The organism is Pandoraea bronchicola (assembly GCF_902459805.1).
Lineage (GTDB): Bacteria > Pseudomonadota > Gammaproteobacteria > Burkholderiales > Burkholderiaceae > Pandoraea > Pandoraea bronchicola.
In genome coordinates this window covers 230,685-344,843 of the sequence record NZ_CABPST010000002.1, presented here as the reverse complement: position 1 = coordinate 344,843, position 114,159 = coordinate 230,685, and the positions used below count along the sequence as shown (strand labels likewise).

99 protein-coding genes and 2 tRNA genes (2 of these 101 running past the window's edge) are annotated in these 114,159 nt (G+C 63.2%); 50 read left to right on the top strand and 51 right to left on the bottom strand.

The features are described from left to right. From PBR20603_RS05695 to PBR20603_RS05680, 4 genes are all read left to right on the top strand, one after another. On the top strand, positions 1-255 hold the final stretch of the coding sequence (locus PBR20603_RS05695) for a carboxymuconolactone decarboxylase family protein (protein ID WP_150558576.1). The gene continues 306 nt to the left of window position 1, outside the view; the window shows 255 of its 561 coding nt (coding positions 307-561); its start codon lies off the left edge, out of view; its stop codon occupies positions 253-255. Between the two features lie 65 nt (positions 256-320). Next, complete coding sequence (locus PBR20603_RS05690; RefSeq protein WP_150558575.1) at positions 321-1,097, top strand: enoyl-CoA hydratase/isomerase family protein; 777 nt, start codon at positions 321-323, stop codon at positions 1,095-1,097. Between the two features lie 55 nt (positions 1,098-1,152). Beyond that, positions 1,153-1,824, top strand: a complete 672-nt coding sequence (locus tag PBR20603_RS05685; RefSeq protein WP_150558574.1) for a peroxiredoxin-like family protein — start codon at positions 1,153-1,155, stop codon at positions 1,822-1,824. A gap of 99 nt (positions 1,825-1,923) precedes the next feature. Continuing rightward, positions 1,924-2,640 carry an SDR family oxidoreductase gene (locus PBR20603_RS05680; protein ID WP_150558573.1) on the top strand — a complete coding sequence of 239 codons (717 nt, stop codon included), beginning with the start codon at positions 1,924-1,926 and terminating at the stop codon, positions 2,638-2,640. Here the strand turns inward: PBR20603_RS05680 and PBR20603_RS05675 are convergent. After that, a complete protein-coding gene (locus PBR20603_RS05675) occupies positions 2,617-3,546 on the bottom strand; it encodes a LysR family transcriptional regulator (protein ID WP_150558572.1) in 930 nt (309 codons plus the stop codon). The genes PBR20603_RS05680 and PBR20603_RS05675 overlap by 24 nt on opposite strands. A 449-nt stretch (positions 3,547-3,995) precedes the next feature. Further along, complete coding sequence (locus PBR20603_RS05670) at positions 3,996-4,274, bottom strand: hypothetical protein (RefSeq protein WP_150558571.1); 279 nt, start codon at positions 4,272-4,274, stop codon at positions 3,996-3,998. 293 nt (positions 4,275-4,567) lie between these two features. Here PBR20603_RS05670 and PBR20603_RS05665 point away from each other — a divergent pair, with 293 nt between their 5' ends. After that, positions 4,568-5,152: a fasciclin domain-containing protein gene (locus PBR20603_RS05665; protein WP_217425948.1), complete on the top strand. Its 585-nt coding sequence runs from the start codon at positions 4,568-4,570 to the stop codon at positions 5,150-5,152. A 71-nt stretch (positions 5,153-5,223) separates the two neighbouring features. On the opposite strand, the gene PBR20603_RS05660 is transcribed toward PBR20603_RS05665, so the two are convergent. The 5 genes from PBR20603_RS05660 to PBR20603_RS05640 form a co-directional block, all read right to left on the bottom strand. Continuing rightward, positions 5,224-5,421 carry a hypothetical protein gene (locus PBR20603_RS05660; protein WP_010808136.1) on the bottom strand — a complete coding sequence of 66 codons (198 nt, stop codon included), beginning with the start codon at positions 5,419-5,421 and terminating at the stop codon, positions 5,224-5,226. Between the two features lie 58 nt (positions 5,422-5,479). Then, positions 5,480-5,674, bottom strand: a complete 195-nt coding sequence (locus PBR20603_RS05655) for a hypothetical protein (RefSeq protein WP_150558570.1) — start codon at positions 5,672-5,674, stop codon at positions 5,480-5,482. Between the two features lie 7 nt (positions 5,675-5,681). Next, entirely contained in the window at positions 5,682-5,963 is a 282-nt protein-coding gene (locus tag PBR20603_RS05650) for a hypothetical protein (RefSeq protein WP_150558569.1), read from the bottom strand. An 80-nt stretch (positions 5,964-6,043) separates the two neighbouring features. Then, positions 6,044-6,256, bottom strand: coding sequence for a cold-shock protein (locus PBR20603_RS05645; RefSeq protein ID WP_150558568.1), 213 nt, complete (start codon positions 6,254-6,256; stop codon positions 6,044-6,046). 405 nt (positions 6,257-6,661) lie between these two features. Then, positions 6,662-8,791 (bottom strand): TonB-dependent receptor, encoded by a 2,130-nt coding sequence (locus PBR20603_RS05640; protein WP_246174415.1) that lies wholly within the window; start codon positions 8,789-8,791, stop codon positions 6,662-6,664. On the opposite strand from PBR20603_RS05640, the gene PBR20603_RS05635 reads away from it, so the two are divergent. After that, positions 8,790-8,981: a hypothetical protein gene (locus PBR20603_RS05635; protein ID WP_150558567.1), complete on the top strand. Its 192-nt coding sequence runs from the start codon at positions 8,790-8,792 to the stop codon at positions 8,979-8,981. The two genes, PBR20603_RS05640 and PBR20603_RS05635, sit on opposite strands and share 2 nt — an antisense overlap. Positions 8,982-8,987: 6 nt before the next feature. Here PBR20603_RS05635 and PBR20603_RS05630 read toward each other — a convergent pair whose 3' ends face one another. Continuing rightward, positions 8,988-9,374, bottom strand: coding sequence for a DUF2946 domain-containing protein (locus PBR20603_RS05630; protein WP_174977793.1), 387 nt, complete (start codon positions 9,372-9,374; stop codon positions 8,988-8,990). A gap of 71 nt (positions 9,375-9,445) precedes the next feature. Then, positions 9,446-10,681, bottom strand: a complete 1,236-nt coding sequence (locus tag PBR20603_RS05625; RefSeq protein WP_150558565.1) for a glycosyltransferase family 87 protein — start codon at positions 10,679-10,681, stop codon at positions 9,446-9,448. A gap of 319 nt (positions 10,682-11,000) precedes the next feature. Between PBR20603_RS05625 and PBR20603_RS05620 the strand changes: the two genes are divergently transcribed. Next, a complete protein-coding gene (locus PBR20603_RS05620) occupies positions 11,001-11,255 on the top strand; it encodes a ParD-like family protein (protein ID WP_150558564.1) in 255 nt (84 codons plus the stop codon). Then, a complete protein-coding gene (map, locus tag PBR20603_RS05615; protein ID WP_174977792.1) occupies positions 11,255-12,085 on the top strand; it encodes a type I methionyl aminopeptidase in 831 nt (276 codons plus the stop codon). Before PBR20603_RS05620 ends, map begins: the two co-directional genes overlap by 1 nt. A gap of 30 nt (positions 12,086-12,115) precedes the next feature. On the opposite strand, the gene PBR20603_RS05610 is transcribed toward map, so the two are convergent. From PBR20603_RS05610 to PBR20603_RS05580, 7 genes are all read right to left on the bottom strand, one after another. Next, positions 12,116-12,943 carry a hypothetical protein gene (locus tag PBR20603_RS05610; RefSeq protein WP_150558563.1) on the bottom strand — a complete coding sequence of 276 codons (828 nt, stop codon included), beginning with the start codon at positions 12,941-12,943 and terminating at the stop codon, positions 12,116-12,118. 223 nt (positions 12,944-13,166) lie between these two features. After that, positions 13,167-14,282 carry an HPP family protein gene (locus tag PBR20603_RS05605; protein ID WP_174977791.1) on the bottom strand — a complete coding sequence of 372 codons (1,116 nt, stop codon included), beginning with the start codon at positions 14,280-14,282 and terminating at the stop codon, positions 13,167-13,169. A gap of 345 nt (positions 14,283-14,627) precedes the next feature. After that, entirely contained in the window at positions 14,628-15,062 is a 435-nt protein-coding gene (locus PBR20603_RS05600) for an RcnB family protein (RefSeq protein WP_150558561.1), read from the bottom strand. A 420-nt stretch (positions 15,063-15,482) separates the two neighbouring features. After that, positions 15,483-17,036: an efflux transporter outer membrane subunit gene (locus tag PBR20603_RS05595; RefSeq protein ID WP_150558560.1), complete on the bottom strand. Its 1,554-nt coding sequence runs from the start codon at positions 17,034-17,036 to the stop codon at positions 15,483-15,485. 12 nt (positions 17,037-17,048) lie between these two features. After that, positions 17,049-20,234: an efflux RND transporter permease subunit gene (locus PBR20603_RS05590; RefSeq protein WP_150558559.1), complete on the bottom strand. Its 3,186-nt coding sequence runs from the start codon at positions 20,232-20,234 to the stop codon at positions 17,049-17,051. 86 nt (positions 20,235-20,320) lie between these two features. Further along, positions 20,321-21,667 carry an efflux RND transporter periplasmic adaptor subunit gene (locus PBR20603_RS05585; protein WP_150558558.1) on the bottom strand — a complete coding sequence of 449 codons (1,347 nt, stop codon included), beginning with the start codon at positions 21,665-21,667 and terminating at the stop codon, positions 20,321-20,323. A gap of 28 nt (positions 21,668-21,695) precedes the next feature. Continuing rightward, positions 21,696-22,607 (bottom strand): alpha/beta hydrolase, encoded by a 912-nt coding sequence (locus PBR20603_RS05580; RefSeq protein WP_150558557.1) that lies wholly within the window; start codon positions 22,605-22,607, stop codon positions 21,696-21,698. A gap of 242 nt (positions 22,608-22,849) precedes the next feature. Between PBR20603_RS05580 and PBR20603_RS05575 the strand changes: the two genes are divergently transcribed. Together PBR20603_RS05575 and PBR20603_RS05570 are read left to right on the top strand one after the other, a co-directional pair. Further along, positions 22,850-23,863 carry a LysR family transcriptional regulator gene (locus tag PBR20603_RS05575; protein ID WP_150558556.1) on the top strand — a complete coding sequence of 338 codons (1,014 nt, stop codon included), beginning with the start codon at positions 22,850-22,852 and terminating at the stop codon, positions 23,861-23,863. Next, on the top strand, positions 23,860-24,420 hold the full coding sequence (locus PBR20603_RS05570) for a GNAT family N-acetyltransferase (RefSeq protein ID WP_246174412.1): 561 nt from the start codon (positions 23,860-23,862) through the stop codon (positions 24,418-24,420). Before PBR20603_RS05575 ends, PBR20603_RS05570 begins: the two co-directional genes overlap by 4 nt. 62 nt (positions 24,421-24,482) lie before the next feature. Here the strand turns inward: PBR20603_RS05570 and PBR20603_RS05565 are convergent, their stop codons facing one another. The 5 genes from PBR20603_RS05565 to cphA (PBR20603_RS05545) form a co-directional block, all read right to left on the bottom strand. Next, complete coding sequence (locus PBR20603_RS05565) at positions 24,483-24,860, bottom strand: cytochrome c (RefSeq protein ID WP_150558555.1); 378 nt, start codon at positions 24,858-24,860, stop codon at positions 24,483-24,485. 222 nt (positions 24,861-25,082) lie between these two features. After that, on the bottom strand, positions 25,083-26,795 hold the full coding sequence (locus tag PBR20603_RS05560) for a SulP family inorganic anion transporter (protein WP_150558554.1): 1,713 nt from the start codon (positions 26,793-26,795) through the stop codon (positions 25,083-25,085). 221 nt (positions 26,796-27,016) lie between these two features. Continuing rightward, positions 27,017-27,751: a PA3715 family protein gene (locus tag PBR20603_RS05555; protein WP_150558553.1), complete on the bottom strand. Its 735-nt coding sequence runs from the start codon at positions 27,749-27,751 to the stop codon at positions 27,017-27,019. Between the two features lie 296 nt (positions 27,752-28,047). Further along, the gene (gene cphA / locus PBR20603_RS05550; RefSeq protein ID WP_150558552.1) at positions 28,048-30,627 is read right to left on the bottom strand and encodes a cyanophycin synthetase; all 2,580 of its coding nucleotides are present in this window, start codon (positions 30,625-30,627) and stop codon (positions 28,048-28,050) included. 151 nt (positions 30,628-30,778) lie between these two features. Next, on the bottom strand, positions 30,779-33,412 hold the full coding sequence (gene cphA / locus PBR20603_RS05545) for a cyanophycin synthetase (protein ID WP_150558551.1): 2,634 nt from the start codon (positions 33,410-33,412) through the stop codon (positions 30,779-30,781). A gap of 295 nt (positions 33,413-33,707) precedes the next feature. Here cphA (PBR20603_RS05545) and PBR20603_RS05540 point away from each other — a divergent pair, with 295 nt between their 5' ends. The 3 genes from PBR20603_RS05540 (at position 33,708) to PBR20603_RS05530 (ending at position 37,618) form a co-directional block, all read left to right on the top strand. Further along, positions 33,708-36,146 (top strand): cyanophycin metabolism-associated ABC transporter, encoded by a 2,439-nt coding sequence (locus PBR20603_RS05540; protein WP_246174409.1) that lies wholly within the window; start codon positions 33,708-33,710, stop codon positions 36,144-36,146. An 18-nt stretch (positions 36,147-36,164) separates the two neighbouring features. Further along, a complete protein-coding gene (locus PBR20603_RS05535; protein WP_150558550.1) occupies positions 36,165-36,632 on the top strand; it encodes a cyanophycin metabolism-associated DUF1854 family protein in 468 nt (155 codons plus the stop codon). 77 nt (positions 36,633-36,709) lie between these two features. Further along, positions 36,710-37,618: a recombination-associated protein RdgC gene (locus tag PBR20603_RS05530; protein ID WP_150558549.1), complete on the top strand. Its 909-nt coding sequence runs from the start codon at positions 36,710-36,712 to the stop codon at positions 37,616-37,618. Between the two features lie 121 nt (positions 37,619-37,739). Here the strand turns inward: PBR20603_RS05530 and PBR20603_RS05525 are convergent, their stop codons facing one another. After that, on the bottom strand, positions 37,740-38,456 hold the full coding sequence (locus PBR20603_RS05525; RefSeq protein WP_150558548.1) for an SDR family oxidoreductase: 717 nt from the start codon (positions 38,454-38,456) through the stop codon (positions 37,740-37,742). A gap of 205 nt (positions 38,457-38,661) precedes the next feature. Here PBR20603_RS05525 and PBR20603_RS05520 point away from each other — a divergent pair, with 205 nt between their 5' ends. Continuing rightward, the gene (locus PBR20603_RS05520; RefSeq protein WP_150558547.1) at positions 38,662-39,258 is read left to right on the top strand and encodes a TetR/AcrR family transcriptional regulator; all 597 of its coding nucleotides are present in this window, start codon (positions 38,662-38,664) and stop codon (positions 39,256-39,258) included. A gap of 21 nt (positions 39,259-39,279) precedes the next feature. Here the strand turns inward: PBR20603_RS05520 and PBR20603_RS05515 are convergent, their stop codons facing one another. After that, the gene (locus tag PBR20603_RS05515; RefSeq protein WP_150558546.1) at positions 39,280-40,185 is read right to left on the bottom strand and encodes a LysR family transcriptional regulator; all 906 of its coding nucleotides are present in this window, start codon (positions 40,183-40,185) and stop codon (positions 39,280-39,282) included. 180 nt (positions 40,186-40,365) lie between these two features. On the opposite strand from PBR20603_RS05515, the gene PBR20603_RS05510 reads away from it, so the two are divergent. After that, positions 40,366-41,079 carry an SDR family oxidoreductase gene (locus PBR20603_RS05510; protein ID WP_150558545.1) on the top strand — a complete coding sequence of 238 codons (714 nt, stop codon included), beginning with the start codon at positions 40,366-40,368 and terminating at the stop codon, positions 41,077-41,079. Between the two features lie 25 nt (positions 41,080-41,104). Then, positions 41,105-41,896, top strand: coding sequence for an SDR family NAD(P)-dependent oxidoreductase (locus PBR20603_RS05505; protein ID WP_150558544.1), 792 nt, complete (start codon positions 41,105-41,107; stop codon positions 41,894-41,896). A gap of 472 nt (positions 41,897-42,368) precedes the next feature. On the opposite strand, the gene PBR20603_RS05500 is transcribed toward PBR20603_RS05505, so the two are convergent. Then, positions 42,369-42,557 (bottom strand): hypothetical protein, encoded by a 189-nt coding sequence (locus PBR20603_RS05500; RefSeq protein WP_010808105.1) that lies wholly within the window; start codon positions 42,555-42,557, stop codon positions 42,369-42,371. Between the two features lie 351 nt (positions 42,558-42,908). Here PBR20603_RS05500 and minC point away from each other — a divergent pair, with 351 nt between their 5' ends. The 3 genes from minC to minE are packed head-to-tail and all read left to right on the top strand — an operon-like array spanning position 42,909 to position 44,784. Beyond that, positions 42,909-43,661 (top strand): septum site-determining protein MinC, encoded by a 753-nt coding sequence (gene minC, locus PBR20603_RS05495; RefSeq protein ID WP_150558543.1) that lies wholly within the window; start codon positions 42,909-42,911, stop codon positions 43,659-43,661. 43 nt (positions 43,662-43,704) lie between these two features. Continuing rightward, positions 43,705-44,520, top strand: a complete 816-nt coding sequence (gene minD / locus PBR20603_RS05490) for a septum site-determining protein MinD (protein ID WP_150558542.1) — start codon at positions 43,705-43,707, stop codon at positions 44,518-44,520. Positions 44,521-44,529: 9 nt separating this feature from the next. After that, positions 44,530-44,784, top strand: coding sequence for a cell division topological specificity factor MinE (minE, locus tag PBR20603_RS05485; RefSeq protein ID WP_039397958.1), 255 nt, complete (start codon positions 44,530-44,532; stop codon positions 44,782-44,784). Positions 44,785-44,933: 149 nt separating this feature from the next. Here the strand turns inward: minE and PBR20603_RS05480 are convergent, their stop codons facing one another. From PBR20603_RS05480 to PBR20603_RS05450, 7 genes are all read right to left on the bottom strand, one after another. Further along, entirely contained in the window at positions 44,934-45,962 is a 1,029-nt protein-coding gene (locus PBR20603_RS05480) for a DUF1571 domain-containing protein (RefSeq protein ID WP_150558541.1), read from the bottom strand. A 1-nt stretch (position 45,963) separates the two neighbouring features. Further along, entirely contained in the window at positions 45,964-47,691 is a 1,728-nt protein-coding gene (locus tag PBR20603_RS05475; RefSeq protein ID WP_150558540.1) for an AMP-binding protein, read from the bottom strand. A 129-nt stretch (positions 47,692-47,820) separates the two neighbouring features. After that, positions 47,821-49,140: an acetyl-CoA C-acetyltransferase gene (locus tag PBR20603_RS05470; RefSeq protein ID WP_150558539.1), complete on the bottom strand. Its 1,320-nt coding sequence runs from the start codon at positions 49,138-49,140 to the stop codon at positions 47,821-47,823. Then, on the bottom strand, positions 49,137-50,093 hold the full coding sequence (locus PBR20603_RS05465) for a MaoC/PaaZ C-terminal domain-containing protein (RefSeq protein WP_150558538.1): 957 nt from the start codon (positions 50,091-50,093) through the stop codon (positions 49,137-49,139). The genes PBR20603_RS05470 and PBR20603_RS05465 overlap by 4 nt, the downstream gene beginning before the upstream one ends. Before the next feature lie 2 nt (positions 50,094-50,095). Then, a complete protein-coding gene (locus PBR20603_RS05460) occupies positions 50,096-51,523 on the bottom strand; it encodes a 3-oxoacyl-ACP reductase (protein WP_150558537.1) in 1,428 nt (475 codons plus the stop codon). 46 nt (positions 51,524-51,569) lie between these two features. Beyond that, positions 51,570-54,071: an acyl-CoA dehydrogenase gene (locus PBR20603_RS05455; protein ID WP_150558536.1), complete on the bottom strand. Its 2,502-nt coding sequence runs from the start codon at positions 54,069-54,071 to the stop codon at positions 51,570-51,572. Positions 54,072-54,363: 292 nt separating this feature from the next. Then, the gene (locus PBR20603_RS05450; protein WP_246174407.1) at positions 54,364-55,194 is read right to left on the bottom strand and encodes a TetR/AcrR family transcriptional regulator; all 831 of its coding nucleotides are present in this window, start codon (positions 55,192-55,194) and stop codon (positions 54,364-54,366) included. A 455-nt stretch (positions 55,195-55,649) separates the two neighbouring features. Between PBR20603_RS05450 and tig the strand changes: the two genes are divergently transcribed. The 8 genes from tig (at position 55,650) to PBR20603_RS05410 (ending at position 64,706) form a co-directional block, all read left to right on the top strand. After that, positions 55,650-56,990, top strand: a complete 1,341-nt coding sequence (gene tig, locus PBR20603_RS05445) for a trigger factor (protein WP_150558535.1) — start codon at positions 55,650-55,652, stop codon at positions 56,988-56,990. A gap of 126 nt (positions 56,991-57,116) precedes the next feature. After that, positions 57,117-57,770 carry an ATP-dependent Clp endopeptidase proteolytic subunit ClpP gene (gene clpP / locus PBR20603_RS05440; protein ID WP_150558914.1) on the top strand — a complete coding sequence of 218 codons (654 nt, stop codon included), beginning with the start codon at positions 57,117-57,119 and terminating at the stop codon, positions 57,768-57,770. A 236-nt stretch (positions 57,771-58,006) separates the two neighbouring features. Beyond that, on the top strand, positions 58,007-59,287 hold the full coding sequence (gene clpX / locus PBR20603_RS05435) for an ATP-dependent Clp protease ATP-binding subunit ClpX (RefSeq protein ID WP_039366003.1): 1,281 nt from the start codon (positions 58,007-58,009) through the stop codon (positions 59,285-59,287). 194 nt (positions 59,288-59,481) lie between these two features. Then, positions 59,482-61,902 (top strand): endopeptidase La, encoded by a 2,421-nt coding sequence (gene lon / locus PBR20603_RS05430; protein ID WP_150558534.1) that lies wholly within the window; start codon positions 59,482-59,484, stop codon positions 61,900-61,902. A 269-nt stretch (positions 61,903-62,171) separates the two neighbouring features. After that, positions 62,172-62,474 (top strand): HU family DNA-binding protein, encoded by a 303-nt coding sequence (locus tag PBR20603_RS05425; RefSeq protein ID WP_484549330.1) that lies wholly within the window; start codon positions 62,172-62,174, stop codon positions 62,472-62,474. A gap of 59 nt (positions 62,475-62,533) precedes the next feature. Next, positions 62,534-62,609: transfer RNA gene (locus tag PBR20603_RS05420), tRNA-Val, on the top strand. A gap of 16 nt (positions 62,610-62,625) precedes the next feature. Next, positions 62,626-62,702 (top strand) — tRNA-Asp (locus tag PBR20603_RS05415). An 81-nt stretch (positions 62,703-62,783) separates the two neighbouring features. Beyond that, positions 62,784-64,706, top strand: coding sequence for a SurA N-terminal domain-containing protein (locus tag PBR20603_RS05410; protein ID WP_150558532.1), 1,923 nt, complete (start codon positions 62,784-62,786; stop codon positions 64,704-64,706). A 55-nt stretch (positions 64,707-64,761) separates the two neighbouring features. Here PBR20603_RS05410 and PBR20603_RS05405 read toward each other — a convergent pair whose 3' ends face one another. Continuing rightward, positions 64,762-65,406 carry an arylesterase gene (locus tag PBR20603_RS05405; protein WP_174977790.1) on the bottom strand — a complete coding sequence of 215 codons (645 nt, stop codon included), beginning with the start codon at positions 65,404-65,406 and terminating at the stop codon, positions 64,762-64,764. A 52-nt stretch (positions 65,407-65,458) separates the two neighbouring features. On the opposite strand from PBR20603_RS05405, the gene PBR20603_RS05400 reads away from it, so the two are divergent. Next, positions 65,459-66,151 (top strand): ABC transporter ATP-binding protein, encoded by a 693-nt coding sequence (locus tag PBR20603_RS05400; protein WP_150558530.1) that lies wholly within the window; start codon positions 65,459-65,461, stop codon positions 66,149-66,151. Between the two features lie 72 nt (positions 66,152-66,223). Here PBR20603_RS05400 and pgi read toward each other — a convergent pair whose 3' ends face one another. The 3 genes from pgi to PBR20603_RS05385 form a co-directional block, all read right to left on the bottom strand. After that, positions 66,224-67,891 carry a glucose-6-phosphate isomerase gene (pgi, locus tag PBR20603_RS05395; RefSeq protein ID WP_150558529.1) on the bottom strand — a complete coding sequence of 556 codons (1,668 nt, stop codon included), beginning with the start codon at positions 67,889-67,891 and terminating at the stop codon, positions 66,224-66,226. A 153-nt stretch (positions 67,892-68,044) separates the two neighbouring features. Beyond that, positions 68,045-69,709 (bottom strand): NAD(P)H-hydrate dehydratase, encoded by a 1,665-nt coding sequence (locus PBR20603_RS05390; RefSeq protein ID WP_150558528.1) that lies wholly within the window; start codon positions 69,707-69,709, stop codon positions 68,045-68,047. A gap of 269 nt (positions 69,710-69,978) precedes the next feature. Next, complete coding sequence (locus PBR20603_RS05385) at positions 69,979-71,253, bottom strand: D-amino acid dehydrogenase (protein ID WP_150558527.1); 1,275 nt, start codon at positions 71,251-71,253, stop codon at positions 69,979-69,981. Between the two features lie 253 nt (positions 71,254-71,506). On the opposite strand from PBR20603_RS05385, the gene purL reads away from it, so the two are divergent. Then, complete coding sequence (gene purL / locus PBR20603_RS05380) at positions 71,507-75,538, top strand: phosphoribosylformylglycinamidine synthase (protein WP_150558526.1); 4,032 nt, start codon at positions 71,507-71,509, stop codon at positions 75,536-75,538. A 110-nt stretch (positions 75,539-75,648) separates the two neighbouring features. Here purL and PBR20603_RS05375 read toward each other — a convergent pair whose 3' ends face one another. From PBR20603_RS05375 to PBR20603_RS05350, 6 genes are all read right to left on the bottom strand, one after another. After that, positions 75,649-76,443: a peptidylprolyl isomerase gene (locus PBR20603_RS05375; RefSeq protein ID WP_150558525.1), complete on the bottom strand. Its 795-nt coding sequence runs from the start codon at positions 76,441-76,443 to the stop codon at positions 75,649-75,651. 62 nt (positions 76,444-76,505) lie between these two features. Then, complete coding sequence (locus tag PBR20603_RS05370) at positions 76,506-76,769, bottom strand: BolA family protein (protein WP_039365984.1); 264 nt, start codon at positions 76,767-76,769, stop codon at positions 76,506-76,508. A 22-nt stretch (positions 76,770-76,791) separates the two neighbouring features. Further along, a complete protein-coding gene (locus tag PBR20603_RS05365) occupies positions 76,792-77,325 on the bottom strand; it encodes a septation protein A (RefSeq protein WP_150558524.1) in 534 nt (177 codons plus the stop codon). 161 nt (positions 77,326-77,486) lie between these two features. Continuing rightward, entirely contained in the window at positions 77,487-77,906 is a 420-nt protein-coding gene (locus PBR20603_RS05360) for a YgiW/YdeI family stress tolerance OB fold protein (protein ID WP_150558523.1), read from the bottom strand. Between the two features lie 157 nt (positions 77,907-78,063). Then, a complete protein-coding gene (gene msrB / locus PBR20603_RS05355; RefSeq protein WP_150558522.1) occupies positions 78,064-78,486 on the bottom strand; it encodes a peptide-methionine (R)-S-oxide reductase MsrB in 423 nt (140 codons plus the stop codon). A gap of 136 nt (positions 78,487-78,622) precedes the next feature. After that, on the bottom strand, positions 78,623-80,140 hold the full coding sequence (locus tag PBR20603_RS05350; RefSeq protein WP_150558521.1) for a protein adenylyltransferase SelO: 1,518 nt from the start codon (positions 80,138-80,140) through the stop codon (positions 78,623-78,625). A gap of 267 nt (positions 80,141-80,407) precedes the next feature. Between PBR20603_RS05350 and PBR20603_RS05345 the strand changes: the two genes are divergently transcribed. The 9 genes from PBR20603_RS05345 (at position 80,408) to PBR20603_RS05305 (ending at position 90,665) form a co-directional block, all read left to right on the top strand. Next, a complete protein-coding gene (locus PBR20603_RS05345; protein ID WP_150558520.1) occupies positions 80,408-82,036 on the top strand; it encodes a 3-(methylthio)propionyl-CoA ligase in 1,629 nt (542 codons plus the stop codon). A gap of 291 nt (positions 82,037-82,327) precedes the next feature. Continuing rightward, positions 82,328-83,242, top strand: a complete 915-nt coding sequence (locus PBR20603_RS05340) for a branched-chain amino acid ABC transporter permease (RefSeq protein WP_246174458.1) — start codon at positions 82,328-82,330, stop codon at positions 83,240-83,242. After that, the gene (locus tag PBR20603_RS05335; protein ID WP_150558518.1) at positions 83,242-84,522 is read left to right on the top strand and encodes a branched-chain amino acid ABC transporter permease; all 1,281 of its coding nucleotides are present in this window, start codon (positions 83,242-83,244) and stop codon (positions 84,520-84,522) included. Before PBR20603_RS05340 ends, PBR20603_RS05335 begins: the two co-directional genes overlap by 1 nt. Then, positions 84,519-85,337 carry an ABC transporter ATP-binding protein gene (locus PBR20603_RS05330; protein ID WP_150558517.1) on the top strand — a complete coding sequence of 273 codons (819 nt, stop codon included), beginning with the start codon at positions 84,519-84,521 and terminating at the stop codon, positions 85,335-85,337. The genes PBR20603_RS05335 and PBR20603_RS05330 overlap by 4 nt, the downstream gene beginning before the upstream one ends. Continuing rightward, the gene (locus tag PBR20603_RS05325) at positions 85,330-86,052 is read left to right on the top strand and encodes an ABC transporter ATP-binding protein (protein ID WP_150558516.1); all 723 of its coding nucleotides are present in this window, start codon (positions 85,330-85,332) and stop codon (positions 86,050-86,052) included. The genes PBR20603_RS05330 and PBR20603_RS05325 overlap by 8 nt, the downstream gene beginning before the upstream one ends. 91 nt (positions 86,053-86,143) lie before the next feature. Next, the gene (locus tag PBR20603_RS05320; RefSeq protein ID WP_150558515.1) at positions 86,144-88,240 is read left to right on the top strand and encodes a 3-hydroxyacyl-CoA dehydrogenase NAD-binding domain-containing protein; all 2,097 of its coding nucleotides are present in this window, start codon (positions 86,144-86,146) and stop codon (positions 88,238-88,240) included. A 93-nt stretch (positions 88,241-88,333) separates the two neighbouring features. Beyond that, a complete protein-coding gene (pncA, locus tag PBR20603_RS05315) occupies positions 88,334-88,939 on the top strand; it encodes a bifunctional nicotinamidase/pyrazinamidase (protein WP_150558514.1) in 606 nt (201 codons plus the stop codon). Between the two features lie 115 nt (positions 88,940-89,054). Next, positions 89,055-89,495 carry a PaaI family thioesterase gene (locus tag PBR20603_RS05310; RefSeq protein ID WP_150558513.1) on the top strand — a complete coding sequence of 147 codons (441 nt, stop codon included), beginning with the start codon at positions 89,055-89,057 and terminating at the stop codon, positions 89,493-89,495. 174 nt (positions 89,496-89,669) lie between these two features. Continuing rightward, on the top strand, positions 89,670-90,665 hold the full coding sequence (locus tag PBR20603_RS05305) for an NADP-dependent oxidoreductase (protein ID WP_150558512.1): 996 nt from the start codon (positions 89,670-89,672) through the stop codon (positions 90,663-90,665). A gap of 39 nt (positions 90,666-90,704) precedes the next feature. Here the strand turns inward: PBR20603_RS05305 and PBR20603_RS05300 are convergent, their stop codons facing one another. The 3 genes from PBR20603_RS05300 to ygfZ are packed head-to-tail and all read right to left on the bottom strand — an operon-like array spanning position 90,705 to position 93,020. After that, positions 90,705-91,586: an NRDE family protein gene (locus tag PBR20603_RS05300; protein WP_174977789.1), complete on the bottom strand. Its 882-nt coding sequence runs from the start codon at positions 91,584-91,586 to the stop codon at positions 90,705-90,707. Further along, positions 91,577-91,882 carry a DUF4936 family protein gene (locus tag PBR20603_RS05295; RefSeq protein ID WP_150558510.1) on the bottom strand — a complete coding sequence of 102 codons (306 nt, stop codon included), beginning with the start codon at positions 91,880-91,882 and terminating at the stop codon, positions 91,577-91,579. Before PBR20603_RS05295 ends, PBR20603_RS05300 begins: the two co-directional genes overlap by 10 nt. Before the next feature lie 22 nt (positions 91,883-91,904). Next, positions 91,905-93,020, bottom strand: coding sequence for a CAF17-like 4Fe-4S cluster assembly/insertion protein YgfZ (gene ygfZ / locus PBR20603_RS05290; protein WP_150558509.1), 1,116 nt, complete (start codon positions 93,018-93,020; stop codon positions 91,905-91,907). A gap of 187 nt (positions 93,021-93,207) precedes the next feature. Between ygfZ and mltG the strand changes: the two genes are divergently transcribed. The 5 genes from mltG (at position 93,208) to PBR20603_RS05265 (ending at position 97,617) form a co-directional block, all read left to right on the top strand. After that, entirely contained in the window at positions 93,208-94,203 is a 996-nt protein-coding gene (mltG, locus tag PBR20603_RS05285) for an endolytic transglycosylase MltG (protein ID WP_150558508.1), read from the top strand. Between the two features lie 23 nt (positions 94,204-94,226). Continuing rightward, complete coding sequence (gene tmk / locus PBR20603_RS05280) at positions 94,227-94,862, top strand: dTMP kinase (protein ID WP_150558913.1); 636 nt, start codon at positions 94,227-94,229, stop codon at positions 94,860-94,862. Positions 94,863-95,015: 153 nt separating this feature from the next. Beyond that, entirely contained in the window at positions 95,016-96,056 is a 1,041-nt protein-coding gene (holB, locus tag PBR20603_RS05275; RefSeq protein ID WP_150558507.1) for a DNA polymerase III subunit delta', read from the top strand. A 29-nt stretch (positions 96,057-96,085) separates the two neighbouring features. After that, entirely contained in the window at positions 96,086-96,868 is a 783-nt protein-coding gene (locus tag PBR20603_RS05270; RefSeq protein WP_150558506.1) for a TatD family hydrolase, read from the top strand. A 74-nt stretch (positions 96,869-96,942) separates the two neighbouring features. Then, complete coding sequence (locus tag PBR20603_RS05265) at positions 96,943-97,617, top strand: ankyrin repeat domain-containing protein (RefSeq protein WP_150558505.1); 675 nt, start codon at positions 96,943-96,945, stop codon at positions 97,615-97,617. Between the two features lie 36 nt (positions 97,618-97,653). Here the strand turns inward: PBR20603_RS05265 and PBR20603_RS05260 are convergent, their stop codons facing one another. The 3 genes from PBR20603_RS05260 to otsB are packed head-to-tail and all read right to left on the bottom strand — an operon-like array spanning position 97,654 to position 100,734. Then, on the bottom strand, positions 97,654-98,460 hold the full coding sequence (locus PBR20603_RS05260; RefSeq protein ID WP_150558504.1) for a crotonase/enoyl-CoA hydratase family protein: 807 nt from the start codon (positions 98,458-98,460) through the stop codon (positions 97,654-97,656). A 34-nt stretch (positions 98,461-98,494) separates the two neighbouring features. Further along, on the bottom strand, positions 98,495-99,916 hold the full coding sequence (otsA, locus tag PBR20603_RS05255; protein WP_150558503.1) for an alpha,alpha-trehalose-phosphate synthase (UDP-forming): 1,422 nt from the start codon (positions 99,914-99,916) through the stop codon (positions 98,495-98,497). Continuing rightward, complete coding sequence (otsB, locus tag PBR20603_RS05250; protein WP_150558502.1) at positions 99,913-100,734, bottom strand: trehalose-phosphatase; 822 nt, start codon at positions 100,732-100,734, stop codon at positions 99,913-99,915. Before otsB ends, otsA begins: the two co-directional genes overlap by 4 nt. A 355-nt stretch (positions 100,735-101,089) precedes the next feature. Here otsB and PBR20603_RS05245 point away from each other — a divergent pair, with 355 nt between their 5' ends. Beyond that, positions 101,090-103,681, top strand: a complete 2,592-nt coding sequence (locus PBR20603_RS05245) for a PepSY domain-containing protein (protein WP_174977788.1) — start codon at positions 101,090-101,092, stop codon at positions 103,679-103,681. 97 nt (positions 103,682-103,778) lie between these two features. Beyond that, the gene (locus PBR20603_RS05240) at positions 103,779-104,063 is read left to right on the top strand and encodes an acylphosphatase (protein WP_150558500.1); all 285 of its coding nucleotides are present in this window, start codon (positions 103,779-103,781) and stop codon (positions 104,061-104,063) included. Positions 104,064-104,206: 143 nt separating this feature from the next. On the opposite strand, the gene PBR20603_RS05235 is transcribed toward PBR20603_RS05240, so the two are convergent. Then, a complete protein-coding gene (locus PBR20603_RS05235) occupies positions 104,207-105,850 on the bottom strand; it encodes a methyl-accepting chemotaxis protein (RefSeq protein WP_150558499.1) in 1,644 nt (547 codons plus the stop codon). 272 nt (positions 105,851-106,122) lie between these two features. Here PBR20603_RS05235 and PBR20603_RS05230 point away from each other — a divergent pair, with 272 nt between their 5' ends. Next, on the top strand, positions 106,123-107,772 hold the full coding sequence (locus tag PBR20603_RS05230) for a sensor histidine kinase (protein WP_150558498.1): 1,650 nt from the start codon (positions 106,123-106,125) through the stop codon (positions 107,770-107,772). On the opposite strand, the gene trhA is transcribed toward PBR20603_RS05230, so the two are convergent. The 3 genes from trhA to PBR20603_RS05215 all read right to left on the bottom strand — a co-directional run bounded on the left by trhA (position 107,763) and on the right by PBR20603_RS05215 (position 109,666). After that, the gene (gene trhA / locus PBR20603_RS05225) at positions 107,763-108,407 is read right to left on the bottom strand and encodes a PAQR family membrane homeostasis protein TrhA (RefSeq protein ID WP_150558497.1); all 645 of its coding nucleotides are present in this window, start codon (positions 108,405-108,407) and stop codon (positions 107,763-107,765) included. The two genes, PBR20603_RS05230 and trhA, sit on opposite strands and share 10 nt — an antisense overlap. 28 nt (positions 108,408-108,435) lie before the next feature. Then, a complete protein-coding gene (locus tag PBR20603_RS05220) occupies positions 108,436-108,993 on the bottom strand; it encodes a peroxiredoxin (RefSeq protein ID WP_174977787.1) in 558 nt (185 codons plus the stop codon). 160 nt (positions 108,994-109,153) lie between these two features. Beyond that, positions 109,154-109,666, bottom strand: coding sequence for an Lrp/AsnC family transcriptional regulator (locus PBR20603_RS05215; RefSeq protein ID WP_150558496.1), 513 nt, complete (start codon positions 109,664-109,666; stop codon positions 109,154-109,156). Positions 109,667-109,838: 172 nt separating this feature from the next. Between PBR20603_RS05215 and ilvB the strand changes: the two genes are divergently transcribed. The 4 genes from ilvB to PBR20603_RS05195 form a co-directional block, all read left to right on the top strand. Next, positions 109,839-111,659 carry a biosynthetic-type acetolactate synthase large subunit gene (gene ilvB / locus PBR20603_RS05210; protein ID WP_150558495.1) on the top strand — a complete coding sequence of 607 codons (1,821 nt, stop codon included), beginning with the start codon at positions 109,839-109,841 and terminating at the stop codon, positions 111,657-111,659. 194 nt (positions 111,660-111,853) lie between these two features. Then, entirely contained in the window at positions 111,854-112,633 is a 780-nt protein-coding gene (locus tag PBR20603_RS05205) for a basic amino acid ABC transporter substrate-binding protein (protein ID WP_217425942.1), read from the top strand. Between the two features lie 150 nt (positions 112,634-112,783). Continuing rightward, positions 112,784-113,536, top strand: coding sequence for an amino acid ABC transporter permease (locus tag PBR20603_RS05200; RefSeq protein WP_150558494.1), 753 nt, complete (start codon positions 112,784-112,786; stop codon positions 113,534-113,536). Next, positions 113,520-114,159, top strand: the 5' portion of a protein-coding gene (locus tag PBR20603_RS05195) for an amino acid ABC transporter ATP-binding protein (RefSeq protein ID WP_150558493.1). The gene runs 83 nt beyond the window's last position; only the first 640 of its 723 coding nucleotides appear in the window; it begins with the start codon at positions 113,520-113,522; its stop codon lies beyond the right edge, outside the window. The genes PBR20603_RS05200 and PBR20603_RS05195 overlap by 17 nt, the downstream gene beginning before the upstream one ends.

Genomic DNA, 114,159 nt, shown 5'->3' with positions numbered 1-114,159 from the left:
GCCGGCACACCGCTGCCTGATGCAAAGCTCGAAGCGCTGCATCGCTTCACATCGCTTGTCGTTCGCGAGCGGGGATTCGCCCCGGACGCCGAAGTCGACGCGTTTCTCGCTGCTGGCTACACGCGTCAGAACGTCCTCGAAGTGATTCTGGGCGTAGCGACCAAGGTGATGAGCAACTACACCAACCACATCGTTCACACCGAACTCGACGGCTTCATGGCCGGCAACGAGTGGACCAAACCGGTCGCTGCCTAAGCCGTCTCGCGGAGCCCCTCGCGGCTCCCGTCCAGCCCCATACCCAAGTTCGCCGAGGAATTGCCATGTCCGCGTTCGACCGTTATCAAAACGCTTACCCCAATGCCAAGCTGACCCGTACGCCGGAGGGCGTGCTCGAAGTCCGTTTTCATACCGACGGCGCGAAGCTCGTCTTCAATGGCCACACGCATGAGCAGTTCACCGACATGTTCCACCAGATCGGCGAAGACCCGGATAACCGGGTGGTCATCCTGACGGGTAGCGGCGACGCATTCATGGATGCGATCTCGCCGGAAGGTTTCGACTTCTTTACGCCGCGCGGCTACGACAAGATCTTCCGTGAAGGCCGCAAGATCCTGATGAACATCCTGGACATCGAAATCCCGATGATTGCCGCGCTGAACGGCCCGGTTCTGCTGCATTCGGAATACGTCCTGCTGTGCGACATCGTGGTGGCGACGCCCGAGACGGTGTTCCAGGACATGCCGCACGCCGCATTCGGCATCGCTCCCAACGATGGCATCCATCTGCTGTGGCCGGAAATGATCGGCAGCATTCGCGGCCGGTACTTCGTTCTCACGCAGCAAAAGCTCGATGCCAGGGAGGCGAAGTCGCTGGGCGTGGTCAACGAGATCGTGCCTGCGGGTCAACTGCTGGAACGTGCGCACGCCATCGCTGCGAAGCTCGCAGAGCAGCCGCCGCTCACCACAAAATACACCCGCATCGGACTTACCCAACGCCTGCGTCGTGTGATCGACGAAGGCATCGGATACGGTCTGGCGCTCGAGGGCATCACTGCGGCCGAAGTGGCGCGCATGGCAGCAGCGCAGAACGCAGCCTGAATCCACTAGCTCGTGGGTTCCACAATTCACCTATTCCTCTCGACGGAGAACTCTTATGTCACTGCAAGACAAACTCGACGCATTCCGGGCCGACTTCAAGGCGGGCAAACCGCCGTTCAACGCACCGTCGGAGATTCATCCGGTGATGGAACGTGCCACGGCGGCACTGATTGCGAGCGGGCAGGCTGGCCGTGCGATCAAGGCCGGCGACCGCGCGCCGCATTTCAACCTCAAAGATCAGGACGGCAACGACGTGTCTTCCGCTGCGTTGCTGGCGAAAGGCCCGTTGGTGCTGACCTTCTATCGCGGCGTGTGGTGCCCGTACTGCAACATCGAATTGCAGGCCATCAACGAAGTGCTTGCGGAGATTCAGGCCTTTGGCGCGAACGTGGTGGCGATTTCACCGCAGACGCCAGTCAATAGCCGCAAATCGGTGCGCACCAACAAACTGGGCTTCCCTGTGCTGAGCGACGCGAACGGTCAAACGGGCGCCGACTTCGGACTGCGTTTCGTGTTGCCCGACTATCTGATCGATCTGTACAAGAACCTGAAGAACGATCTGCCGGCGTTCAATAACGACCCGAGCTGGACTCTGCCGATGCCCGCGCGCTACGTTATCGGACAGGATGGGATCGTGCTGTATTCGGAAGTCAACCCGGATTACACGCGTCGTCCGGACCCTTCGGACATATTCCCGGTTCTGGAAAAGGCGACGGCCAACGCCTGAGCCTTACCGCTTAACAGTCGACGCTCAACAGGCAAGATGCCACGTCGGGGATAACCCAGACCGGCTGTTCGACTCCTTACCGTTTGTAGAGGATATTTCATGACTCAGCGCACATTTCTCGTAACCGGCGCGACCAAGGGCATTGGCCTCGCGTTGACAGAACGGCTGATTGCCGATGGTCACCACGTGGTGGGCCTCGCCCGCGAAGCAAGCGACTTTCCGGGCGAGCTGGTGCGCGTCGATCTCGCCGACCGTGGTGCGACCGACGCGGTTCTCCAGGATCTCGTGCGTCGATACTCCATTGATGGAGTGGTGAACAATGTCGGGTTGGTCAGACCCCAGCGTCTGGATGACGTTGCGCTTGACGATCTTGACGACGTTCTCGCGCTCAATCTCCATCCCGCCGTGCAGACCGTGCAGGCGCTGCTTCCCAGTATGCGTGCACGCGGCTGGGGCCGAATCGTCAACATTTCCAGCCTGACCATTCTCGGAATCACACAGCGCACGGCTTATGCAGCGGCGAAAGCTGCGTTGGTGAGTTTTGCCCGATCGTGGGCGCTGGAACTGGCTGGGACGGGAATTACGGTGAACGCCGTCGCGCCGGGGCCGACGGAGACGGAACTGTTTCGCGCCAACAATCCCCCGGGCAGTGAGGGGGAGAAACGGTATCTCTCCGCAGTGCCCATGGGCCGCTTCGGCCGGCCAGAAGAGATTGCCGCGACAATTCAATTCCTGCTTTCTGACGGATCCGCTTTTATGACCGGTCAGACCCTATATGTCGACGGCGGATCGTCAATCGGCAAGCTCGCCTTCTGATGGCGTAACGCTGTTGCTGCCAGCGGCAGCGAGTATCTCTTCGACAAAGGCGACGAACGCTCGGGCCTTCTCACTCACCAGGCGCCCGGCGGGGAAGACTGCCCACAGGTCGATTGGGGGCAGCTCCCAGTCGGGCAACACCGCCTGAACGGTGCCGTCAGCGAGCTCCGGGGAGAACATCCATTCCGATGCGATCGCGAGACCCATGCCGCCCAGCACCGTCGTCCGGACGCCCTCGGCTGCGCTAACACTCATGCGACCCGAAACGACCACAGCCACTTCCTTTCCGTTCTGGCTAAACGACCAGGATTCGCCTCCCCCCCGCAACGAATAAACCACGGCCTGGTGCTGGCTCAAATCTGCGGGAGATCTGGGCACACCGGCTTTCGCGAAGTAGCCGGGTGTTCCCACGACGAGCCTCCGGCTCCGCGCAATGCGCCGCGCGGTCATGGCCGAATCGTCAAGCGAACCCATGCGCAACGCAACGTCCACACCTCTTTCAAGCAAATCGATGGTACGGTCGTCAAGCACGACATCCATTTGCAGATTCGGGTGACGGTCCATAAAGACCTTGAGCGCGGGCAGGACATGCAGGCGTGCAAAGGTCACTGCTGCGCTGACGCGTAAAACGCCCGATAGCCCGGTAGACATGTCGCGCACCATCTGTTCAGCCAGATCCGCTTCCTCGATTGCACGCCTCGCGTGCTCGTAGAAACGCTGACCGGCATCGGTGGGGGTTAGGCCGCGCGTCGAGCGCAAAAGAAGTCGCACTCCGAGCCGCGCTTCGAGCTGTGCGACTGACTTTGAGACGGCCGGCTGTCCGAGCTTGAGCCGTTTTGCGGCCGCCGAGAACGAACCCGCCTCGACGACACTGACGTACGTTTCCATTGCCGCCATCCGGTCCATGCTGCAGCCTCTCCTTGGCGAACCGCGAAGTCCGTACGTAGGTGCTTAGAGAATTTCAGCCGAAAGTATATCGCGCCACAAACCCGTTAGACGAATGGCGAGCGAGTCGCGATATGGGGCAACGCGGGCCGTGGGAATCGCATAGCCCCGCCGCAGTCGACGTGGTGGCGGGGTTGGTCACAAAGCTCGCGTCCAGTTCAGATCACCGGCGCCGCGCTATGAAAGGAGTCATCGGTGTAGCCGTGTGCATCCACGCCATAGAAGGTTGAACGGTCGTAGGGGCAGTCGCGCTCTGACCTTCCCCCGAAAAACCGTAGCACCCGAAACTGGGGATTTCTGGCAAGTTTGAAGCCCTGTCGGGCAGTGGTGGCGGCTGCAGAGCCGCCTTGTTGAGTCGCTCAGTCTTGAACCGCGAGCGGCAGATATTGGTCCGGCTGAGTGGGGCGACGTTATGGTCGCGTTGTCGGGCCTTTCAGTGGACGCTTGCCGTCGATGATGGCTTTTGCTTCGTCAATGGCGGCGTCCAACGCCCAGTCTTCGCGACGATAGCCTTCTTCTTCAAGGCATTGAATCGGGATCTGCGTAGCAGGCTGGGCATCGGTGTCATTTGGGATAAACACGAACCCGCGGAACCCGAATATCTGCAAATGCTCGCTCCCGACACCGTGTTTCATGAGTGTTTGAACCGAGTATCCATATCCGTTGTGCGTATTCTCAGCGCGAGCCATGTTCGTCTCCAACCAGATGGTCTCTGGATCCTAGCATGAACGAATCGCGTGCAGGGCCAGTCGCCCGACGCGCCACGCCCAAGCTAGCAGTGTCGCTCGAGTGTGTCATCTGATTATCTGATGAGGTTGATGCTGCTGGCTCAGGATGTCGCTAACTGCGGGTCGACGCAAACACGAGAGCGAGGATTCGAAGGGTGCTTGCTATCGAGCATCTGGTCGTGCATCCGAACGCCGTCTTCACACGTATTTGTCAGTGCTTCCATCTTGAGAAGCCTCACAAATTGGGTGTGAACATGAAAATGCATCAATCGGTTAAGTTTCTCGCGACGGCCGTGTGCATCGGGATTTCCTCTGGGCTGGCGGTCACTTCCGCATTGGCGGCGATGGACGGCGGCGAGAAGACGGTGATGGTGGGCGGCGCGGCGATGTATCCGTCCAAAACCATTGTTCAGAACGCAGTGAACTCAAAGGATCACACGACGCTCGTCGCAGCCGTCAAAGCTGGCGGGCTCGTTGATACGCTGAACAGCCCGGGGCCATTCACCGTCTTCGCGCCGACCAACGAAGCGTTCGCCGCGCTGCCATCGGGCACGGTTGACACGTTACTCAAGCCGGAGAGCAAGGGAACGCTGGTGAAGGTGCTCACCTATCACGTGGTCCCGGGCCGGTTGACCGCGCAGGATCTCATGAAGGCCGTCAATGACGGCGGTGGGAAGGCAGTTCTGAAGACGGTGGAAGGCGATTCGCTCACCGTTATGCAGCAAGGCAATCACCTGACCGTCACGGACGACAAGGGAAGCGTCGCCCGCGTGACGATCGGAGACGTCATGCAGTCAAACGGCGTTATCCACGTCGTGGACAAGGTGTTGCTGCCGTAACGGCGGCCGGGGCGTCGGTGATCCGATGCCCTGCCTTCAAGCGCGAGATCAGCGTTTGCCGTTGATGCCCTTTACCACGATGGCCGCACCGCGTAGGCGTTGCGGCAATACGACCGGCCGAACTGTGTCGGCTCGAAGTGCTTTCCGACGCGGTGGATCAGTTCGCGGGCGAGAAGGGCATTGATGACCGCATCCGAGGGCTGCTTGGCGCTCTTTTCTGCGATGCGCTGGAGTGCGACGGTGATGGCCTGTGTCGAGAGGGTGAGCATGACATGCTCCTGTAAGAGTTCTGTGGGCCCTTAGGGCCTTCTTTGGCAAGCGTGCTTCTCAATTGGGCGACTTGTATTCGCCGTTACCGGGCAGGCAAAACCATCTGGCGATCCGGCGGTGCTGGGCCAGTTTGGTCGCAAGGCTTCTGCGGCTCAACCCAATGGCATAAGCAACAGCAGCGACAGTAAAGAGTCTGGTGCCGTCCGGCGGCAGGTACCCGGCATAAAGAAACCAGTTCGGGGCGATGACCATAGCGATCTCAGGACTCGACGAGACCGTCGCGGACGATGTCGTCAATCAGCGACTGTGCATAGCTATTCCCCGCACGTCGCGCCTCTCCAATGGAGTCGAACGGCAGGCTCTCGAGGCGAAATACTTTGGGGTCGGTTGACGACGCGGGATCTTCCAGCGTGGTTCGGGAGATGCGAACGGATACCCCGAAAGTCCGGTCGTGCGTGCGCGCGGCCGACTCGGCGTCTTGATGACGGAAAACGAACGTCTCTAGGCGGAAGCCCCTGTAAAACGGGATTACGTAGGCCATACTGCCTCCGGCTGTGCAAGTCCCTTCATGCCACAACGCACGAAGTGGCTGTGACATGAGGGAACCGCAAAGGGGACTGATTAGGTCGGCTTGATGTTCGAAGCCTGCAAGCCCTTCGGGCCGCGCGTGACGTCAAATGAAACGTGCTGATTTTCTTGAAGGCTTCGGAATTCAGTGCGCCCTTGCGGCTGAATTTCCGAGAAGTGCGCGAACAGATCGTCGCCACCATCATCCGGCTTGATGAAACCAAAGCCTTTGCCATCGTTGAACCACTTAACAATTCCGGTACTCATGCGAACTCCTGGTTTTCCCGGCGTGCGACCATCGCGGAATGCGGCGGGCGGCGCCAGTGGCGGACAAACAAGAAATTCAGAGATCGGAAGTGTCTCGCAAAGATCGGTGAGATCGACGCTGGATCGATAAAAGTCAGACTTGATGTTCGATCAACCACTTATACGCGGCTTTGACGGACAAAACAACAGTTTTCGGCGCGTGTGGCGAATGCCCCATGTGCGCAATAACCTGCCATCACGGCGTAACAACAGCGCCGATCCACGGCGAGTCGTGACCGTGGGGCCGCATAAGCGGCTTGCCCTTGCCAGTCGAGTGAGCTTACCAATCTTCCTATGCCCAGCCGTCGCTGCCGCACTAACCCGGCCCGGCAGCGACGACGTGCCCTGGCTTCGCGGGCACAGCAATCAGAAGCGATAACTCATCACCAGCTCAGCCCGCCGGTCGTTGCCAAGTAGCCATTGCGTGTTGTTGTAATAGGCAGTCTGCACGTAGTGGCGATTGAACACGTTGTAGACGCGCCCGGTCAGCGTGAGATCGCGGCGCGGCTTCCACGCGAGCGCCAGATCGACCGTCGTGTAAGACGGCAGCGTCAACGTATTGGCCGTGTCGGCGTACCGTTTGCCAACGTACTTCAGTCCGCCGCTGGCGGTCCACGATTGAGCCAGGCGCCAACTCATCCAGAGGTTTGCCATCTGCTGCGGCACGTTCACCGGAACGTTCCCGGCGCGAGACACCGGGACCCCGCCCACACTCTCGTCGAACTCGTCATACTTCGCACGCAGCCACGTACCATTCGCGTCGACCCGGACGTCACGGGTCAGTTGCGCCCCCAGCGTCAGCTCGACACCGCGCGACGATTGCTGCCCCACCTGCAAGCTTTGCGACGGATTGAGCGGATCGACCGACAGCAGATTGTTCTTGACGATGCGGTACAGGGATAGCGTGCCGTCGACGCGTCCGTCGAGCCAATCCTGTTTGATACCCAGCTCGATCTGCTTGCCAGTGGCCAGATCGAACTTCGCTTTACTGGCCGTGAGCATCAGTAATGAACTGATCGGATCAGCAGCGACGGAATACTGTCCGTATACGCTCGTATGGGCCGTGACGTCATAAACGGTGCCCACACGCCAGCCCGTATAGCCGAGATCTTTCGAGAACGCCGCACCGGTGACGAGATCGTCGCGGTTGATGCTGGCGTGGTCGTAACGCACGCCACCGACCACGGACCAGCGAGACGTCACCTTCAATCGATCTTCCGCAAAGAATGCGTATTGATTCGCTTGCGACCGGTACTTGGGATAGGTGCCCGTCACGTTGATGAAGCCACCCGGGGCCGGGTTGTAGAGATCCACGAGCGACGTGCCCGAGTAGGGCGAGTTGTTCGTGTGCTGGAACGTGGTGTGGTTGAATTCGAAGCCCGTCGAGACGGTGTTTTCCATGCCGAACACTTGCCCCTTGAGGGTCGCGCTCGTCACGTTTCCGATCTGCTCCTGATCGTGCAGGATTTCGGTATAACTGCTGCGCTGAACGAGTCCGGAAGAAGGTATGTACGTGTAGTACTCGGCGTCCTTCCAATGCCGCTTGCTCTTCATGCGATACAGCGTGCTGGAAATGGTGAGGTTATCCGCCGGCCGCCAGGAGGCAGCCAGCGTTGCCCAACTGTCCCGGTAAGTGATCAGCGCATCGTCGACGTTGTAGTTCTTTTTGTAGGTTGCCGGGTCGAGATTGCCGCCGACCGTCGGCACGCCGAAGTACTGCATCGGATGCTGATTGCCTTCGGCGAGCGACGCCGTGACCGACAAGCGCGGCGTGAAATCATATTTGATGGCCGCCGAGAACGACGCGTTGCGCGAATCGCCCCGGTCCACCCAATTGTCGGAGCGATTGGCGCTGGCGTCGAAACGGTAGGAGAGCTTGTCGTTGATCGCGCCGCCGCTGCCAAACGCGGCACGTCCGGTCTTCTCGGTGCCGATGCCGAGTTGAATCTCGTTTTCGATGGGCGTCTGCTCGGCCTTCTTGGGCACGATGTTGACCACGCCGCCAATGGCGCCTTCGCCGTAGATGACCGAGGCCGGACCGCGTAACACTTCGATCCGCTCGACCGACCAGGTGTCGAACGGGAACGTGACGCCGATGGCGCCGTACGGCCGCACACCGTCGTAGAGTTGCGTGACCGACGCGTTGCCGACAAAGCCCCGCGCCCCCAGTTCTGACCCGCCATTGCCCGGATGGGGTGACGCATTGATGCCTGTCGCACGGCTCACCGCATCGATGATGCTCGCGTCGCCGCGCTCCACAAGTTGCTGGCGGTCGATGATCTCGACGCTGGCGGGCGTTTCCTTGATCGATAGGCCTAGCCGGCTGCCGGCCTGCACCGGTTCGTCCAGTGGTGTGACGTTGGTTGCCTGCACCTGCGTGGCAGGCAGCTCGATAGGCCGCGAAGCGATAATGTCGGTCTCAGCGGCTTGCGCGAGGGCGCATAGCGTGCCGATAGCGCCCGCCACGGCGGTGCGCATAGGAAATGACGTTTTCATGACGCTGTCTTGTAGTGTTGTTGTCGGCACGCGCGCTTACGTCACGCCCGTTGGCGTGACAGCAGGCAAACGCATGCAAGCCGTCGTCCTTCACGGGCAACGGCGTGTCTTCAGGTCGGTCGGGATGGCCGAGGTGCAGCGCCATCGACGTCGGCAGGCGACGCACGACGAACGTGCAACGCACGGCTAGCGGCGCTCAGGCAAGTGGCGGCGCGCGGGAGGGCGGGGTGAGGCGGCGCGGTGCGCCTGTGACGGTAAGCGCCGATGACGGCGCGGGGCGCACATTGCCGAGATGAATGCCTGCCAGCGTCAGCGGGAAGGGTGGCAGCGGTGGCGTGTGGGCGAGCAGCGAGCAATACCCGCAGGCGGCGCTTGCGCCGGTGCCATGGGATACCGGCGTGTGCCTTCCTTGCGCTGCTGTTTCGTCCAGACCGGTGCAGAACGCACTTGACAGCGCGTCGTCGATCGATGACGGATGAGCGCGCAGATATTGGCTGATCAGCGGCGCGCAAAGCAGCATCCACATGGCGGCGAGGCCGACCCATGCGATGCGTTTGCTGCGTGACCATACCGGCATGTTCATGGTGCGCGGCATCGTGCCGCGTGCGTGACGACGAGCTCGGATGCTATCACGCGGTTCGGCATATCACTTCGTCATGCCAAGAAAATTCCAGATGGATGCGACGCCTTGCGGCAATTTGTCGCGATCGTCACGATAAACATGGCGGGCAGTACGAGGACTCCCGGCTGCAACACGGCGGGGAAGTATGACGGCAGCAGCGAGAGCAGCGGTAGACACCAGGCGAGGCAGACGATGAATCGGTCGAGGTTCGTCCACGCGCGTCGGGTCGCGCGGTCGTGGCACAGGCAGACGATCGGCAACAACAGCCACGCCAAGTCGTAATGAAGGATGTACGGCTGAATTATCAGTGTCGCGATGACGGCGGCGGCTGCTTTAATTTCGAAGCGAGCCGTGCGAGTCCAGAGCCAGAGTGTCGCGAGTACAACCGGAATCGCAACGGCCGCATGTACGGCGTACGCCACCGGCACGCTCCCTCCGAGGCGCCGGACGGTGGCGAAGACCGATGGCATCGCCCGCATAACACCGCCTGAAACATTGTCGGTGACGGTCGAGTTGAACCACAACGCCGCCTCGAAGAATTTGATCCACAGCGGAATGCCGAAGACCCAACCACTGATGGCGACGAAGAGCGTTGCGGTCATCGTCATCGCAGCCAGCGCTCGAAAATATCGTCCGCAGAGGAACAGCAGTGGAAAGAGCACGGCGAACTGAGGCTTGAACAAGAGCATGCCGGCGCAAACACCGGCCAGCCAGGGGCGGCGCTCCAGCAGACCTAACGCACCCGCGGCCAGCGCGGCGGTGAGCAGCGAATTCTGGCCATGCGCCGTTGCGATCCAGATGCCCGGGAATGCCACAACAGTGATCCACGGCAACGATCCGCGCCGGGACGTCGGCCGGAATGCCCACAGAACGCAAGCGATGCCCGCGGCGCAAAAGCTCACATATGACAGGGCGTAGGGAAGGAGGGCGAGCGGGTAGACCAGCAACTGGAATGTCGGGGGATAGACCCACGGCGCATAACGACCGGGGAACATGCTGTCCTCGACGTCGGCAATCTTGAGCAAGTCGAACGCGGCCTGCGGGCTGTCGTGCAACGACAGATACGACGCGCTCCAGAACACCCGGAAATCCACCCCCATAGGGGGGACGCCGGGCTCGTGCAGCATCCAGCGCACTGCCCAAATGCCGAGTGCGAGCCATTGGCACAAGAGCACCGCGGCGCTATAAACCACCACGCGCTCGCGGGTGAGCCAGCTCGGCTTGTGCTGCGCAATACCTTTGGCAATCTCACTGTCTGCGATTTGCATAGGCACATCGGCGGATGTTGGACGAGGTTTGACGCGGCTGTCGACTCTCGCTGCTGCGCATCATGATAGTCGAACGGTATCGGACGAAAGCTGGACCGTCGCCAAACGCGCAGCGATAACGAACATCATGATCGCGACGAAGCCGAGCACGAGCACGGTGTCCCCCTCTGCCAATGGTGATGGTGGCGACGAGACGTCGGGAGGGACATAACGAAAGTGAGCGAAAGTGAATGAAAGAGCGGGGAGTCAGAGGAGACAATTTCGCGCAAGCCTGATAATATACGTTTCGTAGTCATTTCGTATATATAAGGTCCGCAACATGGGTATCGTCAAAATCTCGGAGCAAATGCATGAGGCGCTGCGCAATACCAGCGGCGCGCTCAGCCGCTCGATCAATGCGCAAGCCGAGCATTGGCTGCGTGTCGGCATGCTCGCCGAACTGAATCCCTCGCTGAGCTACGGCGACATTTGCCGCAAGCTCATCGAATTCGATAGTGCGCCAGCCGGTGAGGCCGGTGCCATCGATCCCTCTGCAACCGGTGCGCCTGTCACCGCATTCAACAAGGTGGCCTAATGGTGCGCGAACGCGTTGTTATTCGCTCGAAAGAAGAAATTGCTCTGTCGCGTCGCGCAGGTGAAATGGCCGCACAGGTCCTGGCGATGATCGGCGAGTACGTCAAGCCGGGCGTCACGACCGATGAACTCGACCGCATTTGTCACGACTTCATCGTGAACGAACTGAAGGCGATCCCCGCGAACATCGGTTATCACGGCTATCCGAAGACGGTGTGCGCCTCGGTGAACCACGTCGTGTGCCACGGCATTCCCGGCGAGAAGAAGCTGCATGACGGCGATATCGTGAACATCGACGTCGCCCTCATCAAAGACGGCTGGTTCGGCGACACGAGCCGCATGTACTACGCAGGCAAACCGAGCATTCTCGCCAAACGTCTGGTCGACACGACTTACGAAGCAATGCTCGCAGGCATTCGCGCCGTGCGTCCCGGTGCAACGCTGGGGGATGTCGGTCATGCGATCCAGACCGTGGCGCACCGTGAGGGCTTCAGCATCGTGCGCGACTATTGCGGTCATGGCATCGGCACCACGTATCACGACGATCCGCAAGTGCTGCACTACGGACGTCAGGGCACGGGGCTTACGCTGCGGCCGGGCATGATCTTCACCATCGAGCCGATGGTCAATGTCGGCAAGCCGGACACGAAGCAACTGGCGGACGGCTGGACTGTCGTGACGCGCGACCGCTCGCTGTCGGCGCAGTGGGAGCACATGGTGGCCGTGACCGAAACGGGCTTCGAGGTTCTCACGCAATGGCCGGACGGCCTGGGCGAATACGCCCGTTTTGGCACGCTCGAGGGCAGCGCAGCCACAGCCAACGCTGCCTGATCCGAGGGTCTGAGGCGCGGCGAGTGCGCCTCAGACGTCATCCGGCGCATCGTCGAGCGTCAGCAAACGGTCGGCGAAGCGGTGGTAGAGCCAGCCGGAGACGCCGGTGGCGACGGCGATCCACGCAATGGACAGCACCGTTTGCAGAATCAGCGTGCCAAGCACGACGGTCGTGGCGGTCGGGATGTAATGCAGAACCACGCCGAACAGAATCGTCATGATCACGCCAGCGGCGATCAACGGCAGGATTGTGACAAACGTGGTACCGAACATCGCCCAGAAGTGACCGCGGGAGTCTTGCCACGCTGCGCGCCAGCGCTTGCTGCGTCCCGCGCCAATCTGCGGAAAGATCAGCGATACGCGAATCACCACGAAGAGCAACGCGCACATCAACAGAACGAAAAACGTACCCAGTGCTGCGTAGGAATTGCCGTGTCCCGCCGCGCGCAAGGCAAGTGCGACACAGAAAGCCGCGATGAACCACACGACGGCGATGCTCACGCAGACCTGGATCGATGTCCAGAGATAACGCCAGAGATCGCGTCGGTACCAATGACCTTGCCGGGCAGCAGCGGGGCCGAGAATCGTGTACCGCATGACATGAATGGCAAGTACCGAGAACGCCACGATGTTCACTGACACCACACCGAAAGACATGAGCGCGAGGCGCAGCCGGAAAACGGCCGGTTCGCCGCTTTGCGACGCGGTGAGGGCGAGCTGCTTGAGTGAGACGCTAAGCGCCGACGTGACAAGTAAGACGACGGCAATCGTCAGGCATAGCAAGGGACGATTGCGTAATGCGTTGAAGCCGTCGCGCCATGCTCCTTTGAAACACTGCTTGAACGTAATCGGTTCCATGTTTCCCCTTGAGCGAATATCGCTTCGTTGATCGAAGCTGTCAGGCGCCGATGCGTCACGACGCCGCCATTCTTGCAGATCGGCTCAGGAGTGACAATTGCGTAGCTTGCGTTGGCGCGGGTGCGCCGATGTCGGCAGAGAGACATGAAGCGAGGGGGGACGCGGCCGAAGGGCGAGGGTTGACGCCCGCGACGCTCGATGCGCGTCGCGGGCAGGTGGCGCTTCAGGCGGCCATGACCTTGCGCAGGACTTCGGCATGCGTCACGACGCCCACCAGCCGGGCGGCTTCGTCCAGCACGGGCAGTGTGCCGTGCCGTTGCGTCATGAGAAGCGGCACCAATTCCGAGAGCGGCATGCCGGCCGTGGCGGCCTTCACGTTCCCCTGCATGAGATCGCGCACTGCCGGGCGTTGACCCGCACCAATTGAGACGCCGAAACGTGGCCAATGCTGACGTCGTGCGCGACGCGTATGAAGGTCGTGACGCGTCACCAGTCCGATCACCCGGGCGTCGCCGTCAACGACCGGAAGCGCTTCGAGCCCGTGGCGTTGCAACAGACGCCAGGCAGCCGGTGCTTCGTCGTCCGCCTGCACCTTCGCCAGCGGCGCAGACATGACGTCGGCACAGGTCAGCTCGCGGGCGCGTCGCGCGTAGGCCTCGCGTTGGGTATCGCGCAGCAGGCTGGCCAGGTCGTCAGCGGAGATGTCGAGCAGTTCGCTGCGACGGGCGAGCGCCTTTTCGGCGTCGGCAGTCGTGACCGGAATGGCCGCCGCATTGACGGGACGGGCAGGGGCCTGAGCGCGAACGGCATGCGGATAGCGATGACCCGTGAGCGCGTGATACCCGATCGCGGCGCCAAGCAGCAGTGCCGATTGCAACGCGATCGGTTCCAGCACAAAGCCGTAGCCGAGCGAGTGAACGGCCGGGCCGCCGAGCACGGCCGTCAGCGCAACGGCGCCCGATGGCGGATGCACGCAGCGCAACGTGAACATCAACGCAATCGAGACACCGACCGCAGTGGCGGCGGCCACAACCGGCGACGGGATGAACGTCGCGCACGTTACGCCCACGACGGCCGACACCAGGTTCCCGCCGAGGATCGACCAGGGCTGGGCGAGGGGACTGGCCGGCACGCCGAAGAGCAGCACGGCCGACGCACCCATCGGGGCGACCAGCCAAGGGACGTAGGTGGCGGAGCCAAGCATCCAGAGCGTCAGGCCACCGGTCAGCCCGATCCCGCACAGCGCGCCGATGCCCGCACGAAGTCGTTCTCGCCAGTGCACCGCCACCACGGCAGGCAGAAAACCTGCCAGCCAATCCCTCAAGTCACGTCGAGTCATTGCCATATCGTCCCTCTCCATCGGCCGCACCGATTTAGGGCGACGTTTTGATATTTTGTGCATGATATATCGTATATCGATGGATTGGGGGAAGAGGAGGCCGTGATTTTAATGTTGCGGCGCAGCGAAGTCGTCGATGCCCCTCACCTGGCGGCGAAATGGTGCACCAAATCCAGGAAAACGAGACGTCAAAGGCGCGAGCCTTGCTGAGGCAAACGCTAGGGGGCGGACGCAGGCGGGGGGGCAGGAGAAGCACCGGAAAGGCGTGCGGCAGGGGGGCGGGCCCTGCCGCAAGACTGGCGAGTCAGTCGGATTTCGCCCGTCTTAAGGGACAGACGGTGGGAATCAGCGTCCGCCGCCGATCACAATCTGCGCGATTAACCCGGTGCCGATGGCCACGAGCAGGAAGTCGCCGCCCACGCCAACCCAGTGATAACCGCGTGGGGGCGGGTTCAGGCGGTACTGGTGATAGTCCTCGACGACGTATTGACGGTCGCGATACTGCTGCGGCACGCGATCACCCTTGCGCCAGTCGGGATGTTGCCAGGTGTCTTCTGCGGGACCACGCGGCGGCGGTCCACCGTGTTGCCCCCTCGGTCCACCGTGCTGCGGGCCGTGTCCCGGCGGAGCGCCGTGAGGCCCACCCGGCCGTTGTTCCGGCGGGCCGCCCCGATCATCCGGGCCACCGCGCTGCGGTGGTCCGCCCTGAGCGAGGGCCAGAGAGGAGGAAACCGCCATGGCGGCGGCGAGGCAAAGCGACAGCGTCTTGCGCATCTTCATTATTCGCACTCCTTGTCGTCAGGTCCAGGGACCGAACGCGGGGGAAGCATTCGAGATGACTTGCCAGTGACGGTCGTCAAATTCGCCCGCCTCGCGCAGGGTGCAAGGTCTGGCGAAAGCAAAACCGTGAGGCCATCCTACCATCGCCGAGCAAAAAAAAGCCCGGCCATGCCGATTCAGGCATGCGCCGGGTAAGCAGGGACGCAGGGAAGAAACCTTTCCAAAACTAACTGACGGGCGACCGGGTGCATCGAAACCGGCGGCGTGCTTGGCGCGCGTCGGGGGCGGGTCGGCGTGCCACTCGTCTTGGGGGACACGAGCGCAGCCGCCGGTTCGATGCGTCCGATGGCGGAGACGGTCCGATACACAGGGCCGTCTCGCCTGTCTTGCTGACGTTCTATCGCCTTACGTCGACTTCATTTAGCGAGCGGCCACGGTGGCGTTGCCGCCAGGCGCCGGTGCCGCTGCCGGTGCTGCCGGTGTGGCGGGTGCGTTGGCCGCCGGCACATCACCCCAGCCGCCGCCGAGGGCACGGATCAGGTTGACGGTCGATACGGCCTGCGCGCCGGCGAGCTGGACAGCGCTGCGTTGCGATTGCAGCACGGTGCGCTCGGCGTCGATCACGTCGAGATATGCGATCGAGCCTTCCTGATACTGCGTGCGCGAGAGTTGCGCGGCACGGTTCGACGATTTCACGGCGTCGTCCTGCGCACGGGTTTGTGCCGCAAGCAGGCGCAGGTTCGACAGGTTGTCTTCGACCTCCTGGAACGCCACGAGTACCTGTTGACGATAGTTGGCCACGTCCTCTTCGTACTGCGCACGGGCCCGCGACAGATTGCCGCTGCGCGCACCGCCATCGAAGATCGGCATCGACAGCAGGCCGCCCACCACCGGGCCGAGCAGGAATGTGCGGCTCGACCAGTTGAACAAGTCACCCAGCGTGGCGGCTTCGAACCCGCCCGAACCGGTCAGCGAGAGCGACGGGAAAAACGCCGCTTTCGCGACTCCGATGCGCGCGTTCGCTGCCGCCATCGCACGCTCGGCCGCTGCAATATCCGGGCGCCGTTCGAGCAGGGCAGACGGCAGGCCCGCCGGAATGCGGACCGTGACCGGCACGAGCGGCGAGGGCGTGAACGTGAATTCCGCCGGCGTCTTGCCGAGCAGAATCGCCAGGCTGTGCTCGGACGCCGCACGCAGGCGTGCGACGGCCAGCGCGTCGGATTGCGCCGTGGCCAGTTCGGCCTTGGCGCGCGCGACGTCCAGCTCGCCGATATCGCCCTCGGTAAAGCGTCGCTGCACCAGCTTGAGGGCCTCTTCGCGCAGCGTCACCGTTTGCGTGTACAGGGCCTGTTCGGCGTCGAGTTCGCGCAGATTGAAGTAGTTCTGCGCAACATCCGCTTGCAGCGCGAGCTGCACCGAGTGGTACAGCGCTTCACTTTGCTCGGCGTCTGCACGGGCGGCTGCGACGTTATCCGACACACGGCCGAACAAATCGACTTCATAGCCGACGCTCGCCTGTGCACGCCACAGTGTGTAAGGCGCGATGTTCGTGCCGTCCGGCTGCAGTTGCGAGGCGGGCGAGATCTTCTGACGCGTCGGGCCGAACCCGGCGTCGAGCGTTGGGAACAGTGCCGCACGGGCCTGACGCTGCACGCCGCGCGCTTCTTGCACGCGGGCGGCGGCGGCCTTCAGGTTCTGGTTGGCGGACAGCGCGTCTTCCTCGAGCTTGTCGAGCGTGGCGTCGCCGAACACCTTCCACCATTCGCCGCGCGCCACGGCCTCGGCGGGCTCGGCGGTCTTCCACGTCCCGGCCTCGCCGGCCGGGAGTGCGGCTTCCTTGAATGCCGTCGGCGTGCCCTTGTCGGTGACCTGCGGCACTTCGTAGGTGGGGGCCATCGAGCAGCCCGCCACCACCAGCAGCGTGGCGAGCAGAGTCGAGACACCCAGACTGCGTTTAATCCATTGCGATTGCATGATTGGCATCCTTCAGACTTCGGCCTTGACGTTGGCGGGCATGGTCGACGCGTGCGCACTGTGCAGCGGCTTCTTGCCAGCCAGCGTACGGAGCAGCACGTAGAACACCGGCGTCAGGATCAGACCGAAACCGGTCACACCGATCATGCCGAAGAACACGGCCACGCCCATGGCATGACGCATTTCCGAACCCGCACCGCTCGACGTCACCAGCGGCACCACACCCATGATGAACGCGATGGACGTCATCAGAATCGGGCGCAGACGCAGCCGGCTTGCCTCGATAGCGGCAGCGACCGCGCTACGGCCTTGCATTTCCAGTTCCCGGGCGAATTCCACGATCAGAATGGCGTTCTTCGCCGACAACCCCACCAGCACCATCAAACCGATCTGCGTGAAGATGTTGTTATCCCCCCGCGTGAGCCATACCCCGAACAGCGCGGACATGATGCTCATCGGAACGATCATGATCACGGCCAGCGGCAGCGTCAGGCTTTCATACTGCGCAGCCAGCACCAGGAACACCAGCAGCACGGAGATCGGGAACACCCACAGTGCCGAATCGCCCGCGAGAATCTGCTGATACGTCAGGTCGGTCCATTCGAACTTCACACCACGCGGCAGCGTTTCTGCGGCAATGCGTTCCACCGCGGCCTGCGCCTGACCCGACGAGTAACCCGGCGCCGGGCCGCCGTTGATATCGGCAGCGGTGTAGCCGTTGTAGCGCACCACCATTTCCGGGCCGTACGTCGGCGTGACCTTCACCAGCGACGAGAGCGGCACCATGTCGCCATTGCTGTTGCGGGTCTTGAGCAGGCCGATGTCGTCGGCGTGTGCACGATACGGCGCGTCGGCTTGCACGCGAACCTGATACACGCGACCGAACTTGTTGAAGTCGTTCACATACAGCGAGCCGAGGTAGATCTGCATGGTGTCGAACACGTCGGTGATCGGCACACCCAACTGCTTGGCCTTCACGCGGTCGAGATCCACGTTCAGTTGCGGCACGTTGATCTGGTACGACGAGAACGTCGGGCCCAGTTCTTTCGTCTGCGACGCCTTCTTGATGAATGCCTGCGTGGCGTCGTTCAGCGCTTCGTAGCCGAGGGCGCCGCGGTCTTCGACTTGCAGCTTGAAGCCGCCGAGCGTACCCAGACCCAGCACTGGCGGGGGCGGGAACACGGCAATGAACGAATCCTTGTTCTTCGCGTATTCGGCGTTGAGTTTCGCGGCGATGGCGGCTGCCGACATCGACTTGTCCTTACGCTGATCGAACGGCTTGAGCGTAACGAACACGATGCCTGCCGACGACGAGTTGGTGAAGCCGTTGACCGACATCCCCGGGAACGACACGGCGCTCTTCACGCCAGGGGTTTTCAGGGCAATGGCGGACATGTCGCGGATCACCTTGTCGGTGCGGTCGAGCGACGCGCCGTTGGGCAACTGAGCGAAGGCGATGAGGTACTCCTTGTCCTGCGCCGGCACGAAACCCCCCGGGACCACTTTGCCCAGCAAAATCGTGATGCCGAGCAGCACCGCGAAGATCGCCATCATGATGGCCTTGCGACCGATCACGCGTGTCACGCCTTGACCGTACTTTTCCGAACCGCGATGGAACACGCGATTGAACGCACCGAAGAACCCACCCAGATAACGGTTCATCTGACGCGTGAGCCAGTCCGGCTTGGCGTGATGGTCCTTGAGCAGCAGGGCGGCCATGGCCGGCGAGAGCGTCAGCGAATTGAAGGCCGAGATCACCGTCGAGATGGCGATGGTCATGGCGAACTGCTTGTAGAACTGTCCCGTCAGGCCCGACATGAAGGCCAGCGGCACGAACACGGCCACCAGCGTGAGCGCAATCGCGATAATCGGACCGCTCACTTCCCGCATCGCCTGATAGGTCGCTTCCTTCGGCGAGAGTCCGGCCGCGATATTCCGTTCCACGTTTTCGACGACCACGATGGCGTCGTCGACCACGATACCGATGGCCAGCACCATCCCGAATAGCGACAACGCGTTGATCGAGTAGCCGAAGCCGAGCAGCAGGGCGAACGTGCCCACGATCGACACCGGCACGGCGAGCAGCGGGATGATCGACGCACGCCACGTTTGCAGGAATACGATCACCACCAGCACCACCAGGGCGATGGCTTCGAGCAGCGTATGCACCACGGCGTTGATCGACGAGCGCACGAACTGCGTCGGGTCGTACTCGATGCGGTACTCCACGCCCGGCGGCATATCCTTTTGCAGGTCGGCCATCGCTGCACGGACATCGTCCGAGATTTGCAGCGAGTTCGCGCCCGGCGACTGGTTGATACCGAGGCCCACGGCCGGCTTGTTGTCGAGCAACGAGCGCAAGCTGTAGGACGCGGCATCGAGTTGCACGCGGGCCACGTCGCCCAGATGAGTGACAGCGCCGTCAGGCGAGGTCTTCAGAATGATGTCGCGGAACTCTTCTTCCGTGTTAAGACGGCCGCGCGCATTCACGTTCAGTTGCAGCGGCGTATTCGGGCCGGCCGGCGTCGCGCCGATCACACCGGCGGCGACCTGCACGTTCTGCTCGCGAATGGCTTTCACCACGTCCGACGCGGTCAGGCCACGCTGGGCGACCTTGGCCGGATCGAGCCAGACACGCATCGAGTAGTCACCTGCCCCCCACAACTGCACTTCGCCCACGCCCTTGATACGCGAGAGGCGATCTTTGACGTTGATGAGCGCGTAGTTGCGCAGGTAGGTCATGTCGTAGCGATCGTTCGGCGAGATCAAGTGCACCACCATCGTGAGCGTGGGCGAGGACTTGATGGTCGTCACGCCAAGGCGCTGCACGTCGTCCGGCAGGCGCGGCAGCGCTTGCGAGACACGGTTCTGCACGAGTTGCTGCGCCTTGTCCGGGTCGGTGCCCAGACGGAAGGTCACGGTCGTGGTGAGGTTGCCGTCGCTGTTGGCTTGCGACTGCATGTACAGCATGTTTTCCACGCCGTTGATCTGCTCTTCGAGCGGCGAGGCCACCGTCTCGGCGATCACCTTCGGGTTGGCGCCGGGGTACTGGGCATGCACGACAACCGACGGCGGGACCACTTCCGGGTACTCCGAGATCGGCAGCTGGAACACGGCAATCAAGCCGGCCAGCAGCGTGATGACCGAAAGAACCCCTGCAAAGATGGGTCGGTCGATAAAGAATTTTGAGATGTTCATGACGAAACTCTGGGGTGTCGTTCAGCGTGCAACTGAGACGTGTGCCTGCACGCGGCTTACGAGCGGTATGAACGGTGCGGTCGTGATCAACGCGACGCCGTCTTCGTCACCGCACCCGTTGAGGTCGCGGCCGAATGCGTTGCGGCACCGTCCTTGCTGCTGTTCTGCGATGTCTTCTGTGCGGCGTCGGTATTGTTCGTGACCGGTGCGGTGGTTTTGTCCGCGGTGGTAGCTGCACCGTTGGCCGCGACAGCGGTGGCGGCCACATCGTGAGCGTCGCCGGTATCGCCCGCCATCTTCACGGTCTTCGGCGACACGGCATCCCCCGGACGCACGCGTTGCAGACCGTTCACGATGATGCGTTCGCCGTCCTTCAGACCGCCGGCGATTTCCACGAGACCGCCGTGGCGCTCACCCAACTGGACTTCGCGGTACTGCACCTTGTTTTGCGGGTCGACCACCATCACGAACTTCTTGCTCTGGTCGGTGCCGACAGCGGCTTCGTCCACGAGCAGGGCCGGATGCGGCTCGCCGCCACCGACACGAATGCGGGCGTACAGGCCCGGCACAAGCGTGCCGTCGGCATTGTCGAAGCGCGCCCGCACGCGGATCGTGCCCGACGTGGTGTCGAAGCGGTTATCCACGGAATACACGGTGCCCTTGCGCGAGTAGCCCGACTCGTTGGCCAGCCCCAGATCGACGGGCACGCCGCTGGGCTTGGCCGTATCGCGCGACAGATAACGCAGATAGGTCTGCTCGTCGACGTCGAACGCCGCGTAGATCGGCGAGACCGACACCACAGTGGTCAGCGCAGGCGACTGTGCGCCAGCCGATACGGTGTTGCCGACGGTGATCTCTGCGCGCGAGACGCGACCGGCCACCGGTGCCACGATCTGCGTGTAGCCAAGGTTGATGCGGGCCGTTTCCAGCGCGGCCTGCGCGGCTTTCACGTTGGCAACGGCTTCGCGCGCAGCGTTTTCCTTCTGGTCGAAGTCTTTCTTCGCGATGGCGTTATCCGCGATCAGGCGTTGCGCGCGCGCGAGGTCGGTGCTCGTGAATACGTCGCGGGCCTGCGCCGACGCGAGTTGCGCCGCCGCGCGGTCCACTTCCGCCGCATACGGACGCGGATCGATTGTGAAGAGGGCATCCCCCTTCTTCACGAGTTGACCGTCCTTGAAATGCACGGCGGTAATGGTGCCTGACACGAGAGGCTTGATATCGACGCGATCCACCGCGTCGAGCCGGCCGGAATAGCTCTGCCAGTCAGTCACGGTGCGCGAGATTACGTCGGCCACATCCACTTCCACAGTCGGCATGACTTGAGCGGCGGGCGTGCTGGCGTCGACGCGCACGACGGTGAGCGTGCCGATGGCCAGGAGCGCCACCGTAGCGGCGGCGGCAATGAGTACAGGTTTGCGAGCGAGGGTGGTCATTTTTGAAAATCTCCGGGATCGGATGGACTCACTGGGTAGAGCCGGTGGCGGGGGGCGCCAGCCGGCGTGTCAGGAACGCGGCCACTTCCCGCAACGCGGCGGGCAGAGCGGCCAGGCCGTGATGGGAAGCGCTGCGATGGCGCGTGACCTGTGTCGGCACGCCGGCCGCGATGAGCTCGGCGGCGTATTTCTCGGCTTCGACGTGCAGCAGGTCGTGTTCGGCAGACGCGATCAGCGTGGGCGGCAAGCCCGCGAGACGGCGCGATTCGAGCGGCGCGGCATAAGGATGCAGACGCTGCGTGGCGTGCGGCAGATAGGCGCGATAGCACCGGGCGCACTCGCTCGCTTCGATATCGCTGGGCGTGCGGCCGTCGGCCAAACGCGTCATGCTCGGATCGAGCAGCGGGGCGAGCAGCACCTGCGCGGAGACGGCCACTTCGCCGCGATCGCGCGAAATCATCGTGAGCGCCGCGGCGATATTGCCCCCGGCGTCGTGACCGACCACCGCCAGCCGGCGCGGGCTGGCGCCATGGCGCCGGGCGTGGCGCTGCAGCCAGAGCGCCGCGCACCAGGCGTCTTCCGGCGCGGCGGGAAACGGATGTTCCGGTGCGAGCGAATAGCCGACAGAGACAACCAGTGCCGGGATGTGTGAGGCCAGATAACGCGCGGCCGCGTCGCCGTCGTCGAGCGAGCCCTTGCAGAAACCGCCACCGTGGAAGTACAGCACGCTCGGCAGGTGCGCCTCGAGGGGCACGACCACACCGGGCTCACCGGCCTGGTCGCGGGAGGCACCGGCGGCGGCGGGGGCGACGGGCTTGTAGAGGCGCAGCGTCACCGGACCGACATGGCCGGCGATGCTCACCTCTTCGATGCGCAGTCCGTCCTCGGTGCGGTGCGTTTGCTCCGATCGTCCCGATTGCGGCTTGGCGTTGGCTGACATATGGCTTCGGGTTCGCGCGAGCGATACCCCTCTCATGACATTCGATGGAGCGAAGTCTAGAGGCCACGGACATTAGGATAAACGCCTATAATTTGGCAACACTGTTCGGCCAACTCGACTAATCGGTGTGGGCCTGATGGGCATTGGCTTATGCCTTCGACCAATATGCATATGCAAAGGAGAGCGAGGGCGCAAATGGCCGGATCGGCTAGTGCAACAGTGCTTTTGAATGGGGAAATATCATGGATCGCTTACAAGCGATGCAGGTCTTCACGCGAGTGGTCGAGGCGAACAGTTTTTCGCGCGCGGCCGACAATCTCGGGTTGCCGCGCACCTCGGTGACCACGATTATTCAAAACCTTGAGGCGCATCTGGGCACGCGGCTGTTGCAGCGCACGACCCGGCGGCTCAACCTGACGCCGGACGGCGCGGCATACTACGAGCGCTGCCTGCGGATCCTCGCCGATATCGAGGAGACGGAATCGTCGTTCCGCGAGAGCAGCCAACGCGTGCGCGGGAAACTGCGCATCGACATGCCGGGCTCGCTCGGCAAGCTCGTGGTGCTGCCGTCGTTATGCGAGTTTCACGACCGCTACCCGGAAATCGAGCTCATGGTCGGCATGGGCGATAAGCCGGTCGATCTGATTCAGGAGGGTGTCGATTGCGTGTTGCGCGTTGGCACGCTTCAGGATTCGAGTCTTGTCGCGCGGCGCGTCGGTCTGTTCCAAAGCCTGACGTGCGCCTCGCCAGCCTATCTTGAGCGCATGGGGATGCCGCATACGCTCGACGACCTGCAGCGGCACACGGCAGTGCATTACTTTTCGAGCCGCACAGGGCGTGTTCTCGAAGAGCAGTTCCTCGTGGACGGCAAGGAAGTCGAGATCAACATGCAGGGCTCGGTCGCCGTCAACGACGCGGAGGCCTATCTGCAACTGGGGCTGGCGGGTTTCGGCACGGTGCAACTGGCTCGCTTCATGGCGTTGCCGTATCTGCAATCGGGGCAACTGGTGGAGGTGCTGCATCAGTGGAAACCGCCGCCCATGCCGATTTCGGCTGTGTATCCCCATAATCGTCATTTGTCGCCCAAAGTCCGCGTATTTGTTGACTTCATCGCTGAACTTTTTGAGCGTTGCCCGTTGCTGCAAGGGCTCGACGAAACTGCTGGGCAGTGCAAACCGACCGTGGCGGCGATGGATGCCGATGGGCGCTGGGCCTCGTACGGTACCGAAATGGCACCGCAGGAGGTTGTGGTTTGACGAGACTGCCGGTGGCGCGAGTTCGCCTCGCAACGCCAGACGATGCGCCTGCACTGCCGCCGGTTGACCGGAGTGCGGGCGAATTGTTTCGCACACTGCCGGAACTGGCTTGGCTGGCGGACGGCGAGGGGATGTCCGTGGCCCGGCACCGTGAACTGATCGCGCACGGCGCGTCGTGGGTCGCCGCCGATCAAGATGACGCGCCTGTCGCGTTTCTCGAAGGCGAAGTTTTTGGGAACGAATTGCACGTGTGGGAATTGTCCGTGCATCGCGACTGGCAGTTGCGCGGACTGGGGCGGGCGTTGCTGGCGGCGGCAGCCGGGCATGCGGCGCGCACAGGGCTGGTGGCGCTCACGCTGACGACGTTTCGTGACGTGCCTTGGAATGGGCCGTTCTACGCCCGGCTGGGGTTCGTGCCGATCGCCGTGCCAGATCTGAGCGAACGGCTCAGGCAGGTGTTGGCGCACGAGGCCGCCGCCGGACTGCCGGCGGCGCGGCGTTGGGCAATGCGTCAGACTCCCAATGGCCGGTTTCCGTCTTTCATGAGCGGCCGATGACAACGCATTCCGGCCATCGCGGGCTGGGACCAATGGCCGGTAGCCGCTATCACAGGTCGAGATCACCGACCTTTTGAAATCACGCCACTCATGTATTGATGTATATCCCGCAGATCCTGAATACTCCAGGCGTGCGGGGGCAGCTTCACGCCGTTCTCCCGCAACGTTCTTGGAATCAAGTCTCCATTTGGGCGAAGGATGATCGATGACACGATAACCCCCGGATAATCATTCAGCCGTTTTTTGAATGCGGAAGTTGTCAGGTCAGGGGTAGGAGGATTGCTTTTGTTGGCCAACGGTCCTGTTCCTTTGAGATCGACGCCGTGGCACATGGCACATCTCTGCACAAATAGATTCTTGCCATTGAACGTATCCGCGAAAGACGGTGATGTTTGCATCAGTGCTGGAATGACGAGCGAAGCGATGATGGTTTTTTTCATTTTCTATGGCGTTGCTGAATTCCCCTGGAAAAGCACCGCTTTCGCCAAAGAGGCTCGGCGATAGCGGCACAATCACGTGAGGCTTCTCTTGAACTAGGGCGTCAGGATCGATAAGTCGCACATCCGCACATTTCGTCGGCGATGTCGAACGACCGATCTTGGCCGATAGCGATCCATGACGATCGCGGCGACTTGTGAAATCGGGCGCTATGTCTGTTTTCGTCAGTCCTTCTTACCCATTTCAGACGCAAGCGACTGCACGCATTTATCGACGCTCAACTCCCACAGTGCGCTACGCGGCAGAGTCCCGTCGGACGCTCGCTCAAGCACGGCCAGCGCACGCGGCTTGAGCCGCACCAGGAGCAGCCGCTGTCCACGGGACGTCAATTCGGCAGAGAAGATGCGCAGTGCTTCGATAACCGAACTATCGACATCGGGCGTTTCTTCGAGACTCAGCATCACCGTCTGCACCGGCGTTGACTGCCCCCGAAGCATTAAGCGCACCTTACTGAGCACGCGTTCGGCATTGGCAAAGAAGAGGGGTACCTCTGGCCGCACGATCGTGATGCCGGGGATAGGTGTCGCATCCGCGTGGGCGGAGACGTCGACGAAATCGTGGGTATCTCTCAGGCGGCCGAGCACCGAGACCGCTGGCTCCGACAAGTTACGCAGCGTGAGAAGAAGGCTCACCCCGATGGCGACCAGCAAGCCGTGGAGAACGCCAAACACGAGCACGGCAAGCAGCGCCGCTATCACGACCAGTCTGTCACGTTTCCATGTCCAGTACGGCTTGAACACGTCCGGGTGCAGTGAGTGACTGACTGCATAAATGACAATCGCAGCGAGTACCGGTTCAGGCGTGCGGGACAACTGCGGTAGCAGCATCAGCACGATCAGCGCAATGACCGCCGCGGCACATAACCCGGCGAGTCGGGTCTGCGCACCGGCGGCTTCGTTGGCTGACGTCGCCGAGTAGCCGGCACCCACGGGCATCCCATGCAGTAATCCGGAGACAAGATTTGCGCAGCCAAGCGCCACGAGGTCCCGGTTTGCCGACACGATATCGCCATGCTTTAACGCGAAGCTGCGGATCGACCCGTACGATTCCGCATACAGAATCAGCATCAGCGCAAACCCGAATTCTGCGGTTTGCAGCCACTGCGAGCGGTCGAACATGGGCAGGCCGAAAGTCATATTGTCGAGATTGATCACGCCAACGGTGCCAATGCCATGTCCGTGCCAGTCGATCCTGTACCCCAATGCAATGCCGAGCACAATGACAGCCAGCGTCGCCGGCATGCGGGCGCTTCGGCCCAGCCCGAAAAGGATGGCCAGTGCAGCCACACCGAGTGCCACGCTATAGAAATTCCAACTGGGCGCCTGGTGAGCAAGATCGAAGGCTATTCGTAGCGTATCGGTGTAATGCGATTGCACGCCGAGAATCGTCGGCAGTTGCTTTATGGCAATCGTCAGCGCCAGGCCGAAGGCAAAACCGCGCAAGACCGGCTTCGAGATAAAGTCCGACATGGCTCCCAAACGCGCCGCGCCGGCCAGCAGGAAAAGAATGCCCGTCGCCGCAACGAGGGCGGCGGCGTATGCGACTTGCGCACCGATGCCCCCGGCACTTGCCCCCACAGTGGCGGCAAGCACGGCGGCTGACGAGGAGGTTCCCGACACGATCGCGAATCGGCTGCTGCCGGTGAACGCATAGACGACAAGCCCCGTGAGCAGTGCAATCAGGCCCGCCTGCGGTGGCAGTCCGGCGATATTCGCGTAGGCAATGGCCTCGGGCAGCAAGAGTCCTGCTATCGAAACGCCTGCCAGTGCGTCACGCGCAATACGAACCCTTCGCGGTGGAGGCGGCTCGGCCGAACGCGTATAACTTGATGGCTTCTGAAGCTGTTCCGCGGCGGCATGGCCGGTATCGATAGTCATATCGAGGGGCGTTATCGAATATACGGCGGTTGATAACAGTCAAGGCGTCACAAGCTGACGCGCCATTATCTCCGGATTTGTTCGGGACGAAGTTCCTCGAGCGCGTTACGGCACTCGTGAATCTGGTCTTGCCGGCTGCATATGTCTGCTGTCTGGGCGAACCCGACGCGTCAATGCGGGTATCGGCGAGCTTGCGACCGCCGCTTCGACAGAGCGCCGGCTCAACTTCCGCTGAGCGCCTTCGGCACCGGGTACCGCTCGCCGTTGTATTCAATGGTGACGTTGGGCCGCCGGGAAGTGCTTTCCTTGCTCGCGCAGTCATTGCGTGACGGCTTGTTCGTTGTCGTCACGGTTTTCTCGCTGACAACAAGCTTTGCATAGCCATCTTTGCCGGCTGCGCCGACAGAGATGGCGCGAGATGTGTCGGAAAAGCTGCCCGCACAATTCCCATCCCATTCTCCGCCTCCGGTCTGTGTCGCCAGATTGTCGACGACCTTGCGCAGCTTGGTGCCGTCGATCACGTACAGGCTCAACGCGGTTTGGGAGAAGGGATTCACGCGTGACGACCCTTCGAAGTCGGTTCGGACCCCAAAGGCGAGCACCTGTGGTGTGAGGCGCCACGGGGCTGTGTCGAGCGAAATGCTGCGCAGTCTGACGGCGTCGGACACCAGCGCCGACGTCTCAAAGCGATGGGCGATGACTTTCCCGGTCTGGCTGTCAGTCACCAGCACCTCCATGTCATACACCTTGTCGTCGTCGGTGCTGCCTTTCTGCGGCAAGGGCAACGCGACCAGCGTGAGCGCCGGATTGGCAGGCCACACTTTGCAACTGGCGAGATCGGCGTCAAGCGTGCGCCCGGGGTGCAGGGTTTTCGTCCAGCCTTCAAGGCGATCGCGGCAATCCGCTTGGGCCACCAACGGCAGGCAGAGCACGGCGCACGCGGCGAGGATTTTCATTGGGTCGTTCTCCACATTCGAATCGGCAATCGCGCGATTCTACGATGGCTGGCACAAACGTTGTGGCGTTGGATCGAGACACGTTTTATTTCGACCAGCGGCGCTCGATAGCCCGCTGCGCTTTGTCGTACTTGCCGTGTCGAGAGGAAGCGCACAACCCTCGCGCGCGGTGCGATTGACGTATGAGGGCGATGTGCGGGGGAGAGGCAAGACGGGCACCGAGCGCGCACCCAAGTGCGGTCAGTGCCGGATCGGAGGGCAGGGGCGCAGGAACGCTGCTGCGCCCCTGCTGCCATTCAGCGGGCGCTAGCCTCTGCCACGCGCTGCGAGATATGCGCGAGGGCTTCGTCCACCTGATCGATGAGAATCAGGCACAAGTCGCCCGGTTGCAGTCGTGCGAGTGCGGTGTCGATGGCCACGAACTCGCCGTGAATCTCGTCGACATGGCTCGCGCGACGCGCATCGATCAGACCTTCGCGCAGCAGCCGCAGCACTTCGCCGTCTTCGCGGCCACGTTGGCACTGATCCTGATAAAGCAGCACGTCGTCGAATGCATCGCCGAGGATCTGCGTCTGACGGCGGATGTCTTCGTCACGACGGTCGCCCGCCCCCGAAATCACCACCGAGCGGCGACGTGCGGGCATCGTTTCCACGGCCTGCGTGAGCGCGGCAATGGCGTCCGGATTGTGACCGTAGTCGGCAATCACGGTGGCGCCTTTGTAATCGAACACGTTGAAGCGGCCTGGCGCGGTGCCCGCGTCGTTCACGAACGTGGCCAGCCCGGCTCGGATCGTCACCGGATCGATGTTCAGTGCCCAGGCCGCACCGACGGCGGCCATCGCGTTCTCGACCTGGAAGCCGATAGCCCCGGCGCGCGTGAGCGGAATCGCTGCGAGCGCGTAGCGGGTCTCTTCGCTGCCGCGCGACGTCACGATGCTGCCGCCGTCGACATAGACCACGCGCTTGCCCTTGGCGCGATGCGTGGCGAGCACCGGGTGCGTGGCGTCCAGTGCGAAGTACGTCACGTCGCCGGGGCAGGCGTCGGCCATGCGCGCGACCATCGGGTCGGCGGCATTGAGCACGGCCATGCCGCGCGGCGCCACGTTGCGCACGATCACACTCTTGAGCACCGCGAGATCTTCTACGGTGTTGATGTACGACAGGCCGAGATGGTCGCCCATGCCGATGTTCGTCACCACGGCGACATCGCAGCGGTCATAGGCCAGACCTTCGCGCAGCAAGCCGCCACGCGCGGTTTCGAACACGGCGGCATCCACGTCCGGGTGCATCAGCACGTTGCGCGCGCTGCGCGGGCCGCTGCAATCGCCCGTGTCGATACGCTCGCCACTGATGTAGATGCCGTCGGTGCCGGTCATGCCCACGCGCAGCCCTTGCTGGGCGATGAGGTGAGCAATCAGGCGAACCGTAGTCGTCTTGCCGTTCGTACCCGAGACGGCCACGACCGGGATGCGCCCGTCGTCACCGTCTTCGAACATCGTCGAGACGATGGCTTCGCCGACCGCGCGGCCCTTGCCGTACGACGGTTGAAGGTGCATGCGCAGGCCCGGTGCGGCGTTGACTTCCACAATGCCGCCCGCCTGATCTTCGAACGGCTTGACGACGGTCTCGCACACGGCGTCGACACCGGCAATGTCCAGACCCACCTGCTGGGCGGCTGCGACGGCGCGCGCAGCGATTTCCGGATGGACGTCGTCGGTCACATCGGTGGCCGTGCCGCCGGTCGACAGGTTGGCATTGTTGCGCAACACGACACGCGCACCGGCTTCCGGCACGGAGTCGGCGTTCAACCCTTGCTTGGCGAGCGTAGCGAGTGCGATGTCGTCGAAACGAATCTTGGTGAGCGACGTAGCGTGTCCTTCGCCACGGCGCGGGTCGGCATTCACCGTCTCGACCAGTTGACGAACGGTGTGCACGCCGTCGCCGGTCACTTGCGGCGGGTCGCGACGTGCCGCCGCTACCAGCTTGTTGCCGACCACGAGCAGACGGAAGTCGTGGCCCGGAATGTAGCGCTCGATGATGACGTCGCGGCAGATGTCCTGCGCGGCCTCGAACGCTTTCTCGATTTCTTCGCGCGTGCGCAGACGCACGGCCACGCCCTTGCCCTGATTGCCGTCGCGCGGCTTGACCACCACGGGGGCGTCGATTTCCTGCACCAGCTTCCACGCGTCTTCGACATCGCGCACCGTGCCGCCGAGCGGCACCGGTACGCCGGCAGCATGCAGCAGTGTCTTGGTCAGATCCTTGTCCTGTGCAATCGACTCCGCCACGGCCGACGTGCGGTCGGTCTCGGCAGCCTGTATGCGGCGCTGTTTGCTGCCCCAGCCGAATTGCACCATCGAACCTTCGGTCAGACGGCGGTACGGAATGCCGCGCGCGACGGCGGCGTACACGATCGAACCGGTCGACGGGCCCAGACGCACATCTTCGTCCAGATCGCGAAGGCGGTAGAGGGCATCGGCCAGATCGAACGGGCGATCTTCGAGCGCGGCGTTGATCAGTTGCTGCGCCAGTTCGAAGGCGAGACGGCCAACCGGCTCTTCGCTGTATTGCACCACGACCTGGAACGTGCCCGGCTCGATGGTCTGCGTCGTTTGACTGAACGTCACCGGGCAGCCGGCCGCTGCCTGCAGTTGCAGCGCAGTGGTGGCAAGCGCATCGGCCAGCGACACCGGACGCTCTTCGGCGTCGGGCGTGAGCGCGTGCAGCTCAGGAAAGCGAGCGCGCAGACGAGCCTCGAAACCGGCCAGATTGCCGATCGAGTATTCCAGATCGGTGCACGTCACGATGGCCTCGATGGCGGTGTGACGGCTCCAGAGATTCGGCCCGCGCAATGCGCGGATGCGGGAGACTTCCATAAATTGCAATCCCTGTCTGTCCACTTCGCGTCCCTATATAGCGGATGGTTGGCGACAAAAACGACTGTGGCTTGGGTATTCGGTATCTATCTATAGGGAGCGCGGGCGGCGGCAGAGGCTTCTGCACGCCGCCACTCGCGGCTCACTCGACTCAGGCGGCCAGCGCGCGCATCGGCTGGCCCATCCACAGGTGCACGAGGTCGAGCATGGCGGTGGCGCCGCCTTCGTCGGCCTGCAACACGAGCAGATCGCCGCTCACGAGCTGCGCCAGCGCGGCTTCGGCGGCGGCACGACGCTCGGCGCCATCCGTGACCTGCACCTTGCGGCCAGCCGCATCGATACCCGTGCGCAACTGCGCACGCGATTCGGCCAGCGGACGTTTGCGCTCGACACTCAGGTCATCGCACAACACGACACGGTCGAACATTTGCGCCAGCAGCTTGCCTTCGGCCTGCAAGTCTTCGTCCATGCGGTCGAGCCCCGGGCCGTACACCGCAATGCGGCGCTCGGCAGGCAGCTTGGCCAGGGCTGCCGCGAGGGCAGACAGGGCCGGCGCGTTATGGGCGTCGTCGACGATGACCGTCGCACCTTGCTTTTCGAACAGCGTGAAGCGGCCCGGGGCATCGATCTGACCGACGTCGAACGTCGTCACGCCCGTGCGCAGCACGTCGAGCGCCACGCCCATCGACCAGGCGGCAGCCACGGCGGCGAGTATGTTCTCGATCTGGAAGTCAACCCGGCCAGCGTAGGTCAGCGGCATGTTGGCCGTGGCGCCGACGCCGGTTTCTTCCGAGCCGGTGGCCAGCACGACCTGAGCGTTGCGCATGAATACCACACGCTTGCCTGCAGCGCGGTGCGCCACGATGGCTGGCAGGTGTTCGTCGAGCCCGAAGAAGATCACGTCGCCGTCGCACAGCTCCGCCATTTCCACGACGAGCGGATCGCGGGCATTGAGCACGGCCACGCCGTCGGGCAGGACCACGTCGACTTGCGTACGCAGCACGCTGAACATGCGGTCGACGTCTTCGACGAAATACTGGCCCAGATGGTCCGGCCGATCGATGTTCGTCACGATACCGACCTGGCAGCGGTCGTAGGCGAGGCCTTCGGAGAGGATGGCGGTGTTGTCGTTCTCGAAGACGGCGGCCGTCACGCTGGCGTTCATGAGCACACGGTGCGCGGCATCCCAATTGGCGCAGTCGCCGCTTTGCACCAGGCGCTTGTCGAGGAACAGGCCGTCGCTGCACGCGAGGCCGGTGTGTTCGCCTGCCAGTTGCAACAGATGGGTGAGCAGGCGCGCGGTGACGGTCTTGCCGTTGGTGCCGGTAATGCCGACGATCGGAATGCGGCCGGCGTCGCCCTCGGGAAACAGATGGTCGACGATGGCGCGGCCGACGGGGCGCGGTGCGCCATCGGCCGGCTTCAGGTGCATGAGCAGGCCCGGGCCGGCATTGACTTCAACGATGGCGCCGCGTTGCTCCGCCAGCGGACGGGAAATGTCCTCCGCAACCAGATCGACACCGGCGATGTCCAGACCCACGATGCGGGCGGCCAGCGACGCGTGGGCAGCTACGCTCGGGTGCACGCGGTCGGTCACGTCGAAGGCGACGTTGCCGTTACGCTGGATCAGAACGTTCTTGCCTTCGGGCGGCACAGAATCGGCATCGAAGCCTTGACGCTTGAGCTCCAGCCGCGCCGACGAATCGATGCGCACGCGGTTCAGCGGCTGATCTTCAGCGCTGCCGCGACGCGGATCGCTGTTGATCTGCAGCTCGATCAGTTCCGAGACGGTGTGTTTGCCGTCGCCAACCACCGAGGCCATTTCGCCCATGGCGGCAGCCACGACACGCCCGCCCACGACCAGCAGGCGGTGTTCCAGCCCCGACACGAAGCGCTCGACGATCACGCCGTTGCCTTCCTCGAGCGCCACCTCGAATGCCGTGATGACTTCGTCTCGCGTGGTGAGATTGATGAACACGCCACGTCCGTGGTTGCCGTCGTACGGTTTGACGACGACCGGCAGACCGATGTCTTCGGCGGCTTCCCATGCGTCGTCGGCGTTCTCGACCAGACGGCCTTCCGGCACGGGCACGCCGCACGACTCGAGCAGTTGCTTCGTCAGGTCCTTGTCGCGCGAGATGCTCTCGGCGATGGCCGGGGTGCGGTCGGTCTCGGCAGTCCAGATGCGGCGGGCAGCAGCGCCGTAACCCAGTTGCACCAGATTGCCGTCGGACAGGCGGATATGAGGAATGTCGCGGTCGTCGGCAGCGTCGACGATGCACGCCGTGCTCGGGCCGAGACAATGTTTGTCGACCAGGCTGCGCAGGTGTTCCACGGCGGCTTCGACGTTGTAGGGGCGGTCTTCGATGGCCGCCATGACCAGATCGCGGGCGGCGAACAGCGCCGCGCGGGTCACGTCGTCGTGCCAGGCACGCACGATCACCTTATAGACGCCGGAGATCGGGGTTTCACGTGCCTTGCCGAAACCGCCGGGCATGCCGGCGAGGTTTTGCAGCTCGAGCGTGACGTGCTCGAGAATGTGGCCGGGCCACGTGCCTTCACGCAGGCGCTGGAGGAAGCCGCCGCGCTCGCCGATGCTGCAGCGGTGCTCGATGAGGGAGGGCAGCCACTCGGACAGCCGCTCGGGGAACCCCGGGATCTTGTTGGACGGGAACTCCTCGAGTTCGCCGATATCGACCCATGCCTCAAGCACCGGCCGATATGTCCACATATTCGGGCCGCGCAGCGACAGGACATCGAAAATCTCAATGTCTTTCTTTTTCATCTAAGGCTATTTCACGCGTCAGGGCTGGGTTCGGAGAGGCCGGCAAGGCCGATTTCAGGCGGCACAGCCGGTCGCGCTCTTACAGTTAACTGGTTACTTAACGTAAAAATCCGTAAACGGTTGACCGTCGCAACAATATTTCCATGCTGCACCGTGTCATCGGGGAACTCCGCGCCGCAAAAGGCATCGCTGTGGTTATACTTGCGGCAATTTCGCGGACTAACAGGGAAAGTCCGCCCCGATTTTTCTTCGTTTGTCTCGATGTCCGCCCCTTGAGGACACGTCTGCCGCAGCAATGACCGACACCTCCGCTCCCGCGGCATCTTCCGCCGCCACCCCGACAACATCGTCCGAGAGCAGCCCTTCGGGCGCCTCCGGCGGCGCTGCTTCTGCGTTATCTGTTTCTGCCCGAAATGCCGCTGCCGAGTCCTGGTATCCGGACGTCGCCGCACAACTGGCCGACGACGAGGCCGTACTGACCTGGCTGACGGTCGATCTGGATGCTCAACTGCACTTCGCGCACGGCGTGGTCGTCGCCACCGACCGCCGGCTGATGGCGTCTGAGGTGCGTCGCGACGCACAAGGCCGCGGTGCGCAGTGGCGATCGTGGCCGTATCGCGCCGACCTGTCGCTCACGCACAGCGATCACGCGGGGGTTGGCTCGCTGGAGTTGTGCGATGCCCGTGAGAAGCTCGCCAATTGGCGCTACACGCTTGGCCACAACCCGGCAGCACTGACGCTGATGGACACGGTCGCGCGCCAGCGCGACGCACGGGTGGCGGGGCATGCCGCCGGTCATGAGGCGGATGAGGCGGGCACGTGCCCGATCTGTCAGGCCGAACTGCCGCCCGGCGCCGAAGCGTGCCCGCAATGCAACCCGGAGGTGGAAGCCCCATCGTCGACATGGGCATTGCTGCGCTTGTGGCGCTTCGCCCGTCCGTATCGTTTCCAGTTGCTGGCGGGTTTCCTGCTGACGCTGTGCGCCACGGGCGCCACGTTGATCCCGCCGTATCTGACGATGCCGCTCATGGACAACGTGCTGATTCCGTTCCAGAACGGTCAGCCTATCGATTACCACCTGGTGGGAATGTACTTGTCGGGTCTGCTGGGCGCGGGGCTCGTGGCCTGGGTGCTGGGCTGGGCGCGGACGTATCTGCTCGCGAAAGTGTCGGAGCGTATCGGTGCAGACCTGCGCACCGCAACGTACTCGCATCTGCTGAGGCTCTCGCTCGAGTACTTTGGCGGCAAGCGTACGGGCGACCTGATGGCGCGCATCGGCTCGGAGAGCGACCGCATTTGCGTGTTCCTCTCGCTGCACTTGCTCGACTTTGCTACCGACGTGCTGATGATCATCATGACGGCGGTCATTCTCGTCTCGATCAACCCGTGGCTGGCCGTGGTCACGCTCGTGCCCCTGCCGTTCATTGCCTGGTTGATTCATCTGGTGCGTGACCGCTTGCGTCACGGCTTCGAGAAGGTCGACCGGATCTGGGCGGAAATCACCAACGTGCTCGCCGATACGATCCCGGGCATTCGCGTGGTGAAGGCGTTCGCGCAGGAGAACCGCGAAGTCGCGCGCTTCAAGGAAGCCAACCGTCACAACCTCGTGGTCAACGACCGCGTGAACAAGGTGTGGTCGCTGTTCTCGCCGACCGTGACGTTCCTGACCGAAGTCGGCCTGCTGGTGGTCTGGATGTTCGGCATCTGGCAGATCTCCAAGCACGAAATCACGGTCGGTGTGCTTGCGGCATTCCTGACCTACATCAGCCGCTTCTATACGCGTCTGGATTCGATGAGCCGCATCGTGTCGGTCACGCAGAAGGCCGCCGCCGGTGCGAAGCGCATCTTCGACGTGCTCGATCACGTCTCGAATGTGCCCGAACCGGTCAACCCGGTGCATCTGAAGGAAGTGAAGGGCGCCATCGACCTGCGCGAGGTTGGTTTCCGTTACGGCAGCCGCTCGGTGATTCGGGGCATGGACCTGCGCATTGCGCCGGGCGAGATGATCGGCCTGGTCGGGCACAGCGGGTCGGGCAAGAGCACGCTGGTCAACCTGATCTGCCGTTTCTACGATGTGTCCGAAGGCCCAATCCAGATCGACGGCGTGGACATTCGTGCGTTGCCGGTTTCCGACTTCCGCCGCAACGTTGGTCTGGTGTTGCAGGAGCCGTTCCTGTTCTTCGGCACGATTGCCGACAACATCGCGTACGGCAAGCCGGAGGCGACGCGCGCCGAGATCGTGGCGGCAGCCCGCGCGGCGCACGCCCACGAATTTATTCTGCGACTGCCGCACGGCTACGATTCGCTCGTCGGCGAGCGCGGACAGGCGCTCTCGGGCGGTGAGCGTCAACGCATTTCCATTGCCCGTGCGCTGCTGATCGACCCGCGTATCCTGATTCTCGACGAGGCGACGTCTTCAGTCGACACGGCCACCGAGAAGGAAATTCAGAAGGCGCTCGACAACCTCGTCAAGGGCCGCACGACCATCGCCATCGCGCACCGCTTGTCGACGCTGCGCAAGGCCGACCGGCTCGTGGTGCTCGATCGCGGAAAGATCGTCGAGGTCGGTAATCACGACGAACTGATCGCCCGGGAAGGCGCGTACTACAAGCTCTATCAGGCGCAGCAGCGCAATGTCGATACGGATATCGACGCCGTGGTCGAGTCGGCCGAAGTGGGCGCCACTGTCGCCGCGCTGATCGCTGCCCCGGCCCAGCCGCTATCCGTCAACTGAACGCTCGCGAAGACACTCATGCAGATCGATTTCACTTTGTCGCGCAACGCCTTCGGACGTCTGGTGTTGACGGATGCGGCCGGCATCGCCCACGAAGGGGTGGTGCCCGTGCGCGCGTTTCCGATTGCCGCGCCGGACGAGGGCCTCGCGCTCGTGAGCACGGACGGGCGCGAGCTGGTTTGGCTCGATTCGCTCGACGTGCTGCCCGCCGCCATGCACACCCTGTTGCGTGAAGAACTCGCCGCACGTGAATTCATGCCCGAGGTGCAGCGCATCTTGGGCGTGTCGACGTACGCCACGCCGAGCACCTGGACCGTCGAGACGAACCGGGGCGAGGCGTCGTTCGTCCTGCGCGGTGAGGAAGACATCCGGCGTCTTGGCGGCCAGACGCTGCTCATCACCGACAGTCATGGCATTCACTTCCTGATTCGCGACACGGGCAAGCTCGACAAGCCCAGCCGGAAGATTCTCGATCGCTTCCTCTGACATGATTCGTGTCATCTAGCTTCGCCGGACCTCGCGGCACTGGTAAAATCACGGTTTTGCTTTTTGCGGTGATGCCGATGTGGTTCAAGAATCTTCAGTTGCACCGAATTCCTGCCGGTTGGTCCATGAGCGTCGCGCAAATGGAAGAGGCGCTCGAGAAGCACGCCTTCCGCGAGGGCGGCAGCCTCGAAATGCAGGTGCAAGGCTGGGCGCCGCCGCGTGATGGCGGCGAACTCGTGCACAGCATCAATCGGCAGTTCCTGCTGGCCTATCGCGCCGAGAAGAAGCTGTTGCCGTCGACGGTCGTGAATCAGGTCACGCGTGCCAAGGCGGTCGAGCTGGAAGAGCAGCAAGGCTTCAAGCCCGGCCGCAAGCAGATGAAGGAACTCAAGGAGCAAGTGACCGACGAGCTGCTGCCGCGTGCCTTCGGCATCCGCCGCGACACGCGTGTGTGGATCGACCCGGTCAATCGCTGGCTGGTGATCGATGCTGCGTCGCCGGCCAAGGCCGATGAAGTGCGCAGCCTGCTCCTCAAGACGCTCGACATCACGCTCGAGAACGTGGAACTCAACGAGGCCCCGGTTTCGGTGATGACGTCGTGGCTCGCCGGCAACGAGGCGCCGGGCGGCTTCACCGTCGATCAGGACGTGGAACTGCGCTCGAACACCGACGAGAAGGCGGCCGTGCGCTACGTGCGTCACCCGCTCGACGGCGCGGATGTGCGTCAGCATATCGAAGCGGGCAAGCGCTGCACCAAGCTCGCGATGACCTGGAACGATCGCATCTCGTTCGTGCTGACCGACGCTTTCGTCATCAAACGCGTGACACCGCTCGACATCATCAAGGACGCCGCCGACCCGACGGCCGAAGGTGAGGCCGAGAAGTTCGACGCCGACGTCGCACTCATGACCGGCGAACTCGCCCGCATGCTCGACGACCTGATCGAAGCCGTCGGCGGTGAGCGTCAGATGGACAAGGCCGCCTGACGCGACGCGCGTTCGTCAGTCACCATCGCGCCAGTCACGCCAGTCACGCCGGACACGCCGGACAAACGCCGCGAGGCCCCAAGGGGTGTCGCGGCGTTGTCGCATTTGGCATGCCGTTGGCTCACGACGGCGTGCGCGCCGCCGGGTCCAGCAGATAGACGCCGTGCGACAGGGCTTGCTTGACCTGACGCGTGCCTTCGTCCACAGACACTTCCGCTTCGCCGGCTTCGATGGCGTCGTAGGCCTGGCGCACCACATCGGACGGCGCGGTCTTCTCCACGTCGAAGCTCCGCGTGAGGTCGGTATCGATATAACCCGCATGCAGGCCGACCACCTGTGTGTGCTGCTCGCGCAGTTCCTGACGCAGCCCATTCGTCAGCGACCACGCAGCCGACTTGGTAATCGCGTACTCGGAAATCACGCTCGAACTGATCCAGCTCACAATCGACAGCACATTGAGCAAGGCGCCGCCGCCATTGCGTCCCAGGGGGCCGGCGAACGCCTGAGACATGGCGAGCACGCCGAACAGGTTCGTCTCCAGCGTCTCGCGCAACAATTCGGCCGAGCCGGGGCGGGTCAGACCTTCGGTAGGGCGTGCAATGCCGGCGTTGTTGATGAGCAGCGTGACGTCTGCGGCCAGCGCTGCCGCGGCCGCCACGTCTGCCGGGTTGGTGACATCCAGCTTGACCGGAATGACGCCCGGCAACGTCACCTTGGACGGATCGCGCGAGCCCGCGTACACCTTCTTCGCGCCACGTTCGAGCGCCTGTTTCGCAAACTCCAGTCCCAGGCCACGGTTGGCACCGGTGACAAACACGACGGCATCCTTGATCTTCATTTCTGCACTCCAGCAGGATTGGGAACCGCGCCAGTCATAGGGCTGGCATCCGGTTTGGGCTATACTGCATGACAATTGTGATCACCATTGTCATGGGGTGATGCATTGTGGCCAGCCGGGTGCTGATTTGTCAATGGTGATCGACATTGTCTTTTTCGATGACGGCGATAGGCGCGATGGCGCAAGTGGACGGAAGGAGCAGGAGATGGGCATTTCCAGAGAGCAGGCTGCGGAAAACCGCGAGGCGATTGTCGGGGCGGCCGAGCGGTTGTTTCGCGAGCATGGCGTGGATGCGGTGGGACTGACGGCGCTGATGAAGGCGGCTGGCTTTACGCAGGGCGGCTTCTACAATCACTTCAAGTCGAAGGACGCGCTCGTCGCGGCCGTGATGGCGCGCGCGGTGGCGGCTGGCGAAAAGGCGATGGCTGGCGGCGATGCTATACGGGAGGCGGCGCTGTCACCCGAGGCGAGCGTCGAAAAGTATCTGTCATCGGCCCATCGGGACGATGTCGCCTGCGGGTGCCCGGTGGCGGGATTTGCAGGCGATGCGCCTCGGATTGGCGACGAAGCGCAAGCGTGCTACGCGAAAGGGCTGTCGGATGTGATTGGACGAATGACGGCGGCGGGTGTCGAGCAGGGCGTGAGTCCGGCGCAGGCGACGCAGGCCGCGATGGCACGCTTCGCGCAGATGGTCGGCACGCTCGTATTGGCGCGCGCCGTCGCGAGCGCCGACCCGGCGCTGTCTGAAGCGTTGTTGGCCGCCGGGCGTCAGGCACTCAACGGCGATCATCACTGCGATTGAACGTCTGACGGGGCGGCGCCGTTAGCGTTGCGGCCAGCGCCACGTGGCGCGCAACTGATCACGCAGAAAGTCAACGAACGCGCGCGTGCGCGGCGCGAGGTGCCGGCTATGCGGGTACACGGCGTGCAGCGGCGATGCCGGGATTTGCAGCGACGGCAACACGCGCACGAGGCGGCCCGCCTGGATATCGTCCCCAACATCCCAGATGGACTTCTGCGTGATACCTGCGCCGTGGAGCGCCAGTTCGTGCGCGGTGTCGCCGTCGTCGACGACATAGGTGTCGCGCACCTGAATTCGTAACGTTTCGGATTGCCATACAAAACGCCAGTCACCGTGCGGCGCGTGGCCGAACAGAATGCAGTCGTGCTGTTGCAGATCACCCGCATCTTGCGGTGTTCCGCGCCGCGCCAGATAGTCTGCGGACGCGACCAGCACACGGTAGTTTGGCGCCAGTTCCTGCGCGACGAGGGTGGAGTCGCGCAGGGTGCCCACGCGGATGGCGACGTCGATGCCGTGGGCGACCAGATCGACCCATAGATCGCTCAGTTCGAGGTGGACTTTCAGATCCGGATGCCGCTCGCGAAACGCGACGAGCAGCGCAGCGAGGTGGCGGCGTCCGAAGGCGCGCGGAGCGCTGATCCGAAGTACGCCGCCAACGGTGCCTGCCTGACGCGTCATCAACCGTTCTGTTTCCCTGATCTCGGCCAGAATGCGCTGACAGCACGCGTGAAATACCTGTCCTTCTTCCGTCAGCGCCTGTTTGCGCGTGGTGCGATTGAGCAGGCGCACGCCCAGTCGTTGCTCGAGCAGGCCAAGCCGCTTGCTCACGACGGCAAGCGACAGCCCGAGCTCGCGCGCGGCAGCCGACATGCTGCCTGTGGCAACGACCCGGTCGAAGAGGGTGAGATCCAGTGTCTGATCGATCATCGCAGTGCAATTCTCAACGATTTGAAGAGAGTCATTCAGTTTTTTCAGGGATTATCGTGTCTTGCGAAGAGGATCACAATAGCCACATGACATCGCGACGGATGCTAATGCCCTCCATAGGCGGCGGTGCGCAGGTGTCGGATCTCCTTCATCGTCCCGATCACTTTCTGGAGTCTCATCATGTTCAATTTCGAAGGTCAGCGCGTGTTGGTCATTGGCGGCAGTTCCGGCATTGGCCGTGCCGCAGCACAGGCATTCGCCAAGGCCGGTGCGTCGGTGACGATTGCCTCGCGCAACCAGGCCAAGCTCGACGACGCACTCGCCACCATCGGCACGACCGCTCGCGCCGTCGTGCTCGACACCGGTGACGCTGCTGCCGTCGAACGATTCTTTGCCGATCACGCACCTTGGCAGCACGTGGTCGTCTCGGCCGCGCAAACGCCGACCGGGCAAGTCCGCAAGCTCCCGTTGGAAGACGCGCACGCCGCTTTCGACAGCAAGTTCTGGGGCACGTACCACGTAGCGCGCTACGCCCGGATCGAAGACGGTGGCTCGCTCACACTGACGTCGGGCTTTCTGAGCGTGCGGCCGAGCCTCTCGTCGGTCGTGCAGGGCGCCATCAATGCGGCGGTCGAAGCACTGGGCCGAGGGTTGGCCCTTGAACTGTCGCCGGTGCGCGTGAATACCGTGTCGCCGGGCCTGACGGTCACGCCGTTGTGGAATAAGCTGGCCGAGGCCGATCGCGAAGCGATGTATCGCAATGCGGCCGAACGCTTGCCGGCGCGTCGTGTGGTGGCTGCCGAGGACGTCGCCAACACGATGCTTTATCTGGCGGGTACGCCGAGTGCGACTGGCTCGACTGTCCTGATCGACGCGGGCGGCGCGATTGCCTGACGTCCATCGTTCTGGAGACTGACTTATGCATATCGATCTGAACGAAAAGGTGGCGCTGGTCACGGCGTCAACGGCGGGTATCGGTTTCGCCATCGCCCACGGCCTGGCGGCGGCGGGGGCCACGACCCTGATCAACGGCCGTTCGCAACAAGGGGTGGACGCCGCCGTCGCGAAACTGCGGGACGCGCTGCCCGACGCTCAGGTGCGAGGCGTCGCTGCAGATCTGTCCACGGCAGAAGGTTGCGATGCGCTCGTGTCCGTCGTGCCCGATGTCGACATTCTGGTGAACAACGCAGGCATCTTTGGCCCGCAGGACTTTTTCGACGTTCCGGACGAGGTGTGGCAACGCTTTTACGAGGTCAATGTCTTGTCGGGGGTACGGCTCTCTCGTGCTTATTTGCCCGGCATGGCGGAGCGTAGCTGGGGACGTGTGATCTTCATTTCTTCGGAATCCGCACTGAATATTCCGGAGGACATGATTCACTACGGCATGACGAAGACAGCGCAACTGGCCGTATCGCGCGGTCTGGCCAAGCGCATGCGTGGCACCGGTGTCACGGTCAACGCGGTGTTGCCCGGCCCGACGCTCTCCGATGGCATGGTCGAGATGCTGCACCAGTCGGGCGTGCCCGCAGACGCCGATATGACGCAGGCGGCGGCAGAATTCGTGCGCGAGCACCGTCCCAGCTCGATTATTGGGCGTGCGGCCACGACGACCGAGGTGGCGAATATGGTGGTCTATGTTGCGTCGCAGCAGGCGTCGGCCACAACCGGGGCTGCCCTGCGTGTCGACGGCGGTGTTGTCGACTCGCTTTGAGCGAGTGTACAAATGGCCGGCCACCCGACCAGCGTCAGGTGGCCACCATTGCGGTGTCAGGTCGTAAATGGTGCGCAGCACAAGCACTCCGGCAGCGGCAATGCAGATCCCTTGATGCAAGGCAAACACCGTATACCCGAATCACTTTCGGGTACCTATTTCGATAGGGATTGCCTAGAATGAAAACGTGCCATCCCGCCGTGTCGAAGTTAGGAGGGCGCTATGCTTACAGGGAGCTTGATTGCAATGTTGGTGATTGTGCTGGTCGTCGGCGCTGCCGTCGCCTGGCTGGTGGATCGTAATTGGTGCCGGGAGCACCCGACAGCGCGGCACTCATGGCGGCGCCAACGTCGTGATGTTCGGCACAGTTGAATCTCGCTGGACCGATCGGGGAACGCCTCCCCACAAATGAAAAGCCCGCCTTCCGGCGGGCTTTTTGTTGCTTCTGACACCTCAACAGCAGGCTGGACACTCAGGCAACGGCCTGAAGGACATACTTGCCCTGAACAGTCAGGCGCGGGGACTTCTCACCCGACGCCAACTCTTCCCACTCGATCAGTTTGCTCTCAAGCAACGATTCGAGGTCCGGGCGATTATGCTCCACTTGCTCAGGAGCGTCCTTGACCAGCATCAGGGTGGCAAATTCATGATGACTCAGCATCTTCGTCTCCCGGTTTGCGGTTCCACAGGGGGGGTCCCTCGTCAGGGACTTTAAGGATAGGTCACGAATATGGCACTTGCGCGACAAAATTCGCACTTTCGATGCTGCTTTGCAGCACTTCTGGTGTTGGACTTTCCCACCGCCAGCATAAGCTTTCGCGATGACATTGGCATGTCAATCGACGCGCATCCGCCTACGTCGAAAGCGTATGCAAAATGCGAAATATGCTGCAGTGCAGCATGGATGATATTTGTGCAAATTGCCACTTCCTCCCGCTTATTTGCGGTTTGCCCGCACGCAAGGGGCGGTAGAATGCCCAATTTGCCAGCAATTCGCGCACAACAACCTGACATGCCGCAAAAGAAAACGCCGTACTTCGAGTTACGCAGTGGTGCTGTAGATACCCTGCATTTCGTTGTCAAGACGCCGCAACTGGACACTCTGCGCACAGAATTGGCGCAACGTTTCGAAGCGACCCCGGAGTTTTTTGCAGGTGACACCGTCGCCATCGACGTAAGGCGTCTGGCCGGCGACGAGCGGGTCGCCGTGCCTGCGTTGGCCGAAATGCTGGCCGAATTCCGCATGAAGCCGATCGGCGTGGTCGCCAACGCCGAGCAAACCGATTGGGCGGTCGTGGACGGTCTGCCTCGGCTGGACAGCCATGAACGCCGTGTATCGCGCGCGTCGCGAGAGAGTGAGGCGGCGCTCGAGACCGTGGCGCAGTCTGCCGAAGCGGCACCGGTGCAGGCGGCTCCTGAAGCCTGCGCCGTTCCCTCGACCATCATCGACAAGCCGCTGCGTTCGGGCCAGCAGGTCTATGCGAAGGGCGATCTGATCATCCTCGATTTGGTCAGTTACGGGGCCGAGGTGATCGCGGAAGGTAATATTCACATTTACGCGCCGCTGCGGGGGCGGGCACTGGCAGGGGTGAAGGGCAAGCTCGACGCGCGCATCTTCTGTACCTGTCTGGAGCCTGAGCTGATTTCCATCGCCGGTATTTACCGGACTGGCGAGCATGCGCTGCCGCCCGATGTTCAAGGGCGTTCGGTGCAGGTGCGGCTGGTAGACGACAAACTGATTTTCGAGCCCCTCGGGCTCAAATGATTCGTAGCTAATTTCATCCTCAAGTTTGGGAAGGCATCGACAGATGGCAAAAGTGATTGTGGTGACCTCTGGCAAGGGTGGTGTCGGTAAGACGACAACCAGCGCCAGCTTTTCCGCCGGCCTCGCCTTGCAGGGGCACAAGACGGCAGTCATCGATTTTGACGTCGGGCTGCGAAATCTCGATCTCATCATGGGTTGCGAGCGCCGCGTCGTGTATGACCTGATCAACGTGATTCAGGGCGAAGCGAACCTCAATCAGGCGCTCATCAAGGACAAGTCCTGCGAGAACCTGTTCATCCTGCCCGCGTCGCAGACGCGTGACAAAGACGCACTCACGCAGGCTGGCGTCGAGACGGTCATCAAGAGCCTGGCCGACATGGGCTTCGAGTACATTGTGTGCGACTCGCCCGCCGGTATCGAGTCGGGCGCGTTGCTCGCAATGCACTTCGCCGACGAAGCGCTCGTGGTGACGAACCCCGAAGTGTCGTCGGTGCGTGACTCGGATCGCATTCTGGGCATTCTCTCGTCGAAGACGAAACGTGCCATCGAAGGCGGCGAGCCGATCAAGGAGCACTTGCTCATCACCCGTTACAACCCGAAGCGTGTCAACGACGGCCAGATGCTGTCGCTCGAGGACATCCAGGAAATCCTGCGAATCAAGCTCATTGGCGTGATTCCGGAGTCGGAGTCGGTGTTGCATGCCTCTAACCAGGGCACGCCGGCGATTCATCTCGACGGTACCGATGTGGCCGACGCCTATCGCGACGTGGTGAGCCGATTCAAGGGCGAAGACAAGCCTATGCGCTTTACCGACTATCAAAAGCCGGGGCTGTTGCAGCGCATTTTCGGCTCGAAGTAAGGAGCGCCCATGTCCTTCCTGTCATTCCTCCTGGGGGAGAAGAAAAAGACCGCCGCCGTTGCCAAAGAGCGCCTGCAGATCATTCTGGCGCACGAACGCACGGGCTCGTCGCCGCCGGCCGATTATCTGCCGGCACTGCAACGTGAGTTGGTGGCCGTCATCTCCAAGTACGTCAAAATCGCACAAGACGACATCAAGGTCAGCGTCGAGCATCAGGACAACCTGGAAGTGCTCGAAGTCAAGATCGAACTGCCGCAGACCTGAACGGTCCAGGCAGGCTGGCACCAGCAGTCCATTGCAGGTGCCGGCAGGTGATGTTCGGATAAGCGAACGCCCGCCACCCTCGATTCAGGGTGGCGGGCTTTCGTCGTGCCCACGCCGGCTGTCTGCGCGGGTCGCCAGCGCACGTCGGGTCAGAATTTGTAATCGGGGTTCTTGGGGTCGAACGTTGCGTCGGTCCATTGCGCTTTGCGCACTTTCTCAAAGCGCATTTCCTCGACTTTCTGTCCCGACGCGTCCCACGCTTCGATGCCGCGAGGCCATCCCGTCTTCAGGTCGATCAGCACGCGCGACTTGTTTGCGTAATGTTGCGGCGGCCCGGACGGCGCATCCCACTCCAGCGCCAGCATGCGCATGCCATTCGATTCGGATACCGAAATTCTTGCGGGTTTCTCGGGCAGCCCGGCGGCGCGGAAGCTGCGGCCGTCATGGGCAATCTGTTCGGCAATGAACGCGAAGCCGAGATCACGCACTGTGTGATTCGATTGCGAGCGCGCGAGCGTGCCGTCAATACTGCTCCAGATCGAGGTGAAGCCAAGAATGCCGCCGAGATGGCCGTACATCTCCTTCGGGTTTTTCGTCTCGTCGTAAATGATCTCCTGGCCTGTGTGGGCGCCGTCGGGCAGCCACTTCGCGTAGATCTGCAACGGCTTTTCGCGAATCTTCACGAGCATGCGATCGGGCGTGGTCTGCCATTGATTGTTGAGGCGTTCGTGGCGCGTGAGCTCGTATTGGTATTCGGGCAACGCGGCCGATTCGGCTTTCAGATACCGGACGAGAGCTTCGGCTTGAATCGCCTGCATGCGGACCACGATCTGATCGTCGCTCAACTTCGCCAATTCGCCGCTCCTGATCGCGCGAGACAGCCATTGCGTTTGCGCGGCAACGGGCAGGGCGGCCAGCTTGGACGCTTCGGCGTCGGCGCTCGTCGTAGCGCTGCCTGCCGCATTCGCGTCGGGGGCTGTGGGTGCGGGCGTGCCCGAGACTGCGCCGGTCTGGGCGAAGGCGTCAGGCACGCTCAATACGCCCGCCAGGAGCGCTAAGGGCAGCAACGCCAGCGCCAGCGCGACGCGCCTCGCTGTCGAGATAGGCGGGGACCGGCGAAGATCGCGCGAACGACGGCAGACGACGCTGGCAACCTTGGGGGCAGGGTGCAGGAACATGTTATTTGCCTCCCAGCGTCGTTGCCGCCGGCGCGCGCAATTCGCGCCGCAGGATCTTGCCAACAGCCGTCTTGGGCAGTTCGCCCTCGCGGAATTCGACGATGCGCGGCACCTTGTAGGCAGTCAGGTGCTGGCGGCAGTGGGCCAGCATGGCGTCGGCGTTCAACTGGGGATCTTTCGCCACGACCACGAGCTTCACGCGCTCGCCTGCGACAGGATCGGGCACGCCGACCACCGCTGCCTCGCGCACGCCCGGGTGCAGCATCACAACGTCCTCGATTTCATTCGGGTAGACGTTGAAGCCCGACACGAGAATCATGTCCTTCTTGCGGTCGATGAGCCGCACGTAGCCGCGCTCGTCCATCACGCCAATGTCGCCCGTCATCAGCCAGCCGTCGGCGTCGAACGTCTTGGCCGTATCGTCTGGCCGCTGCCAGTACCCGCGCATGACCTGCGGGCCGCGCACGCACAACTCGCCCGGCTCGCCGAGATCGGCCCAAGTGCCATCTTCACGCTTGAAGCGCACGTCGGTCGACGGGGCTGGCAGGCCAATGGAACCGGTGAAATCGACGTCGTCCATATGCGCGATGTCCACCGGGTTCATCGTGACGATGGGCGAGCATTCCGTCAGACCGTAGCCTTCGATGATCGGTTTGCCCGTCACTTGTTTCCATCGATCCGCGATCGCGCGTTGCGTCGCCATACCGCCTGCCAGCGACAGTTTCAGTCTGGAAAAGTCGCGGGCGCAGAAGTCTGCATTGTCGAGCAGGCCGTTGAATAAGGTGTTCACGCCGGTGACGCCGGTAAACGTCTCGTTGCGAATGATGTAGACGACCTTCTTAACGTCGCGCGGATTGGCAATCAGGATGTTGCGTCCGCCCAGGCTCATGAACACCAGACAATTCACCGTGAGCGAGAGGATGTGATACATCGGCAGCAGCGAGAGATTCACCTCGATGTCGCCATCGAGCTGATCGGCCGCCCATGCCTCGGTCTGCAACAGATTGGCCAGCACGTTGCCGTGCGTGAGCATGGCGCCTTTTGCGACGCCCGTGGTCCCGCCCGTGTACTGAAGAAAAGCGAGGTCGTCGCGCGTGAGGGCCGCTGGCGTGGCCTTACGCTTCGCCCCTTCGGCAAGCGCCTGACGCAGCCGTATCGCGTGCGGCAGATCGTACGCTGGCACTTGCTTTGCCACCCGCCGCATGAGGAGATTGACCACGCGGCCCTTGAGGTTCGCGCCCGATCCGAGCAAGTCGCCGATCTGTGTGAGGAGCACGTTGCGCACGCTGGTGCCGGGAATGGCGTCCTGCGCCGTTTTGGCAAAGTTCTCGAACACGACGAGCGTGCATGCGCCGCTGTCCTGCAATTGGTGTTTCAGTTCGCGAACGGTGTACAGCGGATTGACGTTGACGACCACGGCGCCCGCGATGAGCGTGCCGAAAAGGCAGATCGGATATTGGAAGCAGTTGGGCATCATCAGCGCGACGCGCTCTCCCTTCTGCACGCCCTGCGCCTGCAGCCACGCGGCGAACGCGTAGGCCTGACGGGCGACCTCCGCATAGGTGATCTCGCTGCCGAGACTCACGAATGCGATGCGTTCACGGTACTTGTCGATCCATTCGTCGAAGGACTGTACGAGCGACGCGTAGCGTGTCACGTCGATGTCGGCCGGGACGCCGGGAGGGTAGGCGTTGAGCCAAACGCGTTCCTGCTGGACAGCTTGATCCATCGTTGTCTCCATTCTTGTGCACGGGTACCCGCAGCCGATGGGTCGCTCTGTTGGCAACTCGCATCCGCGCGCAGGGCCGTGTTTCCGGCTGCCCCTGAATCACTGGCTTCGCTTTCGCCGCTTGCGGCGTTATCGCTCCAACATCGCGACCACACCTTGTCCGCCGGCCGCGCAAATCGAGATGAGGCCCCGCCCGCCGCCACGTTCGGCCAGCAGCTTGGCGAGCGTGGCGAGAATGCGGGCACCCGTCGCTGCGAACGGGTGCCCGCAGGCGAGCGAACTGCCGTTGACGTTCAACCGCTGCCGGTCGATGCTGCCTAGCGGCGCGGCGAGTCCGAGCTTGTCACGGCAGTACTGCGGGTCTTCCCACGCTTTCAACGTGCAAAGCACCTGCGCGGCGAACGCCTCGTGAATTTCGTAGAAGTCGAAGTCCTGCAATGTGAGTCCGGCCTGCGCCAGCATGCGCGGCACTGCATACGCAGGCGCCATGAGCAGGCCTTCGCGCTGCGTCTCGTCAGGGTTGAAGAAGTCGACGGCAGCCGTTTGCGAATACGTCAGATAGGCGAGTACCGGGACATTGTGTGCTCGCGCCCAGTCCTCGCTTGCGAGCAACACGCTCGAGGCGCCGTCGGTGAGCGGTGTCGAGTTGCCTGCGGTGAGCGTGCCCGTGGCGCTGCGGTCGAACACCGGCTTCAGGCTGGCCAGCTTGTCGAGCGAGACGTCGGGCCGCAGGTTGTTGTCGCGTTGCAAGCCGCGAAATGGCGTCATCAGGTCGAGGAAGAACCCACGCTCATACGCAGCCGCCAGATGTCGATGGCTCGCTAGCGTGAGTTCATCCTGCGCGGCGCGTTCGATTTGCCAGCGCTTGGCCATCCATTCGCAATGCTCGCCCATCGACAAGCCCGTGCGCGGCTCGCCATTGCGCGGCAGAGCAGGGCTGAACAACATGCCGGGACGCACCTTCGCGAGCGCGCCGAGCTTGCCGCCGGTGCTGCGTTGCCGATTCGCTTCGAGCAGAATTTTGCGGAGCCTTTCGTTCACTCCGATGGGGGCGTCCGACGCCGTGTCGACGCCACCCGCGATGGCCACGTCAATCTGGCCGAGCGCGATCTTGTTGCCGGTGAGAATCGCCGTCTCGAGGCCCGTGCCGCACGCTTGTTGAACGTCGTAGGCTGGGGTCTGCGGGGCGAGCGTGGTCGAGAGAACGGACTCGCGCGTCAGATTGAAGTCGCGGGCGTGTTTGAGGACGGCGCCGGCAGCGACCTCGCCCAAAATCTGGCCATGCAGCTCGAAGCGGTCGACGAGACCTTGAATCGCTGCGGTCAACATCTCCTGATTCGACGCCGTGGCATAGGCCGTGTTTGAACGCGCGAACGGGATGCGGTTGCCGCCCAGGATGGCAACGCGGCGAAGCGCGGGGGCAGGCGCAGTAGGTTTGAAGGCGCTCATGAACGGTCCGTAGCGAACGTGTTGATGGAGGGTGACGCGCTCGGCGCGGCTTGCCACCGTCCGCGAAGATGGGGCACGGCGCCTGCGGCGTCGCGTAATTCGAAGGCGCGGCTGTGCGAATCGCACCAGAACGTGGCTTCTCCCGGCAGCAGCAGGGGTGTTTTGAATTCCACCAGAAGGTCGAGGTGCCGCGCGTCGGCGGGCAGCACTGCGGCGAGCGCACGGGCGAAGCTCCACATGCCGTGAATGATCGGTCGCGGAAAACCGAACAGCCTGGCGGTGACCGGCCAGAGGTGAATCGGGTTGTAATCGCCGGAGACGCGCGCGTACTGTCGGCCGAGATCGCCCGGCACTTGCCACGTGGCGGTTTGCACGAGGGAGGAGTTGGTGCGCAGTTCGGCACGATAGGGGGCGCCAAGTGCGTCGTGCACGCCGGTGCGCAGGTACAGGCTCTCGCCCGACCACACAACGTCGCCATCGCGGCGGGCGGTCGTGAGCACGGCGAAAACCTGTCCCTTGTCATGCGCGTACAGCGTGCCGCACCGCACGTCGAAGTCAAGCCGATCTCCGGCAGCGAGTGGTGCGTGCAGACGGATGCGATTCGCCAGATGCACCATGCCGAGCATGGCGAACGGAAACGCACGGTCTGTCATCAACAGCATATGCAACGGGAAGGCGAGCAAATGCGGCCACGTTGGCGGTACGCCGTGGCTGTCGGCAAAGCCGCACAAGCGCGCATAACGAGCGATGTCGTTCGCATCGAGCAGGACATTACGGCGCTCGAAAGCCAGCGATGGCAGCGGTTGTGCTCTCGCAGGTTTGCGCGCCGACAGTAATGCGCGCAGCAACAGACGCAGCGGCGAGGGAAGATGCGTGACGTTGATGGCCGGTTGCGCGCTCGCCGGAGGGGGCGAGACGGTGTCCGGCGGATCGAGAGGACGGTCGTTGGCCATGGTCACGCTCCCAGCAGGCTTTGACCGCATACACGCACGACCTGCCCGGTCAGCGCGCCGGAAGCCGGATGTGCAAGCCACGCGATGGTCTCGGCGACGTCGACTGGCTGACCGCCCTGGCCGAGCGAGTTCATGCGGCGTCCGGCCTCGCGAATGGCGAACGGCACCGCGGCAGTCATCTGCGTCTCAATGAACCCGGGGGCGACGGCGTTGATGCTGATGTGGCGCTCGGCGAGCACCGGCGACCACGCCTCGACCATGCCGATCACGGCCGCCTTGGACGCCGCGTAGTTCGTCTGCCCGCGATTCCCCGCAATGCCGCTGATCGACGCCACACCGACGATCCGGCTGTTGGCGCGCAGCACGCCAGCGTCGAGCAGCGCGGCGTTAAGCCGTTGTGGCGCACCGACATTGATGTCGAGCACGCTTTGCCATTGCGCTTCGCTCATGCGCGCGAGGGTCTTGTCGCGCGTGATGCCGGCGTTGTGTACGAGGATGTCGAGCCCGCGTGGTGCATGCGTCGCCAGATGGGCTAGCAGCGTGACGCCAGCCTCCGGTGCGGTGATGTCGCATGCGAGGGCGCTGCCTTCCAGGCGCGCCGCGACAGCATCGAGCGGGGTCTGTGCGGCCGGGACATCGACGCACACGACGTGTGCCCCGTCGCGTGCCAACACGGTGGCGATGGCTTCGCCAATACCGCGCGCCGCGCCTGTCACAACCGCGACTTGCCCGGCAAGCGGACGCTGATCGCGCATCGGCGGTGTTTCGAACACGGGGTCCTGCAAAGTGACGGCCTGCCCGCTCACGTAAGCGGCGCGCGGCGAGAGGAAGAAGCGCAACGTGGAGTGCAGGGCTTCGCGGGCATGCGGTGCGATGTAAAGCAATTGCGCGGTGGCCCCGCGCTTGAGTTCCTTCGCGAGCGAGCGCACGAAACCCTCCAGCGCACGCTGCGCAATGCTGGCCTGCGGCGTCGACGCCAGCGACGGTGGCAAGCCCAGCACGAGCACCCGGGCGCATCGGTCGAGTGTGGCGAGGGTGTCGTGGAAGAACGTATAGAGCGCGCTCAGTTCGCCCGTATTGGCGATGGCGCTGGCGTCGAACAACAGCGCTTTGGGGCGCACGCCTTCAACCGGGTTGAAGCGCCCGCTCATCGTACCCGCCTTGTTGGCGTACGAAATCCAGTCGAGTCGCGCTACATGGGCAAGGCTGGGAACGCCGAGCCAATGCAATTCGCGGGCGAGGCCCGGCAGCAGCGGCGCGTCCCCTGCGCCGCCCACGACGGCGAGCGGGGGCGCAATGATGTGCGTTTCGGTGTCGCCGTAGGGCGGCATGCGCTCAAGCGGTACGGGGCGGGGCAATCCCAGCGCATTGGCCAGACGGCTGCCCACGGCGGAGTTGGCGAAGGCAAGGTATCGGTCGGACGTCGTCACGGCGCAGAAATCCTCAGAGTGATGGGGCAGCGGCAGATCGGCCGGCTCACGGGGTGAGCGCTTCGTCGGCGGCTTCTTGTTGTTGGGCGTGCTGCACGTCGGCAAGGCGTCCGAAGTCGGCCGGGAAGTCGTCGACGGCCACCGCGCGCGCCGCATAGTCAGCGTACTGGACCAGCACCCGCTGCTCCTCGTCGCTTACGAGCTGCAGCGTCGCCGCGTGGTTCACCCATTCGGTGAATTCGGGCAGGCTTTGCGGCATCGTCGGCAGACGGCCTTCCTTGACCGCCGTGCGCAGACGCTGCTCGATGGCGGTGACCTGTGGCGTCATCTGGAAGACGATCTCGCCATAGGCGAGCCCGTCGATCTCGACGCGCGGCGAGTAGCTCCCGGCGATGAGGCGCTCGCGCGTGGCGCCCGGCGTTTGCATCAATTCGGCCACCCGCGCGGCGAGCGCGTCGGACGGCTTGGCGTACGGCAGGCCGAGCGGCGTGAGCTTCCAGTGCATCCACCAGGCGGCAACGCGCGACGGATAGTTGGCGAGCACGCCTTCGAAGGCTTCGCGCGCCTGCCAGAGGGCGTCTTGTGCGGCCCAATGCACTAGCGGCAGATCGGCTTCGGGGCGGCCCTCGTCTTCGAAGCGCTTGAGCGTTGCCGTGAGCAGGAACAGTTGCGAGAGGATGTCCCCCAGACGGCCCGAGATGCTCTCGCGACGCTTGAGCGAGCCGCCGAGCACCGCCATCGAGACGTCGGCAGCGATGGCGAGAAGCGTCGACATGCGATTCGCGGCGCGGTAGTAGGCATGCAGTTCGGGTGCGGCATTCGACGGTACGGACGAGAATCGCGCATGCGTGATGCCCTGCAACGCGCCCCGCACGATGTTGCTCGTGACGAAGGTCAGATGGCCGAAGAGGGCGTCGTCGAACGCGCGTACGGCTGCCGTGCGATCCGCCGTTTGCGCGGCGGCGAGTTCTTTGAGCACGTAGGGATGGCATCGGATCGCACCCTGGCCGAAGATCATCAGACAGCGCGTCATGATGTTGGCGCCCTCGACCGTGATCGACACCGGGATCTGCTGATAGGCGCGGGCGAGGAAGTTGTTCGGGCCCATGCAGATGCCCTTGCCCGCCACGACATCCATGCCGTCGTTCACCACTTTGCGGGCGCGCTCGGTCACGTGGTACTTCGCGATGGCGGAGATTACCGAAGGCTTTTCGCCCAGATCGACGGCAAGCGCTGCCATGCGTCGTGCCGCGTCCATCGCGTACAAATTGCCGGCCATGCGCGCGAGCGCTTCCTGTACCCCTTCGAATTTACCGATCGGTGTGCGGAATTGACGGCGCACGGCAGCGTATGCGCCGGTGGCACGCACCGCGATCTTCGAATAGCCGACGTTCGACGACGGCAGCGAGATCGCACGGCCAGCGGCAAGACACTCCATCAGCATCCGCCAGCCCTTGCCAACCTGCGCCTGACCGCCAATGACCCAGTCGAGCGGAATGAAGACGTCTTTGCCGGCGTTGGGGCCGTTCTGAAACACGGCGTTCAGCGGCCAGTGGCGACGTCCGATCACCACGCCCGGATGGTTCGTCGGAATCAATGCGCAGGTGATGCCCGGCTCGTCGTCGTTGCCCAGCAGATGGTCGGGGTCGAGGGCGCGGAAGGCGAGACCCAGCACCGTCGCGATCGGACCGAGCGTGATGTAGCGCTTGCTCCATGTGACACGGAAGCCCAGCGTTTCGCGGCCGTCGTGTACGCCGCGGCACACGACGCCAATGTCTGGAATGGCGGCGGCGTCGGAGCCCGCGTAGGGGCTCGTAAGCGCGAAGCAGGGAATCTCTTCCCCTTTTGCCAGACGCGGCAGGTAATAGTTCTTTTGCGCCTCGGTGCCATAGTGCAACAGGAGTTCGGCCGGGCCGAGCGAGTTCGGCACCATGACCGAGACGGCGGCGGCGGAGCACCGCGAAGCCAGCTTCATGACCACTTGCGAGTGCGCATAGGCAGAGAATTCAAGACCCCCGTAGCGCTTGGGGATGATCATTCCGAGAAAGCCGGCGTCCTTCGCGTATTGCCATGCTTTCGGCGGCAGATCTTGCCAGACCTGCGTGCTTTCCCAGTCGTTGGACAGGTCGCACAGGTGCTCGACTTCGTGCTCCATGAAGGCCTGTTCTTCGGCAGACAAGGCGGGCGCGGGCAGCGCCATGAATTTCTGCCAGTCCGGGCGGCCGGAGAACAGATCGGCATCCCACCAGACGGTGCCGGCTTCGATGGCGTCTTTCTCCGTCTCCGACATTTCCGGCATGATCGTGCGGAACTTCGTGAGTATTGGCGCGGTGATCCACGCGCGGCGCAACGGGCCGATACTCAGAAGCAGCGCAGGCAAGATGAAGACGACGGCGAGTACGACCGTCGCGACGGTCCCCGTCAGTCCTGCCGTGGCCCCTGCGCCGACCCATAGCGCCGTGGCGATGAGCCACTGCCAGGCATGCGCACGATAGAAAAGCAGGGCAGACACGCCCACGACAAACGCGAGAATCCATACGGTCACCATTTTCTCCTCCCTTCGGTTCAGCTTCGCCGCAAGTGCCGTGCGCGATTCCCTTGATGGCATATTCGCTATGCCCGGCAAGCATGGGGGCTGTCGTCTTCCTGCCATCTGCCAATGGTTCGCTGACATTGCGCGCAGGGCAAACTGGCGATGGCGTTCTTGTTGGATCGTTCGGCGACCCGCCGGTGCGCCGGGAATTCGAGTGATGCGTTGGCAATCCGATCGCTATTCGCGAACAATTCTGACGCTGCCGCAGCGCCATTGGCGCACGCTGCGGTGATCTTCGGGAATGCCTTCAGGCGCTTGCGAACGCGCGGTCGTTGTCGCTGGACGCTGGGCCGTCCCTGCCGTCTTGTGAGGCGGGACGGGCGTGATCTGCGTCATGCCAGGCTTCCCGAGGAGGTGTGACGTCGGCGTCTTTCGCAAGCGCGAAGACCGCAGCGAAGCTCGCCAGTTGTTCCTCGCCCGGCATTGGCGCCTTGAGCGCTGCCACCATGAGCGCGGTGAGCCGTGCGACGACCTGCAGGTCGCCCATCGGCTGGCCTTGCGCGAAGGTGTCGATCAATCGCGAGGTGTCGCTGCTCGCCAGCACGCCGGATAGGGCTTGCAGGGCGAAGTGCAGCCGCCAGCCCAGTTCCTGGCGCGGCAACTCGGGCAACGCACGGGCGAAGGCTTCGAAGAAGCGCTCGAACACCGGGGCGTAATGTTGCTGCAAATAGTCGCGAATGAACGGGGACGGATCGGCATAGACACGCCCGAGCAGGCGCAGGAACGCCGGTCCGCCGATATCGCGATGATGGGAAATTGCCAGGGCAGGGATGAACATCGCCCCGAGCACATGTTCGCAGGTCAGCTGTGTCGCTGGCCAGGCGGCTTCGGCGCGCGTGAGCAGCGCCAGGCGCTCCTCATTGAGCCGGTCGAGCCGGCGCGAGAGCATGGCCTGAAGCAGCGTTTCCTTGCTGCCGAAGTGATAGTTGACGGCAGCCAGATTGACCTCGGCGCGTGACGTAATCTGGCGCAAGGACATGGCTTCGTAGCCGTAGTCGATGAAAAGATCTTCTGCCGCATCCAGGATGCGCAGTTTGGTATCGCCAGCTTGTCGGCCGGCCGAGAGGCGTGGGCTCACGACGAACCTCCGGTAAGACGCAGCAAGATGCCGCGTTATCTCAATGCGTTATGCTCAACGCGTTATGAACCTATGTTTCATTCAAACGTTCGATTGAATCCTAGAGCGTCAATGTGCGTCTCCCAAGATCTTTTTGTGGATGTCCCCCTCTAAAGTGTCGTTCCGGTCAATGCTGGCGCGCTTGACGCGGCAAGTGACGCGGGGAAGGTGTGTGAAGGCTAAATGGCCTGATTTCCCTGATTTACGGCCGGAAAGTCTGGAGGCGGGGCAATAGTTTGCTAAAATGTCCCGCTTTGTGTGCAAGACCGTTTTGGGGCCACCCCGATTTGTCGGGGGCGGAGGGAAGCTGGCGTCGCATCGCCGGTTCCGGCCCAAGGTTGATTAACTGACTGGGTCCGCTTGCGGCATTCCCTCGCCGCAACACAGAACGACCCTCTGGATGGACGAATATCCTCATGACTATCGCTGTTGAAAACCTCGGCAAGCTCGAGCGTCGCTTTACCATCGCCCTGCCCAAGCAGGAAGTCGAAAAAGAAGTCGCGGCACGCATTCAGAAGTTGTCGAAGACGGTTCGCATGCCGGGCTTCCGTCCGGGCAAGGTGCCCCTGAAGATGGTCACCCAACAATACGGTGGTCAGGTCGAAGCCGAAGTCGTGAGCGACAAGGTTGGCCAACAGTTCTTCGAAATCAGCAAGGAACAGGATCTGCGCGTGGCGGGTCAACCGCGTTTCGCACCGAAGGCCGACGCTGCCGACACCGAATACGCGTTCGACGCCACGTTCGAGATCTACCCGGAAGTCAAGATCGGTGATCTGGCTGCGGCCGAAGTCAGCCGCACCACGACCGATGTCTCGGAAGCCGAGATCGATCGCACCATCGACATTCTGCGCAAGCAGCGCGTGCATTACCACGTGCGCGGCGAAGCCGGTGCCCACGGCGACGGCGGCTCGGTCGAAGCCAAGGACGGCGACCGCGTGACGGTTGACTTCGTCGGCAAGATTGATGGCGAAGTGTTTGCTGGCGGTAGCGCCGAAGACTTCGTCTTCGTGCTGGGCGAAGGCCGCATGCTGCCGGAATTCGAGAAGGCCACGCTGGGCCTGAAGGTTGGCGAGTCGAAGGCGTTCGAACTCAAGTTCCCGGACGAGTACCACGGCAAGGAAGTGGCCGGTAAGACTGCCACGTTCACCGTCACGCTGAAGAAGGTCGAGTGGGCGCACCTGCCGGAAGTCGACGCCGAGTTCGCCAAGTCGCTTGGCATCGCCGACGGCAGCATCGAAAAGATGCGCGCTGACATCAAGGAAAACCTGTCGCGCGAAGTGAAGCGCCGTACGCAGGCCCTGCTGAAGGATCAAGTGATGAACGCACTGATCTCCGTGGCAGAGCTGGACGTGCCCAACGCGCTGATTGCTCAGGATCAGGAGCGTCTGGTGGCGATGGCTCGTCAGGACCTCACGCAGCGCGGCGTGCCTAATGCTGGCAACGTGCCGATCCCGGCTGAAATGTTCAAGGAACAAGCCGAGCGTCGCGTGAAGCTGGGTCTGATTCTGGCTGAGCTGGTCAAGCAGAACGACCTGCAAGCCAAGCCGGAGCAGATCAAGGCCGAAGTCGAAGAGTTCGCGAAGAGCTACGAAGACCCGCAAGAAGTCGTCCGCTGGTACTATGGCGATCAGCAGCGCATGGCGGAAATGGAAGGTTTCGTCGTCGAGAACAACGTTGTCGAGTTCGTCCTGGGTAAGGCCAAGGTGACCGACAAGCAAGTCAGCTTCGAAGAACTGGCTGGCAACACGCAGTCCTGATCGAACGCGACACGACCGATTGAACCGCTGCGGCCGCAAGGCCGTGGCGGTTCTTTTCCAAATGGCCTCCGGGCCTCCTCCCTGCGGCGCGCAAAACCATCTCGATAGAAGGGTCGAACCGATATGATTACCCGTTCCGAATTGCTCGCCCAACTCGCCTCCCCGACACACAACTCCGCCCTCGAGACGCAAGGCCTTGGCCTCGTGCCGATGGTCGTCGAGCAAAGTGGTCGTGGCGAGCGCGCTTACGACATCTATTCGCGACTCCTCAAGGAGCGCATCATTTTCCTGGTGGGCGAGGTCAACGACCAGAGCGCCAACCTCGTCGTCGCCCAGTTGCTGTTCCTCGAGAGCGAAAATCCGGACAAGGAAATCTCGATGTACATCAACTCGCCGGGCGGTTCCGTCTCGGCGGGCCTGGCGATTTACGACACGATGAAATTCGTCAAGCCGCCGGTCTCGACGCTATGCCTGGGGATGGCCGCGAGCATGGGCGCATTCCTGCTGGCCGCCGGTGAAAAGGGCAAGCGTTTCGCGCTGCCCAACGCGCGCATCATGATTCACCAACCGCTGGGCGGTGCCCGCGGTCAGGCGTCGGACATCGAGATCCACGCCCGGGAAATCCTCTTGCTCAAGGACCGGCTGAATCGCCTGCTTGCCGATAACACCGGCCAGTCGCTCGAGGTCATTGCGCGCGACACCGATCGCGATAACTTCAAGTCGGCGGCCGATGCCGTCGAATATGGTTTGATCGATCGCGTGCTGGAAAAGCGTCCCTGATTCGGTTCCAAATTCGGGCCGTCTGACGGCAAAAGGCGTGGCGCGACATCGGGTGTTTTCGTCTCGAAAGACCGGATGATCGCGCCAAGTCTTTGTCGTAAAAGGGAATTTAAAGCTGTCGCGGGTGGGCCACACGCTCGCGCGGCATGGCGTTACAATGGGATTCACGTATGCCGCGTTTGCCGCCCCCGGCGGGGGACGACCGGGGCGCAAATTGCTAGCAGGCTGACACAGATATGGTGGATAAAAAAAGCACTTCCAACGGCGAAAAGCTGCTCTACTGCTCCTTCTGCGGAAAGAGTCAGCACGAGGTCAAGAAGCTCATCGCAGGTCCGTCCGTGTTTATCTGCGACGAGTGCATTGATCTGTGCAATGAGATTATTCGCGACGAGGCCGCAGCGGCCGAAGACGAGAGCGGCAGTGGTGGCAAGTCCGATTTGCCATCGCCGCAGGAAATCCGCGAGAGCCTCGATCAATACGTGATCGGTCAGGACCGCGCCAAGAAGATTCTGGCGGTTGCGGTCTATAACCATTACAAACGATTGAAGCACCTCGGCGACAAACGCGACGAGGTCGAACTTTCCAAGAGCAATATCCTGCTGATCGGGCCGACCGGCTCGGGCAAGACGCTGCTCGCGCAGACGCTTGCGCGTCTGCTCAACGTACCCTTCGTGATCGCCGACGCCACCACGCTGACCGAAGCCGGTTACGTGGGCGAGGACGTCGAAAACATCATCCAGAAGCTGCTGCAGAACTGCAATTACGAGATCGAGCAGGCGCAGAAGGGCATCGTCTACATTGACGAAATCGACAAGATCAGTCGCAAGTCGGACAATCCGTCGATTACGCGTGACGTGTCGGGCGAAGGTGTGCAGCAGGCGCTGCTCAAGCTGGTGGAAGGCACGATGGCGTCGGTGCCGCCGCAAGGTGGCCGCAAGCATCCGAACCAGGACTTCATTCAGGTCGACACGACGAACATCCTGTTCATCTGCGGCGGCGCGTTCGATGGTCTTGAGAAGATCATCATGAACCGCACCGAGAAGACGGGTATTGGCTTCGGTGCGACGGTCAAGACGGGCGAAGAGCGTGACGCCGGCGAACTGCTGCGTGACGTCGAGCCGGAAGATCTGATCAAGTTCGGCCTGATTCCGGAACTGATCGGTCGTCTGCCGGTGGTTGCCACGTTGGGTAAGCTTGATGAAGACGTGCTGGTCACCATTCTCATCGAGCCGAAGAACGCACTTGTCAAGCAGTACCAGCGACTGTTCCTGATGGAAGGTGTGGAGCTGGAAATCCGTCCGGCGGCCCTGCATGCGGTGGCACGCAAAGCCATCAAGCGCAAGACCGGCGCGCGCGGGCTGCGTTCGATCATCGAACAGGCGCTGCTCGAAGTGATGTACGAACTGCCGTCGCTCAAGGGCGTGACCAAAGTGATTCTGGACGAAAACGCGATCAGCGGCGACGGAAAGCCGCTTTTGATCTACCAGGAGTCGCCGAAGGTTGCCGGCTCCAATTGAACGGTCAACTCAGCGCCACCCGAAGCCGTTCATGGAAACATGGACGGCTTTTTTTCCTTCATACTAGTGCCACGGGCAATGAAACCCCGAGTGGTGCAACTTGTCGGCGAAAGAGCGTTTCCTCCCTCTTGTAATTCTCGCCGGCGGCCTCAATTAGCTGGAACACAACGGTATCGTTATATATGGGGAACGAGATGTCAGGCACCCAAATCCTCCCGCCCGAAGCGATTCAACTGCCCCTGTTGCCTTTGCGCGACGTGGTCGTGTTTCCGCACATGGTGATTCCCCTTTTCGTGGGGCGTCCGAAATCGATTAAAGCGCTTGAAACCGCCATGGAAGGCGGCAAGCACATCATGCTGGTCGCGCAGAAAGCTGCGGCCAAGGATGAGCCCACGTCCAAGGATCTCTACGAGATCGGCTGCGTGGCCAACATCCTGCAAATGCTCAAACTGCCCGATGGCACCGTCAAGGTGCTGGTCGAAGGGATTCAGCGCGCCCGTACCCTGAGCGTGGACGAAGAAGAAACGCAGTTCACGTCGGAAGTCATGCCGCTCGAACCGGATGACGGCAACTCGCCCGAATCCGAAGCCCTGCGTCGTGCGATCGTGGCGCAGTTCGATCAGTACGTGAAGCTCAACAAGAAGATTCCGCCCGAGATCCTGACGTCGCTGTCGGGCATCGATGAGGCGGGTCGTCTGGCGGACACCATTGCCGCCCACCTGCCGCTCAAGCTCGAGCAAAAGCAGAAAATTCTGGAGATGTTCCCGGTCATCGAACGCCTGGAGCATTTGCTCGCGCAGCTCGAGAGCGAAATCGACATTCTCCAGGTGGAAAAGCGCATCCGTGGCCGCGTGAAGCGCCAGATGGAGAAGAGCCAGCGCGAGTACTACCTGAACGAACAGGTCAAGGCGATCCAGAAGGAGCTGGGCGAAGGCGAAGAAGGTGCGGATCTTGAGGAACTCGAGAAGCGCATCAAGGCCGCGCATCTGCCGAAGGAGGCCAAGAAGAAGGCCGACGCTGAACTCAAGAAGCTCAAGCTGATGTCGCCGATGTCGGCCGAAGCCACCGTCGTGCGCAACTACATCGACACGCTGGTCGGTCTGCCGTGGCGCAAGAAGAGCAAGGTGAACAACGATCTGTCGAACGCCGAGAAGGTACTCGACGAGGACCACTTCGGTCTCGAGAAGGTCAAGGAACGCATCCTTGAGTATCTTGCCGTGCAACAGCGCGTGGACAAGGTCAAGGCGCCGATCCTGTGCTTGGTCGGGCCCCCCGGTGTGGGTAAGACGTCGCTCGGTCAGTCGATCGCGCGTGCGACGAACCGCAAGTTCGTGCGCATGGCCTTGGGTGGCGTGCGTGACGAGGCCGAGATTCGTGGTCACCGTCGCACCTACATCGGGTCGATGCCGGGCAAGATCCTTCAGAGCCTCTCGAAGGTCGCTGTGCGCAACCCGCTGTTCCTGCTCGACGAAGTGGACAAGATGGGCATGGACTTCCGGGGCGATCCGAGTTCGGCGCTGCTCGAAGTGCTTGATCCGGAGCAGAACCACACGTTCTCGGATCACTACGTCGAAGTCGACTTCGATCTGTCGGACGTGATGTTCGTGGCCACCTCGAACTCGCTGAATATTCCGGCGCCGCTGCTCGACCGTATGGAAGTGATTCGCCTGTCGGGCTATACGGAAGACGAGAAGGTCAACATCGCCCAGCGTTATCTGCTGCCGAAGCAGAAGAAGAACAACGGGTTGAAGGAAGGCGAGATCGATCTGACGGAAGCCGCGATTCGCGACATCATTCGCTACTACACGCGCGAAGCCGGTGTGCGTTCGCTCGAGCGAGAGATCTCGAAGATCTGCCGCAAGGTCGTGAAGATGCTGTTGCTCAAGAAGGTCGAAGGCTCGTCGATCAAGGTCGATGCGAGCAATCTCGACAACTTCCTGGGGGTACGCAAGTTCGACTTCGGTCTGGCCATGAAGGAAAACCAGATCGGTCAGGTCACGGGTCTGGCGTGGACGGAAGTGGGCGGCGATCTGCTGACCATCGAAGCTGCGCTGATGCCGGGTAAGGGCAACATCATTCGCACGGGTTCGCTCGGCGATGTGATGAAGGAGTCGGTCGAGGCGGCGCGTTCGGTTGTGCGTTCGCGTGCCCGTCGCCTGGGGGTGACGGATGAGCAGTTCGAGAAGAAGGACATTCACATCCACGTGCCGGAAGGTGCGACACCGAAGGACGGCCCGTCTGCTGGTATCGCAATGACGACGGCGCTCGTCTCGGTGCTCACCGGTATTCCGGTGCGTGCGGATGTGGCGATGACCGGTGAGATCACGCTGCGCGGCGAAGTGCTGCCGATCGGTGGTCTCAAGGAGAAGTTGCTCGCGGCTCACCGTGGCGGCATCAAGCTCGTGTTGATTCCGGAAGAGAACGTGAAGGATCTCGCAGAGATTCCCGACACGGTCAAGAACGCGCTGGAGATCGTGCCGGTGCGCTGGATCGACAAGGTGCTCGAACTGGCGTTGGAGCATGCGCCGGTGCCGCTGCCGGAAGACGAAGCCAAGGCTGCACCGGTTACGCCGAATACGGACGCAAGCGGCAAGCAGGAAGTCATCAAGCACTGACGGTCGTTTTTTATCTGGCGCGACGACTTTGGCGGTCGTCGTTCGTCAGATCGAAAATGGACAAAAAGCTCGGGGTTTTCCCCGGGCTTTTTTTATTCACGCATAGTGCTCGAAAGTGGCGACCGGAATGCGCAGATTCAGGAGTGCTTCCTATGCAGTCAAAAGGGCGCAAAACGGCTTGACATCAGGGTTTGCGGCTTGTCTAATGGCAAAGCCAGCGGACCTCGCAGATCGATGTCAAGGCGCGCAAAGAGCGCCTCCGCGGCTCAATCGCCTACTATCCTTGCAAGGGGGTTACAGTGAACAAGACGGAACTGATCGATCATATCGCGAGTGAGGCAGATGTCTCGAAGGCTGCTGCCGGTCGAGCACTTGATGCATTGTTGGGGGCAGTAAAGAAATCCCTGAAGAAGGGCGAGTCGGTTACGCTGGTCGGTTTTGGCACGTTCCACGTCGCGAAGCGAGCGCCGCGCACGGGGCGTAATCCGCGCACGGGTGACGCGATCAAGATCAAGGCAGCGAAGGTTCCGAAATTTCGCCCTGGCAAAGGTTTGAAAGATACGTTAAACTAACGAGCTTTCCTGCTTCGGCAGGGAACAGCAGTAGCAAGAACAACACTTGAATCGGGAACGGGTGCTTAGCTCAGCTGGTAGAGCGGCGCCCTTACAAGGCGTAGGTCGGGGGTTCGAGCCCCTCAGCACCCACCAGTTCCAGATATCTTGGGGAGCGGTAGTTCAGTTGGTTAGAATACCGGCCTGTCACGCCGGGGGTCGCGGGTTCGAGCCCCGTCCGCTCCGCCAAATTGTGAAAAGGCGAACTTCGGTTCGCCTTTTTTGCCATATGACGTCCTAAGACGCTCTAGACGACTTTTCCGATTTCGTATGTTCGACTTCATCCGCCGTCATCAACGCTTGGTCCTCATCTTCCTGACGGTGCTGATCGTCCCGTCGTTCGTGGTGTTCGGCGTTCATGGCTTGCAAGAGTACGCCGCGGATGCCAGCACGATTGCCAAGGTCGGCGATCAGACCGTGACACGTCAGGAATACGACAGCGTGCTGCGCGCGCAGACCGAGCGCATGCAGCAAATGTTTGGTGGCGCAGTCGATGCGAGCCAGATCAACACGCCTGAAATGCGCGGTGCTGTGCTCGATAACCTGATCCAGCAAAAGCTGCTTACGCAGGAAACGCTCAAGAAGCAGCTGTCGGTGCCTGACGCTCAAGTGCGCGAAGCGCTGCTCGCCATCCCGGCGATTGCGCAACTGCGTCGTCCGGACGGCTCGATCGATCAGGCGAAGTACGAGCAAATGCTGGCCGCGCAGAACCTCACGCCGCAGCGACTCGAAGCGCAAATTCGTTTCGAGCTGGCGTCGAACCAACTGCCGGCTAGTGTGCAGGCGAGCGCCATGCTGCCCAAGGCGGTGCTTGATCGCTTCGCGCAACTGCGTGCTCAGCAGCGCGAGGTTTCGGTGCTGAATTTCCCGGTTTCGGATTTCGCAGGCAAGGTCGTGCCGACGCCGCAGCAGGTTCAGGCGTATTACGATGCGCACAAGGCCGCGTTCCAGACGCCGGAATCAGCCGAAATCCAATACGTGGTACTCGATCCGAAGGCCATGCCGGCATCGGCGCAAACACCTGCGAGCGACGACGTGCTGCGCAAGCTGTACAACGACAATCTGAAGCAATACACGACGCAGGAAGAGCGTCGCGCGTCGCACATCCTGATCGCGTCGCCGGCTGATGCATCGCCCGCCGATCACGCCAAGGCCAAGGCCAAAGCCGAGGCATTGCTCGCGCAGATCAAGCAGAACCCGAACGACTTCGCCAAGCTCGCCGGCGAGAACTCGGACGATCCGGGCTCGAAGGCGAACGGAGGCGACCTTGGCTTCTTCGCGCGCGACGCGATGGTCAAGCCGTTCGCCGATGCCACGTTCGCCCTCAAGGGCAACGGTGACGTGAGCGATGTCGTGAAGAGCGATTTCGGCTATCACATCATCAAGCTGACCGGTATCAAGCCGGCGCAAACGAAGTCGTTCGATGAAGTGAAGGGCCAACTGGCCGATCAGTATCGCCAGCAGGAGTCGGCGAAGGCATATGCCAAGCTGGCCGATCAATTCACCAATGCCGTGTACGAGCAACCCGACAGCCTGCAGCCGGTGGCCGACAAGCTGAACCTGAAGGTGATGTCGGCAAAGGTCACGCGTACGCCGGACCCGTCGCAGGCGCAGAGCCCGTTGGGTAATGAGAAGTTGCTCAAGGCGGTGTTCGGTGATGAATCGCTCAAGAACAAGCGCAACACCGAGGCCGTGGATGTCGGTCAGGGCGTGCTCGTATCGGCGCATGTGGTGAACTACCATCCGGCCGCAACGCCGCCGCTCGCGCAGATCGAGGCGCAAGTCAAAGAGAAGGCGATTGCCGATCTGGCGGATCAGGAAGCCAAGAAGGCCGGCGAAGCCAAGCTCGATGCCCTGAAGAAGGGGGGCGATGCAACCTTCGGTGCCGCACAGACCATTTCGCGTGACAACCCGGGCAAGCTGCCGGCGACGGCGCTGACCGCAATCTTCGGTGCCGACACGGCCAAGCTGCCGGCGTATGTCGGCGTGGCGCTGGGCGAAGGTCAGGGCTACGCGGTGTATCGCATCAGCAAGGTGACGCAACCGGCCGAGCAGGATGCCCAGCGTCTTGCCGCTGAAGCACAGCAACTCAACCAACTGGCAGCCCAGGCTGAATGGAATGCATGGCTGGGTGACCTGCGTGCACGCTCGAAGGTCAAGGTGGTCAACGATGTCACGAAGGCAGGTGCTTGATCGGTTCGCCGAGGCATGAATGGAAAGAAAAACGCGGCCAATCGGCCGCGTTTTTTTATGCGCCGGACTTTGGGGTCCGCGAATCCGCCGCTTTGGCGGGAGCTTTGCCGGCGGGTTTGAGCAACGGCTTCACCGTCGGCCAGACGTTCTGCAGAATTTGCGGATGTGCCTTCGCCAGGGGATGAATCTGGTCTTGCTGGAACCAGTCGGGGTGTTCGATCACACCAGCGAGCAGGAAAGGCACGTAGCCCGTCTTTTCCTGTTTGGCGACGGCGGAGAACATATTAAAAAACTGCTCGCTGTAGTCGGGGCCGTAGTTGGGCGGAATGCGCATGCCGACGACGATGACCCGGCTGCCTGCCTTGCGCGCTGCGGCGATCATCTCGCGCAGGTTGGTGCGCGTGAGATCCAGCGGAATGCCGCGCAGCGCATCGTTGCCTCCCAGTTCCAGGATCGTGACGGCGGGGTGATAGCGCTCGAGCAGCGGTGCCAGACGGGCGCGTCCGCCGCTCGTTGTGTCACCGCTGATACTCGCGTTGACGACGTTATAATCGAAGCCGCTTTGCGTGATCGTCTGTTGCATCAAATTGACCCAGCCGGCGCCGCGCGCGATGCCATATTCCGCAGACAGGCTGTCGCCTACGACCAAAATCGTCGGCGCCCCCGAACTTGCCGCGCTCGCCGCGGTCCCTGACAGCATGCACCAGCCTACGAGGGCTGAGGCGGCCAATTTCAAGAACTCTCTTCTTGCCATGTCGTTTTCCGAAAACGTTATTGAGGTGCGGGGCCTGGGCAAACGGTTGCGCGACGCCACCGGTGAGCTAGTCATTTTGCAGGATATCGATTTCTCCGTCGCGAAAGGCCAGAGCGTGGCTATCGTCGGCGCATCGGGGTCCGGGAAGTCGACGCTGCTGGGTTTGATGGCCGGACTCGACACCGCGACCGATGGCGGCATTACGCTGCTGGGCAAGTCGCTCGGTGATCTCGACGAAGAGGGCCGGGCTGCGCTGCGACGTGGTGCCGTCGGTTTCGTCTTCCAATCGTTCCAACTGATGCCGCATCTGACGGCACTCGAGAACGTGATGCTGCCGCTCGAATTGTTGGGTGAGACACGTGAGGTGCGCAATCGTGCCGTCAAATTGCTTGAGCAGGTGGGATTGGGGGCGCGACTGACGCATTATCCCAAGCAGCTCTCCGGCGGCGAACAGCAGCGGGTAGCGCTCGCGCGCGCCTTTGTCACTGAGCCGGCCGTGCTGTTTGCCGACGAGCCCACGGGCAGTCTGGATACGGCGACGGGCGAGCGGGTCATCGATCTGATGTTCTCGCTCAACGAGGCGAGTGGGGCGACGCTGGTGCTCGTCACGCACGATCTGGCGATTGCACAACGTTGCGATGCGACGGTGCAGCTCGCCGGAGGGCGGTTGGTCAACGGCGCTTCTGGTTGACTGGCCGGAGTGGGCGCCCCATGTTGCCGCGGCCACCTGTCTGATGGCTGCGCAAACGGGGCTTTACGAGTGCTAGCGCTTGGCTCTCAGGGCTTCGCCTGCCATGCGAATCAGCGAGTTCGTTGAGGCGTCGTGCGCGTCTGGCCTAAGGGAGTCGGGGTCGACGAGCTCCGGCTCGATCGCACGGCAAAGCGTCTTGCCGAGTTCGACACCCCACTGGTCGAACGGATTAATGTTCCAGACGGCGGCCTGCACGAACACCTTGTGTTCGTAGAGCGCAATCAGGGCGCCCAGACGTTCCGGTGACAACTTGTCGATCACGAGCGTATTGCTCGGCCGGTTGCCGTCGAAACGGCGCTGCGCACCCAACGGACCGCCCGCCTGTTCGGCTGTCGCCATCGAGCCGCCTTGCAGCAATGCTTCACTTTGCGCAAAGCAATTGGCGAGCAGCTTACGGTGATGGTCGAGATAGATCGGCGCGTTGTATTGCGGTTCAAGTACTGCGACGAAGTCCACCGGCACAAGGGTAGTGCCCTGGTGCAGCATCTGGAAGTAGGCGTGTTGGCCGTTCGTGCCCGGCTCGCCCCAGATGATCGGCGCGGTTTGCCATGCGACGGGCACCCCGTCGATCTGTGCCGACTTGCCGTTGCTTTCCATGTCCAACTGCTGGAGATATGGAGGCAGCTTCTGGAGTGCGTCGGTGTAGGGCGCGATGGAAAGCGTTTGTGCATCGAAGAAATTCCGATACCAGATGCCGATCAAGCCTAGCAGTGCAGGCATATTGGCTTCGAGCGGGGCACTGCGGAAGTGTTCGTCCATCGCATGCGCACCGGCGAGCAGTGCATCGAAATGCTGCGCGCCCAGATACAGCATGATGATGAGCCCGATCGACGACCAGAGCGAATAGCGACCGCCGACCCATTCGCCGAACTCGAATACGTTCTCACGGCGAATACCGAAGCCCATGGCCTCGTCGACGTTCGTCGATACCGCAACAAAATGCTTGCCGAGCTCGCTCTCCGGAATGCCGTTCGCAAGGAACCATGCGCGAATCGTGTGCGCGTTAGTCATGGTCTCGAGCGTGGTGAACGTTTTTGAGCAGACGACGACGAGCGTGGTTTCCGGGTCGAGCGAAGGCAGCGTGCGCGCCAGTTCGGTCGGATCGACGTTGGCGATGAAATGCGCGCTCAGATCCCGGCGGCCATAGACGGCCAAGGCATCGCACACTAGGCGTGGGCCCAGATCCGAGCCGCCGATGCCGACATTGATCAGATGCCTGATGCGCTTTCCGGTCGCTCCGACCCAGTGTCCCTCGCGCACGCTTTCGCTGAAAGCGCGCATGCGCGCGAGCGTTTCGAACACGCCGCCGCTAACGTCTCCTGTGGTATCGCGAAAGACCGTGCCCTTCGGCGCACGCAACGCAACGTGCAACGCTGCACGGTTTTCCGTGACGTTCACATGTTCGCCGGCCCACATGGCATCGCGCTTGGCAGGCAGGTCGCACTCACGTGCCAGATGCGTGAGCAGCGTGCGTGTTTTTTCGGTAATGCGGTTCTTCGAGTAATCGAGATACAGGCCGGCCGCATGCAATGAGAACTGTTCGACGCGCGCGTTGGCGCCGGCGCCGGAGAACCAGTCACGCATGTGCTGGGCGGCGATTTCGTCACGATGCGTGAGCAGGGCACGCCAGGCGGGGAGTTGGTCCAGACGAGCGGAAGGCGCGGATGGCTTGTACGGCATGTGCGATATGGGCATTTCGATAAAGCGAAGTATAACGGCAGTCGTGGCGCAATCGTGCCGAAATGAGGCTGCAGGTGGGCTTTACGCGCGCAAAGCGCCACCAATCAGGGCATTTCGGTCATTTCGGTCCGCATCGGCCACGCGTCCCATGAGCTACTGAACGAATGGCGTCGCATGCGTCGCTTTGTTCAGCAGGTCAGTCAGTTCGGCGCGCATCGCCGGCAGAAGCTCGGAGGCCGTCAATCCTGCTGGCCCGGCCCCCGCGCACACGCAGCGTTCGGCGGCCCGGCCGTGCAGCCAGACGGCGGTGAGTGCCGCCTGCGTCGCGGGCATGCCTTGCGCAAGCAGCGCGCCGATGGCGCCGGTAAGCACATCGCCGGTGCCCGCCGTGGCCAGCCCGGCATTTCCCGTCGTATTGATCCACGCGCGTGTCCCGTCGTCGATCACGCTCCCGGACCCCTTGAGCACGATCGTTGCGCCGAAATGCTGCGCGAGCGCACGGGCGGAAGCCAGCCGATCCGACTGAATGCGGGCGACGTCGCAGCCTGCCAGGCGTGCGGCTTCGAGCGGATGCGGCGTCAGTACGGTGGGCCCCGCGCGACGGCGCACGCGCTCGGCAAGCGACGGCTCGGCTGCGAGCAGATTGAGTGCGTCGGCATCGATGACCAGCGGCGTGTGCTCGAGTGCGAGCGCACGCGACAGGCACGCCGCAGACGCCGCAGACGTTCCGAGCCCGGGGCCGATGGACACCGCCTGCATCGTCGAGAGGTCGAGATTTTCGGCGTGACGCAGCATCAATTCGGGGTGCACTGGGTCCCACGCGGGCGCATCGTGTGCGACGAACCCCACATAGACGCGCCCAGCCCCCGTCATCAACCCGGTACGCGCGGAGAGCAGCGGCGCCCCGATCATGCCTTCATGACCGCCGAGCAGGGCCAGCGCCCCGTAACTCCCTTTGTGAGACGCGTGATGTCGTTGCGGCAAATGCGCGACGAACGCATCGGGTGCGGTCGTCGCGATGATCCGGTCGGCGGGGAGGGCTGCTCGTGCCGCTATCAGCGCCTCTTCTGCCCCCAAAGTGGCAACGAAGACCTCTCCCGCGACGTCACGGCCCACACCGGTAAATAGCCCGGGGGAGGCGCCAAGCATGGCCATCGTGACGTCTGCGCAAATGGTGGGGCCCGCCGCGACGCCGGTGGCCGCGGCCAGCCCGCTGGGAATGTCGATGGCAAGCACGGGCGTGCCCTGCGCATGCGCGTCGACGATATGGTCGACGAGCGTGGCGGCAGCCCCTTCCAGCGGGCGCGACAAGCCGATGCCGAACAGCCCGTCAACGATCCACGCGTAAGCCGACGGCTGCGGCCAGATGGCGGGGGCAGGCCGTACCGGCACGCCTGCCGCCAGAGCGTCAGCGAGTGCCCAGCGGGCGTCGTCGGCCGTCGGCGGGGCGAGTTGCCAGACATCGACAAGCACACCGCGTCGATGCAGTTCACGGGCGGCAACGTAGGCGTCGCCGCCGTTGTTGCCGGGGCCGGCAAGCAGCAACACCGGTTGACGACCCGCGCTCGCAAGCGCAGGCAGGCGTCCATAAAGCCATTCGGCGACGGCTGCCCCGGCACGGGCCATTAACGTATGCGCAGGCAGCGGGGCGGCAGCCGCCCGTTCGACGTCGCGTAATGTGTCGGGAAGATACAAGTCGAGCGTAACGGCCGGGCAAGCCGCCCCAAGGGGCGCGCAGGACGGGAGAGACTCCACGGGGCGTGCCAGCGGACTTGAGCTGGCAGCGGCAGGAACGTTGGCGCTCAGAGGATCGGACATGACAGGCAAAGCTCCCGGTAGCAAGTGCAGCGTGCGCAGCACAACACACGCATGCCGGGACGTTGGCCTGGCGTAGCGTGCGATGCATGCTTGTCTGGAGATTATGCCGCCATCGCACCGATTTGCCTGCCGGTGTGAATCCCGATGCCGTGTCGGTCTTCTCCCGCAAGATGGCCGGCGCCGCGCGGCCGGCCGGCAAAGCACGGGCGGGCATCGGTGCGAGGGCCGGGGAGGGCGGCCCTCGTGGTTGGGGAGGCCGACTAGTGCGGCTAGTGCGCGTAACGCGCGAGCGTCAGCCCGTTCAGGTCGATTTCCGGCGTTTGTCCAGAGATGACGTCGGCCAGCACGCGACCCGAACCACAGGCCATCGCCCAGCCGGTCGAGCCGTGACCAACGTTCAGGAAGATGCCGGGCAGATGCGTCGCGCCGAGCAGCGGCGGGCCATCCGGAAGCATGGGACGTGCGCCGACCCAGGCGCGCGCCTCGCGGTACTTGCCCGCGCCGGGGAACCAGTCGGTCGCCACCTTATAGAGCGTGGCGATGGCGCGTTCGCGCAACACGAGTTCGGTATCCCCCAGTTCGGCGGTTCCGGCAATGCGCAGACGGTTGCCTTGCGGCGTGATGGCGGTCTTGTACGACTCGTCCATCACGGCAATGCGCGGGCTGAACAGCTCGGTCTTGACCGGTACCGTGATCGAGTACCCCTTGATCGGCCAGAGCGGCAGATCGATGCCGAGCGGACGCAGCAGCGCCGTACTGGTCACCCCCGCCGCGATGACCACGGCATCGGCCTCGAGCGTTGCGTGCTGGGCTGGCTGCACGGTGCTGGCCGTCTCGACGGTGACACCGGCGCGGCCCACATTCGGGCGCACCGACAGCACGGTCGTCTCGGTGGCGAGTGTCACGCCCATCTCGCGGGCGATCTGGGCGAGGCGCTTCGTGAAGAGCGGGCAATTGCCGGTCTCGTCGCGCGGCAGATGCAGGCCGCCCGCCAACTGGGCATCGGTCGAAATGGCAGGTTCGAGCTTGCGGCACTCTTCGGCGGTGAGCAGTCGGTGCGGCACCTCGTTCTCGGTGAGCATCGCGCGTGCCGGCTCGTTCATCTTGATTTCGCGCTCGGTACGGAACAGCTGCAAGTAGCCCTGCGTTTGTTCGTACTCGAAGACGTGGGTCTCGCGCAGCTCATGCAGGCAGCGTTGGCTGTAGAAGGCGATGCGCTGCATTCGCTCGCGATTGGCGCGGTACCGGTCAAGTTTGCATTCGCGCAGCCAGCGAGCTGCCCAGCGCCAAGTCCCGGCCGACAGACCCGGCCGGAAGATGAGCGGACTGGCCGAGCTGAACATGTAGCCCAGCAGCTTGCGCGGCATGCCGGGCGCCGCCCAGGGCGTGACGTACCCCGGCGCGATGACGCCCGCATTGCCGAAGCTGCTCTCCTGCGCAACCGTGCTGTTGCGCTCGACGAGCGTGACCGTGTGCCCCGCGGTGGCCAGATAGTAGGCAGTACATGTGCCGATAACCCCGCCGCCGATAACGATGACCTTCATTCCCAACCGTCTGGTGTGTGGCGAACGCCCGTTCGTTCGCTTGTTAGTGTCGTTTTTCGCCGTGCCGCCACCGGATAGCCGGTTTCGCAGCCCGTGTGGTTACGGGGCGCATAGGTTACCAGAGAGACGCCCTCCCAGGGCGGCAGGCTACCTGCAATGCGTGTCGCGCACTCGGGTATAACCCGGGGTAAGCAGGGTATAATCCCGGTTTGTCGTTCCCCCGCGTTTTGAACGCCTCGCCTTCCGTCCTTCCATGACTCACATTGCCTGCTTCGCCGGCGCCTTGGCGCTTTCCGAATTCCGCCAGCAACGTCTTCTGCAGACCCTGCAAGCCATCGACAGTTCGATCGTACGTGTCGACGCCCGCTACGTTCATCTCGTAGCCAGCGCCGAACCGCTCTCGGGCGAAGACGTGGCTCGCGTCGCCGGTTTGCTCACTTACGGTGAGCCGGTGGGCGAAGAACCGGCGGGCGACCAGCTGCTGGTGATCCCGCGTCTGGGCACGATTTCGCCCTGGGCGAGCAAGGCGACGGACATCGCCCGCAATTGCGGCATTGATCACGTGCGCCGTATCGAGCGCGCCGTCGAATACACGATCGGAGTGAAGTCAGGCCTGCTCGGCGGCAAGAAATCGCTGCCCGCCGATGTGCTCGCTCGCGTCGCCGGTGTGTTGCACGACCGCATGACCGAGACAGTCGTGGCCACGCGCCGTGATGCCGAGGCACTTTTCATCGAACTCCCGGCCAAGCCCTTGCAGACGATCGACGTGATCGGCGCCGGCCGCAGCGCGCTCGAAGCGGCCAACCGGGACCTCGGTCTGGCGCTGGCGGACGACGAAATCGAGTACCTGATCGACGCCTTCACGAGCCTGAAGCGCAACCCGACCGATGTGGAATTGATGATGTTCGCGCAGGCGAACAGCGAACATTGCCGTCACAAGATTTTCAATGCGCAGTGGACCATCGATGGTCAGGCGCAGGACAAGTCGCTGTTCCAGATGATCAAGAACACGCACCAACTGCACCCGCAGGGCACGGTGGTGGCGTATTCGGACAACGCTTCGGTGATGGAAGGCGCCGAAGTGGAGCGCTGGTATCCGCGGGGCGCGGATGGCAAGTACGGCCGCAGCGTCGAACTCACGCACACGCTGATGAAGGTCGAGACGCACAATCACCCGACGGCGATTTCGCCGTTCCCGGGAGCGTCGACGGGCGCAGGTGGCGAAATTCGCGACGAAGGCGCAACGGGCCGTGGTTCCACGCCGAAGTCCGGTCTGACCGGTTTCACCGTGTCGAATCTGGCACTGCCGGACGCGCGCGAGTCGTGGGAGAACGACCGCGATGTGGCCGTGCCGCCGTCGCTGCGCAAGCCCGACGATACCGGCACCGATTACGGTCGTCCGGAGCGCATTGCGTCGCCGTTGCAGATCATGATCGAAGGCCCGCTGGGCGGCGCCGCGTTCAACAACGAATTCGGCCGTCCGAACCTTGGCGGCTACTTCCGTACCTACGAACAGAATGTGGGCGGTCGTGTGCGCGGCTATCACAAGCCGATCATGATCGCCGGCGGCCTGGGCAACATCGCCGCGCAGCACACACACAAGCACGACTTGCCTGCCGGCACGCTGCTCATCCAGATCGGCGGCCCGGGCATGCGCATCGGCATGGGCGGCGGCGCTGCCAGCTCGATGGCGACCGGCACGAACACGGCTGAACTCGACTTTGATTCGGTGCAACGCGGCAACCCGGAAATCGAGCGTCGCGCCCAGGAAGTCATCAACTGGTGCTGGCGCCAGGGCGATGCCAACCCGATCCTGTCGATTCACGACGTCGGCGCAGGGGGTATTTCGAATGCCTTCCCGGAGCTGGTCGATGGCGCAGGCAAGGGCGCACGTTTCGATCTGCGTCAGGTTCAGTTGGAAGAGTCGGGTATGTCGCCGGCCGAAATCTGGAGTAATGAAGCACAGGAGCGCTATGTACTGGCCATCGCGCCGGACAGCTTCCCGGCCTTCCAGGCGGTTTGCCAACGTGAGCGTTGCCCGGTCGCCGTAGTCGGTATCTCGACGGACGAGCGTCAACTGAAGCTGGTCGACCCGATGCATCCGGAGTCGCCGGACCCGGTCGACATGCCGATGGACGTGCTGCTCGGCAAGCCGCCGCGCATGCATCGCGACGTCACGCGTGTGAAGGCGGAGCTGCCGCCGGTGGACGTGACGGGCTTGTCGCTCGACGAGGTGGCACGCGCCGTGCTGCGTCACCCGACGGTGGCCAGCAAGTCGTTCCTGATCACCATTGGCGACCGTACCGTGGGCGGCCTGACGGCACGCGACCAGATGGTTGGCCCGTGGCAGGTGCCGGTGGCCGACTGCGCCATCTCGCTGATGGACTACGCCGGTTATCGTGGCGAAGCCATGACGATGGGCGAGCGCACGCCGCTGGCCGTGATCGACGCGCCGGCTTCGGGCCGGATGGCCGTTGGCGAAGCCATCACCAATATTGCGGCGGCGCCGATTGCGTCGCTCGACCAGATCAAACTGTCGGCCAACTGGATGGCCGCGTGCGGCACCGAGGGGGAAGACGCGGCGTTGTTCGACACGGTCAAGGCCGTCGGCATGGAGTTGTGTCCGGCGCTGGGCCTGTCGATTCCTGTCGGCAAGGATTCGCTGTCGATGCGCACCAAATGGGAAGACGCCGGCCGCAGCAAGGACGTGGTCGCGCCGGTCTCGCTGATCGTGTCGGCTTTTGCCCCGGTGGAAGACGTGCGCGGCCATCTCACGCCGCAACTGCGCTCGGCCGCCGAAGCGGGTGAGACGGTGCTCATCGCTATCGATCTGGGTCATAACAAGAACCGTCTGGGCGGCAGTATCCTCGCGCAGGTCACGCAGCAGATCGGCGACGTCACACCGGATCTCGACGATCCGGCAGACCTCCAGCGTTTCTTCGACGCCATCCAGAAACTCAATCGCGACGGCAAGCTCCTCGCGTATCACGATCGTTCGGACGGCGGTCTGTTCGCCACCGTGGCGGAAATGGCCTTTGCTGGCCACGTCGGTGTGTCGCTCAACGTCGACATGCTCACGCTCGACGAAGGCTTCGAATCCGATTACGGCGACGCCAAGGATTGGGCCAAGCAGACGGTCGGCCGCCGTGAGGACAAGACGCTGCGCGCGCTCTTCTCCGAAGAGCTGGGCGGTGTGATCCAGGTGCGTGCATCCGATCGCGATGCGGTGCTGCAGGCGCTGCGTGAAGCGGGTCTGTCGAGCTGCACGAACGTGATTGGCAAGCCGAACACGAGCGACGTCATCGAGATCTATCGCGATGCCAAGAAGGTGTTTGGCGCGCCGCGCGCGGAATTGCAACGTGTGTGGTCGGAAGTGAGCTGGCGCATTGCGCGCCTGCGCGACAACCCGGCTGCGGCGGATGCCGAATACGAAGCCCTGAACGACACGAGCGATCCGGGCCTTTCGCCGAAGGTGACGTTTGACGCCAGCGAAGACATCGCCGCGCCGTTCATTGCGACGGGCGCACGTCCGAAGATCGCCGTGCTGCGCGAGCAGGGCGTGAACTCGCATCTGGAGATGGCCTACGTGTTGGACAAGGCGGGCTTCGAGGCTTACGACGTTCACATGAGCGACCTGCTCGCAGGCCGTCATACGCTGGAATCGTTCAAGGGCTTCATTGCCTGCGGCGGCTTCTCGTATGGCGATACGCTGGGCGCGGGGGAAGGCTGGGCGAAGACGATCCTGTTCAATCCGGCGCTTGCCGAGCAATTCGCCGGCTTCTTCAACCGTGCCGATACGTTCGCGTTGGGCGTATGCAACGGTTGCCAGATGATGAGCAATCTCTCGAACCTGATCCCGGGCGCCGCCGCGTGGCCGAAGTTCACGTATAACCAGTCAAAGTACGAAGCGCGTCTTACGCAAGTGGAAGTGCTCGACTCGCCGTCGTTGTTCTTCAAGGACATGGCAGGCTCGCAACTGCCGATCGTGATCGCGCACGGTGAGGGTTTCGCCAACTTTGGTCAGCAAGGCAACATCGATCAGGCCATCGCCGCGATGCGTTTTGTGGACCATCGTGGCCAACCGACCGAGCAGTATCCGTTCAACCCGAACGGCTCGCCGCGCGGTCTGACCGCAGTGACGACGGGTGACGGGCGCTTCACGGTGATGATGCCGCACCCGGAGCGTGTGTTCCGCACGGTGCAGATGAGCTGGGCGCCGGCGCAATGGGGCGAAGATAGCCCGTGGATGCGCATGTTCCGTAACGCTCGCCGCTGGGTGGCTTGACGGTGTAACGGTAATATTCCGCACGATATCTCGCGCGGAATATCCCGCCGGAAATAAAAAAATCCCGCCGAAAGGCGGGATTTTTTATTGCAGTGCGGTGCAGATGACGCTTACTGAATCTTGGCTTTCTTTTCGAGGCCGTCGATGAAGCCTTGCAGCTTCTCTTCCTGCATTTGCTGCACGAGCTGCGGCTTGACATCGGACAACGGCGGAATCTGCGCGTCGCGCGTGTCGTCGAGTTCGATCACGTGGTAGCCGAACTGCGTCTTGACCGGCGTCTGCGAATACTGGCCCTTCTGGAGCTTTTGCAGGGCGTCGGCAAACTCGGGCACGTAGGCGTTGGCCGGCGACCAGTCGAGGTCACCGCCGTTCTGTGCCGAGCCCGGGTCCTTCGAGTATTGCTTGGCGAGGTCGGCGAACTTCGCGCCGCCCTTGAGCTTCGCGATGATCTCCTTGGCCGTATCTTCGCTCGGCACCAGGATGTGACGCGCGTGATACTCCTTGTCGCCGAACTGTTTCTTCAGTTGGTCGTAACGTGCCTGAACTTCAGCGTCGGTCACGGGCGAGGTCTTCTGGAAGTCGGCGATGAGGGCGCGGATCAGCACGCCTTGTTCGGCCAGCTTGAGCTGGGCCTTGACGTCCGGCTGAGTGGCAATCCCCTTGCTGACGGCTGCCTGCGCGAGGACTTCGCGCTTGACCAGCTCTTCGCGCACTTGCTGTTGCAGTTGCGGCGAATTCGGCTGACCCTGACGGACCATTTCGCGCACCATGGCGTCGGCACGTGCCACAGGCACCGGTGTGCCATTCACGACGGCGACGTTCTGGGCGAGGGCGGGGAGAGAGACGGCTGTCAGCGACACGGCGGCGCCGAGCGCCAGTGCCGTGCGGGCGAGTTTCAATGCCATGCTGTTTTTCCTAACGAATGACGAAGGCAAGGTTAATCGACGGGGGACGCGTCGCATGCGAGTTACGCTTCCCCGGGGGCGAGCGCAACAATGGCGAGGGCGTGAATGCCGTTTTGCATCAAATCGGCTAGCGCATCATACACCAGGCGGTGACGCGCCACGCGGTTACGGCCGGTAAATGCCGCGGATACGATCCTGAGGTTGTAATGACCGCCCGACGCGGCGCCGGCGTGACCGGCGTGACGGGCGCTGTCGTTCTCGAGCGCAAATTCCAGGGGGGAGAGCGCAGCCGTCAGCCGCGCTTCGATTTGTTGTTCCATGGTCATGGCAGTGCCTTCCTGACGGACGTTATTCGTCCTGCTTGATGTACTTCGCGAGCCACAGGCTCTGCACGACGATGAACACGACCATGAGGCCCATACCGCCGAAGAGCTTGAAGTTGACCCAGGTGTCGGTCGAGAAATGGTAGGCGATGACCAGATTGAGCCCGCCCATGGCAAGGAAGAACAGCGCCCAACTGAAATTCACCGCGCGCCACAGGGTTTCGGGCAGCGCCATCTGCTTTTCCATCATGGCGCGAATCAGGTTCTTGTCGAAGACCAGTTCGGCGACGAACAGCGTAATTGCGAAGAGCCAGTAAAGCGCCGTGGGTTTCCATTTGATGAAAGTCTCGTCGTGCAGCAGCATGGTTGCGCCGCCAAACACTACGATGATCGCCAGGCTCACCCACTGCATGGGCTCGACCTTGCGGTGACGCAGCCACATCCAGATGACTTGCACAATCGTCGTCGCGATCGCGATGCCGGTGGCGACATAGATGCCTGCGAACTTGAAGGCGACAAAAAACAGGATGACCGGTAACAGGTCGAAAAGGAATTTCATGAAGTCTCGACTTGGGGGCTTCGGGGCACGCACCCCCGTGCATCGGGCGCCGGGGGAGCAAACGCTCATTATATTTCAAAGGTCCGTCGAGGGACGCGGCGAATGTCCGAAGGCGCGGCGTGGGCTGCCGCGCCGCTGGCCCGGCACGCGGGCACTTGGCGTTACTGAAGGATCTCGATGCGCTTCACGTCGATATCGTTCGCGCGAAAGCGATGGCGGTCGACTTCGCCAGTGATGCGCACACGCGTCTTGTCGTTGATCTGCCGGCCAGGCGGCAGGTACTTGTCGTCGAGGTCGATTTCGATGGTCTTGCCGGCGTCGTCGCGGAAGGTGTAGTGCTCGTGCTTGAGCCGGTTGACGATAAAGCCCTCGATCACGGCCACCGCATCGTCGGGGGCGGCCAATGCCTGTTCTACGGTGGAGACATTTGCCGTCACCGACGGCACGGCAATGCTTCCAGTCGTTGCCGCAGCGGCCGACGGCCCGGTGTACTGCGCAATAGCAGGCGCAGTGCTTAGTACGCCGAAAAATGCCGCCGCCGCGCAGAGAAGCGGCTTGACGCGGGTAATTTTGCTGGGCATGAGCGACGTTTCCTGTTTGTGGTTAAGGAGATGTCAGCTTAGCAGACGTACGATCGGTGTCCGAACCCTCGCACAGCGGGAAATTTCCAAAAGTGCTCGTGACACACCGTCAACATGGATCGGACCACACCGGCGAAACGCCGGTGTGGTCGAGTGTTTAGCCGTCGACCGGCTTGTCGGACTGGCCTTCCTTGTCCTCGAAGTTGAGCGAGGCCGAATTGATGCAATAACGCAGTCCGGACGGCTGCGGGCCGTCTTCGAACACGTGTCCGAGGTGGGCGTCGCAGTTGTGGCAGCGCACTTCCACGCGCACCATGCCATGGCTGTAATCCATGACCTCGTCGATGCCGGACTTGTCGATCGGCGCCGAGTAGCTCGGCCAGCCGCAGCCCGCGTCGAACTTCTCGGTCGATTCGAACAGTGGTGCGCCGCAGCAGATACAACGGTAGGTGCCGTCTTTCCAGTGATCCCAGTAACGGCCGGTGAAGGCGCGTTCAGTGGCCGCCTGGCGCGTGACCTGATATTCGACGTCGTCGAGTTGGGCACGCCAGTCGGCGTCGTTCTTTTCCACTTTGCTCATGAGAGTCTCCAGAAGGGCGGCGGCCCCGGAGATGCCGCCGCGCGTCGTATATCGTCAGACCTGGCTCAGATGGGGGCGGCGGCCTGTTTTGCAATGCGGGGCAATGCTTCGCCGTCCACCGGCGCCACGCCGTCGATCAAGAGGAGCAACTGACTTCGAGCTGGCCGGCCCAGTCGGGGGGCAGTTCGGCGTAGCGCTCGAATTCGGGCTGTTCATCGTAGGGCCGTGTCAGCACGCGAAGCAGCGTGTCGACTTCCGAAAAATCCTTTTCACTGGCACGCCGGATGGCAATTTCGGCCAGATGATTGCGCAGGATGTACTTCGGGTTGACGAGTCGCATTGCGACCGCGCGCTTCGCATCGGTGCTTGCCTCGTGGCGCAGCCGCGCACGGTAATCCACGGCCCAGGCGTCGAACCCCGGGCGGTCGATGAACATGTCGCGCAGCGGGCCGTCGGCGGCGGGGTTCTCGAGCTCGAGCTTGGCGAGCGTGCGAAACAGGTGCGTGAAGTCGACGCGTCCCTCGTGCATCAGCTTGAACAGGCGGTTGATGAGCGTTTCGTCGTCGGCGTGCGACTCGCGCAAGCCGAGTTTGGCGCGCATGCGAAGATCGATTTCCTCTGCGAACCGGGTCTTGAACACGGCGAGCACCGACTGCGCCTGTTCGATGGCGGCTTCGCCCTCGCCGAACAACGGCAGCAACGCCTGCGCGAGGCAGAACAGGTTCCAGTACGCGACGTTCGGTTGCGCCTGATAGGCGTACCGTCCCTGCGTGTCGGAGTGGTTGCAGATGTGATGCGCGTTGAACCCGTCGAGAAAGCCGAACGGCCCGTAATCGATCGTCAGCCCGAGAATCGACATGTTGTCCGTGTTCATCACGCCATGGCAGAAGCCGACAGCCTGCCAATGCGCGACCATTTCGGCGGTCGCATCGCAGACGGCGCTCAGCAGCGCGAGGTAGGGATTGGCTTCGCCACGGCAGTGCGGGTAGTGATGGTCGATGGTGAAGTCTGCGAGTTGACGCAGCGCTTCGTACTGATCGGCCGCCCAGAAGTGCTCGAAATGTCCAAAACGGATGAAGCTCGGCGACAGGCGGGTGACGACGGCCGCCGTCTCGATGGTTTCCCGGCGCACGGGCGCGTCTGAGCCGATGACGCACAGCGCACGGGTTGTCGGCACGCCGAGATGAAACATGGCTTCCGATCCGAGGAATTCGCGAATCGAGGAACGCAGCACGGCGCGTCCGTCGCCCATGCGTGAATAGGGCGTAAGCCCGCCGCCCTTGAGCTGAATTTCCCAGCGCCCGCCGGGACCATCCGACTCGCCGAGCAACAACGCCCGCCCGTCGCCCAATTGTCCGGCCCATACGCCGAACTGATGGCCCGAATAGACACTGGCGAGCGGGTCGCCTCCGGGCAGCGGCGTGTTGCCGGCGAAGGTGGCGAGAAACTCCGGATCGCGTGCCGCCTCGGGCGACCAGCCGAGCAGGCGGGCGGCGTCTGCCGAAAAACCCACCAGATAGGGCGCTGGCAACGGTTGTGGCGCGAGGCGCGTGTAGAAGCCGGCGCCAAGCGACGCAAACCGGTTCGCCAAAGGCAGCGGTCCATAGGGCTTGAGCGAAGCGGAGACGGAGGCGGGACGGTCGGTTGCCGACATTGGGGACGTTCCTGATGGTGAACAAACATTCTACTTGAGGTGTCCGTCGCGCGCTGCCAGGTTGCGCACACGGGCGTGGCGCCCATCTGTTGCGCCGCACAAGCGATGGGCGTTGACCCGGCGCGTGCGCGCGTCAAGAATGAATCTCTGCGGTGCCTGTGAATGCATGCATCAACCGTGCCGGCACCCGAACCTCGCATTCTCGAACGCTGTCCCGACGTATCCCCCGTAATTCCGGTTTTCCCGACTTTTCTGGAGATTCGACGCATGGCAACACCGCTCCTCGGCCAGATGATGGCCGCGCCGCTCCTGATTTCCTCGCTGCTCACGCATGCCGCGCGTCACCATGGCGACACCGAGATCGTGTCGCGTCGCGTCGAAGGCGACATTCACCGCTATACGTGGCGCGACGCCGAGCAGCGCTCCCGCCAACTCGCGCAGGCACTGCGCAGGCTGGGCGTGGGCGATGGCGAGCGCGTGGGCACGCTGGCATGGAACGGCTATCGGCATCTCGAGCTGTACTACGCCGTCTCGGGCATGGGTAGCGTGGTTCATACGGTCAATCCACGCCTTTTTCCAGAGCAGATCGCTTACATCGTCAATCACGCCGAGGATCGCTTTGTCGCATTCGACATCAATTTCCTGCCGCTGATCGAGGCGATCGCGCCGCTGTGTCCGGGCGTTCAAGGCTGGATCGCGATGACGGAGCGCGCGCATTTGCCTGCATCGAGTCTGCCGTTGCTGTGCTACGAGGACCTGATCGCCGCAGAGGACGGCAAATTCGTGTGGCCTTCCATGGACGAGTCCACGGCGTCCGGCCTTTGCTATACCTCGGGCACGACGGGCAATCCGAAGGGGGTGCTCTACAGCCATCGCTCGACGGTGCTGCATGCCTTCGCTGCTGCGCTGCCGGACTCGATGGATATGTCGGCGGGCGACGCCGTGCTGCCCGTGGTGCCGATGTTCCACGTGAACGCGTGGGGCCTGCCATATTCCAGTGCGCTCGTGGGCGCGAAGCTCGTCTTCCCGGGCAAGGATCTCGACGGCAAGTCGCTGTACGAACTCTTCGAGGCCGAGGGCGTGACGTTCTCGGCGGGGGTGCCCACTGTCTGGCTGGGGTTGCTGGCGCACGTGAAATCCATCGGCGCACGTTTCTCGACACTGGAGCGCACAGTTATCGGCGGATCGGCCTGCCCGCCCGCCATGCTTCAGACCTTCGAGAAAGAGTACGGCGTGCGTGTCATCCACGCGTGGGGCATGAGCGAAATGTCGCCGCTGGGCACGTTGTGCCATTTGCGCAAGCATCATCGCGACCTGCCGGCCGACGCGCAGCAGCACATTCTGGAGAAACAGGGGACGGCGGTCTATGGCGTCGACCTGAAAATCGTGGGACCCGATGGCGAGGAGCTGCCTTGGGACGGCAAGGCGTTCGGCGATTTGTACGCGCGTGGGCCGTGGGTGCTCGAGCGCTATTTCCGCTCAGATGCGTCGCCGTTGATCGACGGCTGGTTTCCGACCGGTGACGTGGCTACGATCGACGCGGAAGGCTATGTACAGATCACCGATCGCAGCAAGGACGTCATCAAATCGGGCGGCGAGTGGATCAGCTCCATCGATGTGGAGAACATTGCGATGGCGCATCCTGAGATCCACGAGGCTGCCTGCATCGCCGTTCGTCACCCGAAATGGGAGGAGCGCCCATTGCTGGTGGTCGTTCGCAAGCCCGGCTCGACGCTGACTCGCGAGGACGTGCTGGCGTTCTACGAGGGGCGCGTCGTGAAATGGTGGATACCCGACGACGTGGTGTTCGTCGACGAGATTCCCCATACGGCGACCGGAAAGATGCTCAAGCTCAAACTTCGCGAGAAATTCCGCGACTATCGGCCGGCGTCGTAGATCGTTGGTCATGGCGCCCGGCAGGGCTGCGGCATCCACCCGGACCTCGTTCGGAAGTCTCTGATCGAGCGTACGGATGTCGCCTGAAACCCAGCGGTGACGCCGTTTTTCTGGTGATCACCGGGGAGTTCGATTGCACGTCCCCCCTATAATGTCAGCCTGAATTTCCCTCGATGCGGCAGTCTCTGCCGCGTCTTTCGTTGCCTTTCCGAAGGAGACTGCGTGCATTTGCTGAGTGCTAATGCGGGCCTCGTGCTGGTCAATGGTGTGAGCTATGGGTTGCTGCTGTTCATGCTATCGAGCGGTCTTACGCTGATCTTCAGCATGCTCGGCGTGCTGAACTTTGCGCACGCCAGCTTCTACATGCTGGGGGCGTATTTCGCCTATGCGTTGTCGGCCGCAGTGGGTTTCTGGCCAGCGCTGGTCGCGGCGCCGCTGATCGTTGGCGTGATCGGGGCCGTCTTCGAGCGGGGCGTATTGCGGCGCTTGCGCACGCGCGGTGCGCTTGCGGAACTGCTTGCGACGTTCGGGTTGGCCTACATCGTCGTGGAACTGGTGCAGCTCGCCTGGGGGCGCGGCCCGGTCGATTACGGCGTGCCCGCGGCCCTCGAAGGTGTGCTGGTTCACGTGGCGGGCATCGCCGTGCCTGGGTACCGTTTGTTTCTGATGGGGCTGGCGTGTGCGGTTGCCTTGTTGGTGTGGGTGGCATTTCGCGCGACGCGGGCTGGCCTGATCTTGCAGGCGGCGCTGTCGCAACCGGCGATGACGCAGGCACTTGGCTACGACGTGCCTGCGCTCTACACGGGGGTGTTCGCCTGCGGTGCGGCGATGGCGGCGCTCGCCGGGGCGGCGGGCGGCAATGTGTTGGTGACGGAACCGGGCATGGCGGCAACGGTGGGCAGCGTGGTGTTCGTTGTGGTCGTTGTCGGTGGACTCGGTTCGCTGGGCGGTGCATTCGTCGCCTCGCTGCTGATTGGACTCTTGCAGACATGGGCCGTGACGAGCGATGCCAGCCTTGCCCAGTGGTGGCCTCAAAGCGGGGCGGGTGCCGAAGGGGCATTGATTGGCGTGGGCGCGCTCGGTGCCGCCGTCGCACCGATCTCGCATCTGACCGTAGCGCAGCTCGCGCCTGCGGTGCCTTATCTGTTGATGGTGGCGGTGCTGCTTTGGCGTCCGCGCGGACTCTTCGGCTCTCGGGAGGGGTAATGGACGACGTCTTCGCCAGTTCGCGAGTTGCCGCGCCGGGTTCATGGCGCCGCCGGGCGGGCGTGTGGCTGGCCTTTGCCGCCATTCTCGGCCTGGCTCCGTGGGGCTTTCCCTCCGACACCGCGCTCACCCTGATGACCCAGATGGGGACTGCGGCCATTCTCGCGTTGTCATTCAATCTTCTGCTCGGCTCGACGGGATTGCTGAGTTTTTGTCATGCGACGTATGCGGGCATCGGCGCTTACGCGGGCGTGTGGTGCATGAATCGCATCGGGGCCCAGGGGTTGCCCGTGTCGATGGCCCTCGTACCCTTTGCCGGCGCGTTCGCCGGCGGTGTGGCCGGTGCCACGCTGGGGTACGTCACCACGCGCCGTGCCGGCATGACGTTCGCCATGATTACGCTAGGGGTGGCGGAGCTAGTCTGGGTGATGGCGGCAATGCTGCCTGAATGGTTCGGCGGTGAGCGGGGCATTCCGACCGATCGGACACTGGGGGCCGCGTGGTTTGGCGCAACATTTGCGACGCAGCGTGAAGTGTACGGACTGGTGGCGGTGTGGCTGTTCTTTTGCACTGCCTTGATGTACGGCGTGACGCGCACGCCGTTGGGGTTTCTCTCGCGCGCGGTACGCGATAACGCTGTGCGCGTTGCCTTCCTCGGCCAATCGCCAGCGGCGGTGCGTTATCGCATGCAGATCATTGCTGCGGCATTCGCCGGGGTGGCTGGCGCGCTGGGTGCGTTGAATTTCGAGCTGGTCAGTGCCGACACGTTCAGTCTGGAACGCTCCGGTGTCGTGCTCGTCTTCACCGTGCTTGGCGGTACGGCGTATTTCGCCGGGCCGATGCTGGGTGCGATCGTCGGCGTGTTCGCGACGGTGGTACTGGCAACACTGACGCGGGCGTGGCAGCTCTATCTCGGATTGGGGTTTCTGGCCGTCGTGGTCTTCGCACCGGGCGGTATTGCCGGGTTGATCGCGGCCCATGTGCGCGCGTGGCGTGCTGGCATGGTGCGCGTGCTGTGGAAGTCCTACTCGGCCGTCTGTATCGGCCTGACGATGTTCGTTGGCGGGCTGATCGTCATCGTCGAGATGATCTATGGCGCGCGGCTTGCGAGCGACGCGGGGCTGGCTGTGACGCAGGATCAGAGCGCACATTCCGGCATAGGCGCGTGGGGGGCAGCGGTTGCGCTTGCGATCGCCGGGCTCGCCATCCTGATGCTCGCCGGACGTCGTTTGCGGCGTGAAGCGGCTAACGCGGGACTCACTGCGGGAGACCGGCGATGAGTGACGCGCAGAAGTTTGCTCGCTCGTCTGGCCAGGTGCTCAGCGTGCGAGGGGTGCGCAAATCGTTCGGCCGTACGCAAGTGCTGTGCGGCGTCGATTTGACATTGGCACCGGGTGAACGGCTTGCGATCATCGGGCCCAACGGTGCGGGCAAAAGTACATTGTTCGACGTCATCACGGGCCGGACGCGGCCCGACAATGGGCGCGTCCTGATGAACGCACGCGATGTCACCGGTCGCGCGCCGCATGTTATCAGCCGGCTTGGCCTGTCGCGCAGTTTCCAGACGTCGCAGTTGTTCGGGCAGATGAGTGTCATTGACCATCTGCGTTGTGCCGGGCTTTGGCCGGGCGGACATCGGTATACGTTCTGGCGCCGAATGCGGGGGTTGCGCGACGTGACCCGGCGTAGTGAGTTTTGGCTGGCCCGTCTTGGTCTGGAGGCGCGGCGCGATGTTCCGGCGGGTGCCCTGAGTTATGCGGAACAGCGCGTGCTCGAAATCGGTTTGTGCGCGGCGTCGGCGGGCAGCGTCATGTTGCTCGACGAACCTACGGCAGGCATGAGTCAGTCCGAATCTGCCCGCATGGTGGCGCTCATCGCGGAACTCAGCCGGGGACGCTCGCTGCTGATGATTGAGCACGACATGCAGGTGGTATTTTCGCTGGCCGACCGAATTGCCGTGCTGGCGCGTGGTGCGGTCATCGCCTGTGACACGCCCGCGCGAATTCGCGAGCATCCCGATGTGCGAACGGCCTATCTGGGGGATTACGCAGACGCCTTCGGCGGCGCATTCCCCGGGGAGACGCGCGATGCTTGAGCTGATCGACGTCCGGGCCGGGTATGGCGGTAGCCGTGTGCTGCATGGCGTGACGATGTGTGTCGCGCCTGGCGAGATTGTGGCTGTGCTTGGGCGCAACGGTGCGGGGCGCTCCACACTGGCTCGCGCCATCATGGGGCAGTTGCCGCGCGAGGGGGAAATTCGCTGGCACGGACAATCGCTGGCTTCGCTTGCCCCGCATCAGATTGCGCGTTTGGGTGTTGGCTACGTGCCGGAAACGCGAGACGTCTTCGGGCCGCTGACGGTCACGCAGAATCTGCTGCTGGGCCAGCGCCGTCGCAACTCGAAGGCGCTGCCGAGAGCGTCGGGTATCGACCGCACACTCTCGCTCGCCGAGGCTTTCGAGCGTTTTGAGGAACTGGCGCCACGCCGTGACGCGCCTGCGGCATCGCTATCCGGTGGCGAGCAACAGTTGCTTGCGCTGTGCAGGGCAATGATGGCGGGGCCAGACTTGTTGATCGTCGATGAACCGACCGAAGGACTTGCGCCGCGAGTGGTGGCCCGCATCGGCCGCATTCTGACCGACTTGCGGGCGACGGGCGTGGCGATTTTGCTCATCGAGCAGAAGCTGTCGCTCGCGCTCGGTTGTGCGCAGCGCGTGGCAGTGATGGGGCGGGGCACACTCGTCTTCGAGGGCCCGCCCGACGCGCTGGCAGCCGCGCCCGCGATTCGCCGTGAATGGCTTGAGGTGTAGCGCTGCGCTAGAATCGAGCGATCGTCTTGCCGCAGCCAGTTGCGCCCGCGGCACCCCCAATGACGCACACAATATTAGGAAAGAGACAACGATGAGCACGGCTTATGAGGTTCGTGACGGCGTGGCCGTCATCACGCTGGAAAATCCCCCGGTGAATGGCTTGGGACACGCCACGCGGGCGGGGATCGCCGAGGGCATCGCGAAAGCCCAGGCTGACGCGCAGGTGCGTGCCGTCGTGTTGATCGGCGGGGGGAAAGCCTTTTCCGGCGGGGCCGATATTCGTGAGTTCAACACGCCGAAGGCGACGCAAAGTCCGTTGCTGGTCGACGTGATTGCCGCGCTGGACGCCTGCACAAAGCCTGTTGTCGCAGCAGTTCATGCGGTGGCAATGGGCGGCGGTCTCGAATTGGCGCTCGCCTGCCACTACCGTGTGGCATTGCCCGGTGCGCAGATTGCCTTGCCCGAGGTCAAGTTGGGATTGCTACCCGGCGCGGGTGGCACACAGCGCCTGCCGCGCGCTATCGGCGTGGCGCGCGCGCTCGATATGGTGGTTTCCGGGCGTGTCGTGAAGTCCGAAACGCTCGTTGGCACGCTCTTCTCGAAGCTGATCGAGGGGAGTCATGACGATCTCCTTGCCGGGGCCATCGCATTCGCCAACGACGTTGCCTTGCAAGGTGGCACGTTGCCGCGATTGCGCGACGTCGCCATCGAGGATGCCGATGGCGCGGGCCAGGCCGCCATTGACGCCGCACGAGACAAGGTGCAACGCGAGCAGCCGCATTTTCCTGCGCCGCACCAATGTGTGGCGGCAGTCGAGGCTGCGCTGCGGCGTGCGTTCGATGACGGCGTCAAGTTCGAGCGCGAGTGTTTTGTGTCGCTGGTCAGCTCGCCTGAGTCGAAGGCGCTGCGTCACGCGTTCCTTGGCGAGCGTGCGGCGGCCAAGATTGCCGATGTGCCCGACGATACGCCCGTGCGCAACATCGAGCGAGTGGCCGTTATCGGTGCCGGCACGATGGGCAGTGGCATTGCGATGACCTTTGCCAATGCCGGGATTCCGGTAACCCTGGTCGACACGACCGAGGCGGCGCTGGCGCGCGGCGTCGAGTCGATGCGAGGCAATTACGCTCGTGCTGTCACCCGAGGCAAGCTGGCTGCCGATGAGGCCGAAAAGCGGCTGGCGCGCATTCACGGCAGTACCGATTTCACGTCGGTCGCCGATGCCGATCTGATTGTCGAAGCGGTGTTCGAAGATATGGGCATCAAGCAGGTCGTGTTCCGCGAGCTCGATAAGGTGGCCAAGCGCGGTGCGATTCTGGCGTCGAACACGTCGACGCTCGATCTCGATGCGCTGGCCGAAACCACGTCACGGGCGCAGGATGTCATCGGCATGCATTTCTTCAGCCCGGCCAACGTGATGCGTTTGCTCGAAGTCGTGCGTGGCGCCCACACGGGCAAGGATGTGCTGGCGACGGTCATGAAGCTGGCCAAGCGAATTGGCAAACTGGCTGTCGTCGCTCGCGTGTGCGACGGTTTCATCGGCAATCGCATGCTCGAGCCGTATTTCAAGCAGTCTCAGTGGATGGTCGAGCAGGGTGCGACGCCCGCGCAGGTCGACGCCGCCATCGAGCATTTCGGTTTCGCAATGGGCCCGTTCCGCACGAGCGATCTGGCCGGCAACGATGTCAGTTGGGCGATCCGCAAGCGTCGTCATGCCGAAAATCCCGGCATCGTATATCCCAAGATCGCCGACGTGCTGTGTGAAGCCGGGCGCTATGGCCAGAAGACGCACGCCGGCTGGTACGACTATGCCGAGGGCGACCGTACGCCTCGCGAATCGGCCAAAGTCGCGCAGATGCTCGACGACTATCGCAAGACGAACGGCATCACGCCGCGCCCGTTCTCGGACGACGAGATCGTCGATCGCCTCGTCTATGCGCTGGTGAACGAGGGGGCGAAGGTGTTGGCCGACGGAACGGCAGCGCGCGCCTCCGACATCGATATGGTGTATCTGAACGGTTACGGCTTCCCGCTCTGGCGCGGCGGCCCGATGCTCTATGCCGACATGGTCGGACTCGACAAGGTGCTCGCGCGAGTGCGTGAGTTCGCGCGGGGTGAGCACGGTGAGGACTGGACCCCGGCCGCGCGGCTTGTCGAACTGGCGGAAGCTGGCAAGCGCTTGAACGGGTGAGCTGTCCAAATGCGCTATTTCGTGATGGCCGGAACATTGCGGCCATCGCGAAATGTGCTGACCTTATCGCTGAAATAGTTCAGGGGCGATGAAATGAAACCGATGGACGAAGTGCTGCTCGTGATCGATGTGCAGAACGATTTCATGCCCGGTGGGGCGTTGGCGGTGCCCCGCGGTGACGAGGTAGTGCCTGCGATCAACGCGTTGGCCGGGAAATTTGCCCAGGTGGTGTTGACGCAGGATTGGCATCCGGCGGGGCATGTGTCGTTTGCCGAGCATCACGCCGGGCGTCAGCCCTTCGAGACGATTGCCCTGCCTTACGGCGAACAGGTCTTGTGGCCGACGCATTGCGTGCAGGAGACGCCCGGTGCCGCGTTGCACGCGGATCTGTCTATTCCGCATGCGCAGGCGGTGGTGCGCAAGGGGTATCACGCGGATGTCGACAGTTATTCGGCGTTTCTCGAGGCGGATCGCAAGACGCCGACCGGGCTGGCCGGGTATTTGCGAGACAGGGGCGTGAGACGCGTGCACTGTGTAGGACTGGCCACGGATTTCTGCGTGGCGTGGAGCGCGCTCGACGCCAAGGCGGCGGGCTTCGATGTTTGCGTGATCGAGCATGCATGCCGTGCCATCGATCTGAACGGTTCGCTCGCCAGGGCGTGGGCATCGCTCGCTGCGGCGGGCGTGTCGCGGGAGTAAGTGGCGAGTGCCTCCGATTGAATATCAGACGCAGCGCATGGCGCGATGCGTCGCTAGTTGAAGAAATGACGATGGATGAGCTTACCTTGAATGGCCAATGCGGCTGGAGTTCCCGATGAACGCGCTCTCGATCCGTTCGGGTTTCATCGATCACCTTGGCATCGAGCTGTTGCGTGCCGAAGCGGGCGAGTCGGAGCTGCGCCTCGCGCTGGCGTCTGAGCATCTCAATAGCTGGGAGGTGATGCACGGAGGGGTGACGATGGCGATGCTGGATGTTGCGCTGAGTACCGCTTGCCGGAGCGTGGCGCCGGAAGGTTCGGGCGTGGTGACCATCGAGATGAAGACGAGCTTCATGCAGCCGGGAACCGGCGAGATGCGCGCATTTGGCCGCCTGTTGCATCGCTCGACGACGATGGCCTACTGCGAGGGCGAAGTGCGTGACGCCAATGGCAAGCTTGTGGCCAAGGCGATGGGCACGTTCAAGTATTTGCGCCGTCTTGCGGTCGGACGCGATGTCCGCGAACAGCGACGTCCTGACGACCCGCGCGGCGACTGACGACGCCCAAGCGGCGTGCTGCCGTCGGTGATGCCGCTGCGGGGCAATGCGGGTGCAATGGGTGGCGATTGCAGCTACCGCAGCTAATGCAGCTAATGCAGCTAATGCAGCTAATGCAGCTAATGCAGCTAATGCAGCTAATGCAGCTAATGCAGCTAATGTGGAGGGAATGTCATGACGATCAATCGCCAGATTCTGCTGGTCTCGCGCCCCAAGGGCGAAGCCACGCTGGACAACTTTCACCTGGCCGCACCTGAGTTGCCGGAGCTCGGCGAAGGGCAGGTGTTGGTGCGTAATTTCTATCTTTCACTCGACCCGTACATGCGCGGCCGGATGAACGACACCAAATCATACGCCCCGCCACAGCCGCTCGACACGGTGATGATCGGGGCGACGGTCGGCGAGGTGATCGAATCGCGTCACCCCGACTGGCAGCCGGGCGATGCCGTCACCGCCATGTTCGGCTGGCAGGAGTATGGCATTTCGGATGGCAGCAACCTGCGCCGTCTCCACGACGCGCGCGTGCCGATGAGCGCGTATCTGGGCGTGGCGGGCATGCCGGGCGTCACGGCGTGGTACGGCCTGAACCGGATTATTGCGCCCAAGGCCGGGGAGACTATCGCAGTCAGCGCGGCTTCCGGCGCGGTGGGCAGTGTGGTCGGTCAACTGGCCAAACAAGCCGGATGCCGGGTGATCGGCATTGCGGGCGGCGAGCAGAAGTGCGCCTATGTGGTGGAGGCGTTGGGCTTCGATGCGTGCGTCGATTACAAAGCGGGCAATCTGAACGAAGCGTTGCGTGCAGCGGCACCGGATGGCATCGACGGGTACTTCGAGAACGTCGGTGGTGATGTCCTCGATGCGGTCATGCGCAATCTCAATGCGCACTCGCGCATCGCAATGTGCGGCATGATTTCCGGCTACAACGGTGAGCCAATTCCGATGAAGTACCCGGCACTACTGCTGACGAACCGGGTGCGGCTGGAAGGCTTCATCGTGACCGAGCACATGGATGTCTGGCCGCAGGCGCTCAAGGCGCTGACCGATGCGATCGCCGCCGGTGAGTTGCGCTATCGCGAGTCGATGGCGCAAGGCATCGAGAACGCGCCTGCCGCATTCCTTGGCTTGCTCAAAGGAGAGAACTTCGGGAAGCAGATCGTGCGGTTGGTGTGAGGTCGAGTCCACCCCGGGCCCGGGGTGGACTCGTCAATCTCAGGCGCGGGCGGCCTCGAAACGATACCGTCGCAGATCGCGTAGTTCGTTGGCCGGCTGCCCCGGCGAGACCGTCGATTCGATGAGGTCGACCGTGCCGTTGCGGTGATACCTCAGCAACGTAGTGCATCGCGTTCCGTAGGCCGGGGATGCGATGAAGGCCGCCGATAGCGCCTTCTCCCAAGCCGGTGCGACCCCTGTTTCGGGCAGCGCTTCGTCGGCTGCCTCTACGGTGTTGCGCATCAGCGCGAGCAACGTCAAGTCGTCGGCCGCCTCGTCGATGGCCGCACGAAGTGCATCGCGTCGACTCACCAGTTTTGGCCACGGCGTGTCCAGAAGCGCGTTCGACAGCCCGTGCGTGCCGGGGCGGATGGCGTGGGCAAGCGGCAGTCGCACTGGCGCCCGGAACGGGAGCGACGACGCGTTCGCGCGCCCGACCGTTTCGATTTGTCTGGGAGCGTCGATATCGGTGTCACCACGCGTGTCGCGATTCCCCAGCCAGAACAACTTGCCTGCGGGCAAGTCTCCTGCGAGCAAGTTAAATCCTGCGTACTCGTGTGCATGTTGCTCGATACGCGACAGATCGTCGTCGAACGCCGTAGCGTCGAGCATGGCAGAGACCAGCAGGCCGCGCGACGGCGTGTCCTTCGGTGCCATCGGGGCACGTCCATCGCGGAAGTTGGTCAGTGCGGCAAAGCGTCCTGCGCGATTGACGCCCATCCATGTCCCGCCACCCCGCAAGTCGCGGCCTGCGAGCACGTCCGGCCGGTCATGCCACCAGTGCATCGGTTCGGCGGGGCGCTCGAAGAATTCGTCGCGATTGGCGAGCAGCACCAGTGGCGTGTCGGCATCAGGTTGCCACGAAAAGACGATCAGGCACATGGCGTTTGCGCGTCGACGAAGCATTCGGCATGGCGCCCGCCTTCGGTCAGGTCAGTCAGGCCCGACTCGGCCGCGAGCTGCGGCAGCGCTGCGACGAACGCGGGACTCACACCGTCGTAACGCTCCATCCAGGTCGTGGTGCCTGCGGCCGTGTCGTTAGCGGAGGCGTCGGCGCGCCATTGCAAACGCCCTGCGACGCCGAAGCGCGCCGCCGTCAGCGCGAAGAGTTGCGCGACGGCCTGACGTGCCGCGGCGGCGTTGGGCGACGAGACGCGGTAGTAGACGTAACAGTCCATGGGCAGTCGCTGGGCGGCCGGATCAGGAGGCCGTCGCAGACGACGCGGGCGTTTCCGTCGGATCGATGATCTCGTATGGCAATTCGGTGAAGGCGAGGGCGGGGCCGTCGGCGCTGCCGAGGCGAACGTCGTCGGTTTCGCGTGCGGCCAGCTTCACTTCCGCGAGTACATCGTAGCCGCCGTTCGGGGCCGGTGCAGCTTGCACGACCATGCCGCACGGCTGATCGGGGTCGCTCGTCTCGACCAGCGCCTGACCCGGTGCCGGCTGCGCGCCATCCACGTGCGCGAGATGCAGGCGACGCTTGATGGTGCCGCGATATTGGCTGCGTGCGACAACCTCCTGTCCCGGGTAGCAACCTTTGCGGAAGTTCACACCACCCACGACCTCCCAGTTCACCATTTGCGGGACGAACTGCTCCTGCGTTGCGGTCGTGACACGCGCCACGCCGCTGTGCACGTCGAGCCAGGCCGCGAGGGCGGGGGCGACGACGGTGAGGCCGGGCGCCTGCGTCAGCGCTGTCCACGCCTGCGCCGCATGCGCCACCGGCACGCTCCACAGGAAGCGTGAGAGCGAGCGCGCTGTGCCGGCGTCCGGCAGACGGATCAGGCTGGTGGGTGCATCGTCGAGGCTCGCATGCACGGCCGCGAGGGCGGTGGCCGGCAACGACGGGAACGTGCGGGCCAAAACGGCCTCGGCGGCGGGGCCGCCGACTTGCAGCAGCACATGCGTTGCGGTGCCGTCCGTCAGTTTTGCCTTCGCGCGCAGGACGAACATCGAGAGACGCTTCTGCACGGCCGCCTGCACCTCGGCGTCGCACGCCAGATAGATCGTGGCGTCGGCCGACGCGTCGCGCCACATCAGGAACGTGGCGAGCAACCGGCCCTTGGCCGAGCAGTAACCGGCAAGACGCGCCTGAGCGGCAGAAAGACGCTCGACGTCATTGGTCAATTGGCCATGCAGAAAGGTCGCGGCATCCGCACCGTTCACGGCGATGAGGCCGGTGTCGGCGGCGAGCGAGACGAAACTGCCGTTTCGCAAAGCCTCGAACTGTGCGGTGCGCGCGAGCGCATCGGGCGAAACATCGAAAGAAGAAGCGGCTGCCGCTTGCGGCAGAAGATCACGCCATTGGGAGGTCATAAACGGGAGAGCCTGTCAATCTGTGAGGGTTCGGCAAGTCAAAGTATTATATTGGGTCTTCCGCCAGGACGTGCGAGCCCGGTTCGACGCGCAAAACGCGCCTCTCGGCACCGTCGTTGTCGTGCAAGTCCGGCTGACCGAGTCCCCCGAACCCGCTGCTGTCGTCATACGGCTTACCCTGCAATTCATGTCTTTCATCAAACGCCTGTTGGTCTTGCTGATTGTCGCCTCGCTGGCGGCGGGCGGCGCTTTCTACTATTGGGCGCAGGCCCCCCTGCAACTGGGCAAGCCGACACTCGACGTCACGATCAAGCCATACAGCTCGGTGCGCAGCGTGGCCACGCAATTGCGCAACGGCGGTGTGCCGGTGCACCCGCTGCTGTTCAATCTGCTTGCCCGCATCATGGACGTGGGTACGAAGCTCAAGTCGGGCAACTACGAGTTCGCAACGGGTATCACACCCATCGAGGTGATGGAAAAGCTCGCGCGCGGCGACGTCAACCAGTACGTGGTGACGATCATCGAAGGCTGGAGCTTCAAGAAAATGCGCTCGGAGATCGACGCCAATCCGGCATTGCGCCACGATACCGCCGGATTGCCCGACGCCGACATCATGCAACTGGTGGGCGCCGACCGCGCCGAAGCCGAGGGCATGTTCTTCCCCGACACCTACCTTTTTCCGAAAGGCACGAGCGACGTCGATATTTACAAGCGGGCCTATCGTCTGATGCAGAAGCGTCTGGACGAAGCGTGGGCCGCCCGGGCACCGGGACTGCCATACACGACGCCCTACGAGGCGCTTATCATGGCATCGCTCGTCGAGAAAGAGACGGGGCAGGCGGTGGAGCGCGGCCAGGTCGCGGCCGTGTTCATCAATCGATTGCGCAAGCGTATGCTGCTGCAGACCGATCCGACGGTGATCTACGGGATGGGCGATCTGTACACCGGGCGCCTGCGAAAGCGCGACTTGCAAACGGATACCCCGTACAACACCTATACGCGCGCCGGCTTGCCGCCCACGCCTATCGCGCTGCCGGGCGTGGCGTCGCTGACGGCGGCGCTGAACCCCGCGCCGAGCGATGCGCTGTACTTTGTGGCGCGCGGCGACGGCACCAGCCATTTCTCGACGAATCTCCTGGAGCACAATCGCGCCGTGGACAAGTATCAACGAGGTGAACAATGACGCAATCCCCCGTGGCATCGGCAGTGGCGCCGGGCAAGTTCGTGACCTTCGAGGGCATCGACGGTGCGGGCAAGAGCACGCACGTCAACGCCTTCGTCAGCGCGCTGCGGCAGGGCCTCGCCAGCGTAGGGCGTAACGTCGTCGCCACGCGTGAGCCCGGTGGCACGCCATTGGGCGAGGCGCTGCGCAAACTCGTGCTCGACGAGCCGATGGATATCGAAACCGAAGCACTGCTGATGTTCGCAGGACGCCGGGAGCACCTGGTGAAAGTGATTGAACCGGCACTCGCACGCGGCGACTGGGTCGTCTCCGACCGATTCACCGATGCGACGTTTGCGTATCAGGGCGGCGGGCGCGGTCTGTCGATCGATAAGCTCACGACGCTTGAGCGTTGGGTACAGGGCACACGTCAACCCGATCTGACGATCCTGTTCGACCTCGACCCGGCGATTGCCGCTGCACGGCTGGCGGGCGCCCGCGCACCGGACAAGTTCGAGCGTGAATCCGAGGCGTTCTTCACGCGGGTCCGCGAAGAATATTTGCGTCGCGCCGAGGCATCGGGCGGCCGGTTCATCGTGATTGACGCTGCACAGAGTATCGAAGCGATTGCCGGGCAACTCGCGGGCGTGTTCGCCCGACTGGGCGTGCCCGGGCACTGAGCCCGCGCACGCGCGATAATCCGCTTGTTTCATCGATAACGGGACACCCACGGGACATTGAACATTGGCAGGACGCACTGGGCAAATGCCGCCCCCTTCGTCTGACCGCTGCCTTGTTCCGCCCAAGACGCATCTTCCGGCCAAGGAGCCCACATGCTGTATCCGTGGCAGTCGCAGGATTGGACACGCCTTAACGACCTGCGCGCCCAGATGCCGCACGCGCTGCTGTTGCAGGCCGTGCCGGGCATCGGCGAGATCGAGCTTGCCCGTACGTTCGCACAGGCGCTGCTGTGCGAATCGCCGCGCGACGACCATTTGCCGTGCGGGACGTGCGCTGCGTGCCAGTGGTTCGCCAGCGGCAATCACCCGGACTTTCGTGCCGTCTGCCCGGAGGCATTGGCGGACAGCCTGCCGGGGGCCGAGGCCCGCGCCGAGGCCGACGGCGACAAGAAGACCAAGACGCCGAGCAAGGAAATCAAGATCGAGCAGGTACGCGAGGTGATCGACTTTGCAAGCGTCGGCTCGCATCGCCAGGGGCTGCGTGTGGTGCTGCTGTATCCGGCAGAGGCGCTGAACGTGCATGCAGCCAACGCATTGCTCAAGACGCTCGAGGAGCCGCCAGAAGGGGTCATCTTCCTGCTGGTGACGACCCAGCCCGACCGCCTTTTGCCGACCATTCTCTCGCGCTGCCGTCGCTTGGTACTCACGCGTCCGGACGGCGCTCAGGCCTCGCAATGGCTGATGGCCGAAGCGGGTCTCGATGCGGCCAAGGCCGCCGCCGTGCTGGCCGAAGCCGGCGGCGCGCCGCTCGCGGCGCGTGCGCTGGCCGAGCCGGAAGAGCGCGGCTGGCGCGACTGGCTGCTCGGTCAGCTGGCGCAGGGCGCGGCGATCGACGCCTTCGCGTGCGCCGAGCAACTGCACAAGGGCAGCTTGCCGGGCATTCTGGAGACGTTGCAGCGCTGGTGCTTCGATGTCCTGGCCGAGCGCATGGCCGGCACCGTCCGCTTTTTCCCCGGTCACGCGCAGGCATTGCGCCGTTGTGGCGACACGACGGACGATGTCCACCTGCTGGGTTTCCTGCGTGAACTCGCCCAGCAGCGTCAGGTGCAGAACCACCCGCTCAATACCCGCGTGCTGCTTGAGGCCCTTTTCCTGCAATACAAACAGTTGTTCGGCGGACCGGCATCGCTTTGATGCAGACCACCGGCAACCGATCGCACATCATGTTCATCGATTCGCACTGTCATATCAATTTCCCGGAACTGGCCGAGCAGATGCCCGAGCTGCTCGCACGCATGCGTGAGAACAAGGTGAGCCACGCGTTGTGCGTCTCGGTCGATCTGCCCACGCTGCCTCAAGTACTCGAGATCGCGGCACAGCACGAGAACGTGTACGCCTCGGTCGGTGTCCATCCCGATTATGAAGACACCCCGGAGCCCAGCGTCGACGATCTCGTTCGTCTTGCCGCCACGCCGAAGGTGGTGGCAATCGGCGAGACCGGGCTCGACTATTACCGCCTGGACGGCCGCAGCATCGAGGATATGGAGTGGCAGCGCGAGCGCTTTCGCACGCATATTCGCGCGGCGCGCGTCACGGGCAAACCGCTCATCATTCACACGCGCTCGGCCGCCGACGACACGCTGCGCATCATGCGTGAAGAGCAGGCAGGCGAGCCCGCGGGGGTGATGCACTGCTTCACCGAAAGCTGGGATGTCGCGCAAGGCGCGCTCGATCAGAACTTCTACATCTCGTTTTCGGGCATCGTTACGTTCAAGAGCGCGCGCGATCTGCAGGACGTGGCGCGACGTGTGCCGCTCGAGCGCATGCTGATCGAGACGGATTCGCCGTATCTCGCCCCTGTGCCTTATCGTGGCAAGCTCAATCAACCCGGCTACGTGCGTCATGTGGCCGAGTTCATCGCCGACCTGCGCGGCGAGCCCTTGCAGAAGATCGCCGACGTGACGACGGAGAACTTCTTCCGGTTGTTCGCGACGGCCAAGCCCTGACCCCTATCAACCGATTGACCCGATTGACCCGATTGTCTCTACGTTATTCACCGGACTACCGACAGGAGCCCCCGATGCGCAAATTTTCGATGATCCGAGCCTGGATGTTGCTCAGTGTGCTTTGGCTGACGGCGTGCGCCACCGCGGCCACCTCCAACACAGCACTGGTCAAGGCCGTCGTCTTCAACGACACGAAGGCCGTCGCCCAGGCGCTGAAGGCGGGTGTCGATCCGAACTCGACCGACGAGAAGGGCAACCCGCTGCTGGTGATCGCCATGCGCGAGAAGTCGGTCGACGTTGCACGTCTGCTGATTGACGACAAGCGCACGGATCTCGATGCGACCAATGCTGCAGGCGAGAACGCGATGATGATTGCGTCGCTGCAAGGCCTCGCGCCGATGGTCAAGCTGTTGATCGACAAGGATGCAGAGGTCAACAAGAAGGGCTGGGCACCGCTGCACTACGCGGCGACCAACGGGCACGACGATATCGTGCAGATCCTGCTGGACGCCTCGGCTTACGTCGATGCCGAGTCGCCCAACGGCACCACGCCGCTCATGATGGCGGCGCGCGGCGGGCATATCACCACATGCAAGGTGCTGCTCGACGGCGGGGCGGATGTGCGCCTGAAGAACCAGATCGGTTTGTCGGCCATCGACTTCGCCACGCAGGCGAATCAGAAAGAAATCGCCGACGGGCTGCGTAAGCGCCTCGAACAGGTGCAGCAGTCGCGTCCGGCGGGCAAGTAAGGCAGTCGTCGAGCGTCGCCGCAGCGGCACGGCCGGTCACGGCTTGTCGCGCGGCGCCCCGTGACGGCCCGCGCCGCCAAGAAATTCGCGGGCACCGGCGATCCCCTCGGAGAACACCACCGCATGTCCGGCCGCGCCTTCCTGGCGCAGCGCGGCTTCGAGCGACATATCCCATTGCGCGTAGGCCGCCCGGCGGTCGGCGCGCAGGGCGCCTTGCGGCAGTGCGGCGAGTTGTTGTGCCAGTGCGACCGCCCCCTGGCGTGCCATACCCTCCGGCACCAGCCGGTTGACCAGTCCGATTTCGTAGGCTTCCTGCGCACCGACGGCGCGTCCCGTGAGGATCATGTCGAGCGCACGGCTCATACCGATCAGCCGCGGCAGACGCACTGTGCCGCCATCGATGAGTGGCACGCCGAAGCGCCGGCAGAAAACGCCGAACGTTGCCGAATCGTCCGCCACGCGCAGGTCGCACCATAACGCCAACTCCAGTCCGCCCGCTACGGCATGCCCGCTGACGGCCGCGATCACGGGCTTGTCCAGATGGCGGCGTGTGAGTCCCATCGGGCCGTCGCCGCTGCCATCGGGCGTGACCTCGTTGCGGCGTTCGGGATCGTCGAAAGCCGAGAGGTCTGCGCCCGAACAGAACGACGCGCCTTTGCCGCACAACACCGCCACACTGGCGTTGTCGTCCCCCTCGAATGCCAGCAAGGCGTCACGCAAGGCGGCAGCCATGTGGCGATCCACCGCGTTGCGCCGCGCGGCGCGTGCGAGTGTGACGATGGTCACGGCCCCGTCGGTCTCGACTTCGACGCAGGGGGCCGCAGAGGGATCACGTTGGCTCATGGCATGACTCCTGGCGGTGCCGGCGTCTTGCTCGTCAGGCGGCGGCCGGTTGAGGGCAGCGCATCAGGGCCGGTCTGGCCGCGCCTTTCGGTGCGCGAAGATCGGCAATGAAGCGATCGCGCCACGTCGACAGATTGTGCTCGCGCAATGTCAGCATCATGGTGGTGTGGCGCGCCTGACGCTCCGACAGCGACATGTTCAGCGCGGTGCGCAGCGCCTCGGCCATGCCGTCGATGTCGTACGGATTCACGATCAGCGCCCCGTCCAGTTCCTGGGCAGCGCCCGCGAAGCAGGACAGCACCAGCACGCCGGGGTCCGCCGGGTCTTGCGAGGCCACATACTCCTTCGCGACGAGATTCATGCCATCGCGCAGCGGCGTGACGTAGCCCACTTGCGACGCGCGGAAGAACGACATCAGCACCTCGTGATCGTAGCGTTTGTTGATATAGCGAAGCGGTGTCCAGGCGAGATCCGAGAAGCGGCCGTTGATATGGCCCGCCTCGGCTTCCAATTGGCGGCGGATCTCGCCATATCCCGCGACGTCCGAGCGGCTTGGCGGGGCGACCTGCACGAAGCTCACCGTTCCTTGCTGGTTCGGCCACAGTTCGAGCAGACGTTCGAAAGCGCGGAATCGCTCCAGCATCCCCTTCGAGTAATCCAGACGGTCCACGCTCATGATCAGCTTGCGCTCCTGCAACCCCTGCTTCAGATCGAGAATGTGCTTGACCGTGGCGCGGGCTGTCGCTTGCTGCTGAATCTCGTCTGGATAGACGCCAATCGGGTACACACCTGTGCGCAGCGTGCGGTCATAGGCGGTCACGGTGCCGTCGTCGTGCAGCGTGGCCCCGGCGTGTCGCACCAGATAGTCGGTGAAGGCCGTGCGGTCGGTTTCGGTCTGAAAGCCGACGAGATCGTATTCGCACATGGCGCGCACCAGGGCTTCATGGGGCGGCACGGTCATGAGCACTTGCGGCGACGGAAACGGAATATGCAGGAAGAAGCCAAGTCGCTGCTTCAACCCGATCTGGCGGCAGGCCTGCGCAAATGGCAGCAGATGGTAGTCGTGGACCCAGATCAGATCGTCGTGCTCGAGCAGTGGCGAGAGCAGCGCGGCGAAGCGCGCGTTGACGTGCCGGTAGCCGTTGTAGTCGTCGCGCTGGTAGCGCGTGAGGTCGTCGCGATAGTGAAACGTTGGCCACAGGGTCGCATTCGAAAAGCCGCGGTAGTACGTGTTGTAGTCGCGGCGCGTGAGCGGCACGGTGGCAAAGGTGACGTTGTTGCGATGGGCGATCTCGGGCGCGCTCGCCGGCTCGGCGTTGATTTCTCCGTTCCAGCCGAACCACATGCCTCCGGTGTCTTTGAGCGCGTCGAACACGCCGATCGCCAGACCGCCGGCCGTAGGTTTGCCTTCGGTGATCGGGGCAACCCGGTTCGAGACGATGACTAAGCGGCTCATGCTCCATTCTCCTGTGAAGGTTGGCGTGGGGAGGTGTGACGCAACGTCAGCAGCCAGGCCGTCAGCGCTTCCGGCGACGGCAACCGGTGACGGGCACAAGTCTCACCTTCGCCGATCTTGATCGTGATGCCGCCCAGCGCATTCACGTCGGCAAATCCGGCCTCGTCGGTCAGGTCGTCGCCGGCAAACAGTGGCGTTCTGCCGGCGAACGGGGCCTCCTTCAGTAGCGTGGCGATGGCGCGGCCCTTGCTGACGTGGCGCGGCCGCAACTCGAAGACGAACTTGCCGGGTTGCAACACGAAGCGCTCGGCATGCACATCGGCCAGGGTGCGCATCGTGTCGCGTGCGACACCCGCCAACTCGGGCGCATTGCGGTAGTGCAGCGCGAGGGCGCTGCCCTTGTTTTCCAGCAAAAGGCCGGCGTGCTGGGCGACGAGCGCTTGCAATGGGGCGACCATCGACGCGACCCGGGCCGCGTCGACGGCATGGCCCTCGGCCCGGATCAGATCTCCGTCGGCATGACGAATTTCGGCGCCGTGCAGGCCAGCGGCGGGCACACGTAACGGGGCGAGCAGGCCGTCGATGTCGTCGATGGCGCGCCCGGAGACGACCGCGATAGCGCCCTGCGTACGCTCGAACAGTCGGGCCAGCACACTGGCGGTATCACGCGGCAGCCTGACCGCATCGGGACGTGGCGCCAGCGGTGCCAGCGTGCCGTCGAGGTCAAAGAAGAATGCCACCGTGGCAACGTCGACATCGCAAGTGTCGGCTGGTGTCGTCGCCGGTGGGGCACAAGGGGAAGACGCTAAGGGTTGCATGGCACTCCGTCGCTGTCGTGCCGCAGGTCGAAAGGTCGTATCCGGGGCCGAGCGGCGGGCGCAGGGGGAAGGGGGACGAGATGTGACTTGCGGCGATTCGGTGGGCGGGAGCGCGGACATCCGCGCCGATAAATTCATCCTAACCGTTCAAAAAGCGACGGGGGGTCGTCCTTTCTATGAAATTCCTGTCGGATGGGGCCTACAAGGTGGGGAAAGTTAAATGGGTATTGAATATGAGAATCGTTTGCAATACCATTCGACAATTGCCGCAAAGTGCTCCATCGGGGATTGCGGTTCGGCACACCTGCCACGCACGCGCCACCATCGGCGCACGGACGTGCGTTGGACGACAACAATGATGAAAAGACTGTGGTTTCAGTTGCACTGGTGCTTCGGCATTACGGCCGGGCTGGTGCTGGCAGTGGTCGGACTCACTGGCGCGCTGCTTTCCTATTACGAAGAACTCACCCGCGCCTTCAGCCCGGGCGTGATGACCGTGGCCGTGCGCGATACGGCGCCGTTACCGATTCCCGAGCTGATTGCGCGGGTCCATGAAGCGGTGCCCGACCGGCGCATTCTGCTCATGACCGTGACGCGCGCGCCGGAAGACGCCGTCGGCGTGCGGCTGTCGATCGGTGACGGAACGCGCGGCGAGACGTACTTCGTCGACCCTTATACGGGGCAGATGCTCGGCCGTTCGCAGGCCGATGTCGTCTTCCGCTTCATCATGGATATTCACCGCTTCCTCACGGTGGATGGCATCGGCAAGCAGATCACGGCGGCCGCCACGCTATTGCTGTTCCTGCTGGCGTTGAGCGGCCTGTATCTGCGATGGCCTCGCCGCATCGGCAACTGGCGCGCGTGGTTCCATATCGACTTCAAGAAGCGTGGCCGGCCGTTCCTCTGGAATCTGCACGCGGTGATCGGCACGGTAGTGTTGGTGCCTTATCTGCTGTCGGCCACGACGGGCCTCTATTGGTCGTACGACTGGTGGCGCGGCATGCTGTTCTCGATGGCCGGTGTGCCCCAGCCGGTGCGAAATAAGCCGGCTGCGCCACCGAAGATGGCCGGGAAAGGTGAGGGCAAGAAGGCGGCGTTGCCGGATCTGACCTCGACACCGGCAGACGACATGAGCCGGGTGTGGAGCCGTTTCACGGCCCATGTGCCTGACTACACGAAGGTTTATCTGCGCCCGGCACAGAAGCCCGGCGGACCGTTGCAGGTGACGTGGCTCGACAAGTCGGTGCCGCATGAGCGGGCGTTCAGCCGCATGGATGTCGAGGCGGCGTCTGGCGAGATTCGCAACGAGGATCGATACGCCGAGAAGACGACCGGCGCACAGTTGCTGACGAGCATCTACGCGTTGCATCGCGGCAGCTTCTTCGGGCAGGCGGGCATCATCGTCATGATGTTCTCGAGCCTGATGATGCCGGTGTTCTTCGTCACGGGGTGGATGCTCTATCTCGACCGTCGCAAGAAGAAGCGCGCGTTGGCGGCATCGCGCCCGGTCGTGGAGAAACATGGCGCTGAGGCACCAGTGGCGGGCACGTCACTGGCGGAAGAGGGCGTGCTGATCGGCTACGCGAGCCAGAGCGGCGTAGCCGAAGGCCTCGCATGGCAGACGGCCGGCATGTTGCAGGGGGCGGGAGTTCCGGCGCAGATCCAGCCGCTGGCCCGCATCGGTCAGGCACAACTGGGCACGGCCAAGCGGGCGCTGTTTATCGTCAGCACGTTCGGTGATGGCGAGCCGCCCGATAGCGCGCGCCGGTTTGCGCAGCAGTTGATGAATCAGGCGATGGCGCTGCCGACGTTGCGTTTCGCGATGCTCTCTTTGGGCGACAGCCATTACGACCGATTCTGCGGATTCGGCCGCAAACTCGATGGCTGGCTGCGCGCGCAGGGCGGTGTGGCGGCATTTGAACCCATCGAAGTCGACCGGGGCGATCCTGGCGCATGGGCCCGTTGGCAGGAGCGGCTTGGCGAATGGCTGGGCCGCCCGCTCGTGTCTTCGAAGGCCGACGATAGCCCTCGCTTCCAGTCGTGGCCGCTGGCCGAGCGCCATGTGCTCAATCCCGGCAGTACCGGGTTGCCGGCCTATCACCTGGCCTTCACGCCGCCACCGGGGGCCCAATGGGTCGCGGGCGATCTGGTCGAGGTGCTGCCACGCCATACGGCCGCACGCGTTGAAACCTTCCTTGCCGGCAGCGTCTGGGCGTCCGACGTGAGGGTGAGCGTTGCCGGACGCGAGACGACGTTGGGCGACGCACTGCGCGAGCGCGTATTGCCCGATGCCGCGCCGCCGGCGGGTATCGATCTGCCGGCGTGGCTGGCGCGTCTGGCGCCGCTGCCTGAGCGCGAGTATTCGATTGCATCCACACCGGATGAGGGCCAACTGATGTTGCTGGTGCGTCAGGCACGCAATCCCGACGGCTCGCTGGGGCTCGGTTCCGGCTGGCTCACCGACGGCGTGGCGTTGGGCGAAAGCGTAACGATGCGCGTACGTCCGAACCCCGGCTTCCACGGTCCGGCGCACGCCTGCGGCATGATCCTGATCGGCAATGGCACCGGCCTGGCGGGACTGCGCTCGCACCTCGCCGAACGAATCGCGCAGGGGCATGTGCGCAACTGGTTGATCTTCGGTGAGCGTAAGGCGGCACACGATCGTTTCTACGACGCGACGTTGCGCGCGTGGCAGGCGCAGGGCGGCATCGCACGTCTCGACCCTGTGTATTCGCGCGATCAGGCGCGGCGCATCTACGTACAAGACCGGGTGCGGGCGTTGGCCGAGGACATTGCGGCCTGGGTGGCGGACGGTGCGTCGATCTATGTGTGTGGCAGCCTCGCTGGCATGGCCCCTGCGGTGGATGCTGCGCTGGCCGACGCGATCGGCGTGGATGCCTTGCTCGATTTGTCGGCGCAAGGGCGGTATCGCCGCGACGTCTATTAGGCGTGTACCGGCGTGTGCTAACGTAGTGAAAGGGCTCGACGTTGATCGAGCCCTTTTTCATCGTCTCGGACATCCATCGATTGCAGCAGGAGGGGCAATGACGGCAACGTGGCAGATCGTAGTTCGCGGGCGAGTTCAGGGCGTCGGCTATCGCGCCGCATGCGTGGTCGAGGCGCGCAGGATCGGGCTCAGCGGGTGGGTGCGCAACCGTCGCGATGGTGCGGTCGAAGTCATTGCACAGGGCGAAGCCGCTCAGTTGCTGGCGATGTGCGAGTGGATGCGTCAGGGGCCGCCGGGGGCGCAGGTGTCGTCCTGCGACATCGATAAAGCGTGGGTGGCGCAGGCGCCGCTCAAGGGCTTCGAGCAACGCGTGAGTCTTTGAAGTGACGCCGCAACGCTTGCGTTGCACGGCATCTTGGGGAGGCTTTCCGGCATCCTGAGACGCGCCCGTCATGTCGACGAGGCGGCGTCAGAGGATGCCCGAGGTCACGACGTACGGGGCGGCCGGTGATAGGGGTGCGGCATTCAGGCGGCGAGCGCCAGTTTGCCCGGCGTTACGTTGAGCGTGACGTCGCCGGTGCTGCCCCTGGACGAATGCGCTGAGTCGTGGGCCGACAGACGGAACAGCGCTACCGATTCGCGCAGACGCGCCGCCTGTGCCTCGAGCGCTGCCGCCGCGGCAGACGCTTCTTCCACGAGCGCGGCGTTCTGTTGCGTCATCTCGTCCATTTGTGTCACGGCGCGATTGACCTGTTCGATGCCGCTCGACTGCTCGACGCTGGCGGCCGAGATCTCGCCCATGATGTCGGTTACGCGTTTGACCGACTGCACCACTTCCACCATCGTGGCGCCAGCGCGCTCGACCAGACGGGTGCCGGTCTCGACGCGGTCGCCCGATGCCTCGATCAATCCCTTGATCTCCTTGGCTGCCGACGCGCTGCGCTGGGCGAGCGTGCGGACTTCGCCCGCGACGACGGCAAAGCCGCGCCCCTGTTCGCCGGCACGTGCGGCTTCGACGGCGGCGTTGAGCGCCAGAATGTTCGTCTGGAACGCGATGCCATCGATGACCGTGAGGATGTCGGTGACCTTCTGCGACGCTTCGGCGATATCGCGCATCGTCGTCACGACCTCTTGCACGACGTCGCCCCCCCGCGAAGCGGTATCCGATGCCGTAACGGCCAACTGGCTGGCGGCACGCGCATTCTCGGCGTTCTGCTTGACGACGGCCGTCAGCTCTTCCATGCTCGCCGCCGTTTGCTCCAGCGACGACGCCTGAGATTCCGTGCGTTGCGACAGATCGGCGTTGCCGTCGGCAATCTCGCGGGCGCTCGCGTGAATGGCTTCTGTACTCTCGCGCACGGTGCCGACCGTGGCGGCAAGACCATCGCGCATCCGGCCAAGCGCGCCGAAGAGCTGCCCCATCTCATTGCGCGTGCGCTGTTCGACTCGCTGGCTCAGGTCGCCCGCAGCCATGCGCTCGAAATGCGAGATGACTTCGCGGATCGGACGCAACACGGCGCGTGCGAGCATCGCACGGCCCCACAGTGCGAGCAGCAGGGCAACGGCCAACGTCACCCCCATCGCAATACGCATGATGTTGTAGCGCTGCTGGGCGGCTTCGAAGCGAGTCTTCTGCCGCGCGACCTGAATGTCCTGCAACTCGCGCAGGGCGGAATCGAGGGCGCTATAGGCGGGCGGCGCGACGCGTGCCTGAATCTGGTGGAACCCGGCCACGTCGCCTTGCTTGAGGGCGTTGAGCGCTGGCGTCACCACTTTGTCGAAAAAGGCACGGCGCTTCTCGTCGGTTGCCTTGGCCAACTCCGCTTCGTGCGCATCTTCTTTGGGACGTTTCAGATAATCCTTCCAGAGTGCGTCCGAGGCGGCGATGTACTGTGTGCCCCGATTCAGCACTTTTTCGGACTCTTCCGGATTCGCGCCGAGGCTGACGTAAGAGGCGTAGGTCGCCATCGACAGACGGGTCCGCAGAATCTGCTCGCCAGTGCCCTTGAGTTCGGCCAGGGCGGGCGTGTCTTCCGTGGCCATCTTGCTCAGGGATTCATTGCTGGAACTGAGCGCCTGAAGGCCCAGAACGCTGGCGAGGACGAGTAGTGCACCAAGCAAACCTAGGACCAGTGTCAGGCTGGTCCGAATCGTAATGTTCTTATACATATGGATCGATGGATTGAATGCCCAGGTCGCGGAGCGCGTGCGTGCGGCCTCCCCGCCAGTCGGAAAGTGGAAGACGGGGCATAGGGATTATCGGCAGATGAGAGGCGGAACTTGAGTCATTCGGCTCGGACGATTCCGAAAGTGCGGGCGTCCACAAAATAAGATCGGAATTTGCGCAGTCGCAACGGTCTTGCAAAAGGCCAGACTTGAAGGCTCCTGCAGTTCTTCAGTACGCCGAAGCGCGTGAATCGTGATGAGGCGTCAACGACGCGATGAATCTCGACAAATTCAATTTCCGGTGTGGCGGCGCCGATGCCGGGCGGTATGAATCGGATGGGCGGCAAGCGGCGGCAGCGCCCGGTCCGCAAGGGTATGGAAGGGACGGCCGTGAGGACGTCAGCATTTTTCGGATGGCGCTGGTGCACGAGCTACGGGCCCCGTTGCAAGTGCTGCAAGGGCATCTGGACGCACTATGCGGCGATGTTGCCGGCGACGGCGGCATGCGTGCCGGCGCCGGGGGGATTGCGCCTCGCGAGCGGCTTGGCGCCATGCGCAGCATGCTCGGCGTGGTGGCTGGCGCGGTGGACGACGTGCTGCAACTGGGCCAAGGCGAGGTCATGCATCTGCCGTTGCGGGAAACCGTCTTCGAGGTGCGCGTGTGCCTCGACGAGGAGGTTGACTCGTTTGCGGGCACGGCCCATGCGAAAGGGCTCATTCTGGGGTGCCACATCGCCGACGACGTGCCCGTCATGATGCGGGGAGACGCCGGTCGCTTGCGCCAGATGCTGCGAACGCTGCTCGACAACGCGTTGAAGTACACCGTTTGCGGTGGTGTTGCGGTCAGGGCGTCTTGGGGCGCTGGTCCGGCGCAAGACGCTCACCGGCGCGTGTCGGCCGAGCCCGGGCGGCGAGGTGGTGTGGGGGCGGGGCAACTGACGATTCACGTCAGCGACACCGGGCCGGGAATCCCTGCGGGCATGGAAAACGCGGTGTTTGCGGCGTTCGCCCGCGCGGATCGCTCAGTGCCCGGCACAGGGTTGGGACTGTGGATCGCCCAGCAATGGGCGCAGCGCATGGGCGGCTCGCTGTGCGTGGAGCCGTCGACATCGGGAGCGCAGTTTCGCCTATCGGTGCCCTTCGGCATGCCTTGCGCGAAACCTGCTGGCCCGCAAGACAGGGCCGTGTCGTCGCCGTTGGCCGCAGAGGTGCCCGTTGCCCGCGTCGATGTGCGTTCCGGGCTGCACGCGTTGGTGGTCGACGACCACGTCATGAATCGCGCCATCCTCGCCGATCAATTGACGTCGCTTGGGTGCATCGTCGAGCGTGCGGAAGATCTGACCGAGGCGTTGTTGCAATGGATTTTGCATGATGTCGACGTCGTGCTCACCGATATACAGCTCGGCGGCGCGTGCGGTCTGACGCTGGCGAAGACGTTTCGTGCGCTGGCGCCGGCCCTTGGCCGCCGGGCGCCCATTGTGTTCGCGGTGACAGGGTCGGTGGTGGGGGCGCGTGCGGCCCGGGAGGCCGGTATCGACGATGTGCTGACGAAGCCGGTGTCACGACTGCGGCTGGCCCAGACGCTCGCAGTGCGGTGGCCATGTTCCGGTGTCGTGGGGGATGAGGCGGTGGGGTCGGAGGTTGGGCCGGACGCCACCGGTCAGCTCCCGAAAGCTGCGAGGCCGTCGCTGCTGGATGACCCCTACGCGCGGCGCATGATGCGTGAGGAAATGGCGAAGGATCTTGCGCGTTTTCGCCGGTTGATCGCAACGCGTCGCCCGGCAGATCTGGATGCCGCACAGGCGTTGCTGCACCGCATGCGCGGTGCGTGCAGGATGTTCGGGGACCCGGCGTTGACGGCGCGATGCGACCGGCTATCCGAAAAGCTGGCGGATTGCCGGATCACACCGGACGATCAGAGATAGCGGCAGACGGCGAGATAGTGGCAGGCGGTGCCGCCAATGGCGAACAGATGCCACACGAGATGCCCGAACTTGATATGCCCGTCGAGCGAATAGAAGACAGCGCCGACGGTGTAGGCGATACCGCCTGCATAGAGCCATCCCGCACCGGGGCCAGGAATGGCGGCGAGTACCGGTCCGGCCACTAAAACGGCCATCCATCCCAGACCGATGTAAAGCAGGGTGGAGATGAGCGGCCGATCGAGCAGGCCGAGTGTCTTCGCGATCAGCCCGGCAATGGCCATCGCCCATACGCCGGTGAGCAGCGGCCAGCCCCACGGGTCGTGGAGGATCTTGATGGTGAAGGGGGTGTAGGTTCCGGCAATGAAAAGAAAGATTGCGCAGTGATCGACGCGCATGAACAGCTGTTTCGCGCGACCGTCGGGTAGTCCGTGGTATAGCGCGGAGGCCAGATACACGACCACCATCGTGACGGCGAATACGCCGATCCCGATTTGCTGCACCTGACTCGGCAAAGGAGGGCGGACGGCCGTGAAAAGGAAGGGAATCGCAGCGAGGGCCGCCAGGCAGGCAATGCCATGACTGACGCTATTGGCGAGTTCCTCGCTTCGAGTTTGTGCGCGTGCTATGGCTTTCATGCCGCATCGTCCCGTAAATTCGCCGTGCTCAAGCAGGATGCGCAGCGCGCCACTTGCGGACGGCTTCCATGGTGTTGGCGACGTGTTTGTCCGGATCGAGGCTCACGTAGCTGTAGATCACCTTGCCGTCCGGGGCGATGACGTACGAGACGCGATTGGCGTAATCGGGCTTGAGCGAGAGCACGGCGTCATAGGCGCGCATGATGTGCTGGTCGGTATCGGCCGCCACGGCAAACTTGCTGCGGCACTCGGACACGGAGAACTTGTTGAGCGTATCGATGTTGTCGTGCGAGACGCCGATGACCGTCGCGCCCAACGCCTTGAACGCGTCAGTTGCCTCGGCAAAGTCGTGGGCTTCGATCGTGCACCCTTGGGTAAATGCCGCAGGATAGAAGTACAGCACGACAGGGCCGTTCTTGAGCGCGTCGGCAAGCGAGAAGGTGAACACTTTGCCGCCGAGCGATGCCTGCGCAGAGAAGTCCGGCGCGGGCGCACCGTTTTTCAGGGCGGCATGCGCGGGGATGAAGCACCATGCCGTCACGCCGATGATGGCGGCTGCGGCAGTCAGTCCGAACCAACGTTTCATGCAAGGCTCCCATAGTGGATGCTTAAGGATAGAGGCTTGCGGGGGCGCTGTCCAACGTGTGCCGACGTTTTCAGCGACGCCTGTAGTGGCCGCTTCGATATGCGTCAGGGCGACCCGCAGACTACCGCCCGCTGCGCGACATGATGCTGTCAGCGCAATGTCATGCCGTGCCGGAGGCAGATCCCGCAGGCCCCCCGAGATGCGCCACGCCCTGCCCAATGGGCAGTACGGTCGTCGACTTGATCTGCGAGAGGGCGATCATCGAGTTGACCTCCTGCACCATCGGCAACTGGGAAAGCCGCTCGAAGAAGAAACGCTCATAAGCGTCGACGTCGCGCGTCACGATGCGCAGCAGAAAGTCGACATTGCCCATGAGCACATGGCATTCGAGGACTTCGGGGAATGCCTGGATCGCCTTCGAAAACTCCGGCAGCGCGTTGCGGTTGTGACCGGCCAGCTTCACATGGGCGAAGAGCATCACGTTCAACCCAACCTTCTTGCGGTCGACCAGCGCGACGCGCCGCTCGATGACACCTTCGGCATCAAGCCGGTCGATGCGGCGCCAACATTGCGATTGCGACAGACCGATGCGCTCGCCGATTTGGGCGGCCGAAAGCGAAGCATCCACCTGAAGGAGTGCGAGAATTTTCTCGTCGAATTCATCGATTTGCATGATTAATTCCTTTGAAGTATGAAATTTGAATGAATCATGTGAAATCAATGGAAATTTGTCAACGATACGCGAAGCATTTACTGGCTGATGGCCGTATGCTTGAGGCTCATTAGGCATATTTGCCGCAACAATCCGCCCCAGTTCGATTGAATCTGCAGGAAATTACGTACCCATGAAACTCGACCTGACTTTGCCTGCTACCGAGACCGCGACAGGTGCCGTCGCCCAGCCTGTTGCCCCACTGTCTGCCAAAGGCGCAGACCTCATTGCGCGCACGCTGGTCGAAATTGGCGTCGACACGGTGTTCTGCTATCCGGGCGGAGCCAATCTCGAGATGCTCGACGCGCTCTCGCGCGTGGCCATCACGCTGGTACGAACCGAGCATGAGCAGGGCTCGGTTTTCGGTGCGCAAGGTTATGCGCGTGCCACTGGCAAGCTCGGTGTCTGTCTGGCGACGTCTGGCCCCGGCGCGACAAATCTGGTCACGGGCATTGCCGATGCCGCAAGCGATTCCGTGCCGGTGCTCGCCATCACCGGTAACGTTGCAACGCATTGGCTCGGCAAGAACGCGTTTCAGGAAGTCGACATCGTCGCCATCACCAAGCCCGTGACGAAGCTCGCCCGGCAAGTGCGCGAGCCGCGCGACATTCCCGCAGCGGTTCGAGAGGCGGCCGCCTGCGCGCTCGCGGGCCGGCCCGGTCCGGTTCTGCTCGATTTCCCGAAAGACATTCAGCAAGCACGCCCCGATCAGCCGACGGACAAACGTTTCACGGCGCCGGTGCCGGCCGGGATGAGCGACGAAACCGCCCAGCGTATCGCGGCATTGCTGGCGAAAAGCGAGCGCCCGGTGATCTACGCCGGGGGCGGTGTGGTTGCCTCGGGCACCGGCGCGCGGCTTGTGGCGCTGGCCGAAGCGCTCGACTGCCCGGTGGCGCTCACGATGATGGGTCTCGGCGCGATGCCGGACGACCATCGGCTGCTGCTCGGGCCACTCGGCATGCACGGGGCGTATGTGGCCAACGTTGCGGTCAACGAAGCCGACCTCGTGCTGGCGCTTGGCGTGCGCTTTGACGACCGGGTGATCGGCGATCCGTCGTCGTTTGCCCGGCACGCGAAGATCGTCCATGTCGATGTCGACGCCGCCGAAATCGGCAAGAACAAGCCCGTAACGCTCGGCGTGCATGCGGATCTGCGTGACGCGTTCGCCGGTCTGCTAACCCACGCGAAGCGCCGCGACGTGCCGGACTGGCATGCCTACCTGCGCGAGCGCCGCGAGACGCATCCGCTGCGCGCACCCCAGCCGGTCGCCGTTGGCGAAGCGGGGGGGCTGACGGGCGTCGACGTCATCACGGCGCTGGCGGCGCTGCTGCCCCCGGAGGCTGTCGTGACCACCGGCGTTGGACAACATCAGATGTGGGCGATGCAACACCTGCGGCTTCGCCAGCCGCGCACTTTCCTGTCCAGCGCGGGATTCGGCACGATGGGCTTCGGCCTGCCTGCGGCCATTGGCGCCAAGGTGGCACTGCCTGACGCGCCGGTGGTCGACATCGACGGCGACGGCAGCCTCAATATGTCTGTGAACGAACTGTCGACGTGCCGCCGGTACGGGTTGGGCGTCAAGGTGCTGGTTATCAACAACCAGTGGCTGGGCATGGTCCGGCAATGGCAGGACATGATCTACGCGCGCAATCGCGTAGCGTCGTCGCTGGTCGACCCGAACGTGCCCGAGGGCGCCGACGACGGTCGGCCGTATCCGGACTTCGTCACCATTGCCGCCGGTTACGGTGTGGCAGGCGCGCGCGTCACTCGCCCCGAGGAATTGCCCGCCGCGCTCGCCCGCATGCTCGAAGACCCGAGCGAGCCGTATCTGCTGGATGTTCTCGTCGCCCGTGAAGACGACGTCTATCCGATGATTCCCGCCGGCAAAACCTATCGCGACGTGGTCTTTGGTCCCGGGCAGGCCGCCGGGCCCATCGCGGCAGGCGCGTTCTGAGGTGTCGCCAACCGGGCCGGACAAGGGCGGGAACTGGCATTGCCCGCGTCCGGCTTGCATTATCGCCGCATGAGAATTGCGCGGCACGTCGCGAGATCGCAACGACAGCCCCCGCTTCGGCGGGTTTTTTTCGTTTCGGAGGCGTCGAGGAGTATCATTGCGCTCTTTCAAGAATTCTCGCCAAGGAAATCAACATGTTGACGAAGCGCCTCGTGCTGGCTGCCGCCTGTTTTCTGACGACATTCGCTGCGGTGCCGGCCGCGCAGGCCGCCGATCCCACCTACACCGTGGGTGCCGGCGGCACGTATCGTCCGTTCGAGTTCGAAACGCCGCAAAAGGAACTGGTCGGTTTCGATATCGACGTGATCAAGGCGATCGGCAAGGCAGGCGGATTCAACGTGAAGCTGGTCAGCACGCCGTGGGAAGGCATCTTCGCCACGCTGGATCAGGGCGATCGCGACATCATCATTTCCGGCATCACCATTACCGACAAGCGTCGTGAGATGGTCGACTTCTCGGCCCCGTACTTTCCGGCCGATCAGGTCATCATCACCTCGCCGGGCGCCAAGGTTGCCGGTCTGGCCGATCTGAAGAAGCTGCAAGTGGGCGTGGTCAATTCGAGCACGGGCGACATCGCCGTCTCGGACGAACTGGGCAAGGCGAGCACGGCGATCCGCCGCTTCGATAACACGCCGCTGATGCTCGAAGAGCTGTATCGCGGTGGTGTGGACGCTGCCGTGGGCGATGTCGGCGTGATCAAGTTCTACATCAAGAGCCACCCGGAAAAGCCGTTCAAGCTGGTCTACGACAACAAATTCAAGCGCCAGTACTTCGGCATTGCCGTGAAGAAGGGCAACAAGGTGGCGCTCGACAAGATCAACACCGGCCTGAAGAAGATCGTGGCTGACGGCACCTACGCCAAGATCTACAAGCAGTGGTTCGATGCCGACGTGCCGACGCTGCCGCAACAGTAAGCAACGCGTGTAAGATTCGCGCCACGCGCGCCAGACATCTGGCCACTCGCGGCCCGTGAGCTGATCGTCGATGACCGACGTCAACCCCCGGGCCGCGAGCGTTTTTCTGCCGGGCAGCCGGTTCGTTTCATTTTGTGAGAAAGGTGCTTCATGGGTGGGTTCCAGTGGAACATCATCAGCGAATACATGCCCCTGTTCGTCGAGGGTACGCTGATGACGCTCAAGTGCACGGTGATCTGTGTGATCGCCGGCACGTTACTTGGGCTCGTGCTTGGCGTCGGCCGTCTGGCCGAGGCGCGCCACGGCTTCTACAAGTATTTCCTGCGCTACGCGGTGCAATACCCGGTACGCTTCTACGTCAGCTTCTTCCGCGGCACGCCGCTGTTCGTACAGATCCTGCTGATCCACTTCGCGCTGATGCCGTTGTTGATCAACCCGTCGGGTGGTTGGTTCGTGAGCGGCGACCTGGCGCGCGAAATCCGTTCGCAATACGGCGCGTTCATGTCGGCGGTGCTGGCGATCTCGCTGAACGCCGGGGCGTACGTTTCCGAAATTTTCCGCGCGGGCATTCAGTCGATCGATCGTGGTCAGGCCGAAGCCGCCCGCTCGCTGGGCATGACCTACATGCAGACGCTGCGCCGCGTCGTGCTGCCGCAAGCGTTCCGCCGCATGCTGCCGCCGCTGGGCAACAATGCCATCGCGATCGTGAAAGACTCGTCGCTGGCGTCGGCCATCGGTCTGGCGGAGCTGGCCTACGCTGCCCGCACCGTGTCCGGTGCGTATGCCCGCTACTGGGAGCCGTATCTGACGATTTCGCTCATCTACTGGGTGATCACGCTGGTGCTGTCGGCATTTGTTCAACATCTGGAAACGAGGTACGGCAAAGGTGATCGTCGTCAATAACCTGCAGAAGCAGTACGGCGAGGCGCACGTGCTGCGCGGCATTTCGTGCCGCATCGAAGAAAGCGAAGTCGTTTGTGTGATCGGGCCGTCGGGCTCGGGCAAGAGCACGTTCCTGCGCTGCCTGAATGGTCTGGAAGACGTGAGCGGCGGTGAAGTGCTCGTCAACGGCTTTCACGTGGAAGATCCCAAGACGGACATGAATGCCATGCGCGCGAGCGTGGGCATGGTGTTTCAGCGCTTTAACCTGTTCCCCCATATGTCGGTGCTCGAGAACCTGATTCTCGCGCCGATGCAGGTGAACGGCATCAAGCGTAGCGAGGCCGTGACCATTGCCGAGCAACTGCTGCGCAAGGTCGGCCTGATCGACAAGATCGACGCGTTCCCGAACCAGCTCTCCGGCGGTCAGCAACAGCGTGTGGCCATCGCACGAGCCCTTGCCATGCAGCCCAAGGTCATGCTCTTCGATGAGCCGACCTCGGCGCTCGATCCGGAACTCGTGGGGGAAGTGCTCGAAGTCATGAAGTCGCTGGCCGATGAAGGCATGACGATGGTCGTCGTGACGCACGAGATGGGCTTTGCACGCGAAGTCTCCGACCGCGTCTTCTTCATCGATCAGGGTGTGA

What these genes read in the sequence shown, in the direction of transcription:
- PBR20603_RS05690 (WP_150558575.1), top strand. Translation starts at nt 321, where the DNA reads ATGTCCGCGTTCGACCGTTATCAAAACGCTTACCCCAATGCCAAGCTG.
- PBR20603_RS05685 (WP_150558574.1), top strand. Translation starts at nt 1,153, where the DNA reads ATGTCACTGCAAGACAAACTCGACGCATTCCGGGCCGACTTCAAGGCG.
- PBR20603_RS05680 (WP_150558573.1), top strand. Translation starts at nt 1,924, where the DNA reads ATGACTCAGCGCACATTTCTCGTAACCGGCGCGACCAAGGGCATTGGC.
- PBR20603_RS05675 (WP_150558572.1), bottom strand. Translation starts at nt 3,546, where the DNA reads ATGGACCGGATGGCGGCAATGGAAACGTACGTCAGTGTCGTCGAGGCG.
- PBR20603_RS05670 (WP_150558571.1), bottom strand. Translation starts at nt 4,274, where the DNA reads ATGGCTCGCGCTGAGAATACGCACAACGGATATGGATACTCGGTTCAA.
- PBR20603_RS05665 (WP_217425948.1), top strand. Translation starts at nt 4,568, where the DNA reads ATGAAAATGCATCAATCGGTTAAGTTTCTCGCGACGGCCGTGTGCATC.
- PBR20603_RS05660 (WP_010808136.1), bottom strand. Translation starts at nt 5,421, where the DNA reads ATGCTCACCCTCTCGACACAGGCCATCACCGTCGCACTCCAGCGCATC.
- PBR20603_RS05655 (WP_150558570.1), bottom strand. Translation starts at nt 5,674, where the DNA reads ATGGTCATCGCCCCGAACTGGTTTCTTTATGCCGGGTACCTGCCGCCG.
- PBR20603_RS05650 (WP_150558569.1), bottom strand. Translation starts at nt 5,963, where the DNA reads ATGGCCTACGTAATCCCGTTTTACAGGGGCTTCCGCCTAGAGACGTTC.
- PBR20603_RS05645 (WP_150558568.1), bottom strand. Translation starts at nt 6,256, where the DNA reads ATGAGTACCGGAATTGTTAAGTGGTTCAACGATGGCAAAGGCTTTGGT.
- PBR20603_RS05635 (WP_150558567.1), top strand. Translation starts at nt 8,790, where the DNA reads ATGACGCTGTCTTGTAGTGTTGTTGTCGGCACGCGCGCTTACGTCACG.
- PBR20603_RS05640 (WP_246174415.1), bottom strand. Translation starts at nt 8,791, where the DNA reads ATGAAAACGTCATTTCCTATGCGCACCGCCGTGGCGGGCGCTATCGGC.
- PBR20603_RS05630 (WP_174977793.1), bottom strand. Translation starts at nt 9,374, where the DNA reads ATGAACATGCCGGTATGGTCACGCAGCAAACGCATCGCATGGGTCGGC.
- PBR20603_RS05625 (WP_150558565.1), bottom strand. Translation starts at nt 10,681, where the DNA reads ATGCAAATCGCAGACAGTGAGATTGCCAAAGGTATTGCGCAGCACAAG.
- PBR20603_RS05620 (WP_150558564.1), top strand. Translation starts at nt 11,001, where the DNA reads ATGGGTATCGTCAAAATCTCGGAGCAAATGCATGAGGCGCTGCGCAAT.
- map (WP_174977792.1), top strand. Translation starts at nt 11,255, where the DNA reads ATGGTGCGCGAACGCGTTGTTATTCGCTCGAAAGAAGAAATTGCTCTG.
- PBR20603_RS05610 (WP_150558563.1), bottom strand. Translation starts at nt 12,943, where the DNA reads ATGGAACCGATTACGTTCAAGCAGTGTTTCAAAGGAGCATGGCGCGAC.
- PBR20603_RS05605 (WP_174977791.1), bottom strand. Translation starts at nt 14,282, where the DNA reads ATGACTCGACGTGACTTGAGGGATTGGCTGGCAGGTTTTCTGCCTGCC.
- PBR20603_RS05600 (WP_150558561.1), bottom strand. Translation starts at nt 15,062, where the DNA reads ATGAAGATGCGCAAGACGCTGTCGCTTTGCCTCGCCGCCGCCATGGCG.
- PBR20603_RS05595 (WP_150558560.1), bottom strand. Translation starts at nt 17,036, where the DNA reads ATGCAATCGCAATGGATTAAACGCAGTCTGGGTGTCTCGACTCTGCTC.
- PBR20603_RS05590 (WP_150558559.1), bottom strand. Translation starts at nt 20,234, where the DNA reads ATGAACATCTCAAAATTCTTTATCGACCGACCCATCTTTGCAGGGGTT.
- PBR20603_RS05585 (WP_150558558.1), bottom strand. Translation starts at nt 21,667, where the DNA reads ATGACCACCCTCGCTCGCAAACCTGTACTCATTGCCGCCGCCGCTACG.
- PBR20603_RS05580 (WP_150558557.1), bottom strand. Translation starts at nt 22,607, where the DNA reads ATGTCAGCCAACGCCAAGCCGCAATCGGGACGATCGGAGCAAACGCAC.
- PBR20603_RS05575 (WP_150558556.1), top strand. Translation starts at nt 22,850, where the DNA reads ATGGATCGCTTACAAGCGATGCAGGTCTTCACGCGAGTGGTCGAGGCG.
- PBR20603_RS05565 (WP_150558555.1), bottom strand. Translation starts at nt 24,860, where the DNA reads ATGAAAAAAACCATCATCGCTTCGCTCGTCATTCCAGCACTGATGCAA.
- PBR20603_RS05560 (WP_150558554.1), bottom strand. Translation starts at nt 26,795, where the DNA reads ATGACTATCGATACCGGCCATGCCGCCGCGGAACAGCTTCAGAAGCCA.
- PBR20603_RS05555 (WP_150558553.1), bottom strand. Translation starts at nt 27,751, where the DNA reads ATGAAAATCCTCGCCGCGTGCGCCGTGCTCTGCCTGCCGTTGGTGGCC.
- cphA (WP_150558552.1), bottom strand. Translation starts at nt 30,627, where the DNA reads ATGGAAGTCTCCCGCATCCGCGCATTGCGCGGGCCGAATCTCTGGAGC.
- cphA (WP_150558551.1), bottom strand. Translation starts at nt 33,412, where the DNA reads ATGAAAAAGAAAGACATTGAGATTTTCGATGTCCTGTCGCTGCGCGGC.
- PBR20603_RS05540 (WP_246174409.1), top strand. Translation starts at nt 33,708, where the DNA reads ATGACCGACACCTCCGCTCCCGCGGCATCTTCCGCCGCCACCCCGACA.
- PBR20603_RS05535 (WP_150558550.1), top strand. Translation starts at nt 36,165, where the DNA reads ATGCAGATCGATTTCACTTTGTCGCGCAACGCCTTCGGACGTCTGGTG.
- PBR20603_RS05530 (WP_150558549.1), top strand. Translation starts at nt 36,710, where the DNA reads ATGTGGTTCAAGAATCTTCAGTTGCACCGAATTCCTGCCGGTTGGTCC.
- PBR20603_RS05525 (WP_150558548.1), bottom strand. Translation starts at nt 38,456, where the DNA reads ATGAAGATCAAGGATGCCGTCGTGTTTGTCACCGGTGCCAACCGTGGC.
- PBR20603_RS05520 (WP_150558547.1), top strand. Translation starts at nt 38,662, where the DNA reads ATGGGCATTTCCAGAGAGCAGGCTGCGGAAAACCGCGAGGCGATTGTC.
- PBR20603_RS05515 (WP_150558546.1), bottom strand. Translation starts at nt 40,185, where the DNA reads ATGATCGATCAGACACTGGATCTCACCCTCTTCGACCGGGTCGTTGCC.
- PBR20603_RS05510 (WP_150558545.1), top strand. Translation starts at nt 40,366, where the DNA reads ATGTTCAATTTCGAAGGTCAGCGCGTGTTGGTCATTGGCGGCAGTTCC.
- PBR20603_RS05505 (WP_150558544.1), top strand. Translation starts at nt 41,105, where the DNA reads ATGCATATCGATCTGAACGAAAAGGTGGCGCTGGTCACGGCGTCAACG.
- PBR20603_RS05500 (WP_010808105.1), bottom strand. Translation starts at nt 42,557, where the DNA reads ATGCTGAGTCATCATGAATTTGCCACCCTGATGCTGGTCAAGGACGCT.
- minC (WP_150558543.1), top strand. Translation starts at nt 42,909, where the DNA reads ATGCCGCAAAAGAAAACGCCGTACTTCGAGTTACGCAGTGGTGCTGTA.
- minD (WP_150558542.1), top strand. Translation starts at nt 43,705, where the DNA reads ATGGCAAAAGTGATTGTGGTGACCTCTGGCAAGGGTGGTGTCGGTAAG.
- minE (WP_039397958.1), top strand. Translation starts at nt 44,530, where the DNA reads ATGTCCTTCCTGTCATTCCTCCTGGGGGAGAAGAAAAAGACCGCCGCC.
- PBR20603_RS05480 (WP_150558541.1), bottom strand. Translation starts at nt 45,962, where the DNA reads ATGTTCCTGCACCCTGCCCCCAAGGTTGCCAGCGTCGTCTGCCGTCGT.
- PBR20603_RS05475 (WP_150558540.1), bottom strand. Translation starts at nt 47,691, where the DNA reads ATGGATCAAGCTGTCCAGCAGGAACGCGTTTGGCTCAACGCCTACCCT.
- PBR20603_RS05470 (WP_150558539.1), bottom strand. Translation starts at nt 49,140, where the DNA reads ATGAGCGCCTTCAAACCTACTGCGCCTGCCCCCGCGCTTCGCCGCGTT.
- PBR20603_RS05465 (WP_150558538.1), bottom strand. Translation starts at nt 50,093, where the DNA reads ATGGCCAACGACCGTCCTCTCGATCCGCCGGACACCGTCTCGCCCCCT.
- PBR20603_RS05455 (WP_150558536.1), bottom strand. Translation starts at nt 54,071, where the DNA reads ATGGTGACCGTATGGATTCTCGCGTTTGTCGTGGGCGTGTCTGCCCTG.
- tig (WP_150558535.1), top strand. Translation starts at nt 55,650, where the DNA reads ATGACTATCGCTGTTGAAAACCTCGGCAAGCTCGAGCGTCGCTTTACC.
- clpX (WP_039366003.1), top strand. Translation starts at nt 58,007, where the DNA reads ATGGTGGATAAAAAAAGCACTTCCAACGGCGAAAAGCTGCTCTACTGC.
- lon (WP_150558534.1), top strand. Translation starts at nt 59,482, where the DNA reads ATGTCAGGCACCCAAATCCTCCCGCCCGAAGCGATTCAACTGCCCCTG.
- PBR20603_RS05410 (WP_150558532.1), top strand. Translation starts at nt 62,784, where the DNA reads ATGTTCGACTTCATCCGCCGTCATCAACGCTTGGTCCTCATCTTCCTG.
- PBR20603_RS05405 (WP_174977790.1), bottom strand. Translation starts at nt 65,406, where the DNA reads ATGCTGTCAGGGACCGCGGCGAGCGCGGCAAGTTCGGGGGCGCCGACG.
- PBR20603_RS05400 (WP_150558530.1), top strand. Translation starts at nt 65,459, where the DNA reads ATGTCGTTTTCCGAAAACGTTATTGAGGTGCGGGGCCTGGGCAAACGG.
- pgi (WP_150558529.1), bottom strand. Translation starts at nt 67,891, where the DNA reads ATGCCGTACAAGCCATCCGCGCCTTCCGCTCGTCTGGACCAACTCCCC.
- PBR20603_RS05390 (WP_150558528.1), bottom strand. Translation starts at nt 69,709, where the DNA reads ATGTCCGATCCTCTGAGCGCCAACGTTCCTGCCGCTGCCAGCTCAAGT.
- PBR20603_RS05385 (WP_150558527.1), bottom strand. Translation starts at nt 71,253, where the DNA reads ATGAAGGTCATCGTTATCGGCGGCGGGGTTATCGGCACATGTACTGCC.
- purL (WP_150558526.1), top strand. Translation starts at nt 71,507, where the DNA reads ATGACTCACATTGCCTGCTTCGCCGGCGCCTTGGCGCTTTCCGAATTC.
- PBR20603_RS05375 (WP_150558525.1), bottom strand. Translation starts at nt 76,443, where the DNA reads ATGGCATTGAAACTCGCCCGCACGGCACTGGCGCTCGGCGCCGCCGTG.
- PBR20603_RS05370 (WP_039365984.1), bottom strand. Translation starts at nt 76,769, where the DNA reads ATGACCATGGAACAACAAATCGAAGCGCGGCTGACGGCTGCGCTCTCC.
- PBR20603_RS05365 (WP_150558524.1), bottom strand. Translation starts at nt 77,325, where the DNA reads ATGAAATTCCTTTTCGACCTGTTACCGGTCATCCTGTTTTTTGTCGCC.
- PBR20603_RS05360 (WP_150558523.1), bottom strand. Translation starts at nt 77,906, where the DNA reads ATGCCCAGCAAAATTACCCGCGTCAAGCCGCTTCTCTGCGCGGCGGCG.
- msrB (WP_150558522.1), bottom strand. Translation starts at nt 78,486, where the DNA reads ATGAGCAAAGTGGAAAAGAACGACGCCGACTGGCGTGCCCAACTCGAC.
- PBR20603_RS05350 (WP_150558521.1), bottom strand. Translation starts at nt 80,140, where the DNA reads ATGTCGGCAACCGACCGTCCCGCCTCCGTCTCCGCTTCGCTCAAGCCC.
- PBR20603_RS05345 (WP_150558520.1), top strand. Translation starts at nt 80,408, where the DNA reads ATGGCAACACCGCTCCTCGGCCAGATGATGGCCGCGCCGCTCCTGATT.
- PBR20603_RS05340 (WP_246174458.1), top strand. Translation starts at nt 82,328, where the DNA reads ATGCTATCGAGCGGTCTTACGCTGATCTTCAGCATGCTCGGCGTGCTG.
- PBR20603_RS05335 (WP_150558518.1), top strand. Translation starts at nt 83,242, where the DNA reads ATGGACGACGTCTTCGCCAGTTCGCGAGTTGCCGCGCCGGGTTCATGG.
- PBR20603_RS05330 (WP_150558517.1), top strand. Translation starts at nt 84,519, where the DNA reads ATGAGTGACGCGCAGAAGTTTGCTCGCTCGTCTGGCCAGGTGCTCAGC.
- PBR20603_RS05325 (WP_150558516.1), top strand. Translation starts at nt 85,330, where the DNA reads ATGCTTGAGCTGATCGACGTCCGGGCCGGGTATGGCGGTAGCCGTGTG.
- PBR20603_RS05320 (WP_150558515.1), top strand. Translation starts at nt 86,144, where the DNA reads ATGAGCACGGCTTATGAGGTTCGTGACGGCGTGGCCGTCATCACGCTG.
- pncA (WP_150558514.1), top strand. Translation starts at nt 88,334, where the DNA reads ATGAAACCGATGGACGAAGTGCTGCTCGTGATCGATGTGCAGAACGAT.
- PBR20603_RS05310 (WP_150558513.1), top strand. Translation starts at nt 89,055, where the DNA reads ATGAACGCGCTCTCGATCCGTTCGGGTTTCATCGATCACCTTGGCATC.
- PBR20603_RS05305 (WP_150558512.1), top strand. Translation starts at nt 89,670, where the DNA reads ATGACGATCAATCGCCAGATTCTGCTGGTCTCGCGCCCCAAGGGCGAA.
- PBR20603_RS05300 (WP_174977789.1), bottom strand. Translation starts at nt 91,586, where the DNA reads ATGTGCCTGATCGTCTTTTCGTGGCAACCTGATGCCGACACGCCACTG.
- PBR20603_RS05295 (WP_150558510.1), bottom strand. Translation starts at nt 91,882, where the DNA reads ATGGACTGTTACGTCTACTACCGCGTCTCGTCGCCCAACGCCGCCGCG.
- ygfZ (WP_150558509.1), bottom strand. Translation starts at nt 93,020, where the DNA reads ATGACCTCCCAATGGCGTGATCTTCTGCCGCAAGCGGCAGCCGCTTCT.
- mltG (WP_150558508.1), top strand. Translation starts at nt 93,208, where the DNA reads ATGTCTTTCATCAAACGCCTGTTGGTCTTGCTGATTGTCGCCTCGCTG.
- holB (WP_150558507.1), top strand. Translation starts at nt 95,016, where the DNA reads ATGCTGTATCCGTGGCAGTCGCAGGATTGGACACGCCTTAACGACCTG.
- PBR20603_RS05270 (WP_150558506.1), top strand. Translation starts at nt 96,086, where the DNA reads ATGTTCATCGATTCGCACTGTCATATCAATTTCCCGGAACTGGCCGAG.
- PBR20603_RS05265 (WP_150558505.1), top strand. Translation starts at nt 96,943, where the DNA reads ATGCGCAAATTTTCGATGATCCGAGCCTGGATGTTGCTCAGTGTGCTT.
- PBR20603_RS05260 (WP_150558504.1), bottom strand. Translation starts at nt 98,460, where the DNA reads ATGAGCCAACGTGATCCCTCTGCGGCCCCCTGCGTCGAAGTCGAGACC.
- otsA (WP_150558503.1), bottom strand. Translation starts at nt 99,916, where the DNA reads ATGAGCCGCTTAGTCATCGTCTCGAACCGGGTTGCCCCGATCACCGAA.
- otsB (WP_150558502.1), bottom strand. Translation starts at nt 100,734, where the DNA reads ATGCAACCCTTAGCGTCTTCCCCTTGTGCCCCACCGGCGACGACACCA.
- PBR20603_RS05245 (WP_174977788.1), top strand. Translation starts at nt 101,090, where the DNA reads ATGATGAAAAGACTGTGGTTTCAGTTGCACTGGTGCTTCGGCATTACG.
- PBR20603_RS05240 (WP_150558500.1), top strand. Translation starts at nt 103,779, where the DNA reads ATGACGGCAACGTGGCAGATCGTAGTTCGCGGGCGAGTTCAGGGCGTC.
- PBR20603_RS05235 (WP_150558499.1), bottom strand. Translation starts at nt 105,850, where the DNA reads ATGTATAAGAACATTACGATTCGGACCAGCCTGACACTGGTCCTAGGT.
- PBR20603_RS05230 (WP_150558498.1), top strand. Translation starts at nt 106,123, where the DNA reads ATGAATCTCGACAAATTCAATTTCCGGTGTGGCGGCGCCGATGCCGGG.
- trhA (WP_150558497.1), bottom strand. Translation starts at nt 108,407, where the DNA reads ATGAAAGCCATAGCACGCGCACAAACTCGAAGCGAGGAACTCGCCAAT.
- PBR20603_RS05220 (WP_174977787.1), bottom strand. Translation starts at nt 108,993, where the DNA reads ATGAAACGTTGGTTCGGACTGACTGCCGCAGCCGCCATCATCGGCGTG.
- PBR20603_RS05215 (WP_150558496.1), bottom strand. Translation starts at nt 109,666, where the DNA reads ATGCAAATCGATGAATTCGACGAGAAAATTCTCGCACTCCTTCAGGTG.
- ilvB (WP_150558495.1), top strand. Translation starts at nt 109,839, where the DNA reads ATGAAACTCGACCTGACTTTGCCTGCTACCGAGACCGCGACAGGTGCC.
- PBR20603_RS05205 (WP_217425942.1), top strand. Translation starts at nt 111,854, where the DNA reads ATGTTGACGAAGCGCCTCGTGCTGGCTGCCGCCTGTTTTCTGACGACA.
- PBR20603_RS05200 (WP_150558494.1), top strand. Translation starts at nt 112,784, where the DNA reads ATGGGTGGGTTCCAGTGGAACATCATCAGCGAATACATGCCCCTGTTC.